General features: G+C 55.0%; 86 protein-coding genes and 2 pseudogenes (2 of these 88 cut by a window edge). 52 read left to right on the top strand and 36 right to left on the bottom strand.

Annotated elements, in window-relative coordinates; translation table 11 throughout:
- Positions 1 to 1,645 carry the 5' portion of an FG-GAP-like repeat-containing protein gene (locus CGZ80_RS03335; RefSeq protein ID WP_094411330.1) on the bottom strand. Its footprint begins 1,445 nt before the window's first position, so only the first 1,645 of its 3,090 coding nucleotides appear in the window; the start codon lies at positions 1,643 to 1,645; the stop codon falls past the left edge of the window.
- A gap of 142 nt (positions 1,646 to 1,787) precedes the next feature.
- Here CGZ80_RS03335 and CGZ80_RS03330 point away from each other — a divergent pair, with 142 nt between their 5' ends.
- The 8 genes from CGZ80_RS03330 to CGZ80_RS03290 all read left to right on the top strand — a co-directional run bounded on the left by CGZ80_RS03330 (position 1,788) and on the right by CGZ80_RS03290 (position 13,823).
- A complete protein-coding gene (locus CGZ80_RS03330; RefSeq protein WP_143543719.1) occupies positions 1,788 to 3,284 on the top strand; it encodes an FG-GAP repeat domain-containing protein in 1,497 nt (498 codons plus the stop codon).
- Positions 3,285 to 3,499: 215 nt separating this feature from the next.
- Complete coding sequence (locus tag CGZ80_RS27490; protein WP_143543718.1) at positions 3,500 to 3,922, top strand: hypothetical protein; 423 nt, start codon at positions 3,500 to 3,502, stop codon at positions 3,920 to 3,922.
- 107 nt (positions 3,923 to 4,029) lie between these two features.
- Positions 4,030 to 5,598: a TolC family protein gene (locus CGZ80_RS03320; protein ID WP_094411327.1), complete on the top strand. Its 1,569-nt coding sequence runs from the start codon at positions 4,030 to 4,032 to the stop codon at positions 5,596 to 5,598.
- A gap of 864 nt (positions 5,599 to 6,462) precedes the next feature.
- Positions 6,463 to 7,902, top strand: a complete 1,440-nt coding sequence (locus CGZ80_RS03310; protein WP_158222530.1) for an efflux RND transporter periplasmic adaptor subunit — start codon at positions 6,463 to 6,465, stop codon at positions 7,900 to 7,902.
- A 4-nt stretch (positions 7,903 to 7,906) separates the two neighbouring features.
- Positions 7,907 to 11,026, top strand: coding sequence for an efflux RND transporter permease subunit (locus tag CGZ80_RS03305; protein WP_094411324.1), 3,120 nt, complete (start codon positions 7,907 to 7,909; stop codon positions 11,024 to 11,026).
- Positions 11,027 to 11,328: 302 nt separating this feature from the next.
- On the top strand, positions 11,329 to 12,012 hold the full coding sequence (locus CGZ80_RS03300; protein WP_094411323.1) for a response regulator transcription factor: 684 nt from the start codon (positions 11,329 to 11,331) through the stop codon (positions 12,010 to 12,012).
- 4 nt (positions 12,013 to 12,016) lie between these two features.
- Entirely contained in the window at positions 12,017 to 13,450 is a 1,434-nt protein-coding gene (locus tag CGZ80_RS03295; protein ID WP_094411322.1) for an ATP-binding protein, read from the top strand.
- A gap of 169 nt (positions 13,451 to 13,619) precedes the next feature.
- Positions 13,620 to 13,823, top strand: a complete 204-nt coding sequence (locus CGZ80_RS03290; protein WP_094411321.1) for a hypothetical protein — start codon at positions 13,620 to 13,622, stop codon at positions 13,821 to 13,823.
- Positions 13,824 to 13,852: 29 nt separating this feature from the next.
- Here the strand turns inward: CGZ80_RS03290 and CGZ80_RS03285 are convergent, their stop codons facing one another.
- From CGZ80_RS03285 to CGZ80_RS03265, 5 genes are all read right to left on the bottom strand, one after another.
- Positions 13,853 to 14,992 (bottom strand): ABC transporter permease, encoded by a 1,140-nt coding sequence (locus CGZ80_RS03285; RefSeq protein WP_198953621.1) that lies wholly within the window; start codon positions 14,990 to 14,992, stop codon positions 13,853 to 13,855.
- Positions 14,993 to 15,001: 9 nt separating this feature from the next.
- Complete coding sequence (locus CGZ80_RS03280) at positions 15,002 to 15,712, bottom strand: ABC transporter ATP-binding protein (RefSeq protein WP_094411320.1); 711 nt, start codon at positions 15,710 to 15,712, stop codon at positions 15,002 to 15,004.
- 101 nt (positions 15,713 to 15,813) lie between these two features.
- Positions 15,814 to 17,289: an efflux RND transporter periplasmic adaptor subunit gene (locus CGZ80_RS03275; RefSeq protein ID WP_233148199.1), complete on the bottom strand. Its 1,476-nt coding sequence runs from the start codon at positions 17,287 to 17,289 to the stop codon at positions 15,814 to 15,816.
- A gap of 4 nt (positions 17,290 to 17,293) precedes the next feature.
- Complete coding sequence (locus CGZ80_RS03270; RefSeq protein WP_094411386.1) at positions 17,294 to 17,797, bottom strand: hypothetical protein; 504 nt, start codon at positions 17,795 to 17,797, stop codon at positions 17,294 to 17,296.
- A 54-nt stretch (positions 17,798 to 17,851) separates the two neighbouring features.
- Positions 17,852 to 19,057, bottom strand: a complete 1,206-nt coding sequence (locus tag CGZ80_RS03265; protein WP_094411319.1) for an ABC transporter permease — start codon at positions 19,055 to 19,057, stop codon at positions 17,852 to 17,854.
- 201 nt (positions 19,058 to 19,258) lie between these two features.
- Here CGZ80_RS03265 and CGZ80_RS27825 point away from each other — a divergent pair, with 201 nt between their 5' ends.
- Positions 19,259 to 19,399, top strand: a complete 141-nt coding sequence (locus CGZ80_RS27825; protein WP_158222529.1) for a hypothetical protein — start codon at positions 19,259 to 19,261, stop codon at positions 19,397 to 19,399.
- Positions 19,400 to 19,755: 356 nt separating this feature from the next.
- Here the strand turns inward: CGZ80_RS27825 and CGZ80_RS03260 are convergent, their stop codons facing one another.
- The 3 genes from CGZ80_RS03260 to CGZ80_RS03250 all read right to left on the bottom strand — a co-directional run bounded on the left by CGZ80_RS03260 (position 19,756) and on the right by CGZ80_RS03250 (position 23,499).
- Positions 19,756 to 21,189, bottom strand: coding sequence for an L-serine ammonia-lyase (locus tag CGZ80_RS03260; protein ID WP_094411318.1), 1,434 nt, complete (start codon positions 21,187 to 21,189; stop codon positions 19,756 to 19,758).
- A gap of 178 nt (positions 21,190 to 21,367) precedes the next feature.
- Entirely contained in the window at positions 21,368 to 22,198 is an 831-nt protein-coding gene (locus CGZ80_RS03255; RefSeq protein ID WP_143543717.1) for a hypothetical protein, read from the bottom strand.
- A gap of 134 nt (positions 22,199 to 22,332) precedes the next feature.
- Complete coding sequence (locus tag CGZ80_RS03250) at positions 22,333 to 23,499, bottom strand: XylR family transcriptional regulator (protein ID WP_094411316.1); 1,167 nt, start codon at positions 23,497 to 23,499, stop codon at positions 22,333 to 22,335.
- Positions 23,500 to 23,779: 280 nt separating this feature from the next.
- Here CGZ80_RS03250 and CGZ80_RS03245 point away from each other — a divergent pair, with 280 nt between their 5' ends.
- The 10 genes from CGZ80_RS03245 to CGZ80_RS03200 all read left to right on the top strand — a co-directional run bounded on the left by CGZ80_RS03245 (position 23,780) and on the right by CGZ80_RS03200 (position 33,893).
- Positions 23,780 to 24,952: a hypothetical protein gene (locus CGZ80_RS03245; protein ID WP_094411315.1), complete on the top strand. Its 1,173-nt coding sequence runs from the start codon at positions 23,780 to 23,782 to the stop codon at positions 24,950 to 24,952.
- A gap of 458 nt (positions 24,953 to 25,410) precedes the next feature.
- On the top strand, positions 25,411 to 25,887 hold the full coding sequence (locus tag CGZ80_RS03240; protein ID WP_094411314.1) for a BLUF domain-containing protein: 477 nt from the start codon (positions 25,411 to 25,413) through the stop codon (positions 25,885 to 25,887).
- A gap of 59 nt (positions 25,888 to 25,946) precedes the next feature.
- Positions 25,947 to 26,525, top strand: coding sequence for a heme NO-binding domain-containing protein (locus CGZ80_RS03235; RefSeq protein WP_094411313.1), 579 nt, complete (start codon positions 25,947 to 25,949; stop codon positions 26,523 to 26,525).
- Positions 26,513 to 27,871: a sensor histidine kinase gene (locus CGZ80_RS03230; RefSeq protein WP_094411312.1), complete on the top strand. Its 1,359-nt coding sequence runs from the start codon at positions 26,513 to 26,515 to the stop codon at positions 27,869 to 27,871. The genes CGZ80_RS03235 and CGZ80_RS03230 overlap by 13 nt, the downstream gene beginning before the upstream one ends.
- Complete coding sequence (locus CGZ80_RS03225; protein ID WP_094411311.1) at positions 27,852 to 29,072, top strand: sensor histidine kinase; 1,221 nt, start codon at positions 27,852 to 27,854, stop codon at positions 29,070 to 29,072. Before CGZ80_RS03230 ends, CGZ80_RS03225 begins: the two co-directional genes overlap by 20 nt.
- Positions 29,073 to 29,237: 165 nt before the next feature.
- The gene (locus CGZ80_RS03220) at positions 29,238 to 30,419 is read left to right on the top strand and encodes a response regulator (protein WP_233148206.1); all 1,182 of its coding nucleotides are present in this window, start codon (positions 29,238 to 29,240) and stop codon (positions 30,417 to 30,419) included.
- Entirely contained in the window at positions 30,416 to 31,576 is a 1,161-nt protein-coding gene (locus tag CGZ80_RS03215; RefSeq protein WP_158222528.1) for a response regulator, read from the top strand. Before CGZ80_RS03220 ends, CGZ80_RS03215 begins: the two co-directional genes overlap by 4 nt.
- Before the next feature lie 4 nt (positions 31,577 to 31,580).
- The gene (locus tag CGZ80_RS03210; protein WP_094411308.1) at positions 31,581 to 31,955 is read left to right on the top strand and encodes a response regulator; all 375 of its coding nucleotides are present in this window, start codon (positions 31,581 to 31,583) and stop codon (positions 31,953 to 31,955) included.
- 271 nt (positions 31,956 to 32,226) lie between these two features.
- Positions 32,227 to 32,697 carry a CBS domain-containing protein gene (locus CGZ80_RS03205; RefSeq protein WP_158222527.1) on the top strand — a complete coding sequence of 157 codons (471 nt, stop codon included), beginning with the start codon at positions 32,227 to 32,229 and terminating at the stop codon, positions 32,695 to 32,697.
- Between the two features lie 125 nt (positions 32,698 to 32,822).
- Positions 32,823 to 33,893: a Gfo/Idh/MocA family protein gene (locus tag CGZ80_RS03200; protein WP_409994531.1), complete on the top strand. Its 1,071-nt coding sequence runs from the start codon at positions 32,823 to 32,825 to the stop codon at positions 33,891 to 33,893.
- A gap of 30 nt (positions 33,894 to 33,923) precedes the next feature.
- On the opposite strand, the gene CGZ80_RS03195 is transcribed toward CGZ80_RS03200, so the two are convergent.
- From CGZ80_RS03195 to CGZ80_RS03185, 3 genes are all read right to left on the bottom strand, one after another.
- Positions 33,924 to 36,743, bottom strand: a complete 2,820-nt coding sequence (locus CGZ80_RS03195) for a serine hydrolase (protein WP_094411305.1) — start codon at positions 36,741 to 36,743, stop codon at positions 33,924 to 33,926.
- A gap of 78 nt (positions 36,744 to 36,821) precedes the next feature.
- Positions 36,822 to 38,189: a Y4yA family PLP-dependent enzyme gene (locus tag CGZ80_RS03190; protein WP_094411304.1), complete on the bottom strand. Its 1,368-nt coding sequence runs from the start codon at positions 38,187 to 38,189 to the stop codon at positions 36,822 to 36,824.
- A 134-nt stretch (positions 38,190 to 38,323) separates the two neighbouring features.
- Positions 38,324 to 39,028, bottom strand: a complete 705-nt coding sequence (locus CGZ80_RS03185) for a hypothetical protein (RefSeq protein WP_094411303.1) — start codon at positions 39,026 to 39,028, stop codon at positions 38,324 to 38,326.
- On the opposite strand from CGZ80_RS03185, the gene CGZ80_RS03180 reads away from it, so the two are divergent.
- A complete protein-coding gene (locus CGZ80_RS03180; RefSeq protein ID WP_094411302.1) occupies positions 39,016 to 40,539 on the top strand; it encodes an MFS transporter in 1,524 nt (507 codons plus the stop codon). The two genes, CGZ80_RS03185 and CGZ80_RS03180, sit on opposite strands and share 13 nt — an antisense overlap.
- Positions 40,540 to 40,548: 9 nt before the next feature.
- Here the strand turns inward: CGZ80_RS03180 and CGZ80_RS03175 are convergent, their stop codons facing one another.
- From CGZ80_RS03175 to CGZ80_RS03165, 3 genes are all read right to left on the bottom strand, one after another.
- Complete coding sequence (locus CGZ80_RS03175; protein WP_094411301.1) at positions 40,549 to 42,591, bottom strand: ATP-binding protein; 2,043 nt, start codon at positions 42,589 to 42,591, stop codon at positions 40,549 to 40,551.
- A 231-nt stretch (positions 42,592 to 42,822) separates the two neighbouring features.
- The gene (locus CGZ80_RS03170) at positions 42,823 to 44,430 is read right to left on the bottom strand and encodes a DUF4153 domain-containing protein (RefSeq protein ID WP_143543716.1); all 1,608 of its coding nucleotides are present in this window, start codon (positions 44,428 to 44,430) and stop codon (positions 42,823 to 42,825) included.
- 156 nt (positions 44,431 to 44,586) lie between these two features.
- Positions 44,587 to 45,699, bottom strand: coding sequence for a hypothetical protein (locus CGZ80_RS03165; protein ID WP_094411299.1), 1,113 nt, complete (start codon positions 45,697 to 45,699; stop codon positions 44,587 to 44,589).
- Between the two features lie 97 nt (positions 45,700 to 45,796).
- On the opposite strand from CGZ80_RS03165, the gene CGZ80_RS03160 reads away from it, so the two are divergent.
- Positions 45,797 to 46,873 carry a sugar phosphate isomerase/epimerase family protein gene (locus tag CGZ80_RS03160; RefSeq protein WP_233148197.1) on the top strand — a complete coding sequence of 359 codons (1,077 nt, stop codon included), beginning with the start codon at positions 45,797 to 45,799 and terminating at the stop codon, positions 46,871 to 46,873.
- Positions 46,874 to 46,989: 116 nt separating this feature from the next.
- Entirely contained in the window at positions 46,990 to 49,446 is a 2,457-nt protein-coding gene (locus CGZ80_RS03155) for a lamin tail domain-containing protein (RefSeq protein ID WP_094411298.1), read from the top strand.
- 33 nt (positions 49,447 to 49,479) lie between these two features.
- On the opposite strand, the gene CGZ80_RS03150 is transcribed toward CGZ80_RS03155, so the two are convergent.
- Both CGZ80_RS03150 and CGZ80_RS03145 read right to left on the bottom strand, forming a co-directional pair.
- Entirely contained in the window at positions 49,480 to 51,036 is a 1,557-nt protein-coding gene (locus CGZ80_RS03150) for a POT family MFS transporter (protein ID WP_233148205.1), read from the bottom strand.
- Between the two features lie 155 nt (positions 51,037 to 51,191).
- Complete coding sequence (locus CGZ80_RS03145; RefSeq protein ID WP_094411297.1) at positions 51,192 to 51,482, bottom strand: hypothetical protein; 291 nt, start codon at positions 51,480 to 51,482, stop codon at positions 51,192 to 51,194.
- A gap of 468 nt (positions 51,483 to 51,950) precedes the next feature.
- Here CGZ80_RS03145 and CGZ80_RS03140 point away from each other — a divergent pair, with 468 nt between their 5' ends.
- The 5 genes from CGZ80_RS03140 to CGZ80_RS03120 all read left to right on the top strand — a co-directional run bounded on the left by CGZ80_RS03140 (position 51,951) and on the right by CGZ80_RS03120 (position 57,207).
- Positions 51,951 to 53,999: an FAD-dependent oxidoreductase gene (locus CGZ80_RS03140; protein ID WP_094411296.1), complete on the top strand. Its 2,049-nt coding sequence runs from the start codon at positions 51,951 to 51,953 to the stop codon at positions 53,997 to 53,999.
- Between the two features lie 56 nt (positions 54,000 to 54,055).
- A complete protein-coding gene (locus CGZ80_RS03135) occupies positions 54,056 to 55,417 on the top strand; it encodes a cytochrome c3 family protein (RefSeq protein WP_233148196.1) in 1,362 nt (453 codons plus the stop codon).
- A gap of 41 nt (positions 55,418 to 55,458) precedes the next feature.
- Entirely contained in the window at positions 55,459 to 56,073 is a 615-nt protein-coding gene (locus tag CGZ80_RS03130) for a DUF3365 domain-containing protein (protein ID WP_094411294.1), read from the top strand.
- Positions 56,074 to 56,131: 58 nt separating this feature from the next.
- Positions 56,132 to 56,566 (top strand): globin family protein, encoded by a 435-nt coding sequence (locus CGZ80_RS03125; protein ID WP_094411293.1) that lies wholly within the window; start codon positions 56,132 to 56,134, stop codon positions 56,564 to 56,566.
- Between the two features lie 113 nt (positions 56,567 to 56,679).
- Positions 56,680 to 57,207, top strand: coding sequence for a hypothetical protein (locus tag CGZ80_RS03120; protein ID WP_143543715.1), 528 nt, complete (start codon positions 56,680 to 56,682; stop codon positions 57,205 to 57,207).
- A gap of 94 nt (positions 57,208 to 57,301) precedes the next feature.
- On the opposite strand, the gene CGZ80_RS03115 is transcribed toward CGZ80_RS03120, so the two are convergent.
- A complete protein-coding gene (locus tag CGZ80_RS03115; RefSeq protein WP_094411291.1) occupies positions 57,302 to 58,957 on the bottom strand; it encodes an alginate export family protein in 1,656 nt (551 codons plus the stop codon).
- A 797-nt stretch (positions 58,958 to 59,754) separates the two neighbouring features.
- Here CGZ80_RS03115 and CGZ80_RS03110 point away from each other — a divergent pair.
- The 12 genes from CGZ80_RS03110 (at position 59,755) to CGZ80_RS03055 (ending at position 76,116) form a co-directional block, all read left to right on the top strand.
- Positions 59,755 to 61,221 (top strand): CmpA/NrtA family ABC transporter substrate-binding protein, encoded by a 1,467-nt coding sequence (locus tag CGZ80_RS03110; protein WP_233148195.1) that lies wholly within the window; start codon positions 59,755 to 59,757, stop codon positions 61,219 to 61,221.
- Positions 61,222 to 61,513: 292 nt separating this feature from the next.
- A complete protein-coding gene (locus tag CGZ80_RS03105; RefSeq protein WP_094411289.1) occupies positions 61,514 to 62,629 on the top strand; it encodes an ABC transporter permease in 1,116 nt (371 codons plus the stop codon).
- 34 nt (positions 62,630 to 62,663) lie between these two features.
- Complete coding sequence (locus CGZ80_RS03100) at positions 62,664 to 63,608, top strand: ABC transporter ATP-binding protein (protein WP_094411288.1); 945 nt, start codon at positions 62,664 to 62,666, stop codon at positions 63,606 to 63,608.
- A 24-nt stretch (positions 63,609 to 63,632) separates the two neighbouring features.
- Positions 63,633 to 64,481: an ABC transporter ATP-binding protein gene (locus CGZ80_RS03095; RefSeq protein WP_094411287.1), complete on the top strand. Its 849-nt coding sequence runs from the start codon at positions 63,633 to 63,635 to the stop codon at positions 64,479 to 64,481.
- Positions 64,481 to 65,338, top strand: a complete 858-nt coding sequence (locus tag CGZ80_RS03090) for a hypothetical protein (RefSeq protein ID WP_094411286.1) — start codon at positions 64,481 to 64,483, stop codon at positions 65,336 to 65,338. The genes CGZ80_RS03095 and CGZ80_RS03090 overlap by 1 nt, the downstream gene beginning before the upstream one ends.
- An 18-nt stretch (positions 65,339 to 65,356) precedes the next feature.
- Entirely contained in the window at positions 65,357 to 67,054 is a 1,698-nt protein-coding gene (locus CGZ80_RS03085; RefSeq protein ID WP_094411379.1) for a DmsC/YnfH family molybdoenzyme membrane anchor subunit, read from the top strand.
- Between the two features lie 144 nt (positions 67,055 to 67,198).
- Positions 67,199 to 69,358, top strand: a complete 2,160-nt coding sequence (locus tag CGZ80_RS03080; protein ID WP_233148204.1) for a molybdopterin oxidoreductase family protein — start codon at positions 67,199 to 67,201, stop codon at positions 69,356 to 69,358.
- A gap of 30 nt (positions 69,359 to 69,388) precedes the next feature.
- Positions 69,389 to 71,209 carry a NirA family protein gene (locus CGZ80_RS03075; protein ID WP_094411284.1) on the top strand — a complete coding sequence of 607 codons (1,821 nt, stop codon included), beginning with the start codon at positions 69,389 to 69,391 and terminating at the stop codon, positions 71,207 to 71,209.
- Between the two features lie 68 nt (positions 71,210 to 71,277).
- Positions 71,278 to 72,888, top strand: a complete 1,611-nt coding sequence (locus CGZ80_RS03070) for a sulfite reductase subunit alpha (protein ID WP_094411283.1) — start codon at positions 71,278 to 71,280, stop codon at positions 72,886 to 72,888.
- 159 nt (positions 72,889 to 73,047) lie between these two features.
- The gene (gene moaA, locus CGZ80_RS03065; protein ID WP_094411377.1) at positions 73,048 to 74,046 is read left to right on the top strand and encodes a GTP 3',8-cyclase MoaA; all 999 of its coding nucleotides are present in this window, start codon (positions 73,048 to 73,050) and stop codon (positions 74,044 to 74,046) included.
- A 112-nt stretch (positions 74,047 to 74,158) separates the two neighbouring features.
- On the top strand, positions 74,159 to 74,971 hold the full coding sequence (locus CGZ80_RS03060) for an SDR family oxidoreductase (RefSeq protein ID WP_094411282.1): 813 nt from the start codon (positions 74,159 to 74,161) through the stop codon (positions 74,969 to 74,971).
- A gap of 68 nt (positions 74,972 to 75,039) precedes the next feature.
- The gene (locus CGZ80_RS03055) at positions 75,040 to 76,116 is read left to right on the top strand and encodes a sugar kinase (RefSeq protein WP_094411281.1); all 1,077 of its coding nucleotides are present in this window, start codon (positions 75,040 to 75,042) and stop codon (positions 76,114 to 76,116) included.
- Positions 76,117 to 76,233: 117 nt separating this feature from the next.
- Here CGZ80_RS03055 and CGZ80_RS03050 read toward each other — a convergent pair whose 3' ends face one another.
- The 3 genes from CGZ80_RS03050 to CGZ80_RS03040 are packed head-to-tail and all read right to left on the bottom strand — an operon-like array spanning position 76,234 to position 81,628.
- Positions 76,234 to 76,761: a hypothetical protein gene (locus tag CGZ80_RS03050; RefSeq protein WP_094411280.1), complete on the bottom strand. Its 528-nt coding sequence runs from the start codon at positions 76,759 to 76,761 to the stop codon at positions 76,234 to 76,236.
- A complete protein-coding gene (locus CGZ80_RS03045; RefSeq protein WP_094411279.1) occupies positions 76,758 to 80,222 on the bottom strand; it encodes an efflux RND transporter permease subunit in 3,465 nt (1,154 codons plus the stop codon). Before CGZ80_RS03045 ends, CGZ80_RS03050 begins: the two co-directional genes overlap by 4 nt.
- Positions 80,223 to 80,236: 14 nt before the next feature.
- Positions 80,237 to 81,628 carry an efflux RND transporter periplasmic adaptor subunit gene (locus CGZ80_RS03040; protein WP_094411375.1) on the bottom strand — a complete coding sequence of 464 codons (1,392 nt, stop codon included), beginning with the start codon at positions 81,626 to 81,628 and terminating at the stop codon, positions 80,237 to 80,239.
- A 433-nt stretch (positions 81,629 to 82,061) separates the two neighbouring features.
- Here CGZ80_RS03040 and CGZ80_RS27820 point away from each other — a divergent pair, with 433 nt between their 5' ends.
- Entirely contained in the window at positions 82,062 to 82,238 is a 177-nt protein-coding gene (locus CGZ80_RS27820) for a hypothetical protein (RefSeq protein ID WP_233148194.1), read from the top strand.
- Positions 82,239 to 82,365: 127 nt separating this feature from the next.
- Here the strand turns inward: CGZ80_RS27820 and CGZ80_RS03030 are convergent, their stop codons facing one another.
- Complete coding sequence (locus tag CGZ80_RS03030; protein ID WP_158222524.1) at positions 82,366 to 84,003, bottom strand: glycosyltransferase family 2 protein; 1,638 nt, start codon at positions 84,001 to 84,003, stop codon at positions 82,366 to 82,368.
- 556 nt (positions 84,004 to 84,559) lie between these two features.
- Positions 84,560 to 85,363 (bottom strand): hypothetical protein, encoded by an 804-nt coding sequence (locus CGZ80_RS03020; RefSeq protein WP_094411275.1) that lies wholly within the window; start codon positions 85,361 to 85,363, stop codon positions 84,560 to 84,562.
- A 206-nt stretch (positions 85,364 to 85,569) separates the two neighbouring features.
- Here CGZ80_RS03020 and CGZ80_RS03015 point away from each other — a divergent pair, with 206 nt between their 5' ends.
- Positions 85,570 to 86,892 carry a prolipoprotein diacylglyceryl transferase gene (locus tag CGZ80_RS03015; RefSeq protein ID WP_094411274.1) on the top strand — a complete coding sequence of 441 codons (1,323 nt, stop codon included), beginning with the start codon at positions 85,570 to 85,572 and terminating at the stop codon, positions 86,890 to 86,892.
- Positions 86,893 to 86,896: 4 nt separating this feature from the next.
- On the opposite strand, the gene CGZ80_RS03010 is transcribed toward CGZ80_RS03015, so the two are convergent.
- Positions 86,897 to 88,660, bottom strand: a complete 1,764-nt coding sequence (locus CGZ80_RS03010; RefSeq protein WP_094411373.1) for an AAA family ATPase — start codon at positions 88,658 to 88,660, stop codon at positions 86,897 to 86,899.
- A gap of 102 nt (positions 88,661 to 88,762) precedes the next feature.
- Entirely contained in the window at positions 88,763 to 89,407 is a 645-nt protein-coding gene (locus CGZ80_RS03005) for an MOSC domain-containing protein (protein WP_094411273.1), read from the bottom strand.
- 405 nt (positions 89,408 to 89,812) lie between these two features.
- On the opposite strand from CGZ80_RS03005, the pseudogene CGZ80_RS03000 reads away from it, so the two are divergent.
- Positions 89,813 to 90,195: pseudogene (locus CGZ80_RS03000) on the top strand (GxxExxY protein).
- Between the two features lie 195 nt (positions 90,196 to 90,390).
- Here CGZ80_RS03000 and CGZ80_RS02995 read toward each other — a convergent pair.
- Positions 90,391 to 90,870, bottom strand: coding sequence for a hypothetical protein (locus tag CGZ80_RS02995; RefSeq protein WP_143543714.1), 480 nt, complete (start codon positions 90,868 to 90,870; stop codon positions 90,391 to 90,393).
- A gap of 178 nt (positions 90,871 to 91,048) precedes the next feature.
- Here CGZ80_RS02995 and CGZ80_RS02990 point away from each other — a divergent pair, with 178 nt between their 5' ends.
- Complete coding sequence (locus CGZ80_RS02990; protein ID WP_094411271.1) at positions 91,049 to 92,071, top strand: NAD-dependent epimerase/dehydratase family protein; 1,023 nt, start codon at positions 91,049 to 91,051, stop codon at positions 92,069 to 92,071.
- Here the strand turns inward: CGZ80_RS02990 and CGZ80_RS02985 are convergent.
- The 10 genes and pseudogenes from CGZ80_RS02985 to ccoN all read right to left on the bottom strand — a co-directional run bounded on the left by CGZ80_RS02985 (position 92,072) and on the right by ccoN (position 102,994).
- Positions 92,072 to 94,314: pseudogene (locus CGZ80_RS02985) on the bottom strand (heavy metal translocating P-type ATPase).
- The gene (gene ccoS, locus CGZ80_RS02980) at positions 94,304 to 94,489 is read right to left on the bottom strand and encodes a cbb3-type cytochrome oxidase assembly protein CcoS (protein ID WP_094411270.1); all 186 of its coding nucleotides are present in this window, start codon (positions 94,487 to 94,489) and stop codon (positions 94,304 to 94,306) included. Before ccoS ends, CGZ80_RS02985 begins: the two are co-directional and overlap by 11 nt.
- Entirely contained in the window at positions 94,486 to 96,981 is a 2,496-nt protein-coding gene (locus tag CGZ80_RS02975) for a heavy metal translocating P-type ATPase (RefSeq protein WP_094411269.1), read from the bottom strand. The genes ccoS and CGZ80_RS02975 overlap by 4 nt, the downstream gene beginning before the upstream one ends.
- 22 nt (positions 96,982 to 97,003) lie before the next feature.
- The gene (locus CGZ80_RS02970) at positions 97,004 to 97,789 is read right to left on the bottom strand and encodes a sulfite exporter TauE/SafE family protein (RefSeq protein WP_233148193.1); all 786 of its coding nucleotides are present in this window, start codon (positions 97,787 to 97,789) and stop codon (positions 97,004 to 97,006) included.
- On the bottom strand, positions 97,786 to 98,331 hold the full coding sequence (locus CGZ80_RS02965) for a FixH family protein (RefSeq protein WP_094411268.1): 546 nt from the start codon (positions 98,329 to 98,331) through the stop codon (positions 97,786 to 97,788). The genes CGZ80_RS02970 and CGZ80_RS02965 overlap by 4 nt, the downstream gene beginning before the upstream one ends.
- Entirely contained in the window at positions 98,331 to 98,750 is a 420-nt protein-coding gene (locus CGZ80_RS28445) for a FixG Ig-like domain-containing protein (protein WP_233148192.1), read from the bottom strand. Before CGZ80_RS28445 ends, CGZ80_RS02965 begins: the two co-directional genes overlap by 1 nt.
- A 44-nt stretch (positions 98,751 to 98,794) precedes the next feature.
- Positions 98,795 to 99,736, bottom strand: a complete 942-nt coding sequence (gene ccoG, locus CGZ80_RS02960) for a cytochrome c oxidase accessory protein CcoG (protein WP_233148191.1) — start codon at positions 99,734 to 99,736, stop codon at positions 98,795 to 98,797.
- Between the two features lie 20 nt (positions 99,737 to 99,756).
- A complete protein-coding gene (locus CGZ80_RS02955) occupies positions 99,757 to 100,404 on the bottom strand; it encodes a cbb3-type cytochrome c oxidase N-terminal domain-containing protein (RefSeq protein ID WP_233148190.1) in 648 nt (215 codons plus the stop codon).
- Positions 100,397 to 100,576 carry a hypothetical protein gene (locus CGZ80_RS02950; RefSeq protein WP_094411370.1) on the bottom strand — a complete coding sequence of 60 codons (180 nt, stop codon included), beginning with the start codon at positions 100,574 to 100,576 and terminating at the stop codon, positions 100,397 to 100,399. Before CGZ80_RS02950 ends, CGZ80_RS02955 begins: the two co-directional genes overlap by 8 nt.
- An 87-nt stretch (positions 100,577 to 100,663) precedes the next feature.
- On the bottom strand, positions 100,664 to 102,994 hold the full coding sequence (gene ccoN, locus CGZ80_RS02945; RefSeq protein ID WP_198953618.1) for a cytochrome-c oxidase, cbb3-type subunit I: 2,331 nt from the start codon (positions 102,992 to 102,994) through the stop codon (positions 100,664 to 100,666).
- 822 nt (positions 102,995 to 103,816) lie between these two features.
- Here ccoN and CGZ80_RS02940 point away from each other — a divergent pair.
- The 9 genes from CGZ80_RS02940 to CGZ80_RS02900 all read left to right on the top strand — a co-directional run.
- Positions 103,817 to 104,425 carry a hypothetical protein gene (locus CGZ80_RS02940; protein ID WP_233148189.1) on the top strand — a complete coding sequence of 203 codons (609 nt, stop codon included), beginning with the start codon at positions 103,817 to 103,819 and terminating at the stop codon, positions 104,423 to 104,425.
- Positions 104,426 to 104,543: 118 nt separating this feature from the next.
- Positions 104,544 to 105,629, top strand: a complete 1,086-nt coding sequence (locus CGZ80_RS02935; protein ID WP_094411265.1) for a M24 family metallopeptidase — start codon at positions 104,544 to 104,546, stop codon at positions 105,627 to 105,629.
- A 41-nt stretch (positions 105,630 to 105,670) separates the two neighbouring features.
- A complete protein-coding gene (accB, locus tag CGZ80_RS02930) occupies positions 105,671 to 106,159 on the top strand; it encodes an acetyl-CoA carboxylase biotin carboxyl carrier protein (RefSeq protein ID WP_094411264.1) in 489 nt (162 codons plus the stop codon).
- Between the two features lie 6 nt (positions 106,160 to 106,165).
- A complete protein-coding gene (gene accC / locus CGZ80_RS02925) occupies positions 106,166 to 107,512 on the top strand; it encodes an acetyl-CoA carboxylase biotin carboxylase subunit (protein ID WP_094411263.1) in 1,347 nt (448 codons plus the stop codon).
- Between the two features lies 1 nt (position 107,513).
- Positions 107,514 to 108,662 (top strand): MraY family glycosyltransferase, encoded by a 1,149-nt coding sequence (locus CGZ80_RS02920; protein ID WP_233148188.1) that lies wholly within the window; start codon positions 107,514 to 107,516, stop codon positions 108,660 to 108,662.
- Complete coding sequence (locus tag CGZ80_RS02915; RefSeq protein WP_158222523.1) at positions 108,638 to 111,079, top strand: O-antigen ligase family protein; 2,442 nt, start codon at positions 108,638 to 108,640, stop codon at positions 111,077 to 111,079. The genes CGZ80_RS02920 and CGZ80_RS02915 overlap by 25 nt, the downstream gene beginning before the upstream one ends.
- A gap of 73 nt (positions 111,080 to 111,152) precedes the next feature.
- Positions 111,153 to 112,391: a DUF1573 domain-containing protein gene (locus CGZ80_RS02910; RefSeq protein WP_094411261.1), complete on the top strand. Its 1,239-nt coding sequence runs from the start codon at positions 111,153 to 111,155 to the stop codon at positions 112,389 to 112,391.
- Positions 112,392 to 112,436: 45 nt separating this feature from the next.
- Positions 112,437 to 114,488 carry a multiheme c-type cytochrome gene (locus CGZ80_RS02905; protein ID WP_143543713.1) on the top strand — a complete coding sequence of 684 codons (2,052 nt, stop codon included), beginning with the start codon at positions 112,437 to 112,439 and terminating at the stop codon, positions 114,486 to 114,488.
- Between the two features lie 169 nt (positions 114,489 to 114,657).
- Positions 114,658 to 115,343, top strand: partial view of a cation diffusion facilitator family transporter gene (locus tag CGZ80_RS02900; protein ID WP_094411259.1) — the 5' portion only. 229 nt of this gene lie beyond the right edge of the window; only the first 686 of its 915 coding nucleotides appear in the window; the start codon lies at positions 114,658 to 114,660; its stop codon lies beyond the right edge, outside the window.

Raw genomic sequence — 115,343 nt, 5'->3', positions numbered from 1 at the left:
CAACCAAATACAAATCGCTATTGCCATCGAGATCAAAGTCAATCGTCCCGCCACCGCAACCGAGCGTTTGGTACAGCATGATTCCGGGTTGATCGAGCGTCTCGCTTGTACGTCCCCAAAACGTCAATCCGCGTGACTGCGCTTCGTCCTCTAGTTGAAAACGATCGGAAACAACAGTCCGGGCTGCCTGACCAAGACGCAGATTTCCTACGAGACCGGGCTCGGAATACGAAGGCGCCGAGACAACACTTTCGATTTCTGGTAAAGGCAACGCAGTGCGAAGCGGTTCAAAGTCCGGTTGCTCATCGTCGAGTTGCCAAGGCGTGTCCTGTTGCAGTTTCGCGACAAGTGATTTCCGATAGCCCAGCACATCGACTGACTCGTCCTCGGGAAGCGTTGTGGCGATCGATGCCCATGCTTCGGCTTCCCAAAGTCGACCAAGATGCTCCAGTGACTTTGCCAAATCAATCACGATCGCCTGCGAGATCCCGCCGGTTTTGGTGAATCGATTTTTCAGTTGTTGCAAACGCCCCAGGCCCAAGGCACGACGATTCACGGCATCGATAAAGTCTGCGGTGATTAGATCTTCGTCGCTTGGATTTTTCGATTCATCGGAATCGAGCTTCACCATCAACGTCGCCATTCGAGTCCAGATTTGAACGACGTCTGGGTCTTTGCAATTGGCTGCTTCGATATACGCACGCAAAGCAGCCTTGGGCTGGCCTTGGTGGTCTGCCCAATCGCCGAGGGAAAGCCAATAACCAGGATAATCCTCGATTCCCGGCGACTGCTGTGACGCCCAATGACGAATCGAGTCGAATCGTTTGGCCGCACTCAGCGATTGGCCAAGCAGCGCTTGTGCGGGAAAGTATTTTGGATGAGATTCGGTGATCTGTTGCAGCGTTGCGATCGCTTGATCAAATTTGCTTTGATCAAAACTCTTCTTGGCCTCGCCGAGCAGCGGTCGTTTGTCGTCGGGGTTCCGGTCGACCATTTGCGACAGCGGAGCCGAATCGAGAAAACGTCGCTCGGTGTTGCTCATCGATTGCAGGAGCTCGACATCGATTTGCCGAGCCCGAACGAGTGCTTGACCATGCCGGAGGGCTGGGACTCGATTTTCTGAACCGATGTAAAAATCAAACAGCCAACGCCGATTTTGGTTTTGATCCGGATTCTGTGCGATCGCTTGTTCCAAGAACGAAATGCCTTCGTGGAATTTCCCAATCCCGATTAGTGCGATCATTGCCTGGCGAACTCGCCCCGCGTTGGCATAACGCTCATTGCCGCATGCGGTAACGAGCCAATTTGCCGATTGCTCTTTGTGATCTTTCTGAAACGCCGCCTGAGACATTAGCACCAAGACATTCGGATCCAATCCATCGATTCCATTCGGTGAATTCGTCGCCAAGTACTCTGCCGCTTGATACGCTTCGGTCCAGTTTCCTTTGCGCGTCGCGATTTTCAAACTGCCTTCGGCGTTCGCAAATTGAGGCCGGTCGGACAATTGACTTGGCGAATCACCATCACCTTTCGAACTCGTCGAATCGCATCCGATCGAAATCACGAACAGCAAGTTTGCAACTGTCAGAACGACGACGATGCCGGTCCGTTGACATAGAATAGAAGTGGCTTTGGAAACATTCACGCGACTTAAACCGTCAATCAAATCAATTTCAGTGACATCATCTACTTTTCAATCCAACTCACCATTCTACCCAAGCCGCGCTCGCTGGCGTCGAATCTCGGACCTGTTTTGTTGGATCGTTTTGGTCGGTCTGAATGGTTGTTTGAATTCCGCACGTCAGACACCGGAAGGCTCAGCCAACCGTTTAAAAAGTGATGAGATCGAATTGATCCAATCCGTCGGCCCTCAAGTCAAAGCGTTCTGCGGAGATTGCCACGCGATGCCGCGTCCGACAAGTTCACCGGTCGATGAGTGGGAGATGGAAATCATCCAGGGATTTGATTTGTACCGGCAATCTGGAAGAACAGATCTGAACGTACCCGAGCAGTTGAACGTCGAGCGTTTTTTTAAACTGCAAGCTCCCGCCGAATTGGCGCTGCCTGTGCCGTCGACTTTGAATTATCCGCCCGCTGAACTTCCGCACCAACAATCGTTTGTCAGACAAGAGCGTCGGCGTCCCCCGGGAGTGACACACTTGGGCTGGTATGACCTGGGACTCGAGTCGACGCCCGGGAACGCAATCTTGTATTGCGATATCGGCAACGGATCAGTGAACGCGATCTGGCCAAACGAATCTCAAACCGAACCCAAGCGACTGGCAACTCTGTTGCAGCCGGTCCACTTGGACGTAGGTGACCTGGATCAAGACGGGAACTTGGATGTGTTAGTCGCCGACATTGGCGAATTCAACGCGGCGGACAGCGACCTGGGACGCATGGTTTGGCTGCGGGCCAAAGGCGACGAGTCATTCGAAACCGTTGTGTTGGCAGACAACCTGAGCCGCCCCTCGGACATTCGCGCCGCCGACTTTGACGGCGATGGCGACACTGATGTTTTGTGCGCAACGTTCGGCTGGCGAAATAGCGGCGAAACGTTTCTGTTGGTGAACGAAGGCAACGGTCCCGATGGCAAGCCAACCTTCCGCCGAAAATTGTTGGATCCGCGACACGGGACCGTACATGTCCCGATTGTCGACTTTGAAGGTGACGGAGATCTCGATTTCGTTGCCCTGATCAGCCAAGAACACGAACGCATCGAACTGTTTCGCAACGATGGGCAAGGCAATTTCGAGAGTGAACTGATTTGGGCCGCACCCGATCCGGCCTACGGCTCCAGCGGCATCGAGTTAGTGGACATGGATGGCGATGGCGACTTGGACATTCTTTACACCAACGGCGATTCCTTTGATCGCGGTGCCAAACCCTATCACTCAGTCCAGTGGCTGGAGAATGATGGCGAGCTTCCAATGGAACGACATCAGATTGGATTGATGCCGGGCGTGCTGAACGCCACCGCCGGCGATTTTGATCTCGATGGCGATATGGATGTGATCGCCGTGGCACTGCTTGCGCGAGATGTTTCGTCCAAATGGGTCGAACAAGGATCCTCGCCGATCGTTTTGTTCCGGCAAAACAGCGACGGCACCTTTGAACCGTCTCGGTTGCCCAGTCGCTTTCATGACCATCTCTCCGTGATCCAGGCGGACTTCAATCAGGATGGCAAACCAGACTTTGCAACGGGCAGTTTCTTCCGTGTGATCGGAAACTACGACCCTAAGGAACTCGAACAACCCGAGCTGATGATCTGGAAATCAGAGTAAACAGGTTTGCTTGCAAAACATGTGACTGGCGAAGCAACGTCGACCTTGGCACACCCAGCCAACTGGGCAACTTAAGCAACCTACGTCGCCGTGGTGTTTTCGGTAATCCAGCCGTCTTGGCGTGATCGGTTTCACACTGGAGGCAACAACATCCGATCAACCACTACGAAGCGGTCTTTCAAATCGACGCGTTCGTTCGTCATTGCTATCGAATCATGCTTTCCCGTTCCAACCGAATCACAGGTCTGCTGTACCACTTGGTCATCGTGATGGTGATCGGTTGCTTCCCAGTACGTGCCGTACCTTGCGGTGCCGAGGCTTTCGGGGCGGAGAATTGCCAGGGCCATCATTGGTGCGACCACAACCAATCATGTGAGCACCATGGTGAAGGCCGACATTGCGACGAGCACTCCCATGAAGCCGGTGAAGGCTGCCATGGCGGGTGCCCGCGATGCAGTGCCGCGCCGAACTTGGCGGTTTTGCCGACGGCTTTCGTGTTCGAGCGTTTGCCGACAGCACTGATCACGCCAGCACCAGGAGATCACGCCAGTCGATCGGCGTTCCAAATACGGCGAGAGCGTGTGCCACTGCCGCGAGGTTCCACCAGCGAATTAAGACCGTTGGTTCTGCGGATTTGATCGATGACGATTCTCCCGATGCAACTCGTTTTCCTATCGACGAGTCTCCTCGGGTGCGATGTCGTTGTCGTTATTGATTCGATTGATTAATCCACGGATGGATTCCAATGAAAACCAAATTCACTATTGTCGTCGCTGGCGGAATCGCTTGTCTTTGCAGCGGTTGTGGGGTCACCCGACAAGCGATGCCTTCTGCATTCGAAACGCCCGTTGCGGTTGGCTCTGCCGCTGAAACACAAACTTCGCCCAGCACTGATACGACCGACTCAGCGCCCTCGACGGTTCAGTCGGCGTTTGGACAAGCATCGTCTTCGCCTGTTTCGCAGCCGATCCAGTTGGCCGGATTCGCTGACGAAGACACTTTGTTAGGCGATCTGCTGGTACAGCATGATGAAACATCGCTGCCAGTCGCCGTAGACCCAATCAGCGAGAGTACCGCGAGCGCCGTCCCCGACGGCATTGCGACCTTGGACGAGTTGATCGCGACGGCGTTCGGCAATAACCCCGCGATCAACGAGCTTGCCGCGACAACACAAAAAGCGGCAGGCTATCGTACGCAAGTCACGCTGTACGCCAATCCCGTTGTCGGATACCAAGGACAACAGCTCGCGGACCAAGGAACTGACCAACACTTGGTGTTTGTCGAACAAGAGATCATCACTGGCGGAAAGCTGCGTCTCAATCGCGCCGTGTTGAATGAAGCACTGCGAGCGCAGCTTCAAGAGCTCGAAGCGCAAAAGATGCGTGTCTCGACGGACATCAAAACAGTCTATTACGATTGTTTGCTAACTCAGCAACAAATGACTTTGATCGACGCCTTTTCGAAACAACTGCAACGCGGTGTCGAGTTGGCGGATAAACGCTTTGAAGTTGGCGAGGGAACGCGAATCGATGCGTTACAAACCAAGGTCCAGCTAAAGCAATTGGAACTGGATCGGCGTCAAAAGGCTGCAACTCTGCGGGCGAGGCTGCGTGAGTTGGCGGCGATTTGTGGGACACCAAACCGATTCATCGGTGGTGTTGGCGGCGAAACTCTGCCAACCGCACCAGAAGCGTTTGACTGGAACACACTGGCGACGACGATCGTCGCGTCCAGCCCCGAATACGCGGCGGCACATGCTCGGATCCAGCAAGCGTCCGCTGCCGTTAACCGTCACGAGGCTCAGCCGATTCCAAACCTAATGGTCCAGCTGGGCGCCGGTGTTGACAATGGCACCGGCGGAAACGGCATGATCAACATCCAAGCCGGCGCGCCAATTCCGCTGTTCAATAAGAACCAAGGCAACATTGCCGCAGCCCGTGCGGAATACTGCCGAGCGGTTCAGGAAGCCGAGCGAATTGAAAATGCGATTCGCGCTCGCTTGGCCGAGGCTTCGGGCGAATACGATCGAGCCTCGGAAGCGGTGCAGATGTATTCTGGTGAACTGCTACCTGCGGCCCAGCTATCGCTCGACTTAGCCGAGGAAGCGTACCAAGCCGGAGAGCAGGATTTCATCCAACTGCTGGTCACGCGGCGGACCTATTTTGACACCAACTTGGCTTACATCGCATCCCGCGGTGACCTGGCGATCGCCAAAGCCAAGATTGACGGGTACCTGTTGACCGGTGCACTCAATTCAGTCTTCGACGGCAGTGGCGACGATTCGCTACGCGGACTGACGTTCAGCCAACAGTAACGGCAACGACACGGAGTTCGATCGATGGGGCGATTTGCCTCACGATTTCCGTGTAAGCGCAGGCTCCCCCGGCGGGTATTGTTCTGCGACCGTCGAATTCGAGACCAGTTCGAGTTTGACGGTCGCAAAAGGCACAACTAAAATTCGGCGGTCCCGCCTTTGTCCTCCCCATTCACAACGCATGATACTCTTGGCAGAACTAAGAAAGCTTTCTGTGCTTTTCCTGCTGATCGTCTGCGCGTTGCCTGGACCGCGGCTGGTTGCCCATTCTCATGATGCGGCATCCTTATCGACCGAGGCCTACCTCGATCATTTGGCTCAATTTCACGCGGACACCTGCGGGTCGTTGATCGCTCCGGATTGCCCCCACTATCACTGGGTATTCACCTGGGACGATTTCCGCAGCCAAGGAGTCTTCCCGAATTCGTCACAGCCGTGTCCACCAGTGCTGGAACGAGACATCGATCTTGCCACGGTTGCCTTGGACATTCCGTGCGAGGTTGTCGACACGGTCTGTGAAACGCCCACAGTCCGACTGACAGAACGGGCGGTCTGTTTGCACGATTGTAATGTTGCACCGCCGACCGAACGCCCTCGCTTGTGCGTTTGGATTTGTTAGCGAATCCCTTCCGTTTCAGCTCGCATAATCGACCGTTTACGTTCGACCATTGCGATTGATTGAAACGTCTTCTGACCATGTTCGCCTCGCGCGACATGTCTTCTGTTGGCACATGTAATCCGATCATCGGTTGGTTCAACCGAGTCGATCGCGTTGTGCGTTTTGTTTCGCTGTCAGCCTGCGGCGGAGCCCTGACCCATTTCATCGAACGTTCGATTCGAACCAATTTTTCGCGGAGCAACGCGATGACTTTGCCCCCATTTTTTCGGTGGCGTTCCCAACGCAAACCGAGTTATTTCATCTTCGCTACAGCGATCGCCTTGTCGGCTTCGCTTCCGACCATTGTCCGATCCGAAGAGACGTCGGAGACCGTCGACTTTCCAAAGGAACAGTGGGAGATCGCTGGCATACAACTGAGCAAGCCGGTCAAGCAACGATACTCCGAACAGATTCGCCTGACCGGGATGGTGTCATTAAACGAAGATCGCTTGTCACACGTTTACCCAATTGTTGAAGGCGTCGTCGACCAAGTCGCGATCGCACTGGGAGACGTCGTCGAAAAAGACCAGATGCTGGCTGTCGTGCATAGTCGTGAAGTAGGACAAGCCAAGCTGGAACTCTTTCAGGCTCGTCTGGAACTTGAAATCGCAGAAGCAAAATCGAAAGTCCAGCAGGAACTCTCTGGAAACACCAATCAGTTGCTCGACGCACTGCGAAATCAAAAAGAGATTTCAGAGATCCAATCGCAGTTACAAAATCGCAACATGGGCGAGTACCGCGAACGCTTGCTGAATGCCTACGCGGATTACTTGAAAGCTCAGGCCGACGTTGTGCGGCTGGAAGGGATCGCCCAGTCAGGCGCCGTCTCGGGCAAGCAACTCCTGGCCGCCCAAACACGTCGCAACGCTGACTTGGCAACCTTTCAAGCACGAATCGAACAGATCGCATTTGAGCTTCAATCAGCCGTCCTGATGACCTCGCAAGCCGTCAAAAGTGCCAAGACACGCGTCGCGGTTGCCATCACCAGCTTGAAAATCCTGGGATGCAACGAAAGCGAAGTGCAAACGATCGACCCGATACAGCAAGGCGAATCGATTTCACACTATTCCATCCGCGCCCCGTTTGGCGGAACCGTGATTGCCAAAGACGTCACCTTGGGCGAACAGATCCGACGTGACAAGCAACTGCTAACGATCGCGGACCTATCGACCGTCTGGATCAAAGCGGACGTTTACGAAAAAGACGTGCCGCTGTTGTCGGCACTCGCCGGTCGCGACTTGGAGCTGTCCAGTGAAGCATGGCCTGGTCAAACCTTTCATGCCAAGGTTTTTTATACCGGCGAGATCATGGACGAAGCGACTCGAACAATTGGCATGCGAGCGATCGCAGAAAACAAAGACCACCTGTTGAAGCCTGGCATGTTCGTCACGATCGAGTTGCCCGCGACCGCAACTCAGGAATCGGTTCAAGTCCCTGCAACCGCGGTTCAACAATACGAAAACGAAACCTTCGTATTTGTGCATGAAGGCGACGGTAAATTCGCACGTCGGGATGTGACGGTTGGTAATCGTGGTCGGCAGTGGGCGGTGATCGAAAAAGGGCTCGCCGCCGATGAAACCATCGTGACCTCAGGAGGATTCATCCTCAAGTCAAAGATGCTCGAAGGCTTGTTGGCGGAGGAATGATTCAATGGTAAACCACCTGATCCAATGGTCGCTGAATAACCGCTTTATCGTCATGCTGCTAGCGATTGTGCTACTAGGCATGGGCGGATTTTCGGCGATGACGTTGCCGCTCGACGCGGTCCCGGACCTGACCAATGTGCAAGTCCAAGTCTTGACAAATTCGCCGTCCCTGGGACCGGTCGAAGTCGAACAATTCATCACGTTCCCAGTTGAGAATGCTTTAAGCGGCGTCCCTAGGGTTAGCGAGATTCGTTCGATCAGCCGCTTCGGGTTGAGTGCCGTGACAGTCGCCTTCGAAGACGGCACCGATATCTACTGGGCACGAAACCTCGTCAACGAACGGCTGATCAAAGCGAAGGAAGAGATCCCGCCAGGAATGGGAACACCCGAACTGGGTCCGATCGCAACCGGGATGAGCGAAATTTATCAATTCGAAGTTCGCCCCGAACCTGGACACGACTTCTCACTGAAAGAGCTGCGAACGATTCTGGACTGGCAGATTGCGTTTCAGCTTCGCAGTGTCCCGGGCGTGATCGAGGTCAACACCTTTGGCGGCGAACTGAAAACATACGAGGTCCAGGTCGATCCGGCCAAGTTACAGAATTACGACATCTCGTTGACTGACGTTTTTCAGGCCTTGGACGAAAACAACGGAAACGCCGGGGGAGGATATATCACCCACGGCGCCGAACAGCGTCTGATCCGAGGCGAAGGTCTGATCCGAAGCTTGGATGACCTAAGTTCGATCGTCTTGGCCAGCCGTAACGGCGTCCCGATACGAATCAGTGATGTCGCCGAAGTCCAATTCGCACCGATGCTGCGCCAGGGTGCCGTGACACGTGACGGCGATCGAGAAGCGGTGATCGGTATGGTGATGATGATCATGGGCGGGAACTCTCGCCAAGTCGTCGCCGACGTGAAACAGCGGATTGCCGAAATTCAAAAGACGCTTCCCAAAGGCGTCGCCATCGACACGTTTTATGACCGCACAGAACTGGTCGAGAAAACGATTTTTACCGTCGGTGAAAACATTGGGCTGGGCGTTTTCCTGGTCATCCTGATGCTGTTTCTGTTGCTAGGGGACGTTCGCGCCGGATTGATTGTTGCCGCTGCGATCCCGTTGTCTGCAATGAGCGCATTGATTGCGATGCGCTACGCCGGCGTTTCGGCGAACTTGATGAGTTTAGGTGCCGTCGACTTTGGCGTGATCGTCGACGGCGCGGTCGTAATGATCGAGAACTGCGTTCGTCGTGCGTCGCACTATCAACGTGATCACGACGGCAAACGGGTACCGCTTGGCGTGTATCGCGAATCGGCAAAGGAAGTCGGCAAGCCAATTCTATTTGCCGGGATCATCGTGATCATCGTGTTCATTCCGATCCTCAGTTTGCAGGGGATGGAAGGCAAAATGTTCCGTCCGATGGCATTCGTGTTCATGACCGCACTGTCATCGGCGCTGATCATGTCCGTGACTGTCATGCCTGTGATGGCATCGTTGTTTCTTGCACGTCAGATCAAAGAAAACGAAACGTTTTTGGTACGGTGGATCAAATCGGCCTATAAGCCCATGCTCCGATTCGCGATGGGGAATCCCGGGATCATGTTCTTGGGATCGATCGTCGCTTTCGGAATCAGTGTGGTGCTTGCAACGGGATTTGGTGTCGAGTTCGTTCCAAAGTTGGATGAAGGCGACATCGCGATTCAAGCCACCCGATTGCCAAGCGTCTCGTTGGAAACGTCCATCGAGATGACGAAAAAGATGGAGCGTACGCTGCTGAAGTTTCCGGAGGTCGAAACCGTCGTTTGCAAAACCGGTCGCCCAGAAATCGCCAATGACCCGATGGGAGTCTATCAGACCGACATCTTGATCCGCATGCGGCCTCGGTCGGAGTGGCCGAAAGATCGTCCGAAGGTCGAATTGATCGACGAGATGCAAACGGCGCTCACAACGGAAGTCCCCGGCAACTCGTATGGCTTCACGCAGCCGATTGAATTGCGGGTCCAAGAACTCGTTGCGGGTGTGCGATCGGATATCGGATTAAGTCTTTACGGCGATGACCTGGACGAACTGAAACGTGTCGGTGACGAAATCGCCGCGGCGCTGAACACTGTTCCGGGTGCCGCAGATGTGGCCGCCCAGCAGGTCGCAGGGTTGCCGTACATGCGGATCATCATCGATCGTGACAAACTGGCACGCTATGGCGTTAACAGCAGTGATGTCTTGGATGTCGTCGCATCGGTTGGTGGCCATACCGTTGGACAAGTTTTCGAAGGTCAACGACGGTTTCCGCTACAGGTACGACTCAGCCCCCGGTGGCGAGAGGACGCGAATCAACTCCAGGAACTGCGGGTGGAAGACACCGAAGGCCGCAAGATCCCGATTTCGCAGCTTGCTGAGATTCGGGTCGAAGAAGGTCCCGTCGAAATCAGCCGAGACGCGATTCGTCGACGGATGCTCGTTCAGTGCAACGTACGTGGCCGTGACTTGGCCAGCTTTGTCGCGGACGCCCAGGCCATCGTGAACGAAAAAGTCGAACTGCCGGCGGGGTATGTCCTCCGCTGGGGCGGCCAATTCGAAAACTTGCAACAGGCATCCAAACGCTTGGCGATCGCGGTTCCGGTGGCTTTGTTTTTGATCTTCGCGCTGCTCTACATGACGTTCAACTCGGTCAAGCTTGCGCTCTTGATCTACTTGAACGTTCCGATCGCGGCGACGGGTGGTATCGTTTTGCTTTGGCTACGAGACATGCCATTTTCGATTTCTGCCGGAGTTGGGTTCATCGCACTCTTTGGCATCGCGGTAATGAACGGTGTCGTGCTGATCGAGCACGTCCGCCACCTTCGTAGCAGTGGCGATAGCCAGCATGATGCGGTGGTCGGCGGGGCGATGGACCGGATTCGCCCGGTACTGATGACGGCATCCTGTGGTGCACTCGGTTTTGTGCCGATGGCGTTATCGAGCAACTCGGGCGCCGAAGTCCAACGTCCCTTAGCGACGGTCGTGATCGGCGGCTTGGTCACGTCAACCATCTTGACGTTGCTCGTTCTGCCAACGATCTATCGCTGGTTTGAACCGAAAGATCAACCGAATGAACCGATCGACCTCACCGAGTTTGAACATTGACTTGGCGCTGGCTGATCATAAATCCGATGGCGGACGAAGCCGTTTCGTCCGCCATTTTTGTTTCTAGAACGAAGCCCAAGGCGTGTTGCCGCTCACTCCAGAATCCAATCCAGTCCGTTTAAAATCCAAGCCTGCCATGTTCGGCCCCGGCGACTCGACGGACAGCCCCTCCGTCAAATGGAGTGGACCAACCAGCAAAGCTGAAGAAATCTTTATCTTCATTTTAGGTACCGATCAGGTTCGGCGCGTACACTTCGACAGCATGGTTTCTTTCCGACTTTCATTGAAGCGAGCAATGTCTGATGAGTATTCGTCTGCTAGTGATCGAAGACGAACCGGGAATTGCCGACTTCCTCGTACGCGGCCTTAGCGACGAAGGCTATAGCGTCGAACATGTCGACAATGGCGTGACAGCATGGCTACGCTTGAAAACCGAGCAATGGGATTTGGTTTTGCTCGATTGGTGGTTACCGGGTGAAGAGGGGATTCAGGTATTGCGACGATTCCGACAGATCGATCGCACGACTCCGGTATTGTTCTTGACTGCCCGCGATGGCCTTGACGAGCGTGTTACCGGATTGGACTCAGGAGCGGACGACTACTTGGTGAAGCCATTTGCGTTCGAGGAATTGGTCGCCAGAATCCGCGCACTGCTTCGCCGGAAAGACCAAACCGATGCCAATATTTTAGAGTACAGCGACATTGCTCTCGATTTAACCCGTCAGCGAGCGACGCGCGCCGGCGTCGCGTTGGATCTGACCGCAAAGGAATTGTTGCTGTTGTCCATGTTCCTCCGCCATCCGAATCGAGTCCTTTCACGAACACGGATTTACGAAACGGTTTGGGAGGACGATTTTGATGGCGTCTCCAACACACTTGAAGTTCATATCAAAGAGCTTCGTCGCAAGCTGGAACAGTTCGGCAATCGTGTAATCCAAACCCGTCGTGGTTTGGGATACATCCTCGAGACTGCCGCAGCTGAATAAACGCATGAGACTGACGACACGAGTTTCGCTATTCTTCCTTTGTGCCTTGGCAGCGATCTTGGTCGCGTATTCGCTCGTGCTCTATTCGGCGGGGGCTCGACATGTCAATGAACAGTTCACAGGCGAATTGCGATCCGCCCTCGGCGCACTTGTCGCGGCCGCAGAAGTAGAGGAAACGGAGGTCAAATGGCAACCTCTGGAGCACTCCGTGTCGATGGCCGTCGACAGTGATTATGGTGAAATCCAATGGTTTATCTTAGGAGACCAAAGTCGTGTGGTCGAACTTTCAGCCACGCCGGATTCGCCAATCGACGCCTATGCTAGAAAACTAGCGTTAGACGAACTTCCAACCGGAAAGGTCGGGTGGACTTTCGAAGCGGAAACCGGTTTTGAGTATTTTTATCAGCGATTGATCACTCCTGGTCCATCAACGGTCCCACACGAACCAGACGAATTCGACGAAATTTTGGTCGTCGTGGGGCGGTCGACCAGTCAACGCGACCAGACTCTGAACCAGCTTGCAGTCTTGGTTTCCGTGTTGCCTCTACTTGCATGGATCGTGTCCGCAATGGCTGGCGGTTGGTTTGTCCGAAAAGCCCTTTCGCCGGTGTCCCAGATGGCCAAACAGGCCCAGCAGATGGGCGGACAAGATTTCCGCCAGCGACTGGAGTTCAACGAAAGCGGCGACGAACTGTCGGCGCTTGGCCGATCGTTTAATCGTCTGCTGGACCGCCAAGAGAATGCGATTCAACAACAACGGCGTTTCGCCGGTGACGCGGCGCATGAGTTACGAACTCCGATGACGGTACTGCTGGGACAAATCGAGGTCGCACTTCGCAAGCAACGCACCGAAGCTGAATATCAACGGACACTGGAAACGTTAAAGCATGGCGCCGAGACGATGCGTGAAATCGTCGAATCACTCCTGGTGCTAGCGCGCACCGAAAATGAAGTTGCCGATGCGCAAATCGAGGCCATCGACCTTCGCAAGTGGCTCGATCAGCATCGCATCACTTGGAAGCATTGGGATCGGGCTGACGATATCGAATGCAAGATCAGTCCAGACACAGACTTTGCTGTCCGAGCGACGCCGATGATCTTGTCGCGTATCGTCGACAATCTCGTCTCAAATGCTTGTAAGTACAGTCCGCCCGGAACCCCAATTGTGATTGTGCTTTCTTCCGATCGCCGAAATGTAACGCTCACGGTAAGTGATTTCGGTGAGGGCATACCGAAATCGGATTTCCCTCATTTGTTTGAACCGTTCTATCGCGGTGACAAAGCACGTCGTTCCGGCCACTCTGGAACGGGGTTAGGTCTGTCAATCGCCAGTCGCTTGGCGCAATCGTTAAACGCCACAATTGTGTGTGACCAATCCGATGAAAACGGAACGAGGTTCACTTTCACGGTTCCGCTCGACCGCCATCTGGAGAGATGAAGCTAAATTTAAATTGACTTCAGGGTGCTTTTATTTGAGTTTTCCATAATCACAACATCGAAGTCATTCATCGACCCATCAACGTTGATGAAGCTCGCTTGAATGACCGTGTTGCTGAATTAGCGATCACGAAATTGATATGAACTCAATCCATCTCAGGAGCCAATTGATGAACGAGATTGTCACGCATGTTCAATCTGCAGCCGCGATCACGGCAGCGATATTGATCTGGACCTGTATCGATTCGACGATCAGGTGTAACGCCAACAAGATGATGCGTTCAGAATCGCGTCATTCGCCTCCGCGGCCAAAACAACGCCCGGTAACAACGTATCGCCGCGCGTCACGACGACAACAGGATTCCGTCTATTGATCTTAACTGGATCGACTTTGTCGAACGTGTCACTCTTTTTGAAGTGCTTGAGCGATCGGAACGCTCGCCGCTTGGATCGCGGGAGCAATGCCTGCCGCGATGCCGACGGCCACAGAAACGCCGACGGATTTGAGAAACAGCGCCAATGATGGGCTAAATGCAATTGTTGCTCCCTCAGCACCGATTGCGAAACCGGCAATGGAGAGAATCACCATTGCGATCAACGATCCGGCGGCCCCACCGGCAAGGCAAAGCAGTACGCTTTCGGTTAATACGAGCCGCGTACAACCGAACGGACGTACGCCAACGGTTTGCAAAACCGCGTACTCTTGAATCCGATCTTGAACACTCATCACGGTTGTTGTCGCAACCAGGGAAAGCACCAAACCGACACACGCATACCCTAACCAGTGTGCAAAGCCGATCAAATCAACGAGATCGGATAGTGTGCTCGCTTGAAATGCACCTTTGCGACGCGTTTTCGTCGCAACCGGCCCCACGCGAAGTTGCCGATCGATCTCCGAAGCAACTTCATCTGGATTAGACTCCACCGAGACGCGGACTTCAAATTGCGTCACCAACCCAGCTGATTCCAATCCTTCGGTGTACTGAAGAAATGACAACGCGGTGTAGATCAGGTTTTCCTCGGCGGCAACATCTGATTTGAATACGCCTGCAATGTGAACGGAAACGTCCCCGATTGAGAATTGATCGCCTACTTGCAACTGACGGCGTTTCGCAATATTCGAACCGATGATTGCTGCGTCATGTTTTGTTTGAAAGGATTCCCAACTGCCCGCGGTCAAGACAAGTGGACGTGAGCGACGAATCTGTTCCGGATCAGCCCCGTTGAATACAACGATATCCAGACTCGCTCGACAATTGTTCGTCCAAACTTGGATCGGCATCACGTCGCGCACTCCAGGCACTTCACGAATTTGCCGTGCATAATCTTCAGGCAGGCGGCTGCTCGTTGGGCAGAATCGGTTTTCTTGAAACACGATCAAATGCCGATCCGCATCGGCAGACCGAGTAAGCCGGTCGAGCCCTTCTTGGATCGAACCGACGATGCAGAAAACGAACATCGCAACCATCGAACCGGAGATCGTCAAGGCTGTACGCCCGCGATGCCCCCAAAGCGTTTTCAAGATGTACTTCGCTAACATCATATTTCTCAGCTAGCGTGAGGCGATTTCATTCGGCTGCATACGAACATTGGTTTCACGAAATCGGCCTTGGTCAAGCGATAACTGTCGTTTTGCGATCCCAGCGACTTCACGATCGTGGGTGACCATCAGCAGTGTGATACCGAGTTCCTGATTAAGCCGCTGCAACAAAGTCTGGATTTGCTCACTGGTTTGGCCGTCAAGACTGCCCGTCGGTTCATCGGCCACCACCACCTTGGGATGCGAAACGATGGCTCGGGCGATTCCGATGCGTTGTTCTTGACCTCCGGACAATTGTCTTGGGTAATGGTCCGCTCGGTCGGCGAGCCCGACGGCCTCAAGTGCCAACTCGACACGCTGCCGACGCTCCGAAGCTTTTAGCTTTAACAGGAGCGTCGGAAGTTCAACATTTTCATAAGCAGTAAGGACTGGGATCAGGTTATGGGTTTGAAAGATATAGCCCAAGTTTTGTGCTCTCCAGTCAGCCATACGTGATCGCGAAAGGTCGGTAATCTCTGTCCCAGCCACGATGATCTGACCGGAATCTGGACGATCGATTCCGGCAACGAGATTTAGCAGCGTACTTTTCCCAGTGCCGCTGGGGCCCATCAGCGATACGAATTCTCCTGCTTCGATTGCTAAGCAAACGTCATCGAGTGGGACAATCGTCTCGTCCCCTTTGGTGAAGCGTTTGCTAACGTGAGATAGCTCCACAAGTGCCATCGCTCATTTCACTCCTATCGTTGGATCTTCGCCACGGACAACGACGAAATCTCCAGAACTCAAATTAGATGGTCGGGGACTGATCAATTTATCGGTCTTGTTCAGTCCCTCTGAATCGATATCAGACGTACCCCCGAGACAGTGATTTCACTCGTCAAACCTTTGTGTATCGCTTTCCGAACAGCCCGATTTTGCGCATCGACTGTCCAAACGAAATCGCCTTGGTCATCCGTTTCAACGAGTGAGCGTGGTACATACAACAGCTCTTGCTTGTCTTCCACATCCCCAGCTTCATCGTCCAGTTCTGGTGCTAAAAACATCGCTTGGACGAGCATTTCCGGGCGAACAGTTTCTGGCGGATCGAGAATCTCGACCTTCGTTTCGAGTGTGTTCTTTTGAACGTTGGCAGCACTGGTCGATTGCAGCACTTTCCCTCGAATCGATTTTCCATGAGATGCAGTTTTGATTTCGACGGGAGCCCCGGGAATCACATGCGGGACATCTTCTAACCGCACATCGGCCCGCACTTGAAGCCGAGTCGGGTCATACATTTCGACGATGGTGCTTGAGTGCTGACCGGAACTTTGCCCCAATCCAGCGACACGCATTCCGGGTAAAGACAACAATCGCAAGATCCGTCCCCGAAATGGCGCACGAATCACGGTTCGTGCCAACATCAACTTTGCCTGCCGTAGTTGCAACTCTGCTTCATCACGAATCGCTATCGCAGAATCAACGTTGGCACGTGTTTCCTCCGCTCTGCGTTTTTCTTCGATCAACAGATCCAGCTGTTCCGACAGCGTTTTGACACGTGCGTTCAATGCATCAACTTCGCGTGCCAAGCTCGCTTTTCTCGTCGACAGTTCTTCGCGACTTGCGATCGCGGCGAGATGGTCTCTCTGTGCCTGTCGGATGACTACGTCAGCAATCGCGTCTTTCGCACTTCGCTTTCCTTCCAAACTACTCAACGTGTACTGCACGTTGGCATCAGCTGCTCTGATCAGATAGGGAAGTTTTGCTTTTTCGGTCAGCACCGCAGCCAATTTAGATTCGGCCTCTGCGAGTGGTGTTTGCAGATGGAGAGGATGATTTAGCCGCGCCTCTGCGGCGATTTGCTCGGCATGAGCACGCTTTAGTTCGGCATCACGCAACGCCAGCTTTGCTTGTGCTTGGTCGACCGCATTGCGGGCATCGACATCAATCAACTTCGCGATCGAATCACCCTGACTGACCAGTTGACCTTCAATCACCATCAATTCTTCAATCACCCCCGAAGCCAACGACGGTACGCTAACCGATGTTGGCCGGGGCTCGATCCATCCGGCTGCCTGAAACAGCACCGTACCGCTTTGCTGAACCGCACCTCGCTTCACTAAAACAGGGATCGTCGTCACTACGATTCGCTGAACCAATAACTGATGCGAAGTTGCCAACAGCATTGCCACGAATCCGATCAACACCACACAGGGCAGCGCGTACCTTGATATCCGGTGTCTGGTATCGCGACGCGCCGAATTCGCTTCCGGAGTGGTTCGGTCAACGGCAAGCCGACTTAGATCGATTTCTGATTGGTTCATCGAATCATTTACTCGGTTTGACAAAAACTTGAGTCGCGGCGATCGACAAATTGCCTGTGTCATCTCGCTTGACAGTTCCAGAAACGACAACCGTTGACAGTTCTTTGACCCCCAATAGCCCACGTGCATCGCTAGCCACGGGAACCCCTTCGCTGTCGACGATCTTTACCGTTGCGATGTTGTCTTTGACTTGGTTTTGAGTGCAGCAATAATCCCATGGTGTGGGGCAGCCTTCCTCGCCGGCACAACTCGGAACCTTGGGGTCAACAATGGTGAACGCTGCGATGCCGTCGACAAAAGGCTTGGCGGATCCACCGATCGTTCCGACCAACGATAGATACTGTTCGCCTTCAACGGATTCCTTCGCTATCCCTACCGGAATCGCATCGGCAGGTTCCTCCGTTACGACATAGACGCTATCGATCTGCTGTGACTCGCCATCCACTAAATCGCTTCCAGTTTTTGTGCCACAACCATTCACTGACATAAGCGACAGCGTGAACAACATCGACCCTAGGTTGAATCGCCAAAGTGGTTTCAAATGATGCATCAAAGGTTCTCCTTAAATGGACTTCAATCCAACTGCCACCGATTGTCGAAGAGCCTTGAAAGCGGGTGGCATCGCCCCCAAAGCTCCTAAAACAAGTCCGACACAGGATCCGATCAAGATCGCTACGCCGTCAATTTCCAAGGGGAATGCCCCCATTGTGAAACGTATTGCAACGCCTCGAAAAAATAGCAATGCGATACCGCCGGCAATTAAGGATGCGGTCGCCGCAAGTAAGACACCTTCCTGGACAAGGCTGACAACGATCGCAATACGCCGGAACCCCATCGCTTGTAGAGTGGCGATCTCGCGAACACGACCGCTGACAGCGCCGTACATCATGTTCATCCCGGCAAAGAACCCCGCCGCGGCGACCAGGATGACGACCATCCAAGCGAGATGGCGAACTGGTCCGTAGTGCTGCTGCAAGCCGCCGTAGTACTGCGTCTCTCGGATCGCTTGAATCTCCAAGTCGATTCGCTCTTTACAAAACAACTCCGCCTCGGCAGAGGAACCGCCAGGCGGTAACCGAATCGCAACAAGGCTCAAGTCCTGTCGCTTTGTTGCTGATTGAATGTCCGGCAAGTTGCACCAAATCTCTGATTCGTACGCACTCCCACCCGCCGAAAACGTCCCACTGATTCGCCACTGCTGGCTCTCGAACTCAAGCGTGTTTCCAACGACGATCTGATTTGCAGGTAGCCCCAACTTGGCTGCCGCTAGCTCGCCCACCATCACTTCGTTAGGCCCCGGCCAATCGCCTGAGAGGATGCGAACATCACGGCGCACCAACGGTGCTTGTGAAGTCACACCACGGACCAAACCCAATGCGTCACTTTCGGACACAGCTTCCGTATTTGTCCTGTCGTGTAGATCGGCCGCACGGTTCGAATCCACAACACCAACCCGAATTCCCATATACAACTCGGGAGATACATGCGGAACTCCAAACCGTTTCCAAATGCCGCTCAGACTGGCCGTCAACAAACGTGGTGTTTGCGCAGCAATCGAGGAGTTTTCGATATTCTCAGCAGAGTTAATGGAGTAAACCAAGACAACTTCGCGATCGCCACTCACAGACAACGAACGTTCCAGTCCACGAACAAAACCAACGACAACGAGGATCAACACCACCACCGTCGTCATCGCGACCAGCGTCAGCGACGTCCTGACCGGACGGCGCGCAAGGTTACGAATGCCATATTCCCAAGGCAGCAACATTGTTGGATAGATCGAAGGAGGAACCGGACCGAAGACGCTTCCCACCGCCACTACGCCTACACATCGCAACACACGACATCGCGCAGCACTAACCCAAACGAGTCATGCATACAAAGGCAGCGAGCTACGAATACAAACGCACTGAACGGAAACAGAAGATCAGAAGACTCGTGTCTCGGCTCAAATGAGCCAGCGTTGAAGATGGACGCGCACGTCCTTCGCAGAAAGATGCCGGGACTGAACCGCATCGCCGTCAAGAAGCCGCAGAGTCACCATTGCGGCAATGGTATGGCGGAGTTGATCATGCGGCAAGCGATCAAGCTGTACTGTCACGCTTGGTAACTCAGGTCCTTCCTGAATTGTCGCTCCGTCGCAAATACAATCTGGACAGGTGCAGTCATCCTGAACGGGAAAACTGGCAACCGGTGAATCTGCAAACGAGACTTCGCCGTGGGAGCTCTGCGATGACACACAGCAAGAACATGCATGACGTTCGGATTGAGCAACCAGATCTGAACCGGTTGGCTGGATATCGCTTGTGCTGCAGGCATACGTTGAGCAGCAGAAGACTGGACAGACCAGCAACTTAGCAATCAACGCGGCAATTAAAACGAATTGTCCCATGCATCAAGGTTATCCCGTAACCAGGAGGATGGCAAGTTCGACTTCGACTGACACGCTGTATTCTCACCCTACGGCTAGCATTCACTAATATTGACTGCTAGCCCGCCGCCGGAGGTTTCTTTGTAACGAGACGACATGTCGGCACCGGTACGTTTCATGACGCGGATGACGCGGTCAAGTGAGACGAAATGTTTGCCGTCGCTTCGCAGGGCTAGCCGGCTCGCGTTAATCGCCTTAACGGCTCCCATGGCATTGCGTTCGATGCAGGGAACTTGCACCAGTCCCTTAATCGGATCACATGTCAGGCCGAGATTGTGCTCCATGCCGATTTCGGCCGCTTCCTCGACCTGCCGCGGACTTCCACCAAGGGCCTCGGCCAAGGCACCGGCCGCCATTGAGCAAGCCACGCCGACTTCGCCCTGGCAACCGACTTCGGCGCCGGAGATCGACGCGTTTCTCTTGTAGAGCGATCCGATCACGGCAGCCGTCAGTAAAAACCGCTCAATCGTCTCTTTGTTGACGTTTCGACCAAATCGATCCAAGTACAGCAACACGGCCGGGACAATCCCCGCCGCCCCATTGGTTGGCGCGGTGACCACACGCCCACCAGCCGCGTTCTCTTCGTTGACAGCGATCGCGTACAAGTCGACCCAATCCAAAATTCCCATCGGGTCGCGATCGGACTCTTCGGTGCGATTTCGCAATGACCGATACAAACCAGGCGCTCGGCGGCGGATGTTTAACCCGCCTGGCAAGATTCCATCGGTTTCGCAGCCACGCTTGACGCAGTCCTGCATCGTTTGCCAAATCTTTTGTAGACCGCTGGAGATCTCTTCGTCGCTTCGGAACATCCGCTCATTCGCTCGCGCTAAATCACTAAGCGAACATTGATGCTGATCCGTCAACTCGAGTAACTCGCGTCCCGAGGAGAAAGGGTACGGAACGCGGACCGGTTCTTGTAGGCTAGCGGCGGACTGGGTATCAGCACCTTCACGAACGACGAATCCGCCGCCGATCGAAAAGTAGGTGCTTTCATGAAAAGGCGTTTCATCGTCGCGGTTATGAAACGCCTGAATCGTCATCGCGTTCGGATGGGCATCCAACGTCACACGTCGATTAAAAATCAAATCCTGTTCTTCAATGAATGGAATTGTCTTGGTGCCGCCCAGTTCAATTCGATTCTCATTGCGAATGAAATCCAACTTCCCATTCACGCTTTCCGGTTCGATCAAATCCGGTTTTTCGCCACGCAGCCCCATCAGCACTGCGGTGTCGGTTGCGTGACCAAGTCCCGTCAAAGCCAGCGACCCGAACAGTTCCACACGGACGCGCTGCGTGGACTCGAATTCGCCTCGTTGGACCAACTCTTGCAGAAACATTTCGGCCGCTCGCATCGGCCCGACCGAATGAGAACTGGAGGGTCCAATCCCGATTTTAAAAAGGTCGAAGACACCCACATAGGTATCTTGCTCGGTCGTCACTTCTGGAGATTGAGAGTCAATTGACATTCGGTTGCCCAAGCAAATCGGCGGTCGTTGGCAGCACCATGCAGGTTTGGTACGCACCATTTAAACATACCGATCGCGTTGCCGAACCCGGAATGTGATTAAGGTGCCAAGGACTTCCGCAATTGGCTCGTCTAGGCAACCGAGTTCATACGTCAGTTATCAATTGCTTGGGGTGGTGTCACTTCGCAGTCACATTTACCGGGTGGACATCACCGGTATAGGCACGATCCCAGCCAGAACCAAGCTCGGTCATCGACGGCTCGCTCCACACGACTTCCCCGTCCAGTCGAGCGGTGGGGGACGCGCCACACATCCTCACAAACCCGTATTGCCAGCGGCTCTCCGTCGATTCGATAAACAGCAAGACTTCAGGATTGGTGCCATTGGAGAATGCAAAGATCGCTCCCATGTCTCCTTTCGCATCGTCAATCACGTAGCGCACGATTGGGTTCGTCAATAATCGCAAAACATAGTCTTCGCCTTCATGAAATTCCGAAGCGGAAAACTGCTGCGCCAGCTGCTTGATTTGTCGCTGTCGAACCAGCTTGGATGGCGACACCGGAATGCTCGCTGGCAAGGTTTTAAACTTCAGCGCTGAAGACCTTGGCGTCCAAGTCCAGCCCGGCCCCGCGGTGACAACAATTTTGTCGTCTGTCAGGCATAAGAACTCGTAGCTTAAAACCGTAGGCTCGAAATCTTTTGTGACCAGCTCCATCGCCACCATTGCTTTCGGACGGCCTTCTCCCAGACTCCAGACCACCCCGTCAATCGTTTTGCGCGTGGCATCACCGAATCGCAAAATCGGTGGCTTGTTGACAGGCAAGTTCTTCGCGGTACCCGATTCCAGCGAACGAGCTTGAACTCGGCTCACCGCGTCCTGCATCACTTGGAACGGAGAGTCAGCCAGCGTTGCTGGCGGTTCGTCTTGGGCGCTCAAAATGGACGATTGTTCAATTTGAATTCCAAGGATGATCAACGCAAACGTGGCAGCGATTCGTATCTTGGGCATCTCATTCACTTGGTCGAGGAAAAATGCACGACTCAGAAAAGCAAGCTCCTCCACCATGTTAAGACGTAGTGTCTATGCATGCAAGTTCGCAACAAGAGTCCACCTCGTGTTGTGAAAGGCACCTCCGTCCTTGGCTAGCCTGACGTTTTTTTGCGAAGCTCATTGCGATATTCGGTAGGCGTCATGCCCATGCTTCGCTTGAACGCAACGGTCAAATACTCGGGGTGGTCATACCCGGTTCGCTTTGCGATTTCGGTAATCCGGTCATCGGTTTCCGCGAGCAACTGTTTGATTCGTTGAAGCCGGATGCGATTGAGTTCCTCGTGTGGCGTGTGACCGACGACCTTTGAAAAACGGTGCTCTAGCGCTCGGCGAGAGATCGAACATTGACGCATGATGTCGGCGACACGGATGTTTTCGAGTGCATGACGGCGGATATAGATCAACGCCTTGGCAACATCTTGGTCTTCGATCGCGATGGTATCGGTCGACTGGCGCACCTGAACGCCTTTGGGTTGCGTGACCAACCGTGCGTTGCGATCGACCGGTTCGCCGTTCATCATCTTTTCCAACAGTTCGGCTGCTTCAAAACCGGTCGCATAAGTATCAGGAATGACGCTGGTCAACTGCGGGTCACAGAGGTTGCAGAGCAGCGAATCGTTGTCGACGCCGAGGACGGCGATTTCTTCTGGGACACCGATCGAGCGGGAACGACAAACATCCAACAACAGTTGGCCTTGGTAATCGTTGCAACCCATGATCGCGATCGGCTTGGGAAGCGTCTGCATCCAATCGGCCAATGAATTGCGAACTTTGTCCCACTTGTACTTGGCGTCGTAGCGATGCGTGACCTGGTATTCGAAATAGTTGCAGTCGGCCTCTTCGGCGAAGCGACGAAAATGGTCGCGCCGTGAATTTGACCAAGCAAAGCCTGGATCACCGCAATAGGCGAGGTTAACGAAACCTCGGTCAAGGAAATGCTCGACGACTAAGCGGCTGATCGCACGGTCGTCGGTGTCGGCCCAGGGGATTCCCGGAAGGTGCCGGGCGGCGCTCAAGTCAACAATTGGCAATTGCAACTGTTGAAGCTGGAGTCCGATTTGGTCCGTTTCGATTCGTGCGATGATCCCGTCGCCTTGCCATTCTTTTAACCAAGCAGGTGGCAGCGCGCCCTGTTCTTGTTCGTTCAGCTGAATGGACCAGTTCCCACGCGTACGGGCGAAGCCGCAAATGCCGTCCAGAAGGCCACGGCAATATCCGTTCGACGTTTCGATAAGGAGTGCGACAGAACGGCGGGGCATCGGTCAGAAGCGGGAAGGTGGCTGTGTAAAAAAACTCTGTTTCAATTCCAGTCTAGCAACAAATAATGACTCACTGACTACCTCGCACCTCTACCTCGGCGAGAAAACAGGTTTCACGCGCAGGATTGACAATCCCGACTGTAACGGTCATAGGGTGTGGGCATTACGTGACAGGGGAGCGACCGCCAATCAAATTTCCGATTGTCGGCGTCGATAGGATCAACACCCTGCTAATGATGCCCCTTGTGTTCATGCTCATCCTCCATCTTTAGGAACGCCGATGCCTTTCTTGCGCGGAAGCCTTGGTTTTCAACGTTTCAGTGTCTCCGGTTTCGACGACAACACGTTCGGTGACGAGCAAATCGAGCTTCTCGCGAACAACGCCGCCGGGCGATTCGAAACCGCCTCGGTGGACAATGTCTCGGTCGGATTCCTTGGGGGGGACCATTTGTTTGACACCCACTTCGACCTTGGGAAGAACCTGATCAACAACGCTGTCCACTGCAGCGTCCGTATTGATACCAACCAAATTCCCGCATCGATTAAAGCGGCTTGGCTGCAGATGGAATTGGCCGGCTTGGCCAAGGACAGTGAAACCGGTGTCGTCACCAAGGCACAGCGAAAAGAGGCCAAAGAGGCCGTCGAAGCCCGTTGCGATCAGGAAGCCGCAACCGGAAAATATCGCAAGATGCAGACCTTCTCGCTGTTGTGGGACCTGGACCAAGAAACGCTTTACTTTGGCGGCTCGGTGGGAAACGCCGCGCGGCTGTGCATCGAACTTCTCGAGCGAACCTTCGGGATCGAACTTCGCCACCAAGGTGCGGGGGCGATCGCGACGCAATGGGCGATCAATAACAAAGTCTATGGCGACGTCGATGACCTGCAGCCAATCAGCTTTGTAAGTGACTTGATCTCAGGCGATCACAGCTGGTCCAACGAACACTCTCAAGCACCCGATTTCCTGGGGAATGAATTCCTGGTCTGGTTGTGGTGGAAACTTGAAACCGACACCGACACGTTCGCACTGGTTGACGAAACCGAAGTCACCGTGATGCTGGCAAAGACTCTCAGCCTGGAATGCCCTTTCGGTGAATCTGGCAAAGAAACGATCTCGGCAGAGTGCCCAATCAAATTGCCAGAAGCGACCAAAGCCATCCAATGTGGAAAGCTGCCTCGAAAGGCTGGCATGACTGTGATCCGCGAAGGCCGTCAATTTGATCTGACTCTGCAGGCGGAATCGTTTGGCATCAGCGGTGCGAAGATTCACTTGGAAGACGACGAGGAATTCGATGACGATGACCGCATCGATGCGATCCGTCTGCTGACCGACACCACCGACCTGATGTTGCAAACCTATGTCGAGCGTCGGATCTCGGACGAATGGCTGCAAGATCATCAAGCGATTCGTAAGTGGCTAACCGGCAGCAGCAAACAACGAAGCAAAGCCGCTTAAGGCCTTGCCCTCAACACTTTTTTAAAGCGCTACCGAGAGAATCCGCGCCCCACGTCTCTGCCAAGGCGTCTGAATTTGACCGCAGCGAGTGTATGAACGTGGGCAGTCTGCAAGCTTGCCCTGGGAAGCTAGAGTCCCTGTAGATTCACGCCAGCTGCGTCAATGCGCATCGAGCCCCACCGTAAGATCGGCAGGGGCGACGATGTGCCTTCTTTCAATGTCAAGTCCGGTCACCACAGAGGTGACGACGGCGGGGAAAACCGACTGATCGATTCGGTGCAAATTCTTTGATCTCTGCAACCGCCGTCGATGATAAGAACGGGACGTTTGGCGTCGTCTCTTACTCATCCGCCATGCTTTCGATGTGAAATTTTTAGCGTGGGAACCGGATCCACCCCACGTTACTTCTTGGACAGGCGACTTGTGTGTTGCCCTCACATTTCCGAGGAGAGTGATCGATGCCAGATGATCGGGATTCGGAGTTATTCCAGCTCGTCTATGTCAGTGCCGCAACGAAAACGTTCGCTGACACGGAGCTTGAACAACTGCTGATTGGTGCAAGACAAACCAATCACGCGTTTCAGATCACCGGCGTCTTACTGTTCGTCGACAACACGTTCTTTCAAGTCTTGGAAGGTGATTGCCAGGCGGTCCGCGCACTCTATGAAAAGATCGCCTGTGATCCACGACATTCCAACGTTCTTGTAATCGCTGAATCGATCGTCAATGAACGCAACTTCGGTGACTGGAACATGGGATTCATCCATGACAAGGAACGCGTCGCGTCACTACCGGGCTTTGTTGATTTCTTTTCGCAGGACGAGCCTGCCGGAGGCTTCACGTTGTTGCAAGGCGACTCCCAACGCGTCGCACATATTTTAGAAAGCTTTCGTCGCGGCCGTTGGCGACGCCACACCGAAGCGAGTGTGACTTAATCAGGACGTCGTTATCTCGTCGCAGGGGACTCGATCAGACACACATTACGGATCGCAGAATGAAGGGGATTGTCTTTACCGAATTGATTGAGATGGTCGAGGCGGAGTTCGGGCTGGAAGCCGCCGACCACATCATTTGCAGCGTGCAATCTCGCAGCAATGGTGCATACACCGCGGTCGGAACGTACGACCACATGGAATTGATTGGCCTGATCGTCGCATTGTCAAAACACACAGAAACCCCGGTTCCTGTACTCGTGCGTCACTTCGGACGATACCTCTTTAGCCGGTTTGTCGAACTCTATCCACAGTTTTTCGCCGGCATCGATTCGGCGTTAACTTTCCTACCTTCGATCGAGAGCTTCATCCATGTTGAAGTCAGAAAGCTGTATCCGGATGCCGAACTGCCAAGGTTTCGCTTTAACCAAACCGGCGATTCTTTGGAGGTAACGTATCAATCGAATCGCCCTTTTGCTGATCTGGCGGAAGGCTTGATCGCCGCATCACTCGATCACTTCGGAGATCGGGCGAGCCTCAGTCGGACAGACATTGGAGAAAGTAACGGTACGGAAGCACAATTTGTTGTGACACCATTCACTGTAACCGACCCAAGAGCATCTCAGACGTGTCCGAACTAGATTTGCTTCAACGGAAACTGGTTCGCGAAACGAATGCTCGAAAAGAGGCTGAGTCTCTTTTGGAGCAAAAATCGCGAAACCTTTACGAAGCCAACCAACAATTGCGGGCGTTAGCCGACCATACCCGCGCGATCGTCGAAACGGCTGCGGAAGGAATCATCACCTATAGCGATGGAGGAATTATTCGGTCGTTCAACCGATCCGCACGTCGAATCTTTGGAATCGACAATGCGATCGGCAAAGACATTCGAACGCTATTTCAACTCAACGAAGATCAGACGCGTCGAATGTTCGGAGAGGACGTCGACGGGGCATTGATGGACCCCGATTCGGAAATCATCTATCAGCTCGAATCACTGGAATTGTACGGGGTGCGGCGTGACATCGTGTTCTTATGCGAAGTCGCGCTCAGCCGGGCGATGGTAGTCGAATCCCCGATGTTTATTGCTGTCGTCCGTGACCTGACCAAGAAAAAGCAAATGGAGGCAAGGCTGAGCCAAGTGCGCAACATGGAAGCCGTCGGCCAGCTTTCCGCGGGAGTCGCACACGAAATCAATACGCCGATACAGTTCATCGGAAACAACATTGAGTTTTTGCAAGGGGCGTTCCAAGACATCGAAACCCTCCTCAACCTGTACAGCAACCTTCAGAACGCCGCCGAATCACAGCAGGCCCTCGATCCGATCATCGCAGAGATCAAACAAAAGATTGAGCTGTTTGATCTCGATTTTTTGCGACAGGAGTTCCCCATGGCGATTTCGCAATCATTGGAAGGGATCGATCGTGTCGCGACGATTGTTCGCGCGATGAAAGAGTTTTCGGCCCCCTCAACAACGACGCGAGCGTCGATCGACGTCAATCGATCAATCCGAACGGCGTTGGCCATTTGCGCCAACCAGTTTCGCGATATCGCGACTGTAAAAATGAACCTGGACGACTCGATGTCATGCGTCATTGGCATCGGCGGACAGTTCAATCAAGCCATCCTTAACATCCTTACCAATGCGGCCGATGCGATGGAGATCCACCGGAGCACTGGACAGGGTTTACTGGAAGTCGAAACCAATTTAACTGAGGACGACATCGAGATTCGGTTCCACGACAACGGTTGTGGCATCCCGGCAAATATTCGCGATCGAATCTTTGACCCGTTTTTCACAACGAAGGAAGTGGGAAAAGGGATCGGCCAAGGATTGGCCTTCGTTTATGACGTGATCGTCAATAAGCACGCGGGAACCGTTTCCGCGCAGTCACGCAGTGGCGGCGGCACAACATTCCTCGTCACCCTCCCCACATCGATTTGCGAAGCACAACTAAGGCGGCAGCATGAAAGTACTATTAGTTGATCCAAATGATTTCAGACGCCGCAAGTGGAGAGAACGTTTAGAAGCAGCAAACGCGAAGGTGATCGCGATGGCGAACCTGCCATCGCTTTCGATCACAGCACGCTTCACGATGGGCTTTCTCGCATGGCCGCTGAATACCCGAAATCCGGAAGACTGGATCAAGCAATCGAAATCCAAATGCGGAACCCTGGTTGGCATTTTCGGCAGCGACGTTGATTCTGCGGGCACCGCTTATGCTGCCGGACTTGATGACTACCTTTCGATCAACTGCACCGACAGTGAACTAGTCGCCAAGATGGCTCGTGCCGAGCAGTTGGAGCTAACCCAACAACGATTGTCACAAGCCCAAAAGCTTGAAGCGATTGGGGAACTCGCTTCGGGAATCGCTCACGAAATCAACACACCGATTCAATATGTGGGCGACAACACCCGCTTCGTCGAATCAGCTTTCGAAGACTTGGTGGAAGTCCTGAAGGCATGTCAGTCGTTGATCGGAATCGATGACACAACTGAAATCCAATCGACGATCGATCAACTCCGTGACGCGATGGAAGAAGCCGACGTCGAATACTTGTTGGAGGAAATCCCTTCCGCGATCGGACAGACACTCGAAGGCGTCGACCGGGTCGCAAGCATCGTTCGAGCAATGAAGGAATTTGCTCACCCCGGTGTCAGCGAAATGACTCAGGTCGACCTGACACAGTCGATCGAGAACACGATCATGGTTGCCAGAAACGAATGGAAATACGTCGCGGATATCGAAACGATCTTTGACCCCAAACTGCCCGCCGTCCCCTGTCTGCCAGGCGAACTGAATCAGGTCTTGCTCAACTTGATCATCAATGCGGCACATGCGGTAAGTGACAAAGTGGGAGAATCGTCCGATCAAAAAGGCAAAATCACAATCTCCACTCGGCACAGTCCTCCGTGCGCGGAAATCACGATCAAAGACAGCGGGATCGGGATCGCTCGCGAGAACTTAGAAAGGATCTTCGCACCGTTTTTCACCACCAAACCCGTTGGTAAAGGAACCGGACAAGGGCTCGCGATCGCGCATTCGGTGATCGTTGACCGACATGGCGGCACGATCGATGTTGATAGCCAAATTGGAAAAGGGACGACCTTCACGATCCGTATTCCGTTGGACCAGACCTCGTCGGATTCCGCAGACCGTTCCCGGCAACTGGTTTCGTCGGAATAGGGCACGCCCATCACGAAAAATCTCGTAGCGTTCTCTACAGAGTTAGCGTATCGATCCATGAAACGGCAAGCGGCATCACAAACGACTGAACCAAACAAATCACATCATGGCCGATCAAATGATTGCCAGACGTATTATGAATGAGGAAATGACATCGTGAGCAAAATGCAAGTCTTGTTCGTCGATGACGAACCGAATGTACTTTCCGGCCTCCGACGGATGCTGCGTCATCAGCGATCCGTATGGGACATGCACTTTGTCAGTGGCGGAGAAGCGGCGTTGCAGTGGCTGGTCGACAATCCCTGCAATGTGATCGTTACCGACATGCGAATGCCCGGGATCGACGGAGCAGAATTACTACGTCGGGTTTCCGAGTTGTACCCCAATACCGTTCGGCTTGTGTTGAGCGGACAGAGCGAGCACGAAAAGATCCTGCGTGCTGTCGGCCCCGCACATCAATTCATGTCCAAACCTTGTGATCCTCAAGTATTGGTCAATACGATCGAACGGGCATGTGGACTGCACAGTCAATTGCGTGACGAAAAGCTCAAGGGATTGATCTCTCAACTCACCACGCTGCCCAGCCTTCCAAAGATCTACCTGGAATTGGTCAAGGACCTTGAATCGGACGAAACATCGATCGAACGCATTGGAAAGAAGATCGGTAGCGATGTCGCGATGACTGCCAAAGTCCTACAACTGGTGAACTCGTCGTTCTTTGGTTTGCCACAACGAGTCTCTTGTCCCGAACACGCCGTCTCGCTGCTTGGACTTAATGTGATCCGCCCCTTGGTGCTGACGGCAAAGGCATTCTCGCAGTTTGAAAACCTTGATATGCGAGGCTTCAAGCTTCAACACTTGATCGATCACTCGTTGACAGTCGCAATGCTCGCCAAGCGGATCGCAGAGACAGAATCCTCCGACGCTCACTTGGTGGACGACGCGTTTATCGCGGGCATGGTTCACGACGTAGGCAAACTGGTGCTCGCACACAACTTGCCGAGCGAATACATGGAAGTCGTCGCGACGGCGGATCGCGCTGGACTTCCGCTACACGTTGTCGAACAGCAAACGTTCAATGCGTCTCATGCCGAAGTCGGCGCGCACCTGCTCGGCTTGTGGGGATTACCCAACCCAATCGTCGAAGCGGTCGCGTTCCATCACCGCCCATCGAAGTCAATGAACCCGGCGTTTTCGCCTCTGACGGCCGTCTATATCGCTGACCACTTGAGCTACCCACGCGACATTAGCGATCCCGATTTTGATCACGAATATATCGAGTCACTCGGGTTGACCGGGAAGCTTGACAACTTCGCGACTCTATCCACGGGAGAAGTAGTTCAGTGAGTGAAAGAGTGTTACTTGTCGACGACGAACCCAATGTCTTGCAAGGGTTCAAACGACAACTTCGCAAAGACTACCAAGTGGAATTGGCGGTCGGAGGGCAAGCCGCGCTCTTGCGATTAAAAGAGGACGGCCCGTTTGCGGTTATCGTTTCTGACATGCAAATGCCAGAGATGACAGGCGCAGAACTGCTTTCCAAAACGAAAGACCTGTATCCGAATACTGTTCGAGTGATGTTGACCGGCAACGCGGACCAAAACACCGCAGCAATCGCCGTCAACGAAGGACGCATCTTTCGATTTCTGAACAAGCCGTGTCCACCTGAACGTCTGGCGAACACACTTGACGCGGGCTTGGAACACTACCGATTGATCACCGCCGAAGCGGAACTCCTCAACAAAACGTTGGCCGGCAGCGTTCGAATGCTGACACAGGTGTTATCGATGTCAATGCCGGAACTGTTCGGCTTGACACACCAAGCGCGCGACTGGGCAAAAGCGATTGCCCCACGTCTTGGTGTCGGACCGGTTTGGCAAGTGGAGATCGCGGCAATGCTGATGCATGTCGGATTCGTCGCACTCCCGCACGAGGCGATCAAGTTTTATCTGGAAGGCGAATCGATCCCGGAAAAGTACCAATCGTTGATCGCTGGGACACCAAAACTGGGAAGCGATTTAGTCACCGTCGTCCCGCGGCTCGAGCAGGTTGCCGAAATCATTCGCCAGCAGAACGAACCGCCGACCGATCCAACGCCGATGGCGTCACGAATCCTGCACGCGATCGGAGCCTACCAACGATTGATTCGTTTTCGGTCATCGCGTGACGTTCTTGAGATAATGAAGGATAAATCGAAGTACGATCCCTATGTTGTGCAGCATCTCGGGACCGTGATCACGGAAACACGAGGAAGAAAGCCGGTTCGTATCTCTCAACTCAAGGACGGCATGGTGCTCCATTCCGGCATTCAAGACAACGCGGGACGATTACTCTTGGCCGCCGGCATGGAAGTTCACCAAGCGATGATTCAAAAACTGACCATTCTCGCTGATTCACCCAACGGGGTGCGTGAGCCGATCGAAGTGCAAACAAATGATGCGACCGATTCCGACACGGAACAATCTTCGGTCGAAGTCTCTCACTTGATGTTTGAAGGGGTATAGTGCGATGGCATCTGTCTTACTTGTGGACGACGACAGCTATTTGTTGAGCGGCTTACGACGCAATTTGCGGGATCAGCCCTATGAACTTTTCACCGCAAACTCGACTGAAACTGCGATCCAGATGTTCCAACGCCAACCGTTCGATTTGGTCGTCGTTGACCAAAACATGGGTGGACGACTTGGGACCGAATTGATCGCTTGGATTTCGACGCACTTCCCCGACACGGTTCGAATCATGCTGACCGGGGCGACAGACATGTGGGTCGCACAAGAGGCAGTCAACAATGGCGGTGTCTTTCGATTTTTGACCAAGCCATGCTTGCCACTTGAACTTGCGTTGGCAATCCATGAAGGCCTCGAATCACGGGCGAGAGTCTAACCGGCGCGTGCCATATCGTCGCGCGGACTGATTCGTCATGTCGCGCCTTTTACAGAGCACTTTCGATCGCTGGCAAACGATTGAATCAAGCGAAAAATTTCAAGTGACAACCGGTCGCAGTGAATCGCGATCCTTTTCGGTAGGTGTAGACTGCGTTTCATGGAACGAAGCGATCAACTCGTCTAGCGTTCAGCTCTTTTGGAACGCTACTTTCAATGACGAATTGATTGGCATCTTACCGAGCGTGTTTTCACTTCAAAGGAGCTTGAAAATGAATGCCGAGTTGAAAGTCAAAGACTTGATGGCACGCAGCGTTGTCGCCATCGACTATGACGCCACCGTCCATTCGGCCCTCGACATCATGATGGCCGACAAGCTGTCATGTCTTCCTGTACTCGCAGACAATGGCGTTTGTATCGGGATGCTGGCCCTTCCAGACTTAATGCCCATTGCCAGTGAATCGGATCACCTTCTCGATGAAGCCAGTGATGGCGTCATGGACCGCTTGTGGGTGATCGATGTCATGCGTGAGCGGTTTGGTAGCGATCAAGTCAATGAATTTATGACTGATGATCCGGTTCTAATCGACGAAGAGTCGACGGTTTCCCATGCGGCAGAGCTGATGCTCAGCAATGGCATTCACCACCTGCCCGTCGTTGATTCCGACCGACAGTTACTGGGAATCATTTCGTCGATGGATCTATTACGAGCGATTGTCTCGTCAAACGTGCAACCGACCTAGCAGTCAAAACCTGTTAAACTTTCGTCCGCTCTCGTGAGCCCCGGGTCGGCCGGGATGTTTCGAAACAATCGGTTTCGATTTTCACCTCACGCCAAAATGCTACCGCCGCGAAAGGACAGGCTACTGTGCTAAAGATTGCCGGAATCAATTTCGATCACTTTCACATGGGTGATCTTTTGCGAATGGTCGACGACTATCCCGGCGCAGAAATCGTCGGGATTTGTGATGAACAACCTTCGCGGATGACGGATGCAAAAGTTGCATTCCGGATCCCCGAAAGTGGTGTGTTTTCCAAACCAGAAGACCTCTTCGCGACTACCGAAGTTGACTTGGTTATCCTTTGCCCGGCCGCGTCAAAACACGGCGAATGGGTCGAGCGTGTGGCACCACTGGGCGCTGATATCCTGGTGGAAAAACCCTTCGCAGGTTCGCTTGCCGAAGCAGATCGAATGATCGCCGCTTGTAACGCAAGTGGCGTGAGACTAGCAATCAACTGGCCGCTAAACTGGGTGCCATCGCACCGGATGGCCAAGCGACTGATCGATGATCAGGTGATCGGCACCTGCATCGAAGTTCATCACTACGGCGGAAACCGCGGTCCGCTTTGGCATGTGGCTGATAAAGTCGAACGTACCGCCGAAGAGGTGCAGCATGAAAAACCCAATAGCTGGTTCTACAAGAAAAGTCACGGGGGCGGATCGTTGCTCGATTACCTGGGCTACGGGACCACTCTTGGAACCTGGTACATGGATGGGAAAAGCCCAATCGAAGTGACCGCGATGGTCGACGAACCCACGGGCTTGGAAGTTGACGAACACAGTGTGGTGGTTGCCCGCTACGAATCTGGACTGTCGAAATTCGAAACCCGTTGGGGCACATTCACGGACCCCTGGACACACCAACCACAACCCAAGTGTGGCTTTGTCCTAGTCGGGACCCGTGGAACGATTTCCAGCTACGACTACGAAGATCGACTTTGGATACAGACTTCTGATTGCCCCGCCGGAAAATGGGTCTCGGCAGAACCACTGCCAGAGACACAACAAGATCCGATTCGATACATGGCCGACGTCATTGAAAATGACCGCAAGATCGAAGGACCATTGTCGGTCAAGATCAGCCGAATCGGACAGCAAATTGTCGACACGGCGTTGCTCGCTGCCCAGCAAAAACGAACGATTCCGCTACTGCAGTAGAGTCATCGCCTACACGCGACCTGGTGAGATCTAGTTTGTTTCCACCAGGTCCGCCAACTCATGCAGCATCGGATCGATTGCGGAACCAAGGTGACCCGCTTGGGGACTTGATCGTGTGTTGAATAACGCCACCATCGATTTCCCATCGTGACGCCGGATGAGGATGGTCGCCGTACCGCTTAGCGACCCGGTGTGCCAGTGGTTGATCAATGCCGGATCTGTGTCAGCAGACACAACAACATTGGACCAACCCAACGAATAATACCGTGCTTTGGGATTGCCCTCTGCATCGAATCCGGCGAGCCCCGGCGGTCGCGCATCCATCAATGCACAACTTTCCGGACTTAAGAGCGGGCTCTGATTCGGATCGCTCATTGCCGCAGCGAACTTCGCTAAGTCAGTCGCGGATGCGATCCAGGCCCCGTGTGCATCCATCGCTTCCAGATACCATCCGCCATACGGCCACGGGACAGTTTCATTGAGGTCCTCCGCAAAAACCGACCGTGCTTCACCCACGTCATAGTACCGCACTTCGTTTTCAGAACGGTCTCGCAATCGTGATTTGCCGAGACGCATCGACGTAATCCCGATGGGTGCGAGCACCGACTGGCGAACGAAATCCTCATAGCCATGACCGCTGACCGTTTCGATCACTCTGCCGAGCAAGCAATAGCCAAAATTGGAGTATGCGTAGCGAAGCCCCGGATCAAAGTCGAGCGGTTGGCGAAGCATGGCACGGATGACCGTTTGTGGGCCAGCGGGTGGAGGCAGGTCAAACTTTTGGGCGAACTCAACCGAACGGAACATTGCATCGAAGGATTCGTCGCGATCCCAGCCACCTCGGTGCTCCAGCAGATGACGAACGGTGACTTCACGAAATCGAGGGTCGAACTGGTCACCGGCAGCCTGAATTTCTTCTTCCAGGTCAAGAATTTCCAAAACGGGAGTTTCCAGATCGAGTTTACCTTGCTCGATCAATTGCAGGACCGCGACCGCAGTAATCGGTTTTGACAGGCTGGCAATGCGAAACAAACTTTCGTCGGTAATGAGTGACTTCTTTGCGATGTCAGCGTATCCGTACGAACCGGTGAACACGACCTTGCCATGATCTGCAATGGCGATCGCCGCGCCTGGCACACTGTGATCGCGCATGAACTGGGTAACTTTCTTGTCGATCACTGCCGTCTGGGCTGTAGCCGGTGACGATTGTGTTCGGGATGGGGCAGAATCCGATTGGTATCCCGGCCCTCGCAAGACACGCCCCGGACGGGCATCGGTTTGCTTTCCGTTATCAAGCACCAATTCGCCGTTGACGACAACGTATCGCATTCCTTCACTTAGCGCGTCCGGTGATTCAAAGGTCGCATGATCCGCAATCTTGTTTTCATCAAAAATGATGATGTCGGCCGCCAATCCGATCGCGATACGACCTCGGTCATACGCCATCACGTCGTTTGCCGCGACGGCGCTCGCCTGTGCCACCGCACGTTCAAGGCTGATCACGCCGAGATCTCGGACGTAGCGTGAAAGCAAACGTGGAAAGGAGCCGAACGCCCGTGGGTGTGACGTCGACCGACTGCCCCCCGCAGGCCCAACGTCGGTACAAAAAGAAACAAACTCTTCGCGTATGGCTTTGATCTTGTTGGCATCTGACATTGTTTGTGGCAATGCGAACGCGCCGGTCTTTACCAATTCGAAAAACGTGTCCCAGGGGTCTTCTCCTGCGGCGCGCGCCATCACTGAAAGAGACTTTCCGTCGGACGCTTGATAGCGAGGGTGATTGCTTCGCCCGACGACAATCCGCTCCCAATCCTGTCCGGCATGTCGAAACCAGTTCTCCCAACCGGCTTCAGATTCCATTTCTTCGCGGATCTTCCTACGTAATTCGGGGTCGTCCAATTGCGCAATCAATCGGGCATGTCCATCTTCGAAATGCTTGGGGTGAATGAGCGCTGCAATCCCCAAACCGTTGTTGATATAAGGATAGATATCTGCGGTGACTTGTTGGCCGTCTCGCCGTGCCGACTTGATTTTGGCGAGCGCCAATTCCATTTTGCCCCAGTTGTGCTCACCGGCTGCTTTGAGGTGAAAAATATGCACCGGCACCTCCGCGGTACGTCCTACGTCAAGTGCTTCGTCAATCGCTTCGAGTAGTCGATCGCCCTCATTTCGCATGTGAGTGTAGTACCGACCGCCGTATTTCCCGGCTTCGGCAGACAGTTCGGCGATCTCTTTCGTCGGCGCGTAAACCGCTGGCGGATAGATCAACGCCGTTGACACGCCAATCGCCCCAGCTTGCATGGCTTCGGCAACCAGCGATTTCATTTCTTGAAGTTCGTCGTCACTGGGACGTCGATCAGTATCGCCGATGACGATTTGACGGATTTGCGTGTGCCCCACCGTCTGGACCAAATTGACCGGCAAACCATGACTGTCGACCATCGCGAAGTACTCGGCCATGGTCGTGTATCCGTAATGACGCTCCTCGTCCTGACCAAGCGGTGCGGCCGAGGCCCCTTCGCCGGCATTGATCGTTGTAATCCCCTGCGTCAAAAGGTTGATTGCCGACTTGGGGTCTGCAAGCATCGGGGACGCCGTCTGGCCCATCATATCGATGAATCCTGGTGCGACGACCAGACCTTTGGCATCGATCGTCTTGGTTGCCTTTGTGTTTTGCAAGGACCCGAGCTTGACGATTTTTCCATCGGAAATGCCGATGTCGGCAACATACCAAGGGGCACCGGTCCCATCGACGATTCGTCCGTGGCGAATGACTAAATCAAGCTGCCCATGAGCAACGGAAGTCAACACCATCCAAGCTAGACATCCCAGTATCAGCGGGCGCATCATCGCAGGTTTCCTTGTCAGCGTCGCGCAATCGAACTAAAGATTAAAACGAAATTGCCACACAGATTCTGCGAAGCAACGTCACTTTACTCGCTCCGTCATCCCTTGTGTTTCAATCGAGTCCAGTTCCACGGAATCACCCCAAATCAGATTCTTCGCTAATGGGAACTGGTGGGATCGACTCTCAACAAAATGCATCAGGTAGCCAGCCGTATTTGGAAATACGACCAAATCACCACGACCAATACCTTCGGGGAAGTCAAACTTTCGCAAACTGATCAGTTCGGATTCGGTGCAATAGGCTCCGACGAAATACCCGGAGACCGGCTCACATGATTGAGACAGTGGGTGACGAATGACGATCGGATCAACCAGAAAGTCATCACTTGTTGTCCGGCACTGCGTCGAATTCATCGACAAGCCGACCAGATGTTCGTCGCGTCCGCTTGGCTTGCAGAATTCGACGCGTGCAATCGTTAGCCCGCATCCGTCCAGTAACCCGCGCCCCGGTTCGCAGCGTAGTTCGAGCTTGCGACCGCTGATCGCGTCTGCCAAGACTTCGCCCTCCAACCTTGTTGCTAGTAGACGGCGAAACCAATCAACTCGCTGTGTCGGTTGAAAGTAGGGATAGGTGTTTCGAGTTCCGTAGACTTGACCATTCACACCAAGTAATCCAAGTCCATGATTTCGGTAAGTGATCGGTTCACGCTGGTGCAGAAGTGCCCGTCCCAGTTCGTCCCAAAAACAATTCCATTGCGATTCATTTTGAAGGTACGAAACTGGAAACCCGCCACCGATATCGATCATCTGCGGGCGAAATCCCAATCGGCAGGCCTCATCAACCCAAACCAACGTTTGCTCAATTGCGCTGACCCGCTCATGAAGATCGCTGCCGTCGAGGTGAAAATGAAATCCGACCAAGTCAACCATACGACGGTCGATGCGATCCAGCAAAGTAAAATCACTGGCATCGAATCCGAACCGAGTGGGCAACGGTTTTGATTGATGTTGAAATCGTCCGAGACGGATTGCAACCTTCGCAGCGATCCCCAGAGAGATTGCCTGTGAAGTGATCGCAGTCAATTCGTCATCGTTGTCGACTGCGATCGTAACGCCACTGCGAAGGCAAAGGGTAAACAGCGAGTCAGACTTCACCGCGGCAGTACAAATCAGCTTTTCCGCAGAGACGCCATAGTCGAGTGCCTGTCGCAGTTCCATCTCGCCTGCGGTATCGATACCGATTTTGTGTTCGATCGCTCTTTCGACAAAGGCCAAACATTTATTTGCCTTGCGAGCGAAGAAGACCCCAAGATCAAGGTTGAAGGATGCAGCGACACCTTGGAGCTCATCGAGATTAGTCGACATCGGATCGACGCAAATCAGATTCAATGGAGACCCGTACTGGTCGATCCAATCAAACAATCTGGGATCGTTTATTGCGTCAAGCATCCACGACCTTGCTAAAGCCGTGAGCGGGACGATTCCCCGGCAAGTCTGTGCCTGTAAAGCGAAACTGAGATCGATTGAGTCGTTTATTGATTGACGGTCAGACATCGCCAGCGTTGGATCGATACGCATGCCGGTTAGCGTTCTACGAACCGACGTGAGTAGGCTAAAAGGTCAATGCCGATTTCTGTCACGATCATGTGGCTCTTGGCAAGCCATGCTGCGGCGAAGGCCCAGAGCGCGATCCATTCCATCCAGAACAGATAGTTGAACTCATTTAACGATCGTTTCCAGTCCGCTGGAATTAGTAACAGATAGGTTCCCATCGCGACCATGCTCAACAGGATCACCACACCGCTGGTGTAGTAAATAAAGTTTCGTTCGGCGATATGGCTTGCCATTTCCGGACGCGAATGATCTCGGCTCGGAAAGTGATAAAGCGAGTACACGGCCAGCGTCAGAAAGAATGTTCCGCCGCTGAACGAATGAATGTAGCCGACGATGGACCGTTGGTAGAGTGGATCGCTGCCATAGTCGAGCGGGCACAACGCCACCCCCAGTGCCGCCGCACAACCGACGTTCGCTGTCCAATTCTCGATCCAGCCATAGCCACGGTAGCAAAACAAAAACACCGCCATCGCACAGAGCGTCCCAACAAAAACGTTTCGAAGTGGCGTGTGGTAGTAACTGCTGATGTTGTCTTGTATTTCGATCCCCAAAACCAGCCAACCCAGGGGACCAAGAACCACCGGCAGCAACAGGCCGCTCATTCCGATCGCCCGGCGAATCCCCAGGTACGACAAAACTAAGCGATTTCCGTCGTTCTCAGATGCAAAAGTCATTCGATGTCTCGAAGTCGTATCTCTGGTCAAGTCAAGCGGTTGGTGCTGCACACGGCGGATTGTGGCTGCCTTCCAAGGTCGCACAGACGTCCACAATCGAGGGGCAGCGGATGCAAATGGGATGCCCAATTGAAGGCCATTTGACCCGAGCTAGCCTGTTTGGCAATCGTGAATCAGAATCATGCCGTTTCCCCTTCCGCCAAACGGCATCTTTATCGATGAACTTCCTGTCCGATCAAATCGCCAAACGCAGTCCTGTCTTCTATGGCTATTGGATGCTGCCGCTCGCGATGCTGTTGCAGGTCGGCTCCAGCCCAGGGCAGACATTTGCCGTCAGCGCGTTCACGCCGGCTCTGCTGGCTTCGCTGAATCTGACGCAAAGTCGGCTCGGTTTGGCATACATGCTAGGGACACTCTTCGCGGCAATCCCCTTGGCATCCGTAGGTCCCGCGTCCGATCGAATCGGACTGAAAAGGATCGCCTGCCTCGTGATCCTCGGATTGGCCGGCGCGTGCCTGTTTGCGTCGAGCGTAACCAGTTTTTTGGGCGTATTTGCTGCTTTCTTTTTGCTTCGATTCTTAGGCCAGGGATCGATGTCGCTGCTCTCGAACAACACGACCGCGATGTGGTTTCGACATCGGATCGGCCGAGTGTCCGCGTTGCTTTCCATCGGATCAGCCATCGTATTTGCCTGGGCCCCTGATTGGCTATCAACGGCGATTGAAACGATTGGGTGGCGATCGACCTACCGTTGGATCGCGTTCCTGCTGGTGAGCTGCCTGTTTCCGCTGGTCTTGTTGCTCTATCGAAACCGACCAGAAGACCTGGGCCAATCAGTTGACGGCGTTGTGCCATCGGACGACCCAACCAAGGCTGCATTGGCTGACGTAGAACTTCCGGGCCTAGCACTTTCTGAAGCGATGCGATCGCCGTCTTATTATGTGATCGGGTTTTCCAATATCGTCTGGGCGATGGCAGGCACTGGGGTGTTGTTCTACCTATTCCCGCTTTGCACCGAGCGTGGAATGGAAGCCCAAGACGCGAAAGCTCTCTTCAAGGTTTTGGGAATGTCGATGCTCGCGGCACAATTGTTTGGCGGCGTCTTGTCGGATTTTTTAAAGCTGAACCGCCTATTCGGAATCGGAACAAGCTTGGTCGCGGCAGGGCTGATTTGGTTAGCGTGCGACCCAACACTGTTAGGGGCACGCGGCTTTGCAGTACTCTTCGGGGCCGGCCAAGGAATGCTCGTTTCCGTGACGGGTGTCATCATGGTTCGCTTTTACGGCCGACGGCACCTGGGAAGTATTCGAGGTGCGATTTGGTGTGGCACGGTTGCCGGCAGCGGTTGCGGTCCATTGGTGATGGGAACGTTCATGGACCAAGTCGGTGCCTACGACCCGGCGATCTATTGCTTTGCGATCGCGATGTTGCCATTGGCGATTGCCGCTTGGTTTATCGGGCCACCACTGCAAAGCGAAACAACATCTGGACAGCCAGCAACTGCGAACTGAGAGGGCCGATTAAATCTGAAATGACAACAAGCTTGCGCCGGATTTAAACATTGGAAACTGAAACTGAAACGTCGTTCCCATTCCGGACTTCGATTCGATTTCGATGGTACCGCCAAGGATTTCACAGGCTTCACGCACCGCTGCCATCCCCACGCCTCGTCCAGACGTTTCGCTGACTTCATCTTTGGTCGACATCCCATCGGCAAAAATTGCAAGGTGTAGCGCCCCGGGTGAGTCGCAGGTCAGTCCCAAGGCACGACACTTCTGACTCACTTTATCCCAATCGATTCCGGCACCGTCATCGCTGATCTCGAAGTGAAACGTGTCTTCGCTTTCCCACGCTCTTAGCGAAAGCCGGCCTGAAGCCTCTTTGCCGCGTTCGACACGATGATGCGGAGCCTCGATTCCATGGTCGATCGCATTTCGCACGACATGGATGACGGCGCCCCAAAAGGCATTCCAATCTGGGCAAGGCGGTCGACGTACGTCCTGAACATCAACGTCCACGCGGAGCCCGGATTTCCCCAAACGCTGTGCAAAATTGGTTGCCCGTTCGGCAAGCAACTCGACACGTCGGTCGACACGATCCCAGCCCCAACGCTTCATCGACGTCGCCAAGACCGGACCGCCATAGCCAGATTCGACGGCCATTACGGTAGCTTCGAAAACGTCTTTCTCGATCGTCATCTGGTCGCTGTCCTCGATATCAACGATCGATGCCAGTCGTGCCCGGATCGCTGTCCACTGTGTGGAGATGGCGTCACGCTGTATCGCCGTCAATCCCTGCAACTCGTCGATCAGTTCGTCCTCAAGACGATGCAGCCAGTGGGCAAATGTATTGAGCCCAAAAATCGCACAGTTTCCTTTCAGCGTGTGAACCCAACGACGCTGCTCGGCAAGTTGCGCAGGCCGTTTCTGATCCTCGTGGGAATCCGTCAGCTTGGCGACCAGTCGGTCTGCTTCGGATAAGAAATCACGCAAGCTTTTGGGATCACGAACGAAGCGGGTGAAGATCGCGAGCTGTTCCTGCTGGATCTCATTGGCGTGCTTGGCCTCACGCTCTGCCGTCGTATCGGTGCAGATCACCAACAGATGCTGCAACTGCTCGCCTTCCATCACTGGACGAAACATCAAACTGAAATGTCGCCCCTCGACATCGAACTCGTTGGGAAGCTGGTCGATTGCTAGTTCGAGAGGCATCCAATCACTGCTTAGCTGCTCCCAATTGAGCTCCAAGTCTTCGGAAAAACTCTCATGCCAACATCGAAACCACTGCCATAGGGTTGCGGCGGGCGGCGGGCATCCGAACCATTCTTGAAAACGAGCCGAAGGGTGACCAACCAGGGTTCCGTCCAAGTTCACGATCGCAAGTCCGTCGGTCACATTGTCGAGAACCAACAAGGCGTTGGCGTGTTCAGATTCAGCTTGATGGCATGCCGCTTCAATCACATCAGTTGCCATCTGCAACTTCTTCGTCGCGATCTCTTGGGTCAGCCCAAATGACCAGACCGTGGAAGTGATCACCGTGATCAGGCCAATTGCCACGACGGCACAATGGATTTCAGCAAGTGCGGTAGGAACCTGGAAGGAAGCGAGCACGATCGCATCGCCCGCAACCAGAAACGCAATGATGGTTGCCAATACAACCAAGTACCAACTCACGCCCGAAACACGTCCGGCAATCACCATTGCCAACAACGGGCCAAAGAAAAACCATGGCAATGCTGGGGACGTCACGCCGCCGGTTCCGACCACCACAATTCCCACACCGACGGTGCAGGTACAGGCCAACACGTTTCCCGCCAATACGACGGACTGTGAGCGACGAAAGATCCAGACTGCGACAGGGACAAATAAGATTGCCTGGGCCGGCCCCGTCGCGGCAAACGTCATTCCCAAACTCAGGTAGACCGCCGAATAAACCCACCCGGCCAGAAACACCAGCAGTGACAAAAACAAGGTCACTCGGCCGATGCGTACCTGTTCCGCATCTCCTTGCGCATATCGCGCAGGAAGCAGAAACGTGGTCCATTGGTCAAACGAGGACGCCATAAATCACTTGCTACGGGTCGGGGCAGACGGGCAAGAAAGACCAACAACCCTAGCTTGACGCTTGACCGACTCACCACAAGTTCCAGACCAAAAACGCGAGGGCGTTCCCTTATCCGGTTGAATTAACTATGCAAATCACCGCGTTTTAGGTGGGCAATCACTTTACCAATTGAGGGGCCTCGGCGAACGCCTGACGCTTTCCCTTGACGAACAGACCGCCGAACCTGACGGTCAATACCAACGCATCGAATAACTTTTGAATTCGCGGATGGCACTTTCGCGATCCGGCCCTACGCGCAAGTGATGCGCAAGCTTTGGTTCCAGTTCAACCAGTCTCTCGTAAAGCATGTCTGTCGACCATTGAAACATCGTCCAATGCCATTCGACGGATTCAAACTCACGTTCGATTTGCAGTTGTCGCTCGGCCAGCATCGCTCGCACGCCTTCTCGTATGATCGGATCCTCCGCATCGACCAAAGGCAAGATCGCGAGGTACCCGAGTTCGTCCATGTCCTTGACGGCAACCATGACTGCGGGATGGTTGTACCCAGCCAGAACGCGGGCAGAGTTGTAACGATGAGTGATCCAATCCGATGGAAAAATTGCCAACAGTATCAACCCCGCGACAAAGGCGGTTGACTGCGATCGAAGCAACCACCAAAAGCCACGACGACTGGCAATTTTAACCAACACCAATACAAAGCCGACAACGACGATTGTGATGCCAAAGAATCCGACGATTCGCATCCAAGTCAAACCGTTGTAGCCGACGTAGATCATCAAGCGATTGTAGACACTGATCGCCAGCAAGAAATTGAGGCCTGACCACATCCATGCGAGTTGCTTTAGGCGTGACAGGCGGTCATCCAGCAAAATTCCACCGCGAAAGACCACCGACAACGTTCCTGTCGCAAGGGCAAGTGCAACCGTCAACCAAGCCGCCCCCTCGTGTGCATAACCCGCGTAGTAAAACCCGTCTGGAAAATCGCTTCTGTATAGCGTTTGGAATTCAAACGTCAGGTAAACGATAAACAACCCGATCAGGCAAACCAACATGTTTCGAAAGGGCTGATACATCGATGAAGGCGATGACGCCTGATGGGCCGATTGCTGATCAACGCCACCGATGAGAGTGCGTCCCAGCGAGGGAAAGAACAGCCCGGTTCCCAAAATCAACGCGGCGACACAGAAGGGAATCTCCCATGCATCGAGACGTTGCGCCCAAGACCAGGTCCAATCAATTGCCCAACCCCAAAGCGTCGAGACTTGCCCAAGTAGATCTGGGTTGGCCAGTACAAACAGGCTCCCAAAGACTAAGACCGCAATCATCGGCAACAGCCACGAAAGTGTCGCTCCCATCGAAACCCGATCCGACTGAGCAGAATGCAGTCTTGGCAATCGATGTTTGGCGAACCATCCCAAGCCGTCGAATGGCAACCAGAACATCATCATCAAAGTTTCGGCTGCCCAGGGCACACTTCCCGAAGCGGCAAGGCCAAACGCCAACGTGAGCAAGATCAATGCAACGAACAGCCCGCCATGTCCGGCAATAACCAAACGCAGACACGCCATCGCGATCGTGACGAATAGGACCGAGAGCCAAATCCTGCGTGAACGCGCGGGCTCGCACTCCGCATTTTTCCAGTGTGATGCCAAAATCAGTATTGGTGCGATCACAAAGAACAACGCCGGCCCGGCATAGCCATACGTTCGATAGATCAGCCAATCGGCGACCGCTGTCCAGAAAGCGATCGCAACCAAAGCAAAAACGGTCATTCGACGCCGCGGGAGATCAGGGGCTTTCTCGACTTCAACCGACTCAACCTCGGGCTGATTCATTTGACAAGCTCCCACCACTTTGAAAAGGCAGGTCAGGATCGAAACCGGACCTGTGTGAATCAGTACGCCGGCAACAATCAGATGGGTCACAAAAAAGAATCCCGACTGAAACGCTCAGCCGGGATTCTCGTTGGTACGTCGATTGTGGTTACTTGACTAGGGCAGTTCAACCGTTCGCAAGGCAAGGGTGCCTTTGTTGTCGATAATGGCAACCGCATGGGAATCATCTAGCTTGTCAAGCTGTTTGACACCGTTGAGCGACTCCACCGTTTCGAACGGCTGGCCTGCGGTGCCGCCACCAGAAACACGCTCAGTCAAGCTTTCACGGCTGTCGATTCCGTCGGTGCTGATCTTCATCACACCACGTGCGCTGTTGCTGAGCAGAATTGATGTCTTACCATCTTTTTCATAGACGATCATGTCCAATGGCTGGTTGCGATTGCCCAACTCCGCGACAGTCGTCCCACGAACGGTATCCGATCCGCCGAGATCATCCACGGAGAAACGCACCAACGGCGTGCAGGTATAGCCGGCGAGCAAGCTGGGTTCGCCATCAACCATCATTGGCAAGAACGTCTGAATTGGCGAACCATTTTCGACGCGTCCGTGTGCGGCATGAAAGATCTCGACGCTCGTTGCGATGGTGTTGTCAGCGAAAGGAAACGGAAACTCGATCACGCGTGACGGTGCGTTTCCAGCGGAAAGCCCCGACACCAACACTTTGCCTTCGAAGTACGCGACATCCGTGATCGACGCGTTGCGATTATTGCGACTGCGGCGCCCTTGGTTAACTTCGCGATCTTCAGGTGCATTGGGAAGCGCCTTGCTCGTGTGGCTGATCTTATCCAGGTTCACCTTCGTAACCTGATCGGCACCATCGATTCGAACGACATGCACTTGGCCGCCAGCACTGATCGAAACAAAGCTGTTGCCCGTTGCCGGATTCACCGCGAGCTCGCCAATTTCAATCTCTCCCGTCAGCTTCAACGACGATCGGATAGCAGCCACCAAGTCATCGATCTTCGGAGCTCCGGATTCGCCAGTGGTGTCTTCCAAGTTGATGGCGTAGATCGTGGCGGCTTTCGGATCACCAACCAGCAAAATTCCTGAATCCGTAAACGCCATCGGACCGATCGCTTGCAGTTCGACCGGACCAAGTGTCATCCCGGTGGGTGCAGCATGACACAACGCTGATGACGAAAGTGCGAAACTCAAAGCACTGAGACTCAAAGCACACAGTGTTTTTCGAAACAGGGGCGCGACAGGCATGGTAAAATCTCCGACCGGTTTGGAGGTGACAGTCAAATCAAAGACTGCATTTCAAAATAACGGATCACAACAGGTCAAACACGGCGTGGAATCAACGGTGTCTAAGAAACCAGAAAATTACTGCCTCCCCCTTGGACAAAACCGCGGCCTATCAAGACGCGATGCAATCCTTGCCGGACTGGCCGGAACCGCATCAACAAGCCTCATCGGGTCGACGCCTGGACAGGCAGACGAGCCCCATCAAACCGTCGGATCCTCTAGCGCTGACGACCGCAAAGCGTCTCCCAAACGATACGCCGCAAAGAAGTCGATCAACCTATGGGCGTTTCCTTATCCCGATCGCATGTCACTCGAAGAATGCTTGCAACTTGCCAAAGACGCCGGCTTCGACGGGATCGAATTGAACTATGACCTGGACAACGATCTTTCCCCCAAGGCTTCGCCCAAGGATTTCCTGCGAATCCGACGTTTGGCCGATCGCATCGGCATCGAGATCAGCGGCTTGTGCTCGTTTCTGTTTTGGCCCTATCCGCTGACCAGCTTGGATGACACGAAGCGAAACCGTGGGATCGAGTTGGCCGGCATGATCGGCGATGCGGCCGCGGCGATGAATGTCGAAAACGTCTTGGTGGTTCCCGGAGCGGTTCACATCCCTTGGCGTGATGACCATGATCCGGTTCCGAATGACGTCTGCGAAAAACTCGCCCGTGAAGCGATCGGAAAACTGGTACCGAGTGCGGAAAAGAATGGTGTTTCCCTGAACATGGAAAACATCTTCTTCAACGGCTTCCTAATGACGCCGATGGAGATGAATGACTTTGTTGACGGCTTCGGTAGCGACCACGTTCAAGTGCACTTCGACACCGGAAACATTTCGATGTTTCAGCATGCCGAACATTGGGTGCCGATTTTAGGCGAGCGGACCAAGAACATTCACTTCAAAGAATTCACCAAGAAAGGCACCGACTATTCGCTCGAGACGTTTCGACCGCTATTGGACGGAACAACCAATTGGCCGGCGCTGATGCAAGAATTGGACAAACTCGACTACCAAGGCTACGTGACGTTCGAATACTTCCATCCCTACCCCCATTACCCCGAAGCGTTGGTGTACCAGACCTCCGACTCGCTAAATCGAATCTTAGGACGTGAACTGCAAGGTCCACTTGGCTGACAAGGATTCGCCTTGGTGGGGGAAGCTTCTCGCAAGCGAAGGGGTATCAATCCGATGCCACTTGAGTGACTCTATTGGCCAAGCTCGATTCACTCCACGTCGCTTGCAGCATTCGAATGGCCGCCCGCACTGTCGCATCGAAGTTCTCAACGCTTTCACGTCGTCGCCTGCTTGCCGAACGCCTCGAGCAGCGTCTGTGCTTCTCAGCCGTCCGTATCGTGTCTTGGAACACGGCTAACTCACCAAACAATTCGACCGAAGACGCCTATTACGCCACCGTCTTCGAAGCGATCGGTAGCGAACAGGTTGTCGGAAACACGCTCCCCCCGTCGATCGTTTCACTACAAGAAACCGACACCGCGATCCAGGACGGCGCGTCGATCTCGCGAATCGAAGACCTGTTGAATTCGCTGTATCCCCAATCTCGGTTTGACCATGCCGCCAGCGACTTGGACACTGGCGGCGACGCGACAGGGTTTGTCTACGACACCGCGATCTTCGAATTGGTATCGACCTCGATCGTTGCCGAAACGCCGGGCATGCGTTCATTCGCGCACCGGATCACACGAGGACAGTTTCGCCCTGTCGGTTCGAACGGGCAAAGCGATTTTTATCTGTACACAACGCACCTCAAAGCCGGTTCAGGAAGCGACGAGAAAAATCGTCGCGCCGCAGAAGCAGACGCCATTCGCGCCGACATCGATGCCCTGGGAGTTGGACAGGATGTCTTGGTGATGGGCGATTTCAACATTTCCGGCAGCAGCGAGCAGGCCTATCGCAACTTCCTGGCTTCCGGCGTTGGCCAATTGAACGACCCCATTGATTCTCCCGGTGAATGGAAAAACGATTCTCGCTACAAATCGATCCACACCCAAAACCCCGCAATCAACGGTGCGGGAGGGATGGACGATCGATTTGATTTTCAGCTCGCCACATCAGCCGTTTTTGACGACGAGGGGCTGCAGTTTATCGAGGGCTCGTATCACGCATTTGGGAACAACGGAACACACCAATTCAACTCTGACATTACGACCGGAACCGGTGCCGCGCCGAACGTCCTGGCCGCATTGGCGGCTGCCAGTGATCACCTGCCAGTGGTCGTCGACTATGAAATCAATGTGGTACTGCCAGGAATCACGATTGATCCGACAGGCACACTGTCTTTGACCGAAGGCGAATCGTCGGCCACGTACAGCGTCGTGCTCAATACCATTCCCAATGACAACGTCACCGTATCGATCACGACCGACGGGGTCACTCAAGTCAACGGTCGCGATGCAGTCACGCTGACGTTTACACCGGCCGATGCGCTGACGCCACAGATCGTCAACGTCAGCGCGATGGATGATTCGATTGCCGAAGGAACCGTACAAAGTTCGATCAATCACACGATCACAAGCGATGATCCACAGTACCAATCGGTCGCTGACGTCGTGGTCGATGTGGAAGTGCTCGACAACGACACGCCGACCGTCGTGATCAGTGAAATCATGTACGACTCCGCCAGCAACGAACCACTTGGTGAATGGGTTGAACTCGCGAATCTAGGTCCGGGCAATGTCGACCTTTCCGGATGGAAGCTGGATGACGAAGACACACTGGATTGGTCGGCGATTCCGACGATTCCGCTGATCCCCGAAGGCGGAACGGTAATCATTCACAACAATCAGATCGATTCGGAGACTTTCCGTGATCGATGGGCGATTCCGTTATCAACCGCAGTCGTCGGCGTGACCTGGGGAAGCCTATCCAACAGTCCTTCCTCAACGAACGAAATCCTTGAACTGCTAGACGCGGGGTCCATGGTCCAAGACGTTGTGAACTTCGAAGACGGACGCAACAGTTGGCCAGCCCGCAATAACGCGTCGAGCATCTATTTAACGGACCTGCGTGCTGACAATAACAATGGCAGTCAATGGTCGCGGACCGAATCCGGCGACGATGGGGCACGGCACCCGTCGGGCAGCCCGTTTCATATCGTAGACTTGGGATCGCCTGGATACGCGCCAGGTTTAGTCCTCACGCCTCCACAAGTTATTGAAACTCAACTCGCCGGCGAACAACGCTCGATCATTCGCAGCTTGACGGTGGTCTTCGACCGAATTGTTTCCGCTCAAGCGACCGCCTTTGAACTTCACCGGCTTGGCGTGACCAGCGACCTACCAACCACGGTCGAATTCTTTGCATCGGCAAAGGATGTGATCGATCATACCGAGATCAGGTTGGACTTCAGTGGCGAACTAACGGAAGATAGCGGCTCGCTGATCGATGGAGAATATCAGCTCACCATCCTGGCCACGCAAGTCACGTCCGGTGGCATCGCACTCGATGGCGATCACGATGGTAACGCCGGCGGTGACTATCTCTTCGGAGCAACTCAAGCCGATCGTTTCTATCGGTTGTTTGGCGACAGCGACGGCGACCACGATGTCGACGCGACCGACTTTCGGCAATTCGGTACCGCACTATCGCCGTCGAATTACTTGCCGGAATTCGATTTCGATCAAGACGGCGACATTGACCAATTGGACCTCGGTCAATTTCGCCGCCGCCTGAATCGACGTCTTGGCTAATCGCAATAACGCCCCATTTGCGATTGAAGACAACTAGCCGTTGAAGGCAGTGCCTTCCGCTTCGGCTTCCGGATCGCTTACCGATTCTTGGATGTGTTCTTTGCCGCGATACAGCGACGCGACGATCGAGAACATTACGGCGGCCAACAACATCAGCCCAGTGAAGAACCAGTAATACAGTGCTCCTTCGAGCTTGCTGGTGCCGTCGGGGTTGCTGATCACTGCATTCACGAAAGCGGTGATTGCGTTTCCGAAAGCAACCGACAGCAAGTAAAAGCTCATCACGATGCTCTTCATGCTGTTCGGCGACTGCGTGTAGCTAAATTCCAGACAGGTGATCGACACCATCACTTCGGCCGCGGTCAACAGCACGTACGCCAGGATCTGCCACGAGATGTTGGGAGTTCCTCCAGCCGTGATGGCCTGCTCGATCAAAGCGCTGACGGTAAACGAAGTCACGGTGATAAACATTCCAATGCTGACTTTGCGAAGCGGGGTCAGCTTGAAAACCTTGTCGATCGCTGGATAGACGACATAAGAGAACAACGGAACCATCACCAAGATCAAGAACGGGTTGGCCGCTTGAATCTGGCTACTCAGCAACTCGACACCGAAAACATTGCGGTCCATGTTTTCGGCTTGCAATACCCACGCACTGGACGACTGATCGAACAGGCTCCAAAACACCGCGACAAACAAATAAAGCGGAGTCAGACGCAACAGCGATGCGAGACCTTCGCCGGTGAATGCTTCGCGAAAAACCTCAGGGCCGCGAGCCGGAATGTGGACGAAGCGATTTCGGCCCATCCAAAACAAGAACGTCGCCAACGCCATCAAGATTCCAGGCACGCCGAAAGCGACCTGTGATCCGTACTTGTCGAGAAGCACCGGGATCAACAGAGACGACAAAAATGAACCTAAGTTGATCGCGATATAAAACCAGCCAAACACTTTGCCTAGCAGGTGCGAGTTACCCTTGCCAAATTGGTCACCCACGTGTGCAGAAACGCAGGGCTTAATCGCCCCAGTACCGAACGCAATCAGACCAAGTCCGACGGCCAAGCCCAAACGGGTTTCGTTCACGGCCAATGCAAGGTGCCCCAAACAGTAAAGCACCGATAGATAAAGAATCGTGCGATACTTGCCAAGCAACCAGTCGGCCAACAACGCTCCAAAGACCGGCGTGAAGTATGCGGCCATTACAAAGATGTGCATCCAAAACTTGGCATCCTCATCACTCATCGTCGCCAACTCGCCATTGCTGCCGAGCAGGTACTGAGTCATGAAGACCATCAGAATGGCGCGCATCCCATAAAAGCTAAATCGCTCAGCCGCTTCGTTGCCAACGATAAACGGGATCCCCGGCGGCATCGTTGTGATCGCATAAGGCGTCGTTTGCCAACCTTTGTCGGAAGACGTTTCCGTCGTGGTCGGACTCGAATCTACTGGCGGCTCGTAAGGATCGTTGGACAAGTTGTCGGGCACGATGGATTCTGCTCTCTCGTGGAACGGTGCGGAATGCCCCACATCATCGCTGACGCAGACGCCCGCGACAACGCCTTTGCGTGTCGAGGGCACCGTCATAGACATAAGCACGGTGATTGGGGCAATCTTCGATGTGCGTTCAACAGCAATGTTTCAGAGCGAGCTTCTTCGCTTGAATCGATCCACACAAAATCCGACTCCGGGCCGGTTGATGCCCCCATTGATCACCGAGACTGTGACCGATGCGCGAGCCATTCCCGCTAACGCCAGTAGCCATTGATGTCTTGAAAGAACTGATAGCGCGGCGGTGGGTTACCGATCGCACCCGGCCAGCGGTTCGGCTGCCAGTTGTCAGAACGTGACCGAGTCGTCATCTGCCGCACGCCTTTCGATGACGAGTAACTCCAGTTGGGCACGGTAACAGAACGCGTGGGGGAAGAACGGAACGTGCGACGCTTCCAAAATCCGCCTGCTTCAGACGCAGGGGCAAAAGCAACGGCAAACAGCATCAGGATTCCGAATGCCAGGCTCGCTTGGTTGGAACGTTTCATCGGGACGACCTCAAGATTGTTTTCGATGTGATTGATAGCGACGACGCGTTGCTATCGCAGACCTGGGCGATCGCAGATCTGACTTTCCAAGCGTTCGTTATTCATCAATGTTACAGCCCTGGGATGTTTTCGAAGTCGGGGTTTTCACCTCGCTCCAGGACTGGACCATTGAAGTCGGGCATACCACGGAGCATTCTTGGCAGGCGTCGATTGCCTGCACGCCGCGCAAGCATTGCGCGCATCTGCGGCAGCCAGCTGCGCGTTAACGAACAGCTTGTCGCAAAAGCGAATCCACTTAGGGGGCCAGAAGCAACAGACGCACCCTCGAAGGGAGATTCAGCCCGCATGACTGATCTACTGTGTCACGGTGAGACACATTGGCCTTGGGTTTGCGGTTACACCGTCGACGATAGCCGCCAGCACCGGCTATCCCTCCCGTCGCTCCGATCGTGCTATGTGTTTATCTGAATGCCAGCGATAGTTAACCGCCCTCGAGTTACCTTTTCGAGAAACCGACGACGAGTTCGCCCCGACGAGCGCCTTGACGGCGTCCGTTCGCGTTTGGTCATTGTCGGCGGCGGAATGGCGGGGTTCGGATTGTGCGACCGATTGGTTCGCTCTGGGGTACATCAATCATTCGACATCACGCTCATTGGCGACGAGCCGACGCCCGCGTATGACCGTGTGAATTTGAGTCGCTACTTCACCGGCACGTCGTCTGACGATTTATTGTTGGCGCCGCGGTCTTGGTATGACGACCACCACATCACATTGCGCACGGGCGCTCGGATCGTCCGCATCGATCGACTGGCAAAGCGTGTTTTCGAAGCGTCGGGCGAGTTTCACCAATACGACCGTTTGGTGCTTGCGACCGGATCGCGCGCTTTCGTTCCACCGATCGAAGGCCATGACAGCGAAGGGGTCTTTGTCTACCGAACGATCGACGATCTAAAAGCGATCAAAGCTTACTGCGATGCACATCAAGCAAAACGTGGCGCCGTCATCGGCGGTGGGCTGCTAGGACTCGAAGCCGCCAAGATCATGATGGATCTGGGGATCGATGTTAGCGTCATCGAGATGGCCCCTGGTTTGATGCCGAGGCAACTTGATGCGAAAGCCGCGAAGTTGCTTGAGCAAAAAATCCGTGCGATGGGAGTTGACCTGCACTTGGTCCGACGGACCGAATCGATCCATCGAGAAGACGACCGACTGCGATTGCACTTCGCCAATGCGGATGACCTGACCGTTGACTTGTTGATCGTCGCGGCTGGGGTACGTCCCAACGATTCGCTGGCCGAAGAAGCCGGTTTGGACATCGGACCACGACGTGGCATCGTGATTGATCAATCTCTGCAAACGAGTGACCCAAGCATCTACGCGATCGGCGAATGCGCGTCTTTCCAGGAGCACGTGTTCGGCTTGGTTGCACCCTGTTATCGGATGTCGGACGTGTTGGCCAGTCGATTGGCTGGCAATGCAACGCAATTCGTCGGCGCTGACGAATCGGCCGAGCTGAAATTGATGGGCATCCAAGTTGCCACGCTTGGAAAAACGATTGACGAATCACCCGCCGGCGCGATCATCTCACACCAAAGTGATGACGGTCGCCGTGAGCTATTGATCGAACGCGGACGCATTGTCGGTGCAACTTGCGTCGGCCCATGGACGGAGCTGCCCCAAGTACGTCAAGCGATCGCTAAACAATCACGACTTTGGCCGTGGCAACGCACGCGATTCGAACGGACGGGTTCGCCTTGGACACCAGGCGGTGCGTTGCCCGTCGTCCAGTGGCCTGCGGATTCGATCGTCTGCTCGTGTCTTTCAGTCAGCAAACAAGTGATTACCGAGCTGGTCGCGCAAGGTCACGATACGCCCGAAGCGATCGCAAACACATGCGGCGCGTCGACCGCGTGTGGTAGTTGTCGCTCGCTCGTTTGCGAACTCGCGGGCGCGTCGTCGCAATCCACCGCCGTTCCCTGGGCCAGGACAATGCTGGCGGCAAGCTCGATTGCCAGTGCGGCGGTAATCGCCTGGATGATCCTGGGCCCTTGGCCGGTTGCGCAATCAGTGCAGCAAACCTCTCACACGGTCGAGTCAGCGTTGCAAAGCGACCTCGGACGTCAAGTCAGCGGTTTCGGCTTAGTCGGAACGACGATCCTTGGCATGGCATTTTCGCTGCGAAAGCGATTCAAGCGGTTCCAATGGGGCAGTTACGGATTCTGGCGAGCAATGCATGGCGTCTTAGGAACGGCTGTCTTGTTTGGCATGGCCGCCCACACAGGGATGCGACTTGGGTCAAACCTCAATTTTCTGCTGGGGATTTTCTTCCTCGGTGCGATCTTTGTTGGCGCCTTCGCGGGAATTCTAAGCAGTCTCGAATCGCAGTTGACCGGATCGCTCAGCTTGATTGTTCGCCAGTGGCGTCCGCGTTTGGCGAAACTGCATTTGTGGGTCACGTGGCCACTGCCGATCTTGATCGGCTTGCACATTCTTAGCTTCTATTGGTTCAGCGATTGAAACGGAGCGGAATGTTGCAGGCTTTGATTAGGAAATTTTGGTCCTCTCCGCATGGCGTGAAGTGGCTCACATGCATCGGGATCAACCTTGCGATTGGTGCGTACTATTCCGCCGCCCTTGTTGCCCCCGCGTCGTCTCCGATCAAATCGGCTTGGCTGCCTGGTAAGACAACCCACGGACACTACCAAATCGAACTTGATTGTGACGCCTGCCACGATCCCAATTCTTCGGACGACAAGCACAGTTCACAAAACGTGATGCAAGACGCTTGCTTGCGTTGCCATGGCGAGCAACTGAAGGGCGTCGACACGCACCCGGCGAAGAAATTCAATGACCCGACCAATGCAGAATTACTTGCTACGCTCGATGCGCAAAACTGCTTGAGCTGTCACGCGGAACATGTCCCTCACCAGACACTGGAGATGGGACTCACCATGCCCAGCGACTATTGCTGGCACTGCCATCAAGACGTTGCTGACAGTCGCCCCAGTCACGACGGGATGGCATTCGATAGCTGCTCCACCGCAGGTTGTCACAACTACCATGACAACAGTGCGCTCTATGAAAAGTTTCTAGACGATCACTTTGGCGAGCCTGACTTTTTAGATGCTGCGATCAATCCGCAACGCGACACCGTCTCGACCGTGTCGCAAAAGGGTTGGCCGAAAGAGAAACTCGATCGAGGAGACGCCGATTTCCCGGAATCTGTCAGCGTGAGCGAACCCACGCTTGCCGACTGGGCGGAAACGTCTCATGCCGCCGCAGGCGTGAACTGCACCGCTTGCCACCTTGCGGATCAAGAAGACAACTCATCTTGGTCGGATGCGGTGTCGCTTGAAACGTGCGGCACCTGTCACGACAAACAAGCCGAATCGTTTCTGACGGGAAAACACGGGATGCGATTGGCGGCCGGGCTGTCGCCGATGACACCAAGTCAGGCTCGATTGCCAATGCATCATGACGCGGCCCATCGAGAACTCGATTGCAACGCCTGCCACCAAGGCCACCGTTTTGACACCGCGTTCGCGGCGACAGAAGCCTGCTTGGGCTGTCATGCGGATGATCACTCGATCGCCCACAGCCAATCATCGCATGCTGACCTTTGGCGCGCCGAAGTTACCGGAGAAGGAGACGCAGGAAGCGGTGTTTCCTGCGCGACCTGCCACATGCCACGTTTGCAAGGTGACGATGGAGTGTGGGTCAATCATGACCAAAACGCGAACTTGCGCCCGAATGAAAAGATGGCTCGTGAAGTATGCATGAACTGCCACGGCCTGGAGTATTCGCTCAGCGCGCTTGCCGACGAAAACTTGATCCGCAACGGATTCAGCGGGACACCGACTGAGCGAAACAAGAGTGTCGAAATGGCACACCAATGGTTCATCGAGCGAGCTCAGAAACGCCGTGAACGACCCTGATTGCTTTGTTTGCCGTTCTTCTTTTACCAGAGGCTTCTGAGATGGGAATTAAAACGTCGAAACTACTCGCACTCGGTTGCTTGGCCGCGATATCATCTGGTCTGATTGTGACCATGACAGGATGTTCAAGCAGCGAAGCGAGCTCTTCAACGGCGGGCGGAATCACGCCTCGACAATTTGCCGATGGGGTTCACGCAGTGATGATGGCGGACCGAACGGTTTACGCCACGCATGTGGTGACCAACCTGAAAAAACAAGAGGCGCCGGTGACCGCGGATGAATACTGGCAAGACACAGAAAACGCGATCCCGTTGCCGGCACAGATGTTTCGGATGGGTGCCGAGTTGGTGGACGAGAATCCGGAAGCCGGATTTTCCTATGCACTCCGCAGCAAGTGGCCACTGAACGAGCAGCATCAAGCGAAAACAGACTTGGAGAAGGAAGCCTTGGACTTTTTGAGTGAGAATCCGGGTGAGAACTTTTATGGCGAAGAAGAACTCGGCGATAAGAAATACTTCGTCGCCGTTTATCCCGACCGCGCCGTTGCCGAAGCATGTTGGAGCTGCCATAACGACCACCCCAATCGCGGTGAAGATTACCCCGAGTTCGCAAAGGACGACGTGATGGGCGGCGTCCTTGTTCGTGTCCCAATGTAACGACACATTTCGATCCACGACCTTCAGTACGTTTCCCTCTCGTCACGGTGAATGATTCATGACTCCAGAACAAATCACACTTGTTCAAACCAGCTGGGAAAAGGTGAAGCCGATTTCCGAACAGGCGGCGGAACTTTTCTATGGAAAACTGTTCGAGCTCGACCCTTCGCTACGTCCGCTTTTTAAGGGCGACATGAAGGAGCAAGGAAAGAAGCTGATGGCGACGCTGAATTTGGCCGTCGTCTCGCTAACCAAACTCGAAGAAATCCTACCAGCCGTTCAAGACCTCGGTCGTCGCCACGTTCAATATGGCGTCCCCGACGAAAGCTACCAAACCGTCGGCCAAGCACTGCTGTGGACGCTCGGGCAAGGGCTGGGTGATGACTTTACCGACGATGTGAAGACGGCCTGGACGGTGACCTACGTGACGCTGAGCAACGTGATGCTCGAAGCCGCGCACGAAGGTGACCAATCGGATGCGGCAGCAAGCTAGATCGAATCCTTCGATTGTGAATCAAATCAACGACGGGCGGCACCGACGAAGTTTCGGTCCGCCCGTTTTGCTTGGCTGTGACTTTCAAACCGTACATTTTGAATGGACCTGCGATGAACTTTAGATCCATGGGCAATCGGCTTGGATCGCTCTTGATGCTTGCCGGACTAGGAACGACAAGCCTTGTCGGATGCGGGACTCCCGATGCAACCGACGCTGCAGCGACAGCTGAATCACAATCAGAATCTGCACCGAACACGACAGATCTGGACGCGACAGCACAGAACGAATCGAAGACACCTGAACCGGCCCAGGAACCGCTACCGGAACTGCCCGCTGGCGAGGCCGAAGACGGTGGCTATACGATTGCACAAGTGATGCAACTGGCCCACGACAACAAGCTCTATCGACGACTGTTCGATCAGCCCGCTGACCCTGAGGTCATTGAGCGGATGAAGCTTCTGTACGCAGAGCTTCCCAAGCGACAACCGCCGAAAGGTGATCCAGAGCAATGGCAAGAGCGATCAACAGCGCTGGTCGAAGCTGTCGTGGCCATCGAAGCGGGCAACGAACAGGGCATCGCGATGTTAAAGCGAGCCGCCAACTGCAGTTCGTGCCATGGGCGTCACCGTGAAAGCTGATCTCGTGCTGACATTCCGATGACAACAAAAATAACGGCGGCGGGTCGAATGTTGACCCGCCGCCGTTTCGTTTCATGATAGCGAGAACGCTAACTTAGAATCGCCACTGCCATTGAGTGTAGAAGAAGTCTGCATCCGCTCGGCTAGCAACACCCGCAGTGTCATGGTAGTAAGCACCGGCATTGAAGTGCGAGTAACCAACCAAGACATTCATGCGTGGATTGATGGTTGCCGTGAATGCGATGTCCAACTCTTGGCCCAATTCGCTGTCAGCCGCTGGTGCGGTCGAGTTATAAGGAGCCAGCGTGACGCCATAGGGCGTGGTCAATTCGTCCAACCAGAAGTTGTGGTACCACAGCAACAGGTTCACTTTGCTGCCAAGGATTGGCGTGATGAACTGGAAGTTCAAGTCGTGGATGTTCCGACGACCGAACAAGTCCATCAAACCGAGGTACTTGTGTGCCAAGGGGAACATGTGGTCAAAGCTGTCGTCGCCACGAGCCCCGGGGAAGTCGTTCCCGCCGGATGCATAGTCATACCATGCCCAGAAGGTTGGCTTCCAAGGTCCACATGCGGTGCACAGCTCCAATTGACGTCCTAGACCGCCGGTGAAGAAGCTCGCGCTGTGATCACCAAACCCAGGAGAGTTGGTTCCGAACTGCGTACCGCCTTCGTAGGAGTACAACCAATTCTTGCCGACTTTACCGGACCAGCGGCTGCCGATCGTGTGGTAGTCGTAGTTCAACGCTTGGTTCGACAATCCCAAGTAGTAATAGTCGACCGCGCCCCAGCGAGTGTTGGGATTCGACAAGTAAACGCCGTAGAAATCGATATCTTCGTTGGCATCGTCGATCTTGCTTTCGGTTGCCGCGACACGGTTCACTGGGTTCAGGAAGAACCCGTCAACCGTCCAGTCGCAACCTTTGTACGTTCCGCGAACACCTTGGAAAGTACGACGGGTGTTAGCCCAATCCAGTGGCGAGATCAGTCGCTGATCGCCAAGCAACATTTCTTGACGACCGATGCGAACCGACAGGTCCTCGGTCAAGCGTGTGTCCAAGAACAGGTTCTGGATCTCGCCACGGTTTTCTTCGATCGGACGATTCGAAAAAGTTTCTCCGCCCGAATCCGCGTACAGGTATTCACCGTAAACGCGAAAGAACTCGTTGACTCGCAAGTTCGCAAACATGCGGTAACGGGTCAAGAAGAAGTTGTCGTCGTTGCCAGTCAGGCCAAGACCACGGTGATTGTTTTCATGATGAAAACGCACGCGAGCTTCGCCGCCGACATCCAGCTTGCCATTGAGCATGCCCTTCAACGAATCACCAATGAAGGCGGGACCGTCGTAGCAAGGATCGTTCAAGTAGCTGAAGTCGTTGGCGTAAAAGACACCTGCGTAGGCGCTTTTCATTTTTGCGGTCGCCGCTTCCTTCTTTGCTTTGGTGCAGCAAGCGGTTGTGCAGCAGCTGCAGCTTGGTGCCGGTGCCGCGTACTCGGGCATCGGAGCTGGTTCGTCGATCTGAATCGGTTCTGGCATCGGAACCGGATCAACGACGGGCTGTGCTGATTCCACGGGCGCTTCCGCTTCGTCAGCAACAAGCTGAACACCACCGATCGGATTCCCGGTGGCGTCGGTTACGACTGTATCTTCAAGGCCGAATCGCTCCCCAGCAAACGCTGGCGTCGAAACGAAACCGGCAAGTAGGGCGAGCGAGAGAGCGCGCCGGCGTGCCTTTTTAGTGGAAAGCATCTCTTAGGACTCCTTCCTAATGGAATGGGTGATGTCGCCTCATTGCGACAGTTTTGTTGAAGAGTTCGTTGCCTCCACCACCGACACTTGTGTTGAATCAACCTCGTGGTGCGGCTTCGGTCACCAGCGACACATGAGGCTGGCATTCTGTGGGGGCATCCGCGTCGGTCCCGGCGATACCGACGCTTATAGTGGGGAATATCGGACCTCCTGCATCGCAAGTGCGAACTTTTTGGCGTGTCTGGAAGGATCCTCTCAAACGTCAAACTTTGCCTCCGCAAGCCAACCTCCGCGTCGCCCCCTCCTTCACCACCCGCCGCAAGACGCGTTTTTCAGGTGATTCACTCCTACCTGTACCGAGTGGATCGGAATTTCGAGCCGAGCGTGCGGAGATCCGCCCCGTTAATTCCGTCACTGCGGCAAATGATTTCCCACGTAGTGAGAGGGCGTTCGTAGTAACGCGATCCCCCCTGCACTGATGCTAGGCAGCAGCGCTGCCCTGATGCCTGCACGGCATGCATTCCCCAAAATCGTCGACACTTTTAAAGGCCCATTAGGGAAGCCACATCTCCACTAAAGCCCTGTTAACGGAGCCATGGTGGTTCGCATTTAAGCAAAACGTTCACGAATGCGAACACCGGCACGCACTGTGCATTGGTGTCTCTGTGCATCGGCGTCTCACCGCTGATCATTGCACATCAGCAAGGTCCGAATGATTCGGTCGAGGCGGTATCGATCCAGGGCTTTCTCTATTCCTTTCAAAACTTGTTCGTTCCACCTCCCCGGGAGCACCTAAGTTGCGACGTTTTATTTCCAAGTTGTCACTGGTCGCATTGGCAGCACTTTTCACCGGTTGTTCTAGTTCAGAAATCACCCTCGAGGATCTCGAGAAGGCTGCGGCTAAGATCGAAGTTTCCGACACCGATATCGCCGCTGATAGCGAAGACGATGTCGTGATGGAAATGCTTGATGTGGAAAAGCCCAACTTGAAGTTTGGCTTCATCAAGCTGACCGACTGCGCTCCGTTAGTGATTGCAAAAGAAAAAGGTTTCTTCTCTGACGAAGGTTTGAATGTCGAGATTGAAGCACAGTCGAACTGGAAGGTCTTGCTGGACCGTGTGATTGACGGCCAACTCGACGGTGCTCACATGTTGGCAGGCCAGCCAATCGGAGCCACCATCGGATTCGGTACTCAGGCACACATCATCACCGCATATAGCTTGGACTACAACGGAAATGGCATCACGGTCAGCAACGAGATCTGGTCGAAGATGCAAGAGAACGATCCCGCGTTGAATTCGCCGACGCCAAAGCATCCGATCACGGCTGACTCACTCAAGCCAATCGTCGAGGCGTACAACCAAGAAGGCAAAGACTTCAACATGGGGATGGTATTCCCAGTTAGTACGCACAATTACGAAATTCGCTATTGGCTTGCGGCCTCGGGCATTCACCCAGGCATGTACTCCGAAGAGAACATCCAGGGCACGATTGATGCCGACGTGTTGCTGTCGGTAACACCACCACCGCAGATGCCAGCGACTCTGGAAGCCGGCACGATTCTGGGGTACTGCGTCGGCGAACCCTGGAATCAGCAAGCAGTCGTCAAAGGCATCGGCGTCCCCGTCACGACCAACTACGACATCTGGAAAAACAACCCCGAGAAAGTTTTTGGCGTGTCGAAAGCATGGAACGACGCCAATCCCAATACGCACGTCGCGATTGTCAAGGCACTGATTCGCGCCGGCAAGTGGTTGGACGAAACCGATGCTGATGGCAACTTGGTCAATCGCCAAGAAGCGGCAAAGCTGCTTTCAAACAAGGACTATGTCGGTGCCGACGAAGACGTCATCGACAACAGCATGACGGGCACGTTTGTGTTCCAGGAATCGGATGTGCGTCCCATGCCCGACTTCAACGTGTTCTTCAAGCACAACGCGAGCTACCCGCACTACAGCGATTGCGTTTGGTTTCTCACTCAAATGCGACGATGGGGCCAGATCACCGAAGGTAAACCGGCAAGCTGGTACGCAGAGAAGGCAAAAGACATCTATCAGCCAGCAATCTATCGCAAGGCGGCTGACATGTTGATCTCCGAAGGCAAAGCGTCTCCGAACGATTTCCCCGCACCGGATTACGACGGCTATCGCGAAGCCACGACCGACTTTATCGACGGAAATTCGTACGACGCCAAAGATCCGATCGGATACATCAACAGCTTCGAAATCGGAAACAAGGATCCCGAATCCTTGGCTAAACAGTAATCGCTTTCGGCACTGCTCGAAAGCAACAACAGTCGTTCACTCGGCGGTGGCCGCCTCACCGCCCGTGTGATCGGGAAGCGGCCAGTACGGGCCGGACGTTTGGGTCCGGTGCCTAACGTCCGGCCCGGCCGTGGATCCCGTTTACATACTGACCAAAGCAAGCCAATGCGGCTTGCTTTAAGGCGTTTCGTTGCCGCGATGTCACTGAGTGCCAGTTTAACGCTCTGCACGGCTGCACGCCCGACTTGGCGAATCCATCTGCTTCCCGAACTCTATCCACCACTGACTGACCATGAATTGGCGAGGAAACGCGCTCAAGTTTTGCAATGTTGCCGGGCTCCCACTACTGGAGCCGTTCATCCGCTTGGCAGCTGGCGAAGACGTTAAAGAGCAATTCAAAAGTATCAGCAAGTTCATCCTATTGCCGATCGCCGCAATTGCGATGTTCTTGTTTCTATGGCATGCCGCATCAAAAACGGTTGTGACTGACAGTATGCAATTGCCCAGCCCCAGTGACACCTGGAAGGCGGGCAAAGAACTGTTTGCAATGCATACCGCGCAGCGAGCAGCAGACCGCGAACAAAAGCAGGAAAAAATCGCCGAAGCCGTGATGTTCCTGGCCAAGGCAAACAAGCTGACCGCCAAGGCCGAGGCGGCCAGCGGCGAACGAAAAGAGACCTTGCTTGCCAACGCATTGGTGCTCAAAAAGAAAGCCGTGCAAGCGGCGAATTACAAACCCACCAGTGCGCCGACGTTTGTCGATCAGATCTTTACCAGTTTGAAAACCGTCTTTGTGGGATTTGTGATCGCGACGCTGATCGCAGTTCCTGTCGGTGTCCTCTGCGGCATGAGTCCGTGGTGCAACGCGGCGTTAACACCATTCATCCAAATCTTTAAACCGGTCAGCCCATTGGCTTGGTTGCCCTTGGCGTTTCTAGTCATCGTTTGGGCATACTCGGGTTCCAAGCCCGGTGAAACGCTGTTTGAAAAAGCGTTCTTGATCTCCGCGGTCACCGTTTCATTGTGTTCACTGTGGCCGACCTTGGTGAACACAACCTTGGGAGTTGCGAGCGTCGACAAAGATTACATGAATGTCGCGCGGGTGCTCAAGCTTTCGTGGAGCCAACAGTTGTTCAAGATCATTCTTCCCGCCAGCTTGCCGCTGATGTTCGCAGGATTGCGTATCAGCTTGGGTGTTGGCTGGATGGTACTGATTGCGGCAGACATGCTGGCCCAGAATCCGGGTCTTGGAAAATTCGTTTGGGATGAGTTCCAAAATGGTAGCAGCCAAACGTACGCCCGAATCGCCTTTAGCGTGATCATCATCGGGGTCATCGGGTTATTGCTCGACCGTGTCATGATCTTCTTGCGAAACCTGGTCAGCTTCGGCAACCCACAAGCCGCGTGATCGCAGCGAGTCCAACTACAAAGCGAGTAATACGATGAGTACTGTTGTTCTCGATCGAGCGCGGCCGAAATCGGTCGCACGTCCGGTGGCTCCCGAGCCGCTGATTGCGATGCGAAACGTTTGCAAAGGCTACGGCAGTGGCGTGACGCGAAACGAGGTCCTGACCAATATCAATTTGAATCTTCGCCAAGGCGAGTTTCTTGCGGTCGTTGGGTTCTCTGGCAGCGGCAAAACGACGTTGACCAAGTTGCTCGCCGGGCTGGAAACACCGGATAGCGGCGAGATCGTGATGGAAAACAAAGTCATCACCGAACCGAGCCAGGAACGTGGGATCGTTTTCCAAAACTATTCGTTGTTGCCTTGGCTGACGGTGCGCGGCAATGTCGCGTTGTCGGTCGACCGTGTCTTTCGTCATTGGTCCAAAGCACAACGACGCGAACACACCGACAAGTTCATCGAGATGGTGGGCTTGTCACACGCGGTGCACCGTCGACCCCACGAATTGTCCGGCGGGATGCGGCAACGTGTTTCGCTGGCCAGAACACTGGCGATGAAACCGAAAGTGTTGTTGCTGGACGAACCTTTGTCGGCGCTCGACGCACTCACCCGTGCGACGCTGCAAGACGAGATTTTGAAGATTTGGGAAGAGGAGCGTCAGACGTGCTTGTTGATCACCAACGACGTCGATGAAGCGATTTTGTTGGCCGATCGCATCGTGCCGCTGAACCCCGGCCCCAAAGCGTCACTCGGGCCAGCGTTCACGGTCGAACTTGACCGTCCGCGCAGCAAAACCGAACTGAACCACAACGAGACCTTCAAAGGTCTTCGCAACGCGATCACCAATTACCTGGTGGCCGTTCGTCAGAAATCGCGCGAAGACCAAGCGTTGGCCTCCGAACAACGTCCGGTTGAACTACCGGACCTTCAACCACGGAGTTTGGCGTTGCCACGGAAGGCGATTTTGAACTCCACAATCTAAACCACTTCTGATGGGCGGCATCAAATGGCTGGATATGTCGAAATGTACCGCTTGGGCAAAACCTATGACACGCCCAACGGTCCGGCGATCATCGTCGAAGATTTCAATTTGAACATGGCCAAAGGCGAATACGTTTGCCTGTTGGGCCACAGCGGTTGTGGCAAGAGCACCGTGTTGACCATGGTGGCGGGCCTAAACCCGATCACCCATGGTGGCGTCGTCGTTGCCAATCATGAAATCGACGGTCCGGGGCCGGACCGAGGTGTCGTATTCCAATCGCCTTGCTTGATGCCGTGGATGACGGCGATCGAGAACGTCTTGCTTGGCGTCAATCAGGTCTACCCGCACGGCACCAAAGCACAGCGCCACGATATCGCAGCGTACTACCTGACCTTGGTCGGGCTTGGAAACAGCCTGAACACTCGCGCCAGCGCACTCAGCCAAGGGATGCAACAACGCGTTGGGATCGCCCGTGCGTTTGCGCTCAAGCCCAAGATGCTGTTGCTGGATGAACCGTTCGGAATGCTGGATTCCCTGACCCGAATGGAACTGCAAGAAATCTTGCTGGAGATTCTGGTGCGTGACAAAGTCACCACGATGATGATTACGCACGACGTCGACGAAGCACTCTTTATGAGCGACCGTGTGGTGATGATGACCAACGGACCACAGGCACGGGTGGGCAGGATCTTCGAAATGCCGTTCGAACGCCCGCGTGTTCGTGCCGAAGTGCTCGACCACCCTGATTACTACGACTTGCGTGGTGACATGATCCAGTTCCTGGAAGAACAAGATCACAAGAAACTGAAAGCGGACGCCGAAAAGCTGGAAGCGAAAAAGCGTGCCGAAGTGGAAGCCGAGGCTGCAGTTTAATGAACGCCACAGTTGCTAAACCCCAAGCCTCTTTTCTGGTCGATGTCTTGGTTGTCGATCAGGTCGGCGGCGAGTTTATTGTTTCCAGTCCTTACCCCGCGGTGCAGCGAGCGGTGGGCGAGACACGTTACACCGGTTTGCCCGCGATCGTTAGCGCAAGCGATGACGAAACCGATGTCGTCGTGATGTCTGTACCAATCTATCGCGAAGGGGAAATCCTTTCGATCGTATGCTTCGTCGGCTCTGGTGACGAAAGTCACTGCGGCGTGATGGAAGTCTGGCAACCGATCGGTGAGTACGACGAACTCAACATGACCAAAGGCTACTTTGGCGCGCTCGAACGTTTTCAGAACGTCAGCTCGTTTGTGCGATTTGAGAAAGGCTCCGGATTGCCAGGGCAGGTTTGGCGGAACGCCAGTTTTGTCATTCACGACAAGCTGCCCTCGCATTCGGGATTTTTGCGTGCGGCAGGTGCTTCGGCCGAGTCACTGCAAGTGGCGATCGGAATTCCGGTCATGGGCGACGACTTTTTGGCATCGGTTCTGTTGATCAGTTCCAGTGTCGCGCCGCTCGGAAAAGGCTTCGAAGTCTGGCGGTGTGCTGGCGATGATTTCTTGCTGGAATCAGCCGCCTATCAAGACTTGGACGAGTCCCTGCAATTGCCACTCGAAAGCAAGGTCACATGCCATGGATCGTTGCCCGGATTCGCAGCCGAATCGTCGGCCGCGGTGATTAGCGATGACCCTGCGTTGATTTCGTTTGGTCGCGGTGAAGACTGCCATTTTGAAGGCCGCGCCTTCGCGATGCCGTTCTTCGAAGACGGCCGTGTAACCAATGTTCTCATCATGTTGCTTTAAACGCCGGAGGTGAACGCGATGGCGACAGCACTTCCTGTTGTGAATCGTCAACCTGATTTCCTGGGACAACTGCTGGCCGAACAGCAAGAGCTAACGGCGGTCGAATCATTCAGTGAGTGGCATCACTCACAAGATGCTTCGACGCCTGCTCAGGAAAAGTACTACCGCAATCTCATTCCGGCTTCGGCTCCCAAGCCAGGCTACCAATTCGCATTCGAAGTCGACTTGGATGCATGCAGCGGTTGCAAAGCGTGCGTCGTTGCCTGCCACTCGCTTAACGGTCTTGAAGAAGATGAATCGTGGCGTCGTGTCGGCACATTGATCATCGGCGACGAATCAGCCGAATCGCCCGCCGCGATTCAGCACGTCACCACCGCATGCCATCACTGCGAAGACCCCGGATGCTTGAACGGTTGTCCGGTCAAGGCCTATGACAAAGATCCGATCACGGGAATCGTCCGACACCTCGACGACCAATGCATCGGTTGTAAGTATTGCACGATGATGTGTCCTTACGAGGTGCCCCGCTATAGCGACCGTTTAGGGATCGTCCGCAAATGCGACATGTGCCATCAACGCTTGAGTGTCGGCGAAGCACCGGCGTGTGTGCAATCATGCCCCAACGAAGCCATTCGAATTTCGGTCGTCCCCGTCGGTTCAGAACTCTACCACTCTGACGCCGTTGTCCCTTCGGCGCCGCCGTCTTCGATTACACAACCGACGACACGTTTCGTTTCATCGCGGTCGATCCATTCGAGTCACGCGCAGCCTCAAGATAAAAACGTAGACGAAGTTGCCGAGAGCCACTGGCCGCTGGCAATCATGCTGGTGATGACGCAAATTGCGGTCGGTGTTTTGTTGGCCGAAGCAATTGTTGCAGGTGTGTTGTTGGTCTTTGGCCAACCGGTCTCCGCGAAAGTAACACTGACGACGGCTCTGGTGGCCTTTGCGATTGCGAATCTTGGCTTGGGAATCGCGCCACTGCACTTGGGACAACCGCTACGAATGTGGCGAGTCTTTCTAGGGCTGCGCACAAGCTGGCTGAGTCGCGAAGCGGTCGTGCTCGGAAAATTCATGGGCGCGGTCGCAGCCGGCATCGGACTGTTGGCGTTGCCGCTGGTTTGGGATTGGATCCCCGAATTCGCGCAAGCCTGGATCCCGATCGAATTGATCCCCAGTTGGCTGGGCCGCGTTGTCCTGCTGGCGTCGTTGCCGCTAGGCGCGTTGGGGTTGTACTGCAGTGCGATGATTTATATCGCAACGAAACGACAACTCTGGCGACAGGAACGTACCTTGCCACGATTCTTTGGAACCGGCTTGGCAGGCGGTCCACTGATCACCGCAGCGGTATTCGGCGTATTCGATTTTCGCTGGACGGCATTCGCATTGTCACTCGTTGCGATCGGGTTGCTGATAACGAAATTCGGTGTGGAACGATCAACGTATTTCTCTGAATCGGACAGCGATGATTCTTACGATCGCCGAAGTGCTCGCCTGATACGCAATCACATGAGCGGTCTATTGCAAGCGCGAATCGGCTTGATGACTGCCGCGATTGTCGCTACTGCCCTCGGCGCGCTGGTTGCAATCGCCAGCCCGATCGCAGGCGGCGGTGTGTTGGCCATCGCGAGCAGCCTGTTTATCGCGGGCGAAAATGCCGAGCGATTGCTGTATTTCAAGAGCGTTGTCTACGACCGCATGCCTGGAACACTTTAGAGGACCGTGACGATGAGCATTGCACCTCCGCCAAATAATGAACCAGCCGAGATCCAGGCCAAGAATTCATTGACCGATGCGCCTGCCGACGACGCCCGCCGCGGGTTCGAATTGCCTCAAGTCTTGCAAGCACGTAGCGGCCGGATGACACGCGAGCTACTGCTCCATCCAGGCCAGCATGGCTTGGGAATGACACCAGACGCGATGAAGGCAGACTCCACGACCACGGCGACCTGTGGCTACTGTGCCACCGGATGTGGACTCCGGTTGCATGTTCGCGATGGCGAAGCCGTCGGACTGACCCCGGAAACCAGTTATCCCGTCAACCTTGGCATGGCCTGTCCCAAAGGATGGGAAGCGTTAGAGGTTTTGAATTCAGAAAAGCGAGCCCATTACCCGTTACTGCGGCAAGCAGACGGAACACAACAACGCGTGTCGTGGGACACCGCATTAACCACTTTCACCGAAAGATTTAAATCGATTCAAGCGAAGCACGGCAACGCTGCAGTCGCTTTTGTTAGCACCGGCCAAATCGTCAGTGAAGAGATGGCGTTCCTCGGTGCGTTGGCGAAGTTCGGCATGGGAGTGCAACATGGTGACGGGAACACCCGCCAGTGCATGGCCACCGCAGTCAGCGCTTACAAAGAGTCCTTCGGATTTGACGCACCGCCGTACACTTACGACGACTTCGAACAAAGTGACTGCCTGGTGTTTGTCGGCGCTAATCCATGCATCGGCCACCCGATCATGTGGGAACGTGTGCTGCGCAATCAAAAGTCCCCCGAGATCATCGTACTTGATCCACGTCGGACTGAGACGGCGATGGCATCGACGCAGCACTTGCAGCTGAATCCGAAAAGTGATTTGGCATTGCTTTACGCGATCACACAACACTTGATCGCGGCCAACCTGATTGATTACGACTTCGTCAATGCACACACCGAGGGCTTCGAAGAGCTTGCCGCACATGTGTCCGCGTTCACGCCCGAAGCGGTTTCACAACAGTGCGGTATCCCGGTGCTTGATATTCGTCGTGCGGCCGAATCCATCGGTCGTGCGTCCGCCGCATCACTTTGGTGGACGATGGGTGTCAACCAAAGTTACGAAGGCACACGAGTTGCCCAGGCGATTATCAACATCGCATTGATCACCGGGAACTTTGGACGCCCTGGAACTGGGGCGAACAGCATCACTGGCCAATGCAACGCGATGGGTTCGCGTCTGTGGAGTAACACGACGAACCTGCTCGGCCATTTCAAGTTTGAATCCGCTGACGATCGTCAGCACGTCGCCGAAACGCTTGGCATCGATGTCGACCGCATTCCAAACGAGGGCAGTTGGGCCTATGACGAAATTGTCGAAGGCATCCGCAACGGCGAAATCAAAGGCCTATGGGTGATCGCGACCAATCCCGCACACTCGTGGATCAACCGCGGCGATTTCCGTGAACTGCTGGGCAAGTTGGACTTCTTGGTGGTACAAGACATGTACGACCAAACCGATACAGCCAAGCATGCCGACTTGGTTCTGCCGGCCGCCGGCTGGGGCGAAAAGGTCGGCACGTTCATCAATAGCGAACGTCGCTATGGGTTGGTCAAAAAGGTGCGACGGGCGCCTGGCGAAGCACTCGCCGATTTCCAAATCTTCCGAGCGATCGCTGCCTACTGGGGCGTCGGTGACGTGTTCGCCGAATGGACCGACCCCGAAGCGGTTTTCCGCATCATGCAACGTTTGAGTCGCAATCGACCCAACGATATCTCCGGCATTGATGGTTACCAACAGCTTGACGCATCCGGCGGGATTCAATGGCCCTTTTCGGAAGCTGAGTCACAACAAGAGGACGCGCCGGTTCAACAACGGCGGCTGTTTTCCGATGGCCGGTTCTATCACGAGAACGGCAAGGCAAGACTGATCGTCGATCAAATCACGCCGATGCCTGAACCGCCGGACGTCGATTACCCGCACCTGCTTCTGACCGGACGCGGCACCGTCAGCCAGTGGCACACGCAGACACGCACCGAGAACAGCAAAGTCCTGCGAAAGCTGTATCCGCAGCAACCGTATGCCGAGATCCATCCTCGTGACGCCGCAAAGCTTGACGTCATCAATGGGGATCGGATTCGCGTCCGTTCACGCCGTGGTGAAGTCGAGGTGACCGCAATGGTAACTCCGACGGTACGCAGCGGCCATGTCTTTATCCCGATGCATTATCGCATCGTCAACGAATTAACACTCTCTCACTTTGATCCCCATTCCCACCAGCCAAGTTACAAAGACTGCGCGGTGTGTTTGGAGAAAGTCTAAGTCGGTTCAAATGGTAGGTTCGAACAAGCGATGAGTAACGACAAAGGTTTCACCGAAGAACAAAAGCAGTTTCTGTCCGGATTCGCATTCGGTACTGACGTCGCTCGCGCCGTCAGCGGTTTACCAGTTCTTAGCAATAGCGCCGGTGGTGGCGTCAACGGCGAATCGATCACGATTGGGGCGAAGGCCGAGGATGTCTTGCCAGTTGGCCCCGAAAAGATCGCCTTGATCGCGCAGCGTGAGACCAAGGAATCGGGGAAACAACTCTGCAAAGAAGAGCTCGCCAAGCTTGAGAAGAACCCGCTGGATATGTGGGACGAAATGCAAGCCCGCAGTGACAAGGGTGAGTTCCCCAAAGGCACCGACGTCTTTTTGCAAAAATTCCACGGCCTATTTTATGTCGCACCGGCACAAAACAGCTTCATGTGTCGCATGCGGATTCCCGGCGGGCTATTGCACGCTTGGCAATTGACCGGGCTTGCGGATTTGTCAGACCGATCGGCTGGCGGTTACATCGACGTCACCACACGAGCCAATTTGCAGTATCGCGAGATACCCGCTGACCAAGCGATGAATATCTTGTACGGGCTGCGTGAATTGGAGATTGTGAACCTGGGGGCCGGCGGCGATAACATCCGCAATTGCACGGCCAGTCCGCTCAGTGGGATCGACACCATCGAGTTGATCGAAACGATTCCGCTTGCCAAGCGGATGCACCACTACATCTTAAATTCTCGCGAGATGTACGGCTTGCCACGCAAGTTCAACATTGCGTTTGACGGCGGCGGAACGATCAGTTCGCTGGACGACACCAATGACATCGGATTCCACGCGGTCAGTGTGTCTGCCGAGAACGCTAGTGCTGAGTTTCCGGAGGGCGTGTACTTTCAACTGACGCTTGGCGGGATCACGGGGCACAAGGATTTCGCGCGTCCGACCGGCGTGCTGCTGCGTCCCGACCAGTGCTTGGCGGTTGCTGGCGCGATCGTCCGCGTGTTCGTCAAACATGGTGACAGAACCGATCGCAAGAAAGCTCGTTTGAAATACGTCCTCGACGATTGGGGCTTTGACAAGTTTATCGCAGCTGTCGAAGAGCAACTCGGCTATACGTTGCCACGTCTCGATGAAAGCAAGCTTACCAAGTCGTTGGTCGAGAATCGCATGGCTCACATTGGGTTCCATCCGCAAGCCCAAACTGGCAAGCAATACGTTGGCGTCGTTTTGCCTGTCGGTCGGATCACCAGCGACCAAGCACGATCGCTAGCCGACATTGCGACCAAGTATGGCAACGGCGAAATACGTTTAACCGTCTGGCAGAATCTGTTGATTCCCAATATCGACGATGCGAACGTCGAAGCGGTGCAACAAGCGTTGCTTGAGATTGGCTTGGACTATCGCGCTAGCCAATTTCGTGCGGGACTGGTCGCCTGTACTGGAAGCGGCGGATGCAAATTCGCGGCGGCAGAAACCAAAACGCACGCGATGATTTTGGCCGATCACCTGCAGGCCCAATTTGACTTGGATTTGCCAATCAACATCCATTTGACCGGATGCCATCACAGCTGCGCTCAACACTACATCGGCGATATCGGACTGATCGGATGTAAAGTCGAAAAGGGCGATGATATGGTCGACGGGTACCACGTTCATTTAGGTGGTGGTTGGGGAGAACGACAAGGCATCGCACGACTCATTTTTGAATCGGTCGCATTCGAAGAAATGCCGAATTTGATTTCGGCAGTGATCCAGGGTTACATCGAACAACGCAATGACGGCGAGACGTTCGTCGATTTCACCGCTCGAAAAACAGATGACGAATTGAAGTCGCTCGCGGCCATGAGTCCCGTTTAAACCGGACGCCTGACTCATTCGCTTCCTGACACCAAGAACGCTTCCTCAACAACGTTAACAACCGAACCATGTCCACGAGCTTCATTCCCGAATCCGCACCTTTCAACGAAGAACAACGCGCTTGGCTGAACGGCTTTTTCGCCGGGATGATCGGGATCAATCCGAACGGCAATACGCAAGCGATGTTGGGGGCTGCCGGCGTGTCCATCGATTCGCTGGCCGGTGGCACGGCGGTCGAAGCAGAACCGGAAGAAGAAGATTTCCCTTGGCATGACGCGGCGCTGCCGATCGTCGATCGAATGGAAATGGCCGAAGGACGGCCGTTGGAACGGCGACTGATGGCCGCGATGGCGCAGCTCGACTGTGGATCCTGCGGCTACCTCTGCCAAACGTACAGTGAAGCGATCGCGTCGGGTGAAGAAACCAACCTGACACTTTGCAGCCCTGGCGGCAAAGAGACGTCCAAGATGATTAAGAAAGTCCTCAAAGATGGCGGCGACAATGGTGCGGCAAAGCCAGCGGCGAGTAACGGTACTCCTAGCAACGGCGTCAGCACGAACGGGTTCTCAAGAAAGAATCCTTACCGTGCAACCTTGATCGAATCACGTGCGTTGAATCTCGAAGGCTCTGCCAAGGACACCCGCCATGTCGCGATCGACTTGGGAAGCTCGGGTGTTTCGTATGAAGTCGGTGACGCGTTGGGCGTCTATGCAACCAACTGTGACGATTTGGTCAATCAAATCATCCACTCGATCGGTGCAAAAGCGAGCATGATGGTCGTCGCATCCGACGGCACTCCGAAAACCCTCGCCACCACGCTCGCCGAAGATTTTTGCTTGAAAGACCCGAGCGACGAATTGCTTGAAATGATCCTCGGTCGCATCGACGATTCACAAACCAAGGCGACGCTCGCACGGATGTTGGAAGAAGGCGTCCCGGAAGGATTTGATGTGTTGGACGTGCTGGAACTCGCACAAGGGACACCAATCAGCGCGACCGAATTCCTCGAAATGCTCGCACCGCTCAATCCCCGTTTGTATTCAATCGCGAGCAGTCAAAAACATGTCGGCAATCAAGTCCACCTGACAGTCGGCAAGGTGTTCTATGAACGCGAGGGACGTATCCGCAAAGGTGTCGCCAGCACGATGTTGGCCGATCGCTTGCAGTCAGGCCAGAACCTGCGTGTCTTCGTCCAACCAAATCACGGCGGATTCACCGTTCCCTCCGATCCGTCGACGCCAATGATCATGATTGGGCCTGGAACAGGCATCGCACCTTTCATGGCGTTCTTGCAAGAACGTGAGGCCACCAAGGCCCATGGAAAAAACTGGTTGTTCTTTGGTGACCAGCACGAATCGACCGACTTTTTGTACGAAGCGGAATTAAAGCGTTATCAAGAGACGGGACTGCTGACCCGTTTGGATACCGCGTTCAGCCGCGATGGTGAGCAAAAGGTCTACGTGCAAGATCGGATGCGTGAACACGGCGAAATGCTGTGGCAATGGCTCAACGAAAACGCACACATCTATGTTTGCGGTGACGCTAGCCGAATGGCAGTCGATGTCGATCGAGCCCTGAAACAAGTGATCGCGCAATACGGCAAGATGGATGACGCTGCGGCAGATCAGTTTGTCAAACAGATGTCGCAAGACAACCGCTACGTTCGCGACGTCTATTGATCGATCTTGGAGCGCCGCTCTCCCTGCGAATTGTCCCCGCGAATTGAATCGTTTGCCTGATTGGGTCAGAATGCTACTGGAGTCAGGTAAACCAATTCACACGACAGCAGGTTCGAGCCCGCGATCGTCGAGCCAATGACGACCGTGGGCAATGAAACGATGGGTCAGCAGATCAAACTTATCGACCGCTTCCGCCGGCTGCATCGCAGCTTGCGTTTGAGCGTGACCGATCGCTGCAATCTGCGCTGCTCGTATTGCATGCCGGCGGAGGGGGCGATCTTTGTTCCCCGACCGACCTTGCTGACTTTCGAAGAAATCACCCGCGTCGTCAGGCTGTTATCGAATCGATGTGGGATCACCGATGTTCGTTTGACGGGCGGTGAGCCTTTGGTTCGTCGCGAATTGCCGAAGCTGGTCGCGATGCTCGCCGACCTGGGCACGCTCACGGATTTGTCGCTTACGAGCAACGCGATGCTGCTGGAACCGATGGCCGCGGAGCTTCGTCAGGCGGGCTTGCGACGAATCAATATCAGTATCGACACGCTCGACGAAGCGACGTTTCGGCGATTAACCCGTCGCGACGGCCTCGATAAAGTTTTGCGTGGAATCGATGCGGCGATCAATGCCGGATTCGAAAACATCAAACTGAACGCCACCGCGATCCGGGGCATCACCGAATCGGAAGTGATCGACCTAGTGCAATTCGCGATTGAGAAAGGCGTGCAGATTCGTTTTATCGAATTCATGCCTCTCGATGCCGATCGGAACTGGACCAACGATGGGGTGCTAACCGGCGATGACATCCGGCAGCGAATCGAATCACACTTCGGGGCGCTGATACCCCACCGCACGTCAACATCTCAGCCAGCCACGGATTACCTGATCGACGGCAAGTTGGCCTTCGGGCTGATCGAATCAGTGACCAAGCCGTTTTGTAATGCGTGCGATCGAATCCGCATGACGGCAGACGGATCGATTCGCAATTGCCTGTTCTCGCAGCAAGAGTATCCGCTCCGTGATTTGCTTCGCGATGGGGCGAGTGACGATGCGATTGTGCGGCAGTTTATTGCGGCGGTAAATGCGAAGGAATCGGGGCACGGGATTGGCGAAACGAACTTTGCACCACCCGATCGGCCGATGTATTCCATTGGTGGTTAATCGACCAGTACGCCATGATGAACGGGTGGTCGGTAGGATGTCTGCTTGATCGTGGTTCACATCCCCCTTGAGCCACTGTTAGGGAGTCGGCGGAGCGAGTAGATTAGCCGCCATGAACGATCTCTTTCAATTAAACGACGACGTCGCCGCAGTCATCGGCGGTACGGGTGAATTGGGCGGCCTTATGGCCGAATCTCTCGGTGCCTACGGGGCTAAGATTGCCGTCCTGGGCCGAAATGCCGAACGTGGCGAAGCCCGCGCGAAAAAAATCATTGACGCCGGTGGCCAGGCAAAGTTTTTTGCCGCCGACGGATTGAAGGCTGAATCGCTGGATGACGCACGAAAAGCGATCGCCGATTGGGCTGGTGCCCCGACGTCCGTGTTGGTTAACGCGGCCGGTGGCAACCGCCCCGATGCAACCATTCCTCCTGGCGGCGACGTTTGCAAACTGCCGCTGGACGCATGGCGTGATGTGTTCGACTTGAATTTGGTCGGTGGTGCTCTGTTGCCTTGCCAAATTTTTGCACCCGATATGATCGAAGCGGGTGTTGGCAGCATCATCAATATCGCTTCGATGAGCGGGATGATCCCACTCTCGCGTGTCGTCGCTTACTCGGCGGCCAAAGCGGCGGTCATCAACCTGACTCTGTGGCTTTCGCGCGAATGGGCGACCACGGGTGTTCGTGTTAACGCGATTAGCCCCGGTTTTTTCCCCGCGGAACAAAACCGCAAGCTTCTATTTAACGACGACGGTAGCTACACCGAGCGTGGCGGCCAAATCATCGGGCACACACCGATGGGGCGGTTTGGCAACGCGGAAGAGCTCGCCGGCGCGACCGTTTGGTTGGCCAGCCGGAAAGCTTCGTCGTTCGTCACCGGACAAAACATTGCCGTCGACGGCGGATTCGCATCGGTCACGATCTGACCACGAGCCCCTGTCGATCGCATCCTCTCCTTTTTATTTGCACCTCTTGATAATTCAGTCGAATTCCAATGATCGAATTACGTTCCGATGCCAAGTATTCGTTGATCATCCCGACCAGCATGGGCATTCGTTTGACCCCGGTCGACCATCAACCGTTTCACTGCAGCGACACTTTCAAGATGCAGGCCACCAGCGCCGAGTCGAACGTCGGTAGCGTGTCCTCGTTTTTGGGACTGCCTGTCAAAATCTTGACCGCGTTCGTCGAAGCCAGCCCCGTCGCGCGATTCATCAAAGACGACCTCGCCCGCCGTCACATGGATTTTGAAGGCCCCGAGTTTGTCCAAGACAACCCTTGGGGCGTCCGCCACCAAATCAACATGGCCGACAGCGGCTGGGGATCGCGCGGACCTCGCGTACAGAATGACCGCGCCGGCGAAGTTGGCCGCAAGCTGAACGTGAAAGACTTCGACCTCGATCGCATCTTTGGCGACGAAGGTGCCAAGATCGTCCACATGAGCGGATTGATTGCCGCATTGTCGGAAGAGACCAGCCAGTTCTGCTTAGAAATCGCACGTGCCGCCAAAAAGCACAACGCACGGATTTCCTTCGACCTCAACCACCGTGCATCGTTCTGGGTCGGACGCGAAGACGAACTGTCCGCAGCGTTCAAAGAGATCGCTAGCCTGTCAGACATCCTGATCGGTAACGAAGAAGACTTCCAATTGTGCTTGGACATCGAAGGCCCCGAAGCGGGTGGCAAAGACATCGGTGCCAAGATCGATGGCTTCAAAGAAATGATCGGTCGGGTCAAAAAGGAATACTCCGGCGCGACCCTGTTCGCGACCACCCTGCGTGAAGTCGAAACCGCCAACCACCACCACTGGGGCGCGATCGTTTCACACGGCAGTGAATTCGTCGTTGTCGAACCTCGCTCCATCGGCGTTTACGACCGGATCGGCGGTGGCGACGGATTCGTCGGCGGCTTGCTGTACGGCGTTCTGAAAGGCTGGGACGCTGAAAAAGCAACCCAGTTCGGTTGGGCGACCGGCGCTCTAGCAGCCACGATGTGGACCGACTACGGCCAACCGGCTGACGAAGACCAAGTCTGGAGCATCTGGAAAGGGAACGCCCGCGTTCAGCGTTAATAGAACACTGCGTCCAGCGTTAGTTAAGACGCTTGCGGCAGAACAGCTCATTGGAAAACGCTCGCCAATTTGATTGGCGAGCGTTTTTCATTTCGATCGGATCGAGTGTTGCCGTTCTCAGTGTGCATGCTCATCGTGCGCGACTTCCGCGAAGTCACCAGAATACGGCGTCCCTTCAACGACACCACTCATCGTTCCCGCGTACTCTTGGACCACGCCGAGTTTTTCGTGTTTGCCAATGAAGCGAGACGCCTTGCCCTCAGGGTCGCCCTCTTGTGGCGAGGCATCGAGAGTAACCTGCATCGCTGGATCGCTGATACTCAGTTCAATTGACTCGGCATCGATTGATGCGGGAGTCTTTTCATCTGATCCCAGCACAAAAACGGTGGCTTGTTGCTGATCATGATCAACGGTGAATTCAACATGGAACTTACCACCGCCCCAGTCTGCGATCGTACCGTCGTGCGGGCCAACTCCGTGCCCTTTTTCCTCGTCCCCTTGTTCCTCGTAATCGTGAACATGATGTCCATCGCCATGTTTGTGTGCAGCTCTTGGAGTCTTTTTAGGACGCGGCTTCTTGGCTGGTTGACATCCGACGGCAAGTACACAGGCGGAAAGCAGTAGGTTGAGAGCAAAAAATTTCAACGTTCTAGTCCTCTTAACGAGTCAGCATCTTCAGTTTCGGCCAAGCGTTTCGCATCTTGACCACTCAATTTCCAAAACAGTCCTGGATGAATCAGGAATTCACAAAACGTGGAAGTTACAAGGCCGCCAAGGATGACCGTCGCGACCGGGTACAGTATTTCTCTGCCGGGTTCCTGACCGCCGACGACAAGAGGAATCAATCCGATCCCGGCGGTTAGTGCTGTCATCAAAACGGGCGCCAATCGTTCAAGGCTGCCGCGAATAATCATTGCTTGCGAAAACGGTTCGCGTTCTTCTCGCATCAGGTGAAAATAGTGAGTGACGAGCAGAATCCCATTTCGGACTGCAATTCCGCCAAGCGATACGAACCCGACCAAACTGGCGACAGTTAGGTCTTGCCCTGTCACCACCAAAGCCAACACACCACCAATAAATGCTGTTGGCAAGGCATTGAGTATCTGCAGGACAATTCGGATAGAGGGGAACAAGATCATCAAGATGCCAAACATGCCGAGAACCGCGACCCCGGCGAGTGCAATAATCATGCGTGTCGCATTTTGCTGGCTTTCGAATTGTCCCGCATATTCGACGTAGTAGCCGACGGGCAATTGGACTTGGGTCTCGACTCGTGATTGAATTTCTTGCACGGCACTCGCCAAGTCCCGACCTTGTGTATTGCAACGAATTACAATCCGACGTCGGGCGTTTTCGCGATTGACGGAGTTTGGCCCAGTCCCTTCAGAGAGTGTTGCGACGTCTCGGAGTTCGATCTGCCCTCGCTCGGAATCCCCAGAGGCGTGCGGCAGATCGATTCTCAACCTGCCAAGGTTGGCGTAGTCGGTGCGATACGCCTCTTCCATCCGGATCAGCAAATCAAATCGCCGCTGACCGACCAGAACTTCCGAAACGATTTCGCCTTGCAATGCCGTTTGCAAAACGTCCGCAACATACTGCCGGGTCAACCCATAGAGCGCGAGATCGTCGCCGCGAAGCTCGATGTGAAGTTCCGGTGTCATCCGGACCGGTTCAACGATTGGCGGAGTAATCCCGTCAACGTCGCCGATCGATGCTTCGACTCGATTGGCCAATGCGATCAACGTATCCAAATCATCCCCGTTAATCTTGATCGCAATTTGTGCGTAGACGCCGGATACCATGTGGCTGATCAAGTGGGCGAGTGGTTGTTCGACCTCAACGTCCACGCCGGGAGCTTCTGATTTGATCCGTCCGAGCAATTCGGCAAGCAAGGAATCTCTGTCCTGTTCTGATTCCGGATTCATACTCAAAATGTATTCACCGAAATTGACAGGCGCAGCATGTTCATCCATCTCCGCTCGACCTGTCCGACGAACGAAACTGAGTATTTCGCCACTCGGGTTTTCAGGCGATTTTTGCATCGACTTAAAAACGTCATCGATCGATTCGGAAACCAAGTTCGAGGCTTGAAGCGAGGAACCAGGCGGCAGAGTCACGTTAACTTGGACGCTGCCTTCATCGAATGGCGGTAAAAAGTTCCTGCCCAACGTCGACAGTTGAAAAATCGCGATTCCCACGCCGAACCAAGTCAATGTCAGCAACGTGTTGGGGAATGTCATGCTGAAACGGATCAATGGCGTGGCAAGTGATTTCAGGAAACGCAACAACGTTCCATCGTTTCCGTGTCGTGCCGCTGGCGCATTGGGCAACAGATACAGCGACAGGACAGGTGTAACCGTCAGTGAAATTGCAAAGGACGCGAGGATGGAAACGATGTAGGCAAACCCAAGCGGTGCAAACAACCGGCCTTCGATCCCCGAAAGGGCGAACAGCGGAAGAAACACCAAAATAACGACGCCCGTTCCAAACAAGATCGAACTGCGGATTTCCCGACTCGCCTCGTAGACCACTTGGATCGCCGGGAGCGGCTGTTCTCGGGAATGATTCTCCTTTAACCGGCGGAAGATATTTTCGACATCGACAATTGCGTCATCAACGAGTTCACCCATCGCAACCGCGATTCCACCCAACGTCATCACGTTGATGGTCAGTTCGCTGTTTGTCAGCCAACCGATCACGCGGAATACCAGTGTCGTCATGACCAATGACAACGGAATTGCGGTCAGCGTAATAAACGTCGTCCGGAAATTCAGCAAGAACACGAACAACACAACAATGACCAACGTCGCTCCGATGACCAACGCTTCGGCCACATTGAAAATGCCCCGATCGATGAAGTTCTTCAAGCGAAAGAGTTCCGAGTTCACAATGATGTCGGCTGGCAAAGTCGACTCGACCTCTCGGAATGCCTGTGCGACATCATCGGTCAATTTGCGTGTGTCGACGTGTGGTTGCTTGACGACCGTGAAGACGATGCCGCCTTCACCATTCACACTGCCATCGCCGCGTTTAAGCTCGGGACCTTCTTGAACACTGGCAACTTGCTCCAAAAGGACCGTGCGTTTGGGACGCTTCGCGATCGCGATCTTTTTCAAGTCACGAAGAATGTCACCGGTTTCACTTCCGAGTCGACCGAGTACACGAATCGGACGCTCCGTTTCCCCCGTGATTGCGAATCCGCCGCTGGTATTGATGTTGCTCTCACGCAATGATCGCTGGACGTCTTGCACCGTGACGTCGTATTCGAGCAACGCCGTCGGGTCGAGCAATATTTGATACTGCTTCCGATCACCGCCAAGCATAAACACTTCTGCGACGCCGGTGACCTTCAGCAATCTCGGTCGAATGACCCAATCCGCGATTGTCCGCAAGTCCATCTGTTGCTCAGAACGACTTAGAAAACTCGTCTGGTAAGTCTCTCCGGCTAATTCGACGATTGCTGTTCCGACCGGACCTTCGCTTTCGGATGAAGCGGGTTGCGAAACCCACTCTAACGCTTGATACTCGACCGGCGTCCAGGTCGCGAAGTCATGCCGATCGACAGCAGACCACACCTTCACCGTCGGCGTTTTTTCATCGAAGTAAAGTTCTGCAACTAGTCCGCTTGTACCGACAGGAGAAAGCACGCCTCCGCTGGGTCCCGCTTGTCGATAGATTCCCGCTACAACGATCTGTCCCATGATCGATGAAGGAGGTGTCATCTGGGGACGAATGCCCGCCGGCAAAACTCCGGCGAGTGTGTTGAGTCGCTCACTGACCGTTTGGCGAGCCGCGCGGATCTGAGTGTTCCAATCAAACTCGATAAAGATCACATTCAAACCGGCTGTGGTTTGACTGCGCACGGCCTGAACACCATTGGCACCCATCAACGCAATTTCGATCGGTTGCGTTACCAACGTTTCGACCTCTTCGGTCGCCAACCCCGGTGCTTCGGTGATGACCACCACTCGTGGGCGATCGAGATCGGGGAACACGTCGATTGGCAATTGGGTCGCAAGGTACGTGCCATAGACCAGCGTCACCAAACTGGTAATCACCACCAGCATTCGATAATGCAGCGACCACTTAATGATTTTGTCTAACATCAGCAGCGTCTCGGTCAGTGGGCGGCGTGAGCCGTACCATCGGGATGAACATGTAATCCGGGTTGCTCACCACTGGCGGATTGTGATTTCAGTACTCGGTTCAGCGACGCGGCCGCATTTTGAGCGTAGTAGGCTGACGGGGTAATGCTGCCGTCGTTCGCGATCACCGCGTAGCGTCGGTCTCGGTGCAATATGCGCACAGACGTACGATTGAAGAGGTCCCCGTTTTGTCGAAACACAAACGATTCCGGACCTTCGCTGACGACCCCGGCAATGGGGAATACAAAAACGTTTTCAAGCTTCTCGACGGGGACATGCAATCGAGCCCGTTGCCCCGGTTGATATCGCCAAACGAAAAACGTTTCGTCGTCACGCTGATAGCTTCTAACTTGGTTCGTCAAAGGGATAAAACAATCGAACGTTCGACTCTCGAAATCAATAGAATTCGAGAGGTGCCGAATCGTGAACGCCTGATCGATGTCAGGCCAATGGTCGGTGGAGTCATCGGCAAATTCAATTTCAACCGGACGCCCTTGCTGCGCGACATTCTCCAGGTAGCCCGCTTCACGCTTGAAGGCATGTCCAACGACATATAGCGAACGGTGATTGGAAAGGTTGGCAAGCACCTGCCCCGCTTGGACAGTCTGTCCCAATTCGACCAACAGTTGCTGAGCCTCGAAAGCCATGTCTGATTCTGTCCCATCAGCCTCTGCGGCGGACTGGTTTGGTGTGCCGCCTAGTAATCGCACAGTTGGCGTGACGATTTCGATGGTTGATACAAACGCCCCTGATTCAATCATGCCGATCTGATCAGGACTCAAGCCGCGTGTAAGCAACTCTTGCCGAGCTGCTTCTGATTGGATTTTTTGCCGCTTGATTTCGTTTCGAAGTTCGATCAATCGACTCCCCGAAACACCTCCCGAATCCGCCAAGCCTGAGACCCGCTCTAATTCTGCTTGAACAAGCGAAATTTCCTGCACCGCTTGGAACAACCGTGTCTGCGTCGCCTGCAAATACTCGCTGAACAATTGCAACGTGACGAGCGGTTCGCCGGGTCGCACTGTGTCACCTGGGTAAACGTGAATTTTCGAAACGACGCCAACTGCTGGCGATGTGACACCACGATCTGAGACCCCCGGACGATCTTGCACGACACCTGGGATTGTTACGTTCCGCCAATATTCGGTCGGCTTCATTGGCTTAGAAACCAATCCAAGATTCTGGCGAGCTTGAGTCGATAGCTCTAAGACCTGTGATTCCTCCTCCGAAACCTTCGATGTTTTTTCGACGTCGTTACTCTCGGCATCACTTGGAATGAGTTGATGTCGGAACACCCAGAGCAGTCCAAGACAGGCGATCACGATGCCTGGACCAGCCAACCATCGGAAGCGATTGTGTGAATGCATACGGTCACTCTTCAGTTTGCCAGAAGTCAACGTCGACTTCGGTATCTGATCAAACGAAATGTGGAGACGCGCGACCGAAACGACGGACGCGAACCGGGACAAAGAGACGCCAGACGACTAGAGAGCGAGCGAGTTTGAAAGCTCGCGCAAGAGGTTAAAGCCGTAGCGATGAGTGGAGAAGAAACAGCGTGCGCGCACCGGTGACGCGCATCGACAATTCCGATCGAGAACCAGAGGAATTTCGCTCAGGAAAGCTGTCGTCCTCTGCCACCGCTCGGTCACACAGCGGCAACGTTTCGATCAATTGCGGACACAGCAGACCGTTTTCTGTCGAGGCGGGGAAATACGCGATCTCGGCAGAATGATCGACTGAGACGAGTGAATCCCGATCCGCCGCACCATGTTGCTTCGCATGGGTCGTACTCGATTTTTCATGATGGGAATGCGTTACAGCATTGTGCCCTTCATGATTGCGATGAGCCCCATGATCGTGACCATGGAAATGAACATGCGGTCGCTCAGACTGCTTTCCGTCACCAAAGTGATCGTGATGAGAATGCGCGAGCGCATTTCCCACGATCAAAAATGGCAGCAGTGCGATGACGACTAGGCGGTTCAAAACTCAGGTTCCTTGTGGATGGCGTTTCCGGAGTATAGGAGATCGCTACAGAATCGTCCAAGAGAAAAACGGCGTTTGCACGTCCGTTGACGATCGTCGATCAACCGACAAAATCGATTCACTCAAGCGGCCGAGTCTGTCCGCGATATTGACCGATTGCGCCGAACCACTTGGGATTGAACGAACCTTGAGCGTAGAGTTTCAGCCGACGGCGGACTTCTTCGGCAGCTTCACGATTCGCCTGTGACCCAATTTTGGACGCATGATGCTGTGTCGCCGAAACGCTGTGGCAGCGATATCGCACGACCACGTCGTTGGTCACGGCAAATGCGAATCTTGCATAGTGGGCACGCAGTTGCAGGTCGGTGTCGATACCGGTTCGGTTGCGATTTCGCTCCCCAAAATCGGCGTAGCCGCCGAGAGCGATAAATGCATCGCGTCGGACCACCAAGGTCGGGTTTTCAACAAAATACCCACGTGTGTTTTTACATGCATATCTTGAACGGCGGACCGGGATATTGTTTTCTCCGTCCAGCGTTAGCCGCCGATGGCAGATATCGGAGGCAATGACCGAGTCCCCAAACAATTCTGTCGCGCCGGCGAAGAGGTCCGCCTTGCTTTGCTGCATCAGAGAAACAGAGTGAGCAATGCGATGGGGCAAACTGATATCGTCTGCGTCCTGAACTGCGATAAATGGCGAGCTAGCGAATTCAATGATATTGTTGAAGGTCGCGAACGGACCAAGATTTGTCAGGTTGGAATACAATCGCACCTTCGTTGACTCACGATAGCGTTCAAAGAGTGCCGCAACGGAATGTCGACTGGCATCGTCGATCACGTGAATTGTCAAGTCTGCGTCTGCCTGGGCGAGAACACTCTCAATCGCCTCGATGGCAAAATCTGTCCCATCACGAAACGGCACAACAACATCGCACTGCACTCGATCACGGACCAATCGCACACTTGCCCGTCGAAGGGCCTGCGTGGGCTCACTGGATATCCCACCGGAACGGACAAATGCAGGCTCAACCGATCCATGTTCGATCCTTGTCATGGTGTGGTCGGCAAAGTGAATCGGGCGTGCTTCCATAAGTGCACGTCGACAAATTTCCGAAATACAATCTTCACCGCAAGCTTGATCGAAATGACCAAGGTCGGCGATCGACGCCAGGCGAACCGCCATCGCTGAAACAGCGGTCTCAAGCGTCTCCTTCTGTGCCCCAAGACAATGATCCGATTCAGTGCGTGCAAACACCAATTCGGCCCCCGTCGTATTAAGGGCATGTAATGTTTGTTTCAGCCCCTTGGGCAGGAACACGCTTGATGCGTCTAGAAATGTGATCGTCTGAGACTGGGCAGCCGCCACAATACGGTTGAGCACCTGCGGCAACGTCTCTTCGTCGCACCAATAGCACTTCAAATTTGGACGCCGGAAGAGCGTTCCCGCTTGTTGCCCCAGATCAACTCGTTGGCCTGCCTCCGATGGCAAGACAACGTGCAATGTGACATGCGTCTGGGGTTCAACGAGTACCGAATTGATCGCTCGACGCAGTGGCATCACCTGATCGACGAATCTGGCATCGATAATCACGTCGCAGGCGAAAGCGGTCGACACCGTGGCTTCGACGCCATCTTTCGTGATGGTCGCTTCTGCCCAAGCACGCAAAAAGTCCGGAATGGCAGACGATTGCACCGAGTCATCGATCGGCACCGCGTCGTCAACCGACTGGCAAGCCTCCAAGATGATCGAAGGCATGACCGGGTTAACCGATAGCGGACTTAGCGGCGCACCTTCGGCGCAAACGTCACACGCGCTACGATGGACGAGACAGAGTTCAGGAGACGCGCCAGTTAAACGCGCGGCGAAGTGACATTCAGCCACTTCCCCCTCTTTCGAAAGACGGATGCCCTTGCGAAAAGGGCAACCAAGATCATCCATCAACTTCAGTTGGTCGCAGGTTCGACGCAAGGAGTCGCGCGAAGCTGACCGATGAACCGGCCGGGCAACGACGGAGGCTCGCCCGCAACGCCATTGTTTTTACTTTGAAGCGTTCGCAATTCCCATTGCGTGCCGCTCCATTGCCAGATTGCTCGCCCGGAAATAGTGGCTCGGGTAGAACTCGATCCGGCATCGACCGTTTCCTGCTGATTCCACATCGAAGACCTCAATACTTGCTGCGAATTCTTAGATGACGTTTGGACACTTCGCCTCACGGGTGGTTCCGTTGTAGCGTACGCGATGCCCAAGTGCAAGCAATGGGGGGACGACGATCTTTTTGTGGGGGGCAAATCTAGCGGAAAGCCGACATTAGCTAGCGGACATCCGACATTGGGACATCGCGGTACAGCATCAGCATGCTTGACACTTTATTGATTCGGTCTTCCGCTTCGGGGCTGAGCGATTCTTTGATGGCGTACTGAGAAACGAGCATTCGTGTGTTGCCGTCCGATTCGATCGTCAAATGCATCGTCTGCGGCAGTTGGCCATGTGCTGCCAATTCGTTGCCCAGCGACATACGAGCGAACGGAGGTGCGCCACGGTGCCGTGCCAGGTTTAATCGGGCCACAGCGTTGGTGAACTGTGCGAAACGAGCAGCCTGACTGGGCGACGGCGCGGCGACCGACTTGACGTTGTAGTGGTAGTCGCCAAAAGTCAGCTCGGTCGACTGGTCATCGTTTCGCAGCGGTTGGGCGTTGATACCGAGTTGATCTTCCAGTTGGTTTTTCTTGGCGTACACCCGCAGCTGAGCGACTGACTCGTTGACCTTCTTCATCGGCATCGAACTTTGCAGATTTTTCTGTCGCGATAACACGGTCATTTGAGAAGTGGCCCAATCGACGACGGTGATGTCCATCGGTTGAACAAGCGAAAAGTCATACGCGCGCTGGTCTTTGAACAGAATCAAGTGCCGATCGACCGGAACCGGTTTGCCGTCAACGATCTCGGAGATCTCGATGGTAACCTGGAACGCGTCGTCTGATTTCGTAGCCCCCTCGGGGAGCGACTCGAGGTGAGCTTCAACAGCAGTTGCCTGCGGATTCGCCAGACAAACGGTCATTATGGCAAAGACGGCGGAGATCCAAAGGCTCGTCGATTGGGCTGGTTTGCGATCCATGCTTTCCGAGTCGCGGGTGGGAAGGACAACTAGACCTAGACTTCGATGTGCCAGCAAGCGTAGAAAAGGACGCCTACGGCGGTCCAGACCAATCCCTGCGAACCGGTCTGGGCAGCCAAAACCTTCATGTTTGACCATGATACAACGTCGGCACCGGAGCCGAATTTGTCTCCGTCTACGTCCTTTCCTCAGCCCTGCTTCCGTCCATGCAACGAACGCTCTTTCTGATTCCTCATGAATTGGGGCCGTTGCCAGTATTCGGACTGGGCTGGGCACTGGTGGTCTTGGCGGTCCTGTTTTGCATTCGCTTGGGTTGGGCCGCGACGCAATACGCGAAGTACACACGCGCAGCCGGCGGTAGCGGCGCCTCAACAGAGGGGCCACCCAGCGTCCAAACTGTTTTGATGGCGGAGGCTCCGTTTTGGGGAGCCGTCGCCGCGATCGCGGTCTTCATTTTGCCGCGAGTCGAAATTTTGAATGCCGTCGGCGAACCGGTTGGCCTGCCGATCCGCGGATACGGGTTCTTTCTAGTGATCGCCTTGATCGCTTCGATTTCGCTGGCATCGGTACGTGTCCGGCGGGCTGGCTTGAACCCGGATTTGGTCTATTCGCTCGCGCCATGGGTGTTCATTGGCGGGATCGCTGGCGCACGGATATTTTTCGTGATCCAGTATCGTGAAACCTTTATCGGCAAAACCACTGGCGAAACCATCCGCAACATGCTCGCCTTTACCGAAGGCGGCTTAGTGGTTTACGGCGCGTTCATCGGCGGATTCCTGGCGTTCCTGGCATTCAATTATCGACATCGATTGCCGTTGCTGAAGTTCGGAGATGCGATCGTCCCCTGTTTGTTTTTAGGGCTGTTCTTCGGGCGAATGGGATGCCTGATGAACGGTTGCTGCTACGGCGGACGCTGTGAGCCGGACTGGGCATCGATCCGTTTTCCGCCGCTGAACAAGGTTTATCAAGAACAACTTAAAAGCGGTGAATTGCTGGGAATGCAGATCGATCCCGAGACCGGTCGAATCGGCGAAGTGATCGAAGGCAGCCCTGCCGATGACTTGGGAATTAAAGCCGGCGACCGATATGAATACGGCCAATTCAATTATCCGACAACGGCGGCAGCCCCAACCGACATTCCTGAAGAAGAAATCGTGCCCGGCTGGATCATGAATGTCGAGGGAACAACTTACGAGCTGACACCTGCCGAATTGCCTGCCCAATCGCTACCTGTTCGAGCTGCCCAATTGGTCAGCAGTGCCACCGGGATCACGCTGTGTTTGCTGCTGTGCCTGTTGTCGAGATTCATCACCAAGCCTGGCGTGCTGATGATGATTGGATTTGCGTCTTACGCGATCGCACGATTCATTTTGGAGATTGTGCGTTCGGATGAGCTTGGCCAGTTCAACACCGCTCTGACGATTTCACAGTGGGTCAGTGTATATGTGCTGACGCTCTCGATCGGCGGATTGGTTTATCTCTACAAGTTTGCCGATCAGTCAAACAGCGTTCGGGCAACTGCCGAGTAGCGGCTTAGGACGATGGCTCGTCTTCGCTAGGCGCTGTCTCGAGCTCGATCACCGGTTCACCCCAAGCGGCGAAGAACGCTTCGCCGCAATCGGGGCAGTCTACGTCGGTGCCCAGCTTTTGATCGTCGATGACTTGGGCAAAGCCTTTGCATTCGACACGGACTTTGCCCGGCTTGTCAGACATCGCACGCAAGTGTGCTTGTTTGATTCCGGCGACTTCGATGTCGTCACCTTGAAGCGTTGTCAATAACTCGCGTGTGATCTCATCGATTGTCGCAAGTCGGTTGGCCAAACGGCGGACACTGCGTTCAAAACTGTTTCGCGCGGTACGCCCGTTCCCAAAGTGACGGTCACGCTGAGCGTGCAAGTACGTAAAGCCTCGCAGCAGCCGTCGACGTGCTTCGGTCGGCAATTGATACTTTGCTTTCGAGGCTAGCAGTTCAAAAATGCGGCACAGTGACTCGGAATCATAGTCGGCGAAGTGCATCGTCGTGCCCACGCGACTGCTCAGTCCCGGATTACTGCGGATCATCGCGTTCATCTCGTTGGGATAGCCAGCCAAGATCACGACCAATCGGTCGCGTTGATCTTCCATCCGTTTCAGCAGCGTTTGAATCGCCTCGCGTCCGTATTGATCTTGCCCACTTTCATCGATCAGCGTGTAGGCTTCGTCGATAAACAGAACCCCATCGAGAGCCTCGTCAATTTTGGCGTTGGTTTTGGGACCGGTTTGGCCGGCGAACTCGGCGACGAGGCCACTGCGATCGGTTTCGACGAGGTGGCCTTTTTCCAGGATCCCAAGCGCGCCATAGATTTCGGCAATGATTCGAGCGACCGTTGTTTTGCCGGTTCCCGGGTTGCCGACAAATGCCATGTGCAGGCTGGGCCGTGATGTGGGCAGGTCCAGCTCTCGACGTTTTTGTTCCATTGCCAAGAAATTGGTCAACGTTTCGATCTGATCCTTGATGTTGTCCAGTCCGATCAGTCGATCAAGTTTGGCGTTTGCATCGGCAAGCCGCTGTTCGGGTGTCCGATCATCGTCCGCTGCGGTTTCCGGTTGCTGCGTCTTAGTCGTGGGTGAAGCTTGTTGCGGTTGTGGATGCGACGGTGTTGGTGTCGGTTTCTCTGCATTTGCGGGACCAACTTCGCCGCGCAGCCTCGATGCCTCTTGTCGCAACCAATGAATCGCTTCGCGTGCGTTGTCGGTATCGGTTGGTTTGGTCAGCTTTTCAGGCCCACCGGCATGCGAAGATTCGAATTGACGTTTCATCGCTTCGATCGCCTGGTTGTCGGCAAGGCTGACGTGCCCATCGATGCCCGTCAACAGATTGGCCATTCGCATCGCCAACGTTTCGAGTTCGCCCCAGTGATTACGCAGATCCGGCAATTCGGCGAAAGGCCGGACCAGCTCAGACCACTGCAGATCTTTGGCGGCATTGATCAACCAATCGACCGCATCATGAAGCTGGTGACCAAGGACGGACTTGCCCCACAGGTGTTCCAGCAGGACACGTCCCATCTGTCGTTGTTCCAGATTTTTGGCATCGGCATCGGGGACCACTGCCGCGAACACCTTCATCAAAAAGCCGTGGTGCAGATCATTCATCTGCTCGGCGAACGAGCTGGCTTCGGCATTGTCGTCGCCAAGCCAACCGTATGATCCACGGATCAGATTGCCCGCGTCCAAAAACAGTGCTTGAGTCTGCTGAAGGGCTTCGCGATAGAGTCGAAGAGACTCAATGATTTGGTCGTCCGAAGGTCGTGACATCGTGCTGCGTTCCATTTGCCGAAGGGTTCAGCACCGATTCTATGAAAGACGGCGCGGCCTGGCTAATCCCTGACGGTGTCGATCCTCGATTGCGGCATCCGGTCAGGCGATCGCGGCTTTCCATTCGTCTGACAACTGCGGCAAATTCATCAGTTCGATGACCGCTGCCCGATCGACCTCGCGACCGAACAGAATGTTGTTGGCACGGCGGACGGACCAGTTCGGATTGGGGCGTTCAAGCAATTCGATCGAATCACCGGCGGTCAGCGAGCCTTCTTGTGTGACTCGGATATACCAGCCGGTGCGTCCCGTCTGGGCGACGGCTTTGGTCATCGTCTTGTCTTGCCATCGACGCGAAATTTTCCAGCACGGTTGGCGTGGTTGGCTGATTTCGAACTGGCAATCGTTGACTTGCCAGCGATCGCCGATGCAGACGTCACCTTCGGCCCAGCTTGCCAAGGTCAAGTTTTCGCCAAAGCCACCGCCGGCGAAACTGAGGTGAGGGTATTCGGTTTGCCATGCGGGATAATGCGCTCCCGCATAGCACAGAATCGCCTTGTCCACCCCGCCGTGGTGTTTGTGATCAGCGACATGGTCACCGGTGATTCCCAATGTCGTTACGGCCGCAGCACCAGCGATCGCCGTTTTATTGAACGCGCTGGTCCAGTGGCGTTTCGCAACGTCGTTGGTGTCCGGATCGCCTTCGGTAACAACCGTTCCGACTTGAATCGATTCAATCGTGCTCATCGACCAGCTTGCATGAGAGATGACGGGGGTGACGTTGCAATTCTAGCTGAGCCGTCAATATCGAACGACCACACGCGACGTCGCGGCAACATGCCATCACCGGAAAGATATCACCAGCAGAAATGTCACCACAGAGACCGAGAAGCAACGCAGAGGGATCTCGGATGCTGAACTCTGCGGTTCTCAGCGTCCTCTGCGGTCAACTCACTATTTGACCCGGCTGGCAAAATCCAGGCCACCTCAGATTGCCGATGCGGTGCGAGCGACTTTGTTCGTTACAAAGTCAAGAGAGTTGCTACAGAAATGTTAACCGCAGAGGACGCAGGGTAACGCAGAGGAATTTTGTAGGATGGAAAGCTCGGTAGTTAAATTGCGTTCCCTTTAAGTCATCATGGGAGTCCGGTTATGGAACTCAACGAATTAACTGGTCAGATCATCGACTCGGCAATCAAGGTACATTCTTCGCTGGGGCCTGGACTTCTCGAATCCGCCTACGAAGCTTGCCTTGCATACGAGCTCCGAGATCGTGGGTGGGTGTCGTTCAGCAGCTTGGATTGCCGGTGGTTTACCGTGATGTGAAGCTGGATGTTGGCTATCGTCTCGATCTGCTGGTTGAAAACAAAGTCATCGTCGAACTGAAGTCAGTGGAGAAAATGATTTCGCTTTACGATGCTCAACTGTTGTCATATCTCAAACTTTCCAATCTCAGCGTCGGGCTCCTCCTGAATTTCAACGTTCCTCGAATGAAAGAAGGGATCAAGCGTCTCGTCAACCAGTTTCCTGGGTAGCGTGTAGCGGCTACGGACAAGGATCTCACAATCACTTGTGATGCAGAAATAGCGTTAGCCGATAGATTGACCGCAGAAGGTACTTGGATTCTGCACTCTGCGGTTCTCAGCGTCCTCTGCGGTAAAAAAATTCCGATCGCTGGCCCGCAACGTCAGGTCGGCAGAACCGAAACTTACCGGCGGACTGCGAGAGATCTACTTGGGACGCACAAGTTGTTCGAGGTAGTCGTCTGCTTCTTGATTGATCCAAGCTTCATTGTCTAACGCACGTGTTGATTCATCGGCACTACGTTCGGGGAACAATCGCAAGCCGCTTGCTTGCCAAGCCAGTGCCCAACGACCAGTCATCGCGATCGTGGCTGGAATTGCCGAAGCACACACACCCAGCAAGATCGACATCAGATTCGTGGCTAACAAAAACACGAAATACGCTGGGTCACGCATTCCGTCGGATTGCCCCAACATTCGATCGATCGACGAGAGCAAATCGACGAATGACACCGATAGGCTTGCCAGCACCGGCAAAAAGCAAAGCGGCAGGAACGCGGCCAGCAAATTCTCGCGGCGAGCTTTGATGAAAAGCAACAGAGCCGCCACAGATAGCCCCAGTGACAAAATCGCCAACAATAGAATTAGCGGTAGTCCACAGACCTGAATAAGTAGACCGGCGTTCATTTTGTTCTACGATTGAAAAGAGAATTGACGAGCCACTAAAGAGCTTCGTCCCCGTGGTTGAGGGGCAGCAGGTTCGCCATCGAGCGGTGTCGAATCAGGTGGTGCGAAATCAGAAGGTTTGCCCGTTCCGCTGTCCAGGCTTTTGGTTGTCAGAAACTGGTAACGTCGCACAATCTTCATGAACGATCACGGTGACATTCGACGCGTCTTGGTAACTGGGGGCACCGGCTTCATCGGACGCCGCTTGGTCGAGTGTCTGACGCGAGCGAATCTCAACGTCACCTGCTTGGTTCGCGAGTCATCCGACACCTCACGACTTGATCCGTTTGCCCCACAAATCGTCACAGGTGATCTGCAGCAAATTGATTCAATCCGCGACGCTTTTGAAGGGATTGATGCGGTCTTCCATCTTGCAGGGTCGACCAAGGAGCTTCGACGTGCGGACTTTGACAAGATCAATGTCGATGGCGCGAGAAATGTCGCTGCCGCTTGTTCGGCGATGACGTCGCCACCGATCATGCTGCATGTGTCGTCGCTAGCAGCCGCGGGGGCGAGTAAACCAGGAAAGCCTCGTGTTGAGGAAGACCCGAACGCTCCGGTATCAGACTACGGTAAAAGCAAACTTGCAGGCGAAGAGGCGATCCGTAGCTTCGCGAATCAATGTCCGATCTCGATCGTCCGTCCTCCCATCGTGCTTGGGCCTGGCGATCACGATGGCTTTGACATGTATCGAGGGATCGATCGTTGGGGCGTTCATTTGGTGCCTGGCTATGTTGACCACCAGTTTTCGGTGATCGGTGCCGACGATCTTTGTGATTGCCTACTTCACGTCGCACGCTTCGGTCAGCGTCTCACCAGCCATCCGTTTTGCGATGGAGTCTACTATGCCACGTTACCCGAGCAGCCGACCTACGCAGAGCTTGGCCACATGATCGCCCAATCACTTGGTCGCAAGCGGGCACGTATTCTCCGAATCCCACATCACACCTTGCGACTGGTTGCTGGTGGCAACCAGTTCATTTCAAAGCTACGCGGGAAGCCGCACATCTTGAACCTTGATAAGGCTCGCGAAGCCGCGGCAGGGGCTTGGTTGTGCAGTAGCGAAAAACTTGAACGCGAAACCGGGATGCGTTTCAACACCACGCTTCAACAGCGAATCGATGAAGCCGTGGCGTGGTATCGCGAACACGGCTGGCTGTGATCACAGCTTTAGTCGTTTCAAACGCAACGCGTTGGTGACGATCACAAAGTCTGAACCGACCATTGCCAAAGCGGCGGTGATCGGGTGAAGCTCTCGCAGCCACAATGGCACGGCATCGACGCCGGCAAGAATTCCCGCAGCAACGGGAATCAACGCGACATTGTATGCGAAGGCCCAGAACAAGTTCTCTTTGATGTTTCGCATTGTCGCATTGGACAATGTGATCGCGCGTGACACGCCGTCGAGGTCGCCACCTAACAACGTCACATCGGCGGCTTCGATCGCAACATCGGTTCCGGTACCGATCGCGATTCCGACATCAGCCTTGGCAAGTGCCGGGGCATCGTTGATCCCATCGCCTACCATCGCAACACGGTGCCTTGGCGTTGTAGTTCGGCGATGCGATCCGTTTTCTCGCCGGGCAAGACCTCTGCGATGACGTCGTCGATCCCGACTTGCGCCGCGACGGCGGCCGCCGTTTCTTGATTGTCGCCTGTTAACATCGAAACGGCGATCCCTTGTTCGTTCAGCTTACGAATCGCGGCAGCGGCTTCGGGTTTGATTTTATCCGCGACAGCGATCAATCCGACGGGGCGTCCATCGACAGAAACACCGAGGACGGTTTTGGCTTGCGATCGGACCTCAGCCGCTTGCTTGTCGATCGAATCAGGGATTGCATCAAAGGCGTAGTCCAATCGGCCGACACGCAATTGTTGTCCACCGAGTGCCCCCTCGATGCCGCGTCCGGCAACCGTTTGGACATCGTCCGGTAATTCAAAGTCGAGCCCAGATTCTTTGGCACGATTTAAGACCGCTTTGGCGATCGGATGGCTGCTGCCGTGTTCTGCGCTCGCGGCGTAGCGTAAAAGCTGGTCGCTGCTAAATCCCTCAGCAGGCAGGACATCGGTGACGAATTGTTGCCCCATCGTCACGGTGCCGGTTTTGTCCAACACAACGTGGTTGACTTGTCCAACCTGCTGGACCGCACCACTGGATTTGAACAGCACGCCCGATTTTGCACCGCGTCCCATCCCGACAGTGACGGCAAGCGGTGTCGCCAGTCCCATCGCACAGGGACAGGAGATAATCAACACGGCAATCATGCGAAGCATCGCCGCCAGCGGATCGCCAACCACAAAGAACCATACACCAAACGAAAGCAGAGAAACGCCGACAACGATCGGAACAAACACGGCCGAGATCTGATCGGCCATGTGCTGGATGGGGGCTTTGGTGGCCTGAGCTTCGTTGACTTGTTGGACGATTTTTGCCAAGGCAGAATCTTTGCCGACGGCGGTCGCGCGGACTTTTAATAGTCCTTCACAGTTCATCGTCGCACCGATGACGTCGCTATCTTTTTGCTTGGCGACAGGGACGCTTTCGCCAGTGATCATGCTTTCGTCGACGTCGGATTGACCCGAAATCACGATGCCGTCGACAGGAATTTTTTCACCAGCGCGGACGACCACGATATCCCCGCGGGTGACTTCGTCGATCGGGACTTCGACCTCTTGCAGATTGCGAAGCACGCGAGCGGATTTCGATTGCAAGTTCAACAGTGCACGAATCGCATCGCCGGTTTTTGCCCGCGCACGGCTTTCGATCCAGTGGCCAAGGATCACCAGCGTGATGATCGTCGCGGAGGTTTCGAAATAAACGTGGTGGCCGAGAAGGTGGCTGCCCATCGAGATCGCGATCATCACGGCGATGCTGTACGCGAACGCGACGCTGGTACTCATCGCGACCAGCACGTCCATGTCGGCAACGCCATGACGCAGGCTTCGATAGGCTCCACGGTAAAACTTGGACCCGACGACGAACTGAACGGGAAACGCCATCGCGAACATCAGGTAGTTCACCCAAGACGCCGAAGCCCATTCGCCCCACAACCCAAAGTCACGCCCCATGCTGAGGATGAACAGCGGTAGCGTCAGGGCAACACCCAGCCACATCAACACATGAGCACGACGTTCGACATGATGGGCCTCGGTTTCGGCCTCTTGGTCGTCGCTTTGGACCGTGAAACCGGTTTGGCGGATCGCCTCGGCCAGGTCTTCGCGGTCGGTAGCGGTCGGGTCGAAATCGACGAGCACGCGCCCGCCGGTCACATTGACGACCGCAGATTGGACGGCGGAGTTACGGGAAAGAGATTTTTCGATCGAACGTGCACAATTCGCGCAGGTGATCCCACCAACGGAAAATTCAACGCGTTCGTTTTCGGTAGGCGAAAGATTAGTCTGCATGCGTTTGCTCTAACATCCGTTTGGAATCATCGACACGCCGTTCGTCCACGAGGATGCGCACCGATGGGGTTTCCAGGTCATCGTACTGACCATCACGGATGCAATACAAACATGCGGCAAGTCCCGCCCCACCGAGCATCAACGCTATTGGTAATGCGATAAAGAGAACACTCATGATTCCACCGCACGGAAGGTTGGCCAAGCCAAAGTAATCGAAAGGACCGAAATCGAGCTGATCGGCATCAAAATCGCAGCGATCAGCGGGCTGATGTAACCTGCAATTGCCAACACGACGGCAAAGACATTGTAGGCAAGGGAAACCGCAAAGGCCGTTCCAATCAGTTTGTTGCACGCCCGGGAAGCATGAAGCAGTTCAACAATGCTGCGTAAAGTGCCACTGGCAACGAAGACGCAAGCGGCTTGTAAACTGACTTCAGCCCCGCCCCGTACGGCGATTCCCACATCCGCGGCCGCCAAAGACGCCGCATCGTTCGCCCCATCGCCCACCATTATCACCGGGTGCTGCTTTTTGTCGCTGACAATGGCCAGTTTGTCTTCCGGTGACAAATCACCCAACGCACTGTCCCGCTCAATGCCAAGTTGGCGCGCGACGTTTTGGACGACATCTCGATGATCCCCCGAAAGGATGCCAACCTGCCAACCTTGCTTTTGCAGTGCTGTAATCATGGCACTCGCATCCGACTTTAGCCGGTCAGCAACCCCGATGACGGCTAACGCCACGGCATCGACCGCAACGATGATCGGCGAAATCCCTTCCACGCCACACTGGTCAATCGCTCTGTAGATCGGGGGCGAGATTTCAATCTCCTGCCGATCCATCAACGGTTGATTGCCGATCGTAACCCGTCGACCGTCGACCATTCCCGTGACTCCGCCGACCAACACCTCCACGTCGGTTGCGACGAGAGATGGCTGCTGAGGATTTGTCTGCTGAGAAATCAGACTGGCTTCGCGAATGATCGCATTGGCAATGGGGTGCCGACACTCTGATTCGATCGCGGCGGCGTCTGCCAAAATCTCTTCCGGGCCGTAGATCAACTCCGCACGCGGACGCCCTTCGGTCAACGTGCCTGTTTTGTCAAACCATGCCACGCCTGGTTTTCCAAGCTTCGCGAAAACGTCGCCATCGCGAATCAAGATTTTTCGCTTTGCCGCTCGCCCCAACGTCACCGCGACCGCTAGCGGTGTTGCCAAAGCCAGCGCACAAGGACATGCAACGATCAACAACGACGTCGCATTGGCCGTTGCCAAATCCAGCCCTTGTGGCAACCAAACAGCAAAGGCAACGACGGCGAGCACTGTCACGACCACAACGAACACGCCGCCGATGCGGTCGGCAAGTTGTACGATTGGAGTCCGGCGTTGCATTGCCGATTCGACGGACTGCATTACCTGGCCGATCCGGCTTTCTTTTCCGATCGCGGTGACTTCGATCTCAATCGGACGGGACAAGTTAACGGTTCCAGCGGTAACGTCCTCGCCAACTTCGACCGACACGGGGACACTTTCGCCAGTCAAAAGCGACCGGTCGATCGTCGAATGCCCACGCCGCAAGATGCCATCCACGGGAATACTTTCACCGGCGGCAACACGGATGGTTTGACCAGCAGCGAGCCCCGATGTCAGAACCAATCGGCCTTCGTCATCCTCGCCACTCACCAAGCGAGCATGCTGTGGCGTAATCCGCAGCAGTAAGTCAACCGCACTGGCCGCGTGGTGCTGGCGTCTGAACTGAATCCAGCGTCCGATCAGCAACAGGAACACCAGCATCGCGAGCGAATCAAAGTAGATCTCACCACTGTCAGTGATCGCGTGATAAAGACCGACCGTTGAGCCGACGGCAAGCCCCAGTGCGACCGGCAAGTCCATGTGCGGCGTGCGAGTGCGGATCGATGCCAATGCGCTAATAAAGAACGTGCGACCGGGGAAGAGCACGGAAGCCAATCCCAAGACGGTTCCGGCGATGCGTAAAAAGATTCGATGCTCGGGTGCGACGCCGGAAGCATCACCGGCATAGAGCGCGACGGCGATCCACATCGCGTTGGCGGCACAAAATCCCGCGATCGCGATCTGCATCAGCATCGCACGGTTTTCGCTGCGGAAGCGGTCGGTGGGTTCGGACGTCAGCGGTGCCAAGCCATAGCCAAGCTTTGCGATCAAGCGAGCGATTTGACTGAGCTTGATCCGCTGTGGGTTGAACACCAATCGCACGGTATGGTGATTAAGCTTCACCCGTGCCAGCAGCCAGCCGTCGGTGCGTGCGGCGACATTTTCGATCAACCATGCGCACGCGGCGCAGTGGAGGCCGGTGACAGATAATTCCGTCGACATTGTGCCGTCGTCGTGTGCAACGGGCGTAGACGCCCCGAGAAACAGTTCGTCGTCAAACGATTCCCAGCCGGCGGCGGAGAGATCCTGAACCGATCCTGCGACAGTGCTTTGGTCGCGAATCGCGTAGTAATCGTCTAAACCCCAACCGTGGATCAATTCATAAGCTTGGCGGCAACCGCTGCAACAAAAGACGATTCGTGGATCGCAGTCGGCTTGGCAAGGCGTCGGCAACCCACAATGGACGCAGGGAAGCTCTTTCCTGCTGGACGCACCGTCAGAACGGCGCTGCGATTCGGTATTGAACGACTGCGTCACGGAACAATCTGCAACAGGAGCCTTACTGTTTTACTTGACAACAAGGCGGCAGCTTTTCGTCGGTTTGCTCGACTTGTTCCAGCAAAGATCCTTCGGAGGCGAGTTCATCGAACGCGTCGAATCCGGCAAAGCCACGGCCCGATGCCGTGAACAGTCCGGCTGTAATCAGGAACAGTGCTGCGGCAGCAGGGATCAAGCGGGCATAACGCTGCGAAAGCACTCGTACGCCAGCAACCAACGCGGTCAGTGCGGGAACGCTGCCAAGCCAAAATGCAGACATCACGACTGCCCCGCCCAGCGGCGAACCGGTACCGGCAGCGATCAAGGCAAACAGGTACAGCCAACCGCAAGGCAACAGTGTGGTCAGCAAGCCTGTCGCAAAGGCCCGCCAAAGGATCGGCAGTCCGAACACGTACGGACGAAGTTTCACCAACAGCTTCCCGACGGCCGATGGGGCGACAACTTTGGAGGTCGACTTGGGCCAGCAAACACTGACCAGTTTGTAGGCACCGATCAGAACCATCGCGGTCCCGACGAAGCGTGCCGCGGCGACTTGGATACCGACCATGCTGCCACCGGTATCGATCAGGCTGCCAATCAAACCGGCAATCGCGCCGGCGATCGCATAGGTTGTCAAGCGACCGATGTGGTACAGCGTCGTGGACGCGGCGACTGTTTTCTTACCGGCGTTGTCACCACTGCCACTGGCCCAAATGGCCAGCGGGCCACACATGCCGACGCAGTGCATGCTGCCCATGACACTGGCGGTGACGACGGCGCTTCCGAGTACAACGAGAGATGTCATCATCCGGCCTTGACGTTGAACGTGATCGACTTGGTCATTGGCTCGGGACCACCGTCGATTGCCAATTCCAATTGCCATAAACCGGCAAGTGATGCCGGCGCGAGTACGAGATACCGGCCTTCACCAACGCTTTTCAGTTCCAACTCAACCGGTTGGTCGGCATGGGCGTGATGATAGAGCTTGCCTGTCACATCTAAGTCATCGATATGGCGATTGTCCTTGACATCATCGATGATCACTTCCAAAGCGCGCATACCGCGTTGATCAGCGACATCGGATGCGCTCAAGTTGACTCGCCAGCCCAAGCGTTCTGCGGCCAATGCGGCCTTACGTGATTCGTCCCAGTTCAGTGCCGCGTTGTGGTAGTTCGGCACGACGGCGAATGCCGGGTCCCCGATCGCCAAGTGAATCACAGATCCCATGATCACACTTTGGATGACGAACAAAAACAGCACCAACGAAATCCAAAACCGCTTCGCGCGTTTTTCGGCAACTTCGGTTGGAAGTGCTGTTGGTGAGTTGGACGATGCGTCGGTCGGGTTCATCAGCGTGGTCCCAGGAGATAAAAATCGAGCTCGCGTTGATTGTCGCTGCTGTCTTTGACAGTCACCGTGACTTCTTTGCGACCGGAGCCACGTGTCAGCGAAGCGTCAAACGTAATGTTGATCGGCACCAGTTGTGATTTACCGGCATCCATGGTCATTTTGTCAGGATCCATCACTTCGAAACCCAACCCCAAATCGGGCTCGGCCGACAGTGAATACGATTGTGTTTCGTCAGTACGGTTGACCAACCGCAAGCGGAATTGGTTCGACACTTTCAAGCTTGGCAGCAGCGTAAACGGTGCGCCTGTTTGGCGAATGATCCGCGAGTCGAATCCGGTCTTGGTGGAAATTGCGAACACCAATCCGGTCATCAGGCACAGCAGGATCAGTGGATAGACGATCGTTCTTGCGCGGAACAATCGCCGGACCTTCCCGGCGATCGAATCCTGTGAACTGTATCGAATCAGGCCTGTTGGCGAGCGACCTTCTCCATCACCGAGTCACACGCATCGATGCACTGAGTGCAGTTGATGCATTCCATCTGCAAGCCTTTGCGGATGTCGATGCCGGTGGGGCAAACGACGACGCACTGGTTGCAATCGACACAGTCGCCGACTTTTTCATCCGGTGCGTGCTTGCCTTTTTTACGTGGTTCGCCACGGATGTGATCGTAGGCAACGACCATCGACTGTTCGTCCAGCATGACGGATTGGAACCGGCCATACGGACAAGCGATCAGACACAGCTGTTCGCGGAAGAACATAAAATCAAACAGCATCAAGCCAACGGTGAACACCATTACAAAAAACGGCACGGGGTGTTCCACGGGCGATCGCTGAACCCATTCGGAAAGACGCTCGACACCGACGAAGTAGGCCAAGAACGTGTGGGCCAAAAACGCGCAAAGCACAACGTAGACGGCGAAGCGTGCGACTTGCAACGCACCGTTCATTCCTTTCTTCGGTTTGCCGCCTTTACCTTTTGTTCCTTCGAACAGCCGGTCGATCGGCCGGAACAGGAATTCCATGTAAACCGTTTGAGGGCAAGCCCAACCGCACCAAACGCGTCCGGCGACCGCCGTGACCAGCACAATACTGAACAGCACCGTCAGGATCAGCAGCGCCAACAGCATTGTGTCGGTTGGCAGGAAGGTTCGGCCAAAGATCGTGAACTTGCGCGCCGCGATGTCGAGCAAAATCAGCGGCTTGTTGTTGACCTGGAGGTGTGGGATGGCGACGAAGATCACCATCAACATGTACGCGATGATACGGCGTTTGTGCCACCAAAAACCGGGCGCTAACTTTGGCCTTAACCAACGACGAGAGCCATCTTTCTCCAATGTGCTGAGCACATGATCTGGAGCGTCAAGGAGTGCGTCGTTTTCAGGAACGGTTTTGGATGTCATGGTCGTACATGGGGTTAGGGCTACGCTGGTTGTTCTGCGTCAGCCTCCTTTGCAGCGCCGTCTTCTTTGGCCGCGTCATCAGATGCTTCTTCGTCATCCGCTGGTGGTGCGGGCCATGGCGGGATTTGCCGTCCTTCGGCCGGTCGGCCTTCGACGTTCTTGCCACGAAGTTGGGCGACGTAGGCAGAAACCAAAACGATTTCGTTGATATGCAAACGGTTCGACCACTTGGGCATCGCACCGTTGCCGGCACCATTGGCAATCACTTTGCCGATGTCACCGATTTCAGCGATGTTCTTGAACGCTTCGTCAGTCAAGTTCGGGCCCACTTTGCCTTCGCCATCGCGACCGTGGCAGGACACGCAGTTGGCGCGAAAGACCGCTTCGCCGACCTTCACCCAACTATCCTTGGCCATGAATTTGGCGATCGACGGACCATCGAGCTTCAACTCACCGATCTCTTCGAATTGCAACCGAGTGTTTTCGGCCAGCGCAACGTTGTAGGCGTCTTCCAGGGTGCGGCCTTTGGTGCCGCTGTGGTAAAACACCCAATAAAACGGGCAGAAAACGATCGAGGCGATGAACAACCATTTCCACCAACCGGGAAGAGGGTTGTCGTACTCTTCGATACCGTCGTAGGCGTGGTCAGTTTTAGGTGTATCACTCACTTCGGGGATCCTGGGGTTGATCGCTAAGCGGAATGGATGCAAATCGGTCCGTCGCGTTTTTGCTCAGACGCAGCGCCGCGTAGGTAATCATCGCGAACGTTCCCACAAAGAGCGCCAATGCGATCTCGGCACAGACCGAGTAATCGAGGTAGGAAACAATGTCTCGAATCATGGTTCGTTTGGTTGCAATAGTCACCGAACCGGCCTGACACCTGCATCAGTGTCGTTCACCGCGACCGGTTCGAAACGACGTTGATGATCAGCCCGCCGAAGCGTTCGAGGGACTGGCATTGTCGGCCACTTCGGCTTCCGCCTCCGCAGCTTCTTCGCTTCCTTCGGCAGGTGCTTCCGCATCAGCCGCCGGTTGTTCGGGGGCAGGAGTCTTGAACAAGTCGACCCCGATCCGCTGCAAGTACGCGATCAACGCGACTGCTTTACGGTCCATCTTGTTCGCCGGTCCGCCTTGCGAAACGATTTCTGCGGCAACACGTTCGGCTTGCTTGTAAGCGACTTCCGAGGTGTTATTGAGTGCTTCGTCATCGTAGGGTGCACCGAGGTACCAAGCCGCTTTGACGTGCGGTGCGATCGAATCGAACTTCAGTTCTTCGTTCAGCAGGTGCTGGTAGCTCGGCATGACCGAACCGGGCGAAACCTCTGCCGGATTTTCAAAGTGACGCCAGTGCCAGAAGCTACTTTGACGGCCACCTTCACGTGCCAAATCGGGACCGATTCGGCGGCTGCCCCATTGGAACGGACGGTCGTAAATGAATTCGCCAGGTTTGCTGTATTCGCCGTAACGCTTCGTTTCGGCCACCATCGGGCGAATCATTTGCGAGTGGCAGTTGTAGCAGCCTTCGGAGACATAGATGTGCCGGCCGTAAAGTTCCAGCGGCGTGTAAGGTTCGACGGTCGCGATCGTTGGGATGTTTGAACGGATCAAGAACGTCGGGACCGCTTCGAACAAAGTCGCGCCGACAACGGCGATCGTCACCAGGATCGTGAACGTCACTGGAAGGCGTTCCCAGCGTCGGTGCCAGCCCATCTTGGCCCAAACCGACATGTTCTTACCGAGGTCCAACATCGGAACTTCGTTGTACTCGGTGTCCTTCGCCGGCTTCGCTTCGCTGTACGACTTGCTGAGTTTCGGCGCGGTATAAACGGGGACGTCGTAGGTCGCAGGGCGAGCAAACCAAGTCATCAGGGTGTTGAAGCACAGCATGCAAACGCCGCTGACATACAACAGACCGCCGAGGACACGTAACCACCATAGGAACACGATCGACTGGACGGTTTCGACAAAGTCCGGGTACATCAGGTTGCCCGTCTCGTCCATCGCTCGCCACATCAAGCCTTGCATCAGACCGGCCGCGTAAATCGGAATGATGTACAGCAGGATGCCGATCGTTCCGGTCCAGAAGTGCAAGCTGACCAGCTTGTCGCTCCAGATTTTGGTTTGGTAAATGCGTGGCAACAGCCAGTACAACATGCCGAACGCCATGAAGCCGTTCCAGCCGAGTGCACCAGAGTGAACGTGTGCGATCGTCCAGTCGGTGTAGTGACTCAGTGCGTTGACAGACTTGACCGACAACATTGGGCCTTCGAAAGTCGACATGCCGTAGAACGTCACGCCGACGACGAAAAACTTCAGGACAGGGTCGGCAGCCACTTTGTGCCAGGCGCCACGAAGGGTCAACAGACCGTTGATCATCCCGCCCCAGCTTGGCATCCACAGCATCACACTGAACAACATCCCCAGCGTGCTGGCCCATTCAGGCAGCGCGGTGAAGTGCAAGTGGTGAGGTCCGGCCCAGATGTAAATGAACACCAACGACCAAAAGTGGATGATACTGAGCTTGTAACTGAAGACCGGGCGGTCGGCGGCCTTGGGCAGGAAGTAATACATCAGCCCCAGGAACGGCGTCGTCAAAAAGAACGCCACCGCGTTGTGGCCATACCACCACTGCATGAACGCGTCTTGGACACCCGCATAGACGCTGTAGCCCTTGAACCAACCGGCAGGCACGCACAGGTTGTTGAACACGTGCAGCACAGCGACCGTGATGATCGTTGCGATGTAGAACCACAGCGCGACGTACATGTGTCGCTCGCGGCGTTTGATCAGCGTCATCAAAAAGTTGCCGCCGAAAATGAACAACCAGACGACTGCGATCAGCAAGTCGATTGGCCATTCCAGCTCGGCGTACTCGCGGCTTTGCGTGATCCCGAACGGAATCGTGACCGCGGCGAGCACGATGATCAGTTGCCAGCCCCAGAAGTGCAGTCGGCTGAGCACGTCGCTCCACATCCGAGCTTTGCACAAACGCTGGGTGCTGTAGTAAACCGCGGCGAAGATCGCGTTTCCGGCGAAAGCGAAAATCGCTGCGTTGGTATGCAGCGGACGCAGTCTCGCGAAGTTAATGAACGGGATGCCTTCAGAGATACTTGGCATCACCAGCAGCACGGCGACGATCAAACCGGCGAGTGTTCCCACCAGCGCCCAGATGATGGTCGCCGTCGCAAACAGGCGGACGATCGCGTCGTCATAGCTAAATGACTCCAACTCACCGGATTCAATTGACGGCACCGCCATCGAGGAATCGGTTTTTGATACTTCAGTGTCCGATGTGGTGGCACCGCTGGTTTCCATCGCAACGATCTAATCTGTAAGGCGGGTGAATTGGGATGGCTGAAACGGCCGAACCCTGGTCAGGTTTCTGTATCAGCAACGCAATATGTTTAGCAAATGCAACCGCGACTTTAGAGCGGCATTTTTGCTGGACAAGTCCATCGCGGCGAAACGCCGCAAATCGGGAGGCTCTCGTGACGCTTTGCCGCACTAGCGAAGCGTTTAAAACAACGCAAGGTGTTGATAAACAAGGAGTTTTGACGCAACCATGATGACAGCCTGTCACTAAACGTGCCTTATCGCACACGTGAACTGAAATGCTGAATTCGAACTCGATGCTTTGGCGTTAACCCTGTGTTCACGGAAAGAACTGGAGAACGTTGTGCCCCATCCGTTCCATGGATTTGTTCATTCGGCGATGAAGCTTCCGATAGATTAACTTCATTGCAGCTACAGATCGTCACAGCCGACCGCGAAACAGTTCCGCGAGTGACTCCACGACGCATACCTTCACCGAATCCCGGCATATCGTACCACATGTTCTCCGCGCCAAGTCAGTCCACACTAAGTCAGTCATTGCACCCTGGTAAACCACGCCGAGGCGATTCACAAGATCCAATTCCAGTCCGACGGTTCACGCCCCGGCTTCCTAAACAAAATCGCACACTCGCTCCGCTTGCGCTCGGACTGTTGCTTTGTGTTGCTTGCAACCAGCCGGAGTCAGCCCAAACGCCTGGCGAGGACACGTCCGCGTCGCAAACCACCACAGCGGAACGGCCAGCCGATTTGACAATCCAAGAACAACTCACCAATGGCCGCAGCGGCAGCGGCTCGAAGGTTCAGTTCGTGGAGTCGCAAATCGATGACGACGCACTGCAACTCCTCGATGCGAGCGACGACTGGCTGAAAACACTGACGGTCGACCGGGGCCGGATCACCGACGAAGGTATGCGTGCGGTCGCCAGACTTCCGGAACTGATTCACCTGCGACTGCGTGAGTCCCCGATCACGGACGCGGGGCTGCGTGAGATTGCTCAGCATCCGAAGCTGCAAATTTTAAATCTTCCCCAGTCGATGGTGACCACAGAAGGCGTTCGCGAGCTCGCCCAGTTGCCTTCGCTTAAGAATTTGCGACTGGGAAGCGAACGCTTGGGGCCTGAGGTTGCTGACGCGATTTCGAAGCTCGAAAGCCTGCGGACGCTGCATCTAATCGGCGTGCCGATCAACGACGATGGCTTAAAGCAGATCGCGACGTTGCCAAGGCTCAGCTCGCTGTATTTGGACGATGCGGAAGTGAGCGGCGAGGGCTGGGATTGGTTTCAGGAAAACCACCCCAAGATCCACGTACACGTCAACCAACGCCACCTCGATCGCAGTCTGCCAGACCACCACTAGTTCGCAGCCCCAATTTGGCACTCGATCGCAAGCGGCAGCCAGCCGGATCGGCGAACTGGGTTCTGTCGTTTAAAATCTCTGCCCCACACTGCACCACTTCACCGACTGCGGAATATTCATGAGTGAGCGAATCGAAGCCCTGACCGAACAGCTTGGCGAAATCGGCGCCGACGCGATCTACATCGTTGACGAGATCAACGTTCGTTACCTGACAGGCTTCAGTGGCGACAGCTCGTCCCTTTTGGTGACCCCCTCCGGCGCGGTCATGCTAAGCGACGGTCGCTACAAAGAACAACTCGATGAAGAATGCCCAGGGCTGCCCTACGAAATCAAATCGCCATCGCAGCGGGCGGACGAGTTTGTCGCTGGCGTCTTGTCTGGCAGCGGTGCGGCGAAGATCGCGATCGAATCCAACTGCATGACTGTCGCTTCGTTTAACGCGATCAAAAGCAAGCTCGATGGCATTGAGTGGGTCGACACCAGCGACATCGTCCTGCGTCAGCGGATGATCAAGGACACCGAAGAAATCGAGGTCTTGCGCAGTTCGATCCGGATCAATGAACGGGCGTTGCAGTCGGTTTTGGCGAAACTCGGCCCAGACTGGACCGAAATGGAAGTCGCGTATGAGCTTGAATCGACAATTCGCCGACTGGGCGCGACGGGATTCAGTTTCAACCCGATTATCGGCGCCGGACCGGGGGGTGCGAAGCCGCACTACAGTCCCGACCACACGGTGATTGGCGATCATCCAACTTTATTGGTTGACTGGGGAACCAATCTGGGAGGGTATGCGAGCGACCTGACGCGGTGTTTTCACTTCGGAAATCCGCCAGCCAAATTCGAGTCAGCCTACCAAGCGGTCTTGGATTCTCAGCTTGCCGCGATCGAGGCGATTCGGCCGGGCGCGAGCGCGAGGGATGTCGACCAAGCGGCGCGTTTAGTACTGAAAAAAGCGGGATTGGACGAGTATTTTGTGCACGGGCTCGGCCACGGCGTCGGGCTGCAAATCCACGAGTCACCTCGCCTCTCAGGGGTGAGCGAAGACATTCTTCAGCCGGGGATGGTGATCACAGTCGAGCCGGGTGTGTATTTTGAAGGAGAGTTTGGCATCCGAATCGAAGATGACGTGCTGGTCACTGACGAAGGAAACGAAGTCCTCAGTGGTTTCCCAAAGGGACTCGCTGATTGTCATCTGATCCTGTAAAACCTCCGCCAATTACACGATCTTCACCTGACGAGACAGGCATGAGTAAAGGCAAGCAATCCAGCGGCGAGAGCGTATTCGAGCTCGACCGCATCCGGGATATTGTCAAGTTGATGGAAGAACACGACTTGACCGAAGTAGACCTCCAGCAAGGCGACGACCGCATCAAATTGGGTCGGGGAACGACGGTATCAGTGGCACCAGCCGCCATGCCAATGCCCGCTCCCGTCGCCCATGCCGCACCGGCACCGGCCGCTGCTGCACCAGCTGGGAACGTCGACGACGGAACAATCACCATCAACTCGCCGATGGTCGGAACCTACTATTCCAAGCCGAATCCGGAAGCCGAGTCGTTCATCCAGGTTGGCCAAATGATCAACCCCGATACGATCGTTTGTATCATCGAAGCGATGAAAGTCTTCAACGAGATCCCGGCAGAATGCAGCGGAAAGATTGTTGAGATCCTGGTTTCTGATCAAGAAGCCGTCGATTTCAACAAGCCTTTGTTCCGCATCCAACCGAACAGCTAATCCACCGTGTTTCAAAAAGTACTTGTCGCCAACCGCGGCGAAATCGCGGTCCGAGTGATTCGCGCCTTGCGAGAAATGGGGATCGGTTCGGTCGCCGTCTACAGCACGGCCGATAAAGATTCCATGCACGTGCAATTGGCCGATGAGGCCTACTGCGTGGGCGAAGCGAAGAGCGCGGACAGCTACCTGAAGATTGACCAAATCATCGCCGCCGCCGAGGTGTCTGACGCCGACGCGATCCACCCCGGCTATGGGTTCCTTTCCGAGAACGCCCACTTCAACGAAGTGTGCCGTGAAAGCGGATTCGAATTCATCGGCCCTAGCCCTCAGGCGATGGAAAAGCTGGGCGACAAAAACACCGCCCGCTCGATGGCGATCGCCAACAACGTTCCCGTGGTGCCAGGTAGTGACGGGCTGATCGAAGACGACAAAAAAGCGATCGACACCGCCAACAAAATCGGCTTCCCCGTGCTGATCAAAGCCACCGCCGGCGGCGGCGGTAAAGGCATGCGGGTCGCCGAAGACGCCGATTCGCTGGAAAAGGCGCTCAATCAGGCCCGCACCGAAGCCCAAGCGGCATTCGGCAACGGCGGCGTGTACTTGGAACGCTTCATCACGTCACCACGACACGTCGAAGTCCAGGTGATCGCCGATAACCACGGCAATGTTTGTCACCTCTACGAGCGTGACTGCAGCGTCCAACGCCGGCACCAAAAGCTGATCGAAGAAGCACCGAGCCCGAACTTGCCAGCGGAAAAACGCGAAGCGATTTGCGAAGCCGCCGTGCGAATGATCCGCGGTGCCAACTACAGCAACGCCGGCACGGTCGAGTTCATCGTCGACCAAAATGACGACTTCTACTTCATCGAAGTCAACGCGCGGATCCAAGTCGAACACCCCGTGACCGAAATGATCACCGGCGTCGATTTGATCAAGGAGCAAATTCGCGTCGCAGCCGGTGAGAAACTGTCGTTCTCGCAAGACGAGATCACCGTGACCGGGCATGCAATCGAATGCCGTATCAACGCCGAAAACCCAGACAAGAACTTCATGCCGAACCCCGGCAAGATCAACAAGTTCTATGCCCCTGGTGGACTTGGCGTCCGATTCGACTCGCACGTTTACGGCGGCTACACCGTTCCGCCGCACTACGACTCGATGATCGGAAAGCTGATCGTGTATCGCCCGACCCGCGAAGAAGCGATCGCGACGATGCGACGTGCACTGGCCGAAATCCAAACCGACGGAATCTCGACCACCGCTCCGTTCCACGATGTCGTGTTGCAGCACCCGCTGTTTGTCGAAGGCAAGCACGACACCAAGTTCGTCGAACGCGAACTGATGGGCAAGTAAGTTGACCAGTTCGGCGCTGCTCGGATGGTTGCTCGGACTGGCAGTGGTTCCGCCACTGCTGGTCAGTCTGATCAGCTTGTATCCGATCCGTCGCTATGCACGTCAACTTGGCCTGATTGCAAACCCAGGCGGCCATAGCACCCACACCAAGGTCACGCCGCTTGGCGGCGGAATCGGGATCTGGCTGGGCATCATGCTGCCGATGGTCGCCGGCACGCTGATCGTTTGCGGGTTCGACCTTGGACTGGGAAAGCTGCTGGATCTTCCCGAGTCAGTCACCGTTTTCTTTTCGGGGATTCGCTCCCGATTGCCGCAGCTCTGGAGCTTGCTTGGCGCCGGCACGGTGCTGTTCGTGCTGGGCATCTGGGATGACCGTCGTGGCGCCCCGGTACGCTTGCGATTGGCGGTTGAATTTGGTGTCGCCGCGTTTGTCGTCTATGGCATGGGGTTCGGGTTGACCGCGTTCATCGGCGCACCTTCACTGACCAATGCGATGTCGGTGGTGTGGATCGTCGCGGTGATCAACTCATTCAACATGCTGGACAATATGGATGGGCTGTCCGGAGGTGTGGCCGCGATCATTGCCGCATCGATGGCCGCCGTGATGCTGACCACGCCGAGTGCGAGTGGCAGCATGCCTCAGCTGTTTGTAGCCGGACTGCTGCTTTGCGTTTGTGGTTCGCTGCTCGGTTTTTTGTGGCACAACCGTCCGCCCGCGAAGCTTTTCATGGGCGATGGCGGCAGTTACCTGGTTGGATTTCTGATCGCGGTGTCGATGTTAATGGCGACGTTTGCGACCGCGCCCGATGCTTCGGTCCAGCGACCGCACGCGGTGCTCGCGCCTTTGTGTGCGATGGCGATCCCGATGTACGACATGGGGACGGTGCTGTGGATTCGAATCCGTGAGGGCCGCAGTATCTTTGTCGGTGACCGCAGCCACTTTTCACACCGCTTGGTCGACCTCGGTTTGTCGCGAACGCAAGCGGTGCTCACGATTCACTTGGTCACTGCGACCTGCGGATTGGCATCGCTCTTGTTGGTGCACGTCACAGTGCTCCAGGCCGCCGCGGTCCTTGGGATCGTCGCATGTATGTTGTTGCTGGTTGTCATTTTGGAATCGACCGGATGGCGAAAGGAAAGCAACGACTAAACAAGCCGCCTGCGGAGACGTCAGTCGCGTCATCGCCGTTTCGCGCCGGTGGTGACGCTGCGGATGTCCCCGCGTGGTCGCGATGGTGCCGGTTGCTGGCAGCAGCCGCGCTTGCAGGGGTGATGGTTTATGTCGCGTTCCACCCCAGCGATAGCGTTGAACTTGAACACGGTGGTGGAGTCTGGTTTTGTGCGTTCGGATTGGTGACCTGGGCGCTGACCATGATTTCGGAGCCTTGGGTCGCCAGCGGAGAGAAAGCGGCAGCAACCTCGACGGTTGGTCGATGCTTCGGCGGCGTCTCGGTCGATGCGGCCGCATGGCTGTTGGCAATCTGGATGATGGTGTCGGCGCTAGTAATGTGCCCGCCCGGAAATCTTCGCAGTAGCACCAATGAAGCATGGTTCTGGATCGCCGCGGCAGCTCTGCTGACGAGTGCTCGCAGATTGCTGACCGACAAGTCGTGTCGCGTGATGGCGGTGTCAATCTTGGTCGCAATCACATTTGCGATGTCGGTTGACGCGTGTTACCAGTTCTTGGTGACGATCCCGCAGATGCAAGCGGATTACCTTGCGGATCCGGACAAGATGATTCAAGAAGCCGGGATCGATGCGCCACGGCAATCGGCGGCCCGGATGGTGTTTGCCAATCGCTTGCTGGACGGTGGGCCGACGTCGACCTTTTTGCTGGCCAACTCGCTGGCCGCGCTTTTGTCTGTACCGGTGATTGCAGGTGCGACAGCAATCATGGGCTGGCGGCAAAAACGATTCCCCGGCTGGGCGGCCGGACTGGGCTTGCTTGCGATGACGGTCGGCGGCGTTGCCTTGGCGGGAACGCAAAGCCGCAGCGGATTGCTGTCTTGTTTGATCGCAACAGTCTTCTTGCTCGGCGGCGTCTTCAACGATCAATCATCGGACAGCGATTCGCCTCTCAAACGCAAACGACTTGCACTGCCAATCACCGTGGGTGCGATCGCGGTCGCATTGGTGTTCGCTTTGGTGGGGCTATTGTCCGATGCGGAGTGGATCGATGCGGCACCTGCATCGTTGCTGTTCCGGCTGCAGTACTGGAAATCGACCGTCGCGATGTTGATGGACTATCCGTGGTTCGGCGTCGGCCCTGGATCGTTTCAGTCGCTGTACTTGCGTTACCGGGTTCCGGAAGCAAACGAAACGATCGCCGACCCACACAACTTTTTCTTCGAGACATTAGCCGCAGGCGGCTTCATCGCCGGAGCATTGCTCCTGGCCCTAGCCTTCACCCTCTACCATTCCAAACGTAGTGGACGAGGCGACGAGTCCCCCAACAATAAACACAGTGGACGAGGCGACGAGTCCCGTTCCAACAAGCCCAACCTCCACCTCGCCCACGCCATGCTGATCGGGGCGATCGCATCCACCTTGGTGGTCAAGCTACTGGGCGTCATTTCTGGCGAAGACATCGACCTCCTGCGATGGGCACTGGCGATACCAGCCGCAACGATTTCCGGCGGCATCGTCTGGTGGCTTTGCGGGCAGCCTTCCTCGGTTGAACCGGCTAAGCGCGGGATCCACCTGCGTTCCAGCGCGAGCGCAGCACTGCTCGCGATGATGATTCACTTGTGTGTGTCCGGCGGCTGGACCGTGCCAGGCGTCGCGATGGTGATTTGGATCGTCGCCGCAATCGCAACCCGTTCACCGCAAACCGACGCGACGGCCGGTTCTCAATTCTTGCCTTCGCCGCTCGCCGCGAAAGCATCACTGGCGGTGTTGTTTGTGGCAGCGATGTTGTTGCTGGCGTTTCGATCGACGTCGCTGCTACCGGTAACCGAAGCCAAAGTGGCGATGGCACAGGCCGAGTACGCAGCGATTCAGGGTATGTCACAGCGGGCGGTGAATGACATCCAGTCCGCGGTGCAGGCCGACCCGTGGGACACGCTGCCGGCGGTTTGGATGAGCGACATGATGAAGCGACGCCTTGTCAGTGGAAGTGCCGGCAGCAGCGGTTCGGGAAGTGCTCGTGATCGACAGAACTGGGTCGAAGCGACCGAAGAGGCTTTACGACGCTGCGGCGTGGACCCTCTGGCTAGACGGACCATTGCCGAACAGTACCTGCATGTGTACCAGCGGTTTGGGCAACAGCAGGACCTCGAGCGAGCGGATCAGATTTTACAAGCTGTCGTTCCTAACAACCCAACCGACGTTTCGCTGCTGGCCCAAGCCGCTTTAGTCGCCAGGGCACTGGGCCGCGACGATCAGGCAGCCGAGCTCGCACATCAAGCGGGGGGGCTGTCGAAGCTAGGTGGGAATGTTGTTCGGCTGCTGGGCCTGCAATTTGTCTATGTCGTTCGCCCGATCGGCGTGGCGGCGAGCGACCGGCCACAGCAAGAGCGGATTAAGGTGCTATTTAACCGAATCCCCGGCTGGCCGACCGAACCATAGGCTGGGATTTGCCGTAGCAGGGTTCACGTTCCATCTCCTCCACGCTGATCCCACCGCACAGGACTGAACTCCCGTGAAATATTTTTGGCTCATCCTATTGGTATCCGTCGTCGTCGGTGCATCGATCGGTTGGACCACGAATTACGTGCAGTACGCGTCGAAACCGGCATTTTTCGGTGAAATTGACTACACCGGGAACATCACATCCGACAACGTGATGGAGCACCTCAAGCAGTTCCACAGCGACAGCGGGGCGGTAGCCGAAGTCGAAGACAGCGCGACGCACGACTTTGGTGCGATGCCGCCAAGCACGAAAGGCAAGCACACCTTTGTCATCAAAAACGTTGGTTCCGAGCCACTCACTTTGGAACTAGGTGCCACAACGTGTAAATGCACACTCGGATCGCTGGAGGACAGCTCGGTCGCGCCAGGCGAAACCACCTCCGTCGAACTGGAATGGACCGTCGCGTCGGACAAAACGACGTTTGAGCAATCCGCCGAACTGCGAACCAACGACCCCGCCAGGCCAGCGATCCGGCTGATGGTTGTCGGACGGATCATTCGTGACATCGAATTCGAGCCCGATTTGATCACCTTTGGTAACGTAACGGTGGGTGACTCATTCGAATTGTCGACGAAGTTTTTCAGCTTCATGGACGACAAAATCAAAATCAAAGCGGGCGAATTCAGCAACGAAGCGTTCACCCCTTTGGCTGAATTTGAAGCTCAAGAGTACGACCCCAAAGACGGCGATACCGCTCACGCACACGCGAAGCAAGCATTCGACATCAAGGTCAATGTCAAACCCGGTCTTCGCCAGGGCCCCCTGTCGACGCGAATGATCGTCGTGTTCACCAAGGTTGATGAAAATGGCGAACCGATGGGCGATGAACTGTACGGCACGACCGAAATTGCTGGCAAAGTCGTTGGCCCGTTGTCAATGCTGCAAAATACGTACGTCAAGACGACCGAGAATGGCAGCTACTTTTGGAACCTCGGCCGACTCGGCCCCGATGACAAGCTGGAATACAAAGCCCTTCTGGCGCTCAAGGGTAGCGAGAAAGACGCCACAAACCTTAGCATTGGTGAATCTTACCCAGCCGGCGTGGTCAGCGCAGAACTCGGAAAACCGATCGGTCGTGAAGAGACACGCCTTTTTCCGATCATCCTGAAATTGACGGCAAGTGAAGAGACGATCGACTTGTTGGGCAAGAATGAAGATGACTTTGGTTGGGTGTGGATTGAATCCGATAATCCCAAGGTCGGCCGTATGAGGATCGCGGTCAAAGTGTTAATCGAACCTCGGCAATAAACGTCGGCGGCGTCCCCGCGACGCATCGAATCTGGATCGTAACCCGTGAAACAGCCCATGCATTCGTTTTCCATCGCGTTCCGATCAAAGCGTCACTTGCTGGCGCTCGCCGTTGTTGGGCTTGGCACCTCCATCGGCTGCCAACCCGGTGCTGAATCAAACCCGCAAGCCAAAGCGTTGCCTATCGAACGAGAGGCCAGCCAGGCGTTCAAGCACCTCGACGATCAAGCACCGCTGGACCTTCGATCGTCGTGGATTCGCGATGAATTGGCAGAACTAAAAGACGAGGACGGTGCGACGCGGTACGCGACGTTTACACCCGAAGCGACCGCACCACAAATCGACTCCGGCAGCTCGGTTGCATCGCAGCCTCTCAATCAAACATCGCTCCCCGCCGCCCCCGCCTTCGCGCCGGCGGTAACGCTCGTACAAGCCCCAATCAACGGTGGCTCGCCGACAGGAACGACGACAAGCCAACAAGGCGTCGAAGTCGTCCCCACCCCCAATGCCCAGCCTGAAGTCAAAGCGGAACTTGTCCCGACACCGGCAGGCTCTCGCGCAGAAAGCGACCATCCGATGGCTCGCATTGCCGCCGACGTGGCCAAGCCGACTCCAAAGAAAAACTCGCCGGCGGCGATGAGTTCACCTGTCCAAGATTTGTCGGTCGCACCAGAATTGATCGACCCGACCACCGAAGCTGGCATGGTCGCTGGCGGCGGCCCCGAGGACTACAACAACTGGCCAACGCCTGATGCCTTGCTGTTCTTCACTGGCAATCAGCATGGCTACATCGAGCCCTGCGGCTGTACAGGACTGGAAAACCAAAAAGGCGGTGTCGCACGCCGATACACCTTTATGGAACAGCTTCGCCAGAAAGGCTGGGACTTGATTCCGATTGATGCCGGGAACCAAATCCGACGCATCGGCCCACAGGCGGCAATCAAGTTCGAACGCTCGGCGACAGCCCTGAAGGAAATGAAATACCAAGCCATTGGGTACGGCCCCGCCGATTTGCGAATCGGTGCCGGTGACCTGATCGCAATGGCCTACGATGACGACCCAATGTTTGTCTCGGGCAACGTCACACTATTCGAGGAAGGCTTGCTGCCGACTTACAAAGTGCTCCGCCGCGGCGAATGGCGCATCGGCGTGACGTCGATCCTGGATCCCGAAGCACTCGAGGCCGCGACCGGCTCCGAAATCACAGTCGCGCCGACCAAAGAGGCCGCCGAGGCCGCCTTGAAATCGATGAACGACGACGGGGCGGAATTCCGTGTGCTGACATTTTATGGCGAAGAAGAAGCCGCCAAGAAACTGATGGTCGACGCCCAAGGGTACGACCTGATTGTCGTCACGGGCGGATACGGCGAACCTTTGTATCAGCCCCAAGCAATTGACGGCACCAAGACAAAACTGATCGTCACTGGAAACAAAGGCATGTACGCGGGCTTGGTTGGCCTGTATCAGAACCAGCCATTCAAATACGCGCGTGTGCCACTGTCCCACGAGTTCAAGGATGCTCCCCAAATGCGAAAGCTGATGGCGGACTACCAAAAGCAACTCGAACAACTCGGCTTTTCCGGGCTTGGAATTTCACCGACACCACACCGATCGGGTCACACCTTTGTCGGCAGCCAAGCTTGTGCGGAGTGCCACCAGAACGCGTTCGATATCTGGGAAAACTCCGCGCACGCACAAGCGACCGCACACTTGGTCAAACCACCGAAGGAACGGGGCGACATCCCTCGTCACTTCGACCCGGAATGCATCAGCTGCCATGTCACCGGCTGGAATCCGCAAGGCTACTATCCCTACAAAAGCGGCTACATGGACCTGACTAGCACGGCTCACCTGACCGGCAATGGCTGTGAGAATTGCCATGGCCCCGGGTCGGCTCACGTCGCGGCGGAAAAGGAAGCCGCGACCACGCCAGGCATCGAATCGTTGCGTGCGAAGCTTCGACAGGAAGTGCAACTGCCGCTCGAAAAGGCTCGCGAGCATTGCATGGAATGCCACGATTTAGACAATAGCCCGGACTTCCATGACGACGGTGCCTTCGAAGATATCTATTGGCCCGAAATCGAACACAACAACTAACAGCTAGTCGAATTTCAGATCGGACTCTCCCGACGTCGCGCGATTGCTCCGCAGATACAGCGAAAACAAACGCTACGTTCGCGAAACAAAAGACGACACTAGAAATTCAATCGGCTGCTAAGCGTCCTGCATCGATACACGTCTTGTCTCTCCCCTTCGTGACAATTTGATGACGGCAGAAGAGCAGGCGATTCGAGCGACTTGGTTCAGCATCATTGCGAACGTTTGCCTCGCCTTGGTCAAAGGCACTGCCGGTGTACTGGGTAATTCGTTTGCGTTGGTCGCCGATGCGATCGAAAGCACCGCCGATATCCTGGCATCATGCTTGGTGCTGTTTGGGATCACGTACGCCCGCCAGCCTGCGGATGAGAACCATCCCTACGGACATGGACGCATCGAACCGTTGATCACGTTTGTCGTCGTCGGCTTTTTGATCACGTCTGCATCGATCATCGCGTGGGAAAGCCTGCGCAATATTAGAACACCACACGAACTGCCAGAATCCTGGACACTAATCGTGCTTGGCGCGATCATCGCCTGGAAAGAACTCTCCTATCGCATCGTGATTCAAAAGAGTCGCGAGACAGGCAGCACCGCACTCCAGGCTGACGCATGGCACCACCGCAGTGACGCGATCACTTCGGTCGCCGCATTCGTCGGAATCTCGATCGCGCTCTTCATGGGGCCAGGGTATGAAACCGCCGACGACTGGGCGGCGTTATTCGCGTCTGGCTTCATCGTCTACAACAGCTACCTGATCTTTCGGCCCGCTTTGGGCGAGATCATGGACGAGCACCTGTACGACGAAATGGTGGACGAGATTCGGCAGCACTGCAAAGACGTACCGCGCGTGAT

It is taken from the genome of Rhodopirellula sp. MGV (assembly GCF_002251265.1).
GTDB lineage: Bacteria > Planctomycetota > Planctomycetia > Pirellulales > Pirellulaceae > Stieleria > Stieleria baltica_A.
The sequence above is the reverse complement of the archived record's forward strand: the minus strand, read 5'-3'. Positions and strand labels throughout refer to the sequence as shown.

Bases quoted from the DNA above. Each gene is read 5' to 3' on its own strand.
- CGZ80_RS03070 (WP_094411283.1), top strand. From the start codon at position 71,278: ATGTCCACGAGCTTCATTCCCGAATCCGCACCTTTCAACGAAGAACAA.
- CGZ80_RS03255 (WP_143543717.1), bottom strand. From the start codon at position 22,198: ATGCCCAAGATACGAATCGCTGCCACGTTTGCGTTGATCATCCTTGGA.
- CGZ80_RS03190 (WP_094411304.1), bottom strand. From the start codon at position 38,189: ATGCTTGACGCAATAAACGATCCCAGATTGTTTGATTGGATCGACCAG.
- CGZ80_RS03165 (WP_094411299.1), bottom strand. From the start codon at position 45,699: ATGCCTGTCGCGCCCCTGTTTCGAAAAACACTGTGTGCTTTGAGTCTC.
- CGZ80_RS03260 (WP_094411318.1), bottom strand. From the start codon at position 21,189: ATGTCAATTGACTCTCAATCTCCAGAAGTGACGACCGAGCAAGATACC.
- CGZ80_RS03195 (WP_094411305.1), bottom strand. From the start codon at position 36,743: ATGATGCGCCCGCTGATACTGGGATGTCTAGCTTGGATGGTGTTGACT.
- ccoS (WP_094411270.1), bottom strand. From the start codon at position 94,489: ATGAGTGTTCTCTTTATCGCATTACCAATAGCGTTGATGCTCGGTGGG.
- CGZ80_RS03280 (WP_094411320.1), bottom strand. From the start codon at position 15,712: ATGGCACTTGTGGAGCTATCTCACGTTAGCAAACGCTTCACCAAAGGG.
- CGZ80_RS03250 (WP_094411316.1), bottom strand. From the start codon at position 23,499: ATGCCCCGCCGTTCTGTCGCACTCCTTATCGAAACGTCGAACGGATAT.
- CGZ80_RS03155 (WP_094411298.1), top strand. From the start codon at position 46,990: ATGGCCGCCCGCACTGTCGCATCGAAGTTCTCAACGCTTTCACGTCGT.
- CGZ80_RS03185 (WP_094411303.1), bottom strand. From the start codon at position 39,028: ATGACTTTTGCATCTGAGAACGACGGAAATCGCTTAGTTTTGTCGTAC.
- CGZ80_RS02995 (WP_143543714.1), bottom strand. From the start codon at position 90,870: ATGAACGCCGGTCTACTTATTCAGGTCTGTGGACTACCGCTAATTCTA.
- CGZ80_RS03115 (WP_094411291.1), bottom strand. From the start codon at position 58,957: ATGCTTTCCACTAAAAAGGCACGCCGGCGCGCTCTCTCGCTCGCCCTA.
- CGZ80_RS02970 (WP_233148193.1), bottom strand. From the start codon at position 97,789: ATGATGACATCTCTCGTTGTACTCGGAAGCGCCGTCGTCACCGCCAGT.
- CGZ80_RS03265 (WP_094411319.1), bottom strand. From the start codon at position 19,057: ATGTTGCTGCCTTGGGAATATGGCATTCGTAACCTTGCGCGCCGTCCG.
- CGZ80_RS03235 (WP_094411313.1), top strand. From the start codon at position 25,947: ATGAAGGGGATTGTCTTTACCGAATTGATTGAGATGGTCGAGGCGGAG.
- CGZ80_RS03010 (WP_094411373.1), bottom strand. From the start codon at position 88,660: ATGTCACGACCTTCGGACGACCAAATCATTGAGTCTCTTCGACTCTAT.
- CGZ80_RS03320 (WP_094411327.1), top strand. From the start codon at position 4,030: ATGAAAACCAAATTCACTATTGTCGTCGCTGGCGGAATCGCTTGTCTT.
- CGZ80_RS03140 (WP_094411296.1), top strand. From the start codon at position 51,951: ATGCCAGCGATAGTTAACCGCCCTCGAGTTACCTTTTCGAGAAACCGA.
- CGZ80_RS03210 (WP_094411308.1), top strand. From the start codon at position 31,581: ATGGCATCTGTCTTACTTGTGGACGACGACAGCTATTTGTTGAGCGGC.
- CGZ80_RS02990 (WP_094411271.1), top strand. From the start codon at position 91,049: ATGAACGATCACGGTGACATTCGACGCGTCTTGGTAACTGGGGGCACC.
- CGZ80_RS03270 (WP_094411386.1), bottom strand. From the start codon at position 17,797: ATGTTGTTCACGCTGTCGCTTATGTCAGTGAATGGTTGTGGCACAAAA.
- CGZ80_RS03090 (WP_094411286.1), top strand. From the start codon at position 64,481: ATGAACGCCACAGTTGCTAAACCCCAAGCCTCTTTTCTGGTCGATGTC.
- CGZ80_RS02935 (WP_094411265.1), top strand. From the start codon at position 104,544: ATGAGTGAGCGAATCGAAGCCCTGACCGAACAGCTTGGCGAAATCGGC.
- CGZ80_RS03085 (WP_094411379.1), top strand. From the start codon at position 65,357: ATGGCGACAGCACTTCCTGTTGTGAATCGTCAACCTGATTTCCTGGGA.
- CGZ80_RS27490 (WP_143543718.1), top strand. From the start codon at position 3,500: ATGCTTTCCCGTTCCAACCGAATCACAGGTCTGCTGTACCACTTGGTC.
- CGZ80_RS27825 (WP_158222529.1), top strand. From the start codon at position 19,259: ATGGACGCGCACGTCCTTCGCAGAAAGATGCCGGGACTGAACCGCATC.
- CGZ80_RS03075 (WP_094411284.1), top strand. From the start codon at position 69,389: ATGAGTAACGACAAAGGTTTCACCGAAGAACAAAAGCAGTTTCTGTCC.
- CGZ80_RS03275 (WP_233148199.1), bottom strand. From the start codon at position 17,289: ATGAACCAATCAGAAATCGATCTAAGTCGGCTTGCCGTTGACCGAACC.
- CGZ80_RS27820 (WP_233148194.1), top strand. From the start codon at position 82,062: ATGATGGGAATGCGTTACAGCATTGTGCCCTTCATGATTGCGATGAGC.
- CGZ80_RS03005 (WP_094411273.1), bottom strand. From the start codon at position 89,407: ATGAGCACGATTGAATCGATTCAAGTCGGAACGGTTGTTACCGAAGGC.
- CGZ80_RS03130 (WP_094411294.1), top strand. From the start codon at position 55,459: ATGGGAATTAAAACGTCGAAACTACTCGCACTCGGTTGCTTGGCCGCG.
- CGZ80_RS03045 (WP_094411279.1), bottom strand. From the start codon at position 80,222: ATGTTAGACAAAATCATTAAGTGGTCGCTGCATTATCGAATGCTGGTG.
- CGZ80_RS03060 (WP_094411282.1), top strand. From the start codon at position 74,159: ATGAACGATCTCTTTCAATTAAACGACGACGTCGCCGCAGTCATCGGC.
- CGZ80_RS03300 (WP_094411323.1), top strand. From the start codon at position 11,329: ATGAGTATTCGTCTGCTAGTGATCGAAGACGAACCGGGAATTGCCGAC.
- CGZ80_RS03145 (WP_094411297.1), bottom strand. From the start codon at position 51,482: ATGAAACGTTCCAACCAAGCGAGCCTGGCATTCGGAATCCTGATGCTG.
- CGZ80_RS03100 (WP_094411288.1), top strand. From the start codon at position 62,664: ATGAGTACTGTTGTTCTCGATCGAGCGCGGCCGAAATCGGTCGCACGT.
- CGZ80_RS03020 (WP_094411275.1), bottom strand. From the start codon at position 85,363: ATGGATCGCAAACCAGCCCAATCGACGAGCCTTTGGATCTCCGCCGTC.
- CGZ80_RS03095 (WP_094411287.1), top strand. From the start codon at position 63,633: ATGGCTGGATATGTCGAAATGTACCGCTTGGGCAAAACCTATGACACG.
- CGZ80_RS02965 (WP_094411268.1), bottom strand. From the start codon at position 98,331: ATGAACCCGACCGACGCATCGTCCAACTCACCAACAGCACTTCCAACC.
- CGZ80_RS03055 (WP_094411281.1), top strand. From the start codon at position 75,040: ATGATCGAATTACGTTCCGATGCCAAGTATTCGTTGATCATCCCGACC.
- CGZ80_RS02950 (WP_094411370.1), bottom strand. From the start codon at position 100,576: ATGATTCGAGACATTGTTTCCTACCTCGATTACTCGGTCTGTGCCGAG.
- moaA (WP_094411377.1), top strand. From the start codon at position 73,048: ATGGGTCAGCAGATCAAACTTATCGACCGCTTCCGCCGGCTGCATCGC.
- CGZ80_RS03040 (WP_094411375.1), bottom strand. From the start codon at position 81,628: ATGCATTCACACAATCGCTTCCGATGGTTGGCTGGTCCAGGCATCGTG.
- CGZ80_RS03225 (WP_094411311.1), top strand. From the start codon at position 27,852: ATGAAAGTACTATTAGTTGATCCAAATGATTTCAGACGCCGCAAGTGG.
- CGZ80_RS03125 (WP_094411293.1), top strand. From the start codon at position 56,132: ATGACTCCAGAACAAATCACACTTGTTCAAACCAGCTGGGAAAAGGTG.
- CGZ80_RS03310 (WP_158222530.1), top strand. From the start codon at position 6,463: ATGACTTTGCCCCCATTTTTTCGGTGGCGTTCCCAACGCAAACCGAGT.
- CGZ80_RS03105 (WP_094411289.1), top strand. From the start codon at position 61,514: ATGAATTGGCGAGGAAACGCGCTCAAGTTTTGCAATGTTGCCGGGCTC.
- CGZ80_RS03080 (WP_233148204.1), top strand. From the start codon at position 67,199: ATGACACGCGAGCTACTGCTCCATCCAGGCCAGCATGGCTTGGGAATG.
- CGZ80_RS03120 (WP_143543715.1), top strand. From the start codon at position 56,680: ATGAACTTTAGATCCATGGGCAATCGGCTTGGATCGCTCTTGATGCTT.
- CGZ80_RS03285 (WP_198953621.1), bottom strand. From the start codon at position 14,992: ATGATGTTAGCGAAGTACATCTTGAAAACGCTTTGGGGGCATCGCGGG.
- CGZ80_RS03245 (WP_094411315.1), top strand. From the start codon at position 23,780: ATGCCTTTCTTGCGCGGAAGCCTTGGTTTTCAACGTTTCAGTGTCTCC.
- CGZ80_RS03240 (WP_094411314.1), top strand. From the start codon at position 25,411: ATGCCAGATGATCGGGATTCGGAGTTATTCCAGCTCGTCTATGTCAGT.
- CGZ80_RS03030 (WP_158222524.1), bottom strand. From the start codon at position 84,003: ATGCCTTCGATCATCTTGGAGGCTTGCCAGTCGGTTGACGACGCGGTG.
- CGZ80_RS03290 (WP_094411321.1), top strand. From the start codon at position 13,620: ATGAACGAGATTGTCACGCATGTTCAATCTGCAGCCGCGATCACGGCA.
- CGZ80_RS03015 (WP_094411274.1), top strand. From the start codon at position 85,570: ATGCAACGAACGCTCTTTCTGATTCCTCATGAATTGGGGCCGTTGCCA.
- CGZ80_RS03175 (WP_094411301.1), bottom strand. From the start codon at position 42,591: ATGGCGTCCTCGTTTGACCAATGGACCACGTTTCTGCTTCCTGCGCGA.
- CGZ80_RS02915 (WP_158222523.1), top strand. From the start codon at position 108,638: ATGGCGAAAGGAAAGCAACGACTAAACAAGCCGCCTGCGGAGACGTCA.
- CGZ80_RS03150 (WP_233148205.1), bottom strand. From the start codon at position 51,036: ATGTCTATGACGGTGCCCTCGACACGCAAAGGCGTTGTCGCGGGCGTC.
- CGZ80_RS03170 (WP_143543716.1), bottom strand. From the start codon at position 44,430: ATGAATCAGCCCGAGGTTGAGTCGGTTGAAGTCGAGAAAGCCCCTGAT.
- ccoN (WP_198953618.1), bottom strand. From the start codon at position 102,994: ATGGCGGTGCCGTCAATTGAATCCGGTGAGTTGGAGTCATTTAGCTAT.
- CGZ80_RS03180 (WP_094411302.1), top strand. From the start codon at position 39,016: ATGCAAAAGTCATTCGATGTCTCGAAGTCGTATCTCTGGTCAAGTCAA.
- accB (WP_094411264.1), top strand. From the start codon at position 105,671: ATGAGTAAAGGCAAGCAATCCAGCGGCGAGAGCGTATTCGAGCTCGAC.
- CGZ80_RS03305 (WP_094411324.1), top strand. From the start codon at position 7,907: ATGGTAAACCACCTGATCCAATGGTCGCTGAATAACCGCTTTATCGTC.
- ccoG (WP_233148191.1), bottom strand. From the start codon at position 99,736: ATGACATCCAAAACCGTTCCTGAAAACGACGCACTCCTTGACGCTCCA.
- CGZ80_RS03220 (WP_233148206.1), top strand. From the start codon at position 29,238: ATGCAAGTCTTGTTCGTCGATGACGAACCGAATGTACTTTCCGGCCTC.
- CGZ80_RS03295 (WP_094411322.1), top strand. From the start codon at position 12,017: ATGAGACTGACGACACGAGTTTCGCTATTCTTCCTTTGTGCCTTGGCA.
- CGZ80_RS03205 (WP_158222527.1), top strand. From the start codon at position 32,227: ATGAATGCCGAGTTGAAAGTCAAAGACTTGATGGCACGCAGCGTTGTC.